The 115343-nt window shown below is 61.2% G+C and carries 101 protein-coding genes and 2 pseudogenes (2 of these 103 running past the window's edge); 10 read left to right on the top strand and 93 right to left on the bottom strand.

Going from position 1 to position 115343, the window contains the following annotated elements; all coding sequences use genetic code 11:
- From IPI01_11450 to IPI01_11440, 3 genes are all read right to left on the bottom strand, one after another.
- Nucleotides 1-1610 carry the 5' portion of a carboxypeptidase-like regulatory domain-containing protein gene (locus tag IPI01_11450; GenBank protein MBK7258393.1) on the bottom strand. Its footprint begins 1558 nt before the window's first position, so the window shows 1610 of its 3168 coding nt (coding positions 1-1610); the start codon lies at nt 1608-1610; its stop codon lies off the left edge, out of view.
- A 413-nt stretch (nt 1611-2023) separates the two neighbouring features.
- The gene (locus IPI01_11445; protein ID MBK7258392.1) at nt 2024-4537 is read right to left on the bottom strand and encodes a T9SS type A sorting domain-containing protein; all 2514 of its coding nucleotides are present in this window, start codon (nt 4535-4537) and stop codon (nt 2024-2026) included.
- Between the two features lie 320 nt (nt 4538-4857).
- Nucleotides 4858-5361: a T9SS type A sorting domain-containing protein gene (locus IPI01_11440; GenBank protein MBK7258391.1), complete on the bottom strand. Its 504-nt coding sequence runs from the start codon at nt 5359-5361 to the stop codon at nt 4858-4860.
- A gap of 1280 nt (nt 5362-6641) precedes the next feature.
- Between IPI01_11440 and IPI01_11435 the strand changes: the two genes are divergently transcribed.
- From IPI01_11435 to IPI01_11425, 3 genes are all read left to right on the top strand, one after another.
- A complete protein-coding gene (locus tag IPI01_11435) occupies nt 6642-9530 on the top strand; it encodes a TonB-dependent receptor (protein ID MBK7258390.1) in 2889 nt (962 codons plus the stop codon).
- Nucleotides 9531-9558: 28 nt separating this feature from the next.
- Nucleotides 9559-13062, top strand: coding sequence for a hypothetical protein (locus tag IPI01_11430; protein MBK7258389.1), 3504 nt, complete (start codon nt 9559-9561; stop codon nt 13060-13062).
- A 76-nt stretch (nt 13063-13138) separates the two neighbouring features.
- Nucleotides 13139-14194, top strand: a complete 1056-nt coding sequence (locus tag IPI01_11425) for a PorV/PorQ family protein (protein MBK7258388.1) — start codon at nt 13139-13141, stop codon at nt 14192-14194.
- A gap of 255 nt (nt 14195-14449) precedes the next feature.
- Here IPI01_11425 and IPI01_11420 read toward each other — a convergent pair whose 3' ends face one another.
- The 8 genes from IPI01_11420 to IPI01_11385 form a co-directional block, all read right to left on the bottom strand.
- Entirely contained in the window at nt 14450-16780 is a 2331-nt protein-coding gene (locus IPI01_11420) for a T9SS type A sorting domain-containing protein (GenBank protein ID MBK7258387.1), read from the bottom strand.
- A 16-nt stretch (nt 16781-16796) separates the two neighbouring features.
- Complete coding sequence (locus IPI01_11415; GenBank protein MBK7258386.1) at nt 16797-17414, bottom strand: M15 family metallopeptidase; 618 nt, start codon at nt 17412-17414, stop codon at nt 16797-16799.
- An 81-nt stretch (nt 17415-17495) separates the two neighbouring features.
- On the bottom strand, nt 17496-18521 hold the full coding sequence (locus IPI01_11410; protein ID MBK7258385.1) for a PorV/PorQ family protein: 1026 nt from the start codon (nt 18519-18521) through the stop codon (nt 17496-17498).
- Nucleotides 18522-18616: 95 nt separating this feature from the next.
- On the bottom strand, nt 18617-21769 hold the full coding sequence (locus IPI01_11405; GenBank protein ID MBK7258384.1) for a hypothetical protein: 3153 nt from the start codon (nt 21767-21769) through the stop codon (nt 18617-18619).
- Nucleotides 21700-22170 (bottom strand): hypothetical protein, encoded by a 471-nt coding sequence (locus IPI01_11400; GenBank protein ID MBK7258383.1) that lies wholly within the window; start codon nt 22168-22170, stop codon nt 21700-21702. Before IPI01_11400 ends, IPI01_11405 begins: the two co-directional genes overlap by 70 nt.
- An 87-nt stretch (nt 22171-22257) precedes the next feature.
- Nucleotides 22258-25020 carry a TonB-dependent receptor gene (locus tag IPI01_11395; protein ID MBK7258382.1) on the bottom strand — a complete coding sequence of 921 codons (2763 nt, stop codon included), beginning with the start codon at nt 25018-25020 and terminating at the stop codon, nt 22258-22260.
- Nucleotides 25021-25140: 120 nt separating this feature from the next.
- Nucleotides 25141-25413, bottom strand: a complete 273-nt coding sequence (locus IPI01_11390; GenBank protein MBK7258381.1) for a T9SS type A sorting domain-containing protein — start codon at nt 25411-25413, stop codon at nt 25141-25143.
- The gene (locus tag IPI01_11385) at nt 25368-27035 is read right to left on the bottom strand and encodes a VCBS repeat-containing protein (GenBank protein MBK7258380.1); all 1668 of its coding nucleotides are present in this window, start codon (nt 27033-27035) and stop codon (nt 25368-25370) included. Before IPI01_11385 ends, IPI01_11390 begins: the two co-directional genes overlap by 46 nt.
- Nucleotides 27036-27314: 279 nt before the next feature.
- Here IPI01_11385 and IPI01_11380 point away from each other — a divergent pair, with 279 nt between their 5' ends.
- Nucleotides 27315-29978: a T9SS type A sorting domain-containing protein gene (locus tag IPI01_11380; protein ID MBK7258379.1), complete on the top strand. Its 2664-nt coding sequence runs from the start codon at nt 27315-27317 to the stop codon at nt 29976-29978.
- A gap of 100 nt (nt 29979-30078) precedes the next feature.
- Here the strand turns inward: IPI01_11380 and IPI01_11375 are convergent, their stop codons facing one another.
- A complete protein-coding gene (locus tag IPI01_11375) occupies nt 30079-31299 on the bottom strand; it encodes a T9SS type A sorting domain-containing protein (protein ID MBK7258378.1) in 1221 nt (406 codons plus the stop codon).
- Between the two features lie 282 nt (nt 31300-31581).
- Between IPI01_11375 and IPI01_11370 the strand changes: the two genes are divergently transcribed.
- On the top strand, nt 31582-32067 hold the full coding sequence (locus tag IPI01_11370) for an asparaginase (protein ID MBK7258377.1): 486 nt from the start codon (nt 31582-31584) through the stop codon (nt 32065-32067).
- Between the two features lie 95 nt (nt 32068-32162).
- Here IPI01_11370 and IPI01_11365 read toward each other — a convergent pair whose 3' ends face one another.
- From IPI01_11365 to pbpC, 4 genes are all read right to left on the bottom strand, one after another.
- Nucleotides 32163-33059 (bottom strand): hypothetical protein, encoded by an 897-nt coding sequence (locus tag IPI01_11365; GenBank protein MBK7258376.1) that lies wholly within the window; start codon nt 33057-33059, stop codon nt 32163-32165.
- Nucleotides 33056-33277 (bottom strand): hypothetical protein, encoded by a 222-nt coding sequence (locus IPI01_11360; protein MBK7258375.1) that lies wholly within the window; start codon nt 33275-33277, stop codon nt 33056-33058. The genes IPI01_11365 and IPI01_11360 overlap by 4 nt, the downstream gene beginning before the upstream one ends.
- A gap of 110 nt (nt 33278-33387) precedes the next feature.
- Nucleotides 33388-38817 (bottom strand): alpha-2-macroglobulin family protein, encoded by a 5430-nt coding sequence (locus IPI01_11355; GenBank protein ID MBK7258374.1) that lies wholly within the window; start codon nt 38815-38817, stop codon nt 33388-33390.
- A gap of 178 nt (nt 38818-38995) precedes the next feature.
- Nucleotides 38996-41302: a penicillin-binding protein 1C gene (gene pbpC, locus IPI01_11350; GenBank protein ID MBK7258373.1), complete on the bottom strand. Its 2307-nt coding sequence runs from the start codon at nt 41300-41302 to the stop codon at nt 38996-38998.
- 219 nt (nt 41303-41521) lie between these two features.
- Between pbpC and IPI01_11345 the strand changes: the two genes are divergently transcribed.
- Both IPI01_11345 and IPI01_11340 read left to right on the top strand, forming a co-directional pair.
- Complete coding sequence (locus IPI01_11345; protein MBK7258372.1) at nt 41522-42712, top strand: aminotransferase class V-fold PLP-dependent enzyme; 1191 nt, start codon at nt 41522-41524, stop codon at nt 42710-42712.
- Nucleotides 42709-43068 (top strand): response regulator, encoded by a 360-nt coding sequence (locus IPI01_11340; GenBank protein ID MBK7258371.1) that lies wholly within the window; start codon nt 42709-42711, stop codon nt 43066-43068. The genes IPI01_11345 and IPI01_11340 overlap by 4 nt, the downstream gene beginning before the upstream one ends.
- Nucleotides 43069-43076: 8 nt before the next feature.
- Here IPI01_11340 and yedA read toward each other — a convergent pair whose 3' ends face one another.
- The 10 genes from yedA to IPI01_11290 all read right to left on the bottom strand — a co-directional run bounded on the left by yedA (nt 43077) and on the right by IPI01_11290 (nt 54694).
- Complete coding sequence (yedA, locus tag IPI01_11335) at nt 43077-44006, bottom strand: drug/metabolite exporter YedA (protein ID MBK7258370.1); 930 nt, start codon at nt 44004-44006, stop codon at nt 43077-43079.
- A 132-nt stretch (nt 44007-44138) separates the two neighbouring features.
- Nucleotides 44139-46598 carry a zinc-dependent metalloprotease gene (locus tag IPI01_11330; protein ID MBK7258369.1) on the bottom strand — a complete coding sequence of 820 codons (2460 nt, stop codon included), beginning with the start codon at nt 46596-46598 and terminating at the stop codon, nt 44139-44141.
- Nucleotides 46595-47497 (bottom strand): polyphosphate kinase 2 family protein, encoded by a 903-nt coding sequence (locus tag IPI01_11325; protein ID MBK7258368.1) that lies wholly within the window; start codon nt 47495-47497, stop codon nt 46595-46597. Before IPI01_11325 ends, IPI01_11330 begins: the two co-directional genes overlap by 4 nt.
- A 100-nt stretch (nt 47498-47597) precedes the next feature.
- Nucleotides 47598-48239 carry a uridine kinase gene (gene udk / locus IPI01_11320; GenBank protein ID MBK7258367.1) on the bottom strand — a complete coding sequence of 214 codons (642 nt, stop codon included), beginning with the start codon at nt 48237-48239 and terminating at the stop codon, nt 47598-47600.
- Between the two features lie 243 nt (nt 48240-48482).
- Entirely contained in the window at nt 48483-49865 is a 1383-nt protein-coding gene (gene argH, locus IPI01_11315) for an argininosuccinate lyase (GenBank protein ID MBK7258366.1), read from the bottom strand.
- Nucleotides 49862-51115 carry an argininosuccinate synthase gene (locus tag IPI01_11310; GenBank protein MBK7258365.1) on the bottom strand — a complete coding sequence of 418 codons (1254 nt, stop codon included), beginning with the start codon at nt 51113-51115 and terminating at the stop codon, nt 49862-49864. The genes argH and IPI01_11310 overlap by 4 nt, the downstream gene beginning before the upstream one ends.
- Complete coding sequence (locus tag IPI01_11305; protein MBK7258364.1) at nt 51112-51564, bottom strand: arginine repressor; 453 nt, start codon at nt 51562-51564, stop codon at nt 51112-51114. Before IPI01_11305 ends, IPI01_11310 begins: the two co-directional genes overlap by 4 nt.
- Nucleotides 51565-51585: 21 nt before the next feature.
- The gene (gene argB, locus IPI01_11300; GenBank protein ID MBK7258363.1) at nt 51586-52332 is read right to left on the bottom strand and encodes an acetylglutamate kinase; all 747 of its coding nucleotides are present in this window, start codon (nt 52330-52332) and stop codon (nt 51586-51588) included.
- 109 nt (nt 52333-52441) lie between these two features.
- Entirely contained in the window at nt 52442-53644 is a 1203-nt protein-coding gene (argJ, locus tag IPI01_11295; GenBank protein MBK7258362.1) for a bifunctional glutamate N-acetyltransferase/amino-acid acetyltransferase ArgJ, read from the bottom strand.
- Nucleotides 53645-53659: 15 nt separating this feature from the next.
- On the bottom strand, nt 53660-54694 hold the full coding sequence (locus tag IPI01_11290; GenBank protein ID MBK7258361.1) for an N-acetyl-gamma-glutamyl-phosphate reductase: 1035 nt from the start codon (nt 54692-54694) through the stop codon (nt 53660-53662).
- Nucleotides 54695-54763: 69 nt separating this feature from the next.
- Here IPI01_11290 and IPI01_11285 point away from each other — a divergent pair, with 69 nt between their 5' ends.
- The 3 genes and pseudogenes from IPI01_11285 to gltA all read left to right on the top strand — a co-directional run bounded on the left by IPI01_11285 (nt 54764) and on the right by gltA (nt 58389).
- Complete coding sequence (locus tag IPI01_11285) at nt 54764-55948, top strand: acetylornithine/succinylornithine family transaminase (protein ID MBK7258360.1); 1185 nt, start codon at nt 54764-54766, stop codon at nt 55946-55948.
- Between the two features lie 144 nt (nt 55949-56092).
- Complete coding sequence (locus IPI01_11280) at nt 56093-56947, top strand: sulfide/dihydroorotate dehydrogenase-like FAD/NAD-binding protein (protein ID MBK7258359.1); 855 nt, start codon at nt 56093-56095, stop codon at nt 56945-56947.
- A pseudogene (gltA, locus tag IPI01_11275) lies at nt 56944-58389 on the top strand (NADPH-dependent glutamate synthase). Before IPI01_11280 ends, gltA begins: the two are co-directional and overlap by 4 nt.
- Here the strand turns inward: gltA and IPI01_11270 are convergent.
- The 67 genes and pseudogenes from IPI01_11270 to IPI01_10940 form a co-directional block, all read right to left on the bottom strand.
- A complete protein-coding gene (locus IPI01_11270) occupies nt 58380-59570 on the bottom strand; it encodes a response regulator (GenBank protein MBK7258358.1) in 1191 nt (396 codons plus the stop codon). The pseudogene gltA and the gene IPI01_11270 overlap by 10 nt on opposite strands.
- The gene (locus IPI01_11265; GenBank protein ID MBK7258357.1) at nt 59567-60349 is read right to left on the bottom strand and encodes an OmpA family protein; all 783 of its coding nucleotides are present in this window, start codon (nt 60347-60349) and stop codon (nt 59567-59569) included. Before IPI01_11265 ends, IPI01_11270 begins: the two co-directional genes overlap by 4 nt.
- Nucleotides 60350-60356: 7 nt before the next feature.
- On the bottom strand, nt 60357-61220 hold the full coding sequence (gene motA / locus IPI01_11260) for a flagellar motor stator protein MotA (GenBank protein MBK7258356.1): 864 nt from the start codon (nt 61218-61220) through the stop codon (nt 60357-60359).
- Between the two features lie 27 nt (nt 61221-61247).
- Nucleotides 61248-61475 (bottom strand): carbon storage regulator, encoded by a 228-nt coding sequence (locus tag IPI01_11255; protein ID MBK7258355.1) that lies wholly within the window; start codon nt 61473-61475, stop codon nt 61248-61250.
- Nucleotides 61476-61478: 3 nt separating this feature from the next.
- Nucleotides 61479-61892, bottom strand: a complete 414-nt coding sequence (fliW, locus tag IPI01_11250; protein ID MBK7258354.1) for a flagellar assembly protein FliW — start codon at nt 61890-61892, stop codon at nt 61479-61481.
- Entirely contained in the window at nt 61889-62638 is a 750-nt protein-coding gene (locus IPI01_11245) for an OmpA family protein (protein ID MBK7258353.1), read from the bottom strand. The genes fliW and IPI01_11245 overlap by 4 nt, the downstream gene beginning before the upstream one ends.
- Nucleotides 62638-63418 (bottom strand): annotated as a pseudogene (locus IPI01_11240) (flagellar motor protein). The gene IPI01_11245 and the pseudogene IPI01_11240 overlap by 1 nt, the downstream one beginning before the upstream one ends.
- A 1-nt stretch (nt 63419) precedes the next feature.
- Entirely contained in the window at nt 63420-64697 is a 1278-nt protein-coding gene (gene flgL, locus IPI01_11235) for a flagellar hook-associated protein FlgL (protein ID MBK7258352.1), read from the bottom strand.
- Between the two features lie 2 nt (nt 64698-64699).
- Complete coding sequence (flgK, locus tag IPI01_11230; GenBank protein ID MBK7258351.1) at nt 64700-66139, bottom strand: flagellar hook-associated protein FlgK; 1440 nt, start codon at nt 66137-66139, stop codon at nt 64700-64702.
- 20 nt (nt 66140-66159) lie between these two features.
- Nucleotides 66160-66618: a flagellar protein FlgN gene (locus IPI01_11225; protein MBK7258350.1), complete on the bottom strand. Its 459-nt coding sequence runs from the start codon at nt 66616-66618 to the stop codon at nt 66160-66162.
- Nucleotides 66605-67699: a transglycosylase SLT domain-containing protein gene (locus IPI01_11220; GenBank protein ID MBK7258349.1), complete on the bottom strand. Its 1095-nt coding sequence runs from the start codon at nt 67697-67699 to the stop codon at nt 66605-66607. Before IPI01_11220 ends, IPI01_11225 begins: the two co-directional genes overlap by 14 nt.
- Nucleotides 67699-68799: a flagellar basal body P-ring protein FlgI gene (locus IPI01_11215; GenBank protein MBK7258348.1), complete on the bottom strand. Its 1101-nt coding sequence runs from the start codon at nt 68797-68799 to the stop codon at nt 67699-67701. Before IPI01_11215 ends, IPI01_11220 begins: the two co-directional genes overlap by 1 nt.
- Nucleotides 68800-68810: 11 nt before the next feature.
- On the bottom strand, nt 68811-69380 hold the full coding sequence (locus IPI01_11210; GenBank protein MBK7258347.1) for a flagellar basal body L-ring protein FlgH: 570 nt from the start codon (nt 69378-69380) through the stop codon (nt 68811-68813).
- 13 nt (nt 69381-69393) lie between these two features.
- Nucleotides 69394-70125, bottom strand: coding sequence for a flagellar basal body P-ring formation protein FlgA (flgA, locus tag IPI01_11205; protein MBK7258346.1), 732 nt, complete (start codon nt 70123-70125; stop codon nt 69394-69396).
- On the bottom strand, nt 70109-70900 hold the full coding sequence (gene flgG / locus IPI01_11200; protein ID MBK7258345.1) for a flagellar basal-body rod protein FlgG: 792 nt from the start codon (nt 70898-70900) through the stop codon (nt 70109-70111). The genes flgA and flgG overlap by 17 nt, the downstream gene beginning before the upstream one ends.
- A 27-nt stretch (nt 70901-70927) precedes the next feature.
- On the bottom strand, nt 70928-71671 hold the full coding sequence (gene flgF, locus IPI01_11195; protein MBK7258344.1) for a flagellar basal-body rod protein FlgF: 744 nt from the start codon (nt 71669-71671) through the stop codon (nt 70928-70930).
- Nucleotides 71668-72798, bottom strand: coding sequence for a hypothetical protein (locus IPI01_11190; GenBank protein MBK7258343.1), 1131 nt, complete (start codon nt 72796-72798; stop codon nt 71668-71670). Before IPI01_11190 ends, flgF begins: the two co-directional genes overlap by 4 nt.
- Nucleotides 72795-74177, bottom strand: coding sequence for a GAF domain-containing protein (locus tag IPI01_11185; GenBank protein MBK7258342.1), 1383 nt, complete (start codon nt 74175-74177; stop codon nt 72795-72797). The genes IPI01_11190 and IPI01_11185 overlap by 4 nt, the downstream gene beginning before the upstream one ends.
- On the bottom strand, nt 74174-75049 hold the full coding sequence (locus IPI01_11180; protein ID MBK7258341.1) for an HDOD domain-containing protein: 876 nt from the start codon (nt 75047-75049) through the stop codon (nt 74174-74176). Before IPI01_11180 ends, IPI01_11185 begins: the two co-directional genes overlap by 4 nt.
- Nucleotides 75050-75067: 18 nt before the next feature.
- On the bottom strand, nt 75068-76108 hold the full coding sequence (locus tag IPI01_11175; GenBank protein MBK7258340.1) for an HDOD domain-containing protein: 1041 nt from the start codon (nt 76106-76108) through the stop codon (nt 75068-75070).
- Nucleotides 76105-77193 carry an HDOD domain-containing protein gene (locus tag IPI01_11170; GenBank protein MBK7258339.1) on the bottom strand — a complete coding sequence of 363 codons (1089 nt, stop codon included), beginning with the start codon at nt 77191-77193 and terminating at the stop codon, nt 76105-76107. Before IPI01_11170 ends, IPI01_11175 begins: the two co-directional genes overlap by 4 nt.
- On the bottom strand, nt 77190-77945 hold the full coding sequence (locus IPI01_11165) for a FliA/WhiG family RNA polymerase sigma factor (protein ID MBK7258338.1): 756 nt from the start codon (nt 77943-77945) through the stop codon (nt 77190-77192). The genes IPI01_11170 and IPI01_11165 overlap by 4 nt, the downstream gene beginning before the upstream one ends.
- A 19-nt stretch (nt 77946-77964) precedes the next feature.
- Nucleotides 77965-78243, bottom strand: coding sequence for a hypothetical protein (locus tag IPI01_11160; GenBank protein ID MBK7258337.1), 279 nt, complete (start codon nt 78241-78243; stop codon nt 77965-77967).
- Nucleotides 78240-79079: a P-loop NTPase gene (locus tag IPI01_11155; GenBank protein ID MBK7258336.1), complete on the bottom strand. Its 840-nt coding sequence runs from the start codon at nt 79077-79079 to the stop codon at nt 78240-78242. Before IPI01_11155 ends, IPI01_11160 begins: the two co-directional genes overlap by 4 nt.
- Nucleotides 79072-80328: a flagellar biosynthesis protein FlhF gene (gene flhF / locus IPI01_11150; GenBank protein MBK7258335.1), complete on the bottom strand. Its 1257-nt coding sequence runs from the start codon at nt 80326-80328 to the stop codon at nt 79072-79074. Before flhF ends, IPI01_11155 begins: the two co-directional genes overlap by 8 nt.
- Nucleotides 80318-82366, bottom strand: coding sequence for a flagellar biosynthesis protein FlhA (gene flhA / locus IPI01_11145; GenBank protein ID MBK7258334.1), 2049 nt, complete (start codon nt 82364-82366; stop codon nt 80318-80320). Before flhA ends, flhF begins: the two co-directional genes overlap by 11 nt.
- Nucleotides 82367-82421: 55 nt before the next feature.
- The gene (gene flhB, locus IPI01_11140; protein ID MBK7258333.1) at nt 82422-83507 is read right to left on the bottom strand and encodes a flagellar biosynthesis protein FlhB; all 1086 of its coding nucleotides are present in this window, start codon (nt 83505-83507) and stop codon (nt 82422-82424) included.
- A gap of 4 nt (nt 83508-83511) precedes the next feature.
- Nucleotides 83512-84276, bottom strand: coding sequence for a flagellar biosynthetic protein FliR (gene fliR, locus IPI01_11135; protein MBK7258332.1), 765 nt, complete (start codon nt 84274-84276; stop codon nt 83512-83514).
- A 3-nt stretch (nt 84277-84279) separates the two neighbouring features.
- Nucleotides 84280-84549, bottom strand: coding sequence for a flagellar biosynthesis protein FliQ (gene fliQ / locus IPI01_11130; GenBank protein ID MBK7258331.1), 270 nt, complete (start codon nt 84547-84549; stop codon nt 84280-84282).
- 19 nt (nt 84550-84568) lie between these two features.
- Nucleotides 84569-85318 (bottom strand): flagellar type III secretion system pore protein FliP, encoded by a 750-nt coding sequence (gene fliP / locus IPI01_11125; protein ID MBK7258330.1) that lies wholly within the window; start codon nt 85316-85318, stop codon nt 84569-84571.
- Entirely contained in the window at nt 85315-85698 is a 384-nt protein-coding gene (locus IPI01_11120) for a flagellar biosynthetic protein FliO (protein ID MBK7258329.1), read from the bottom strand. The genes fliP and IPI01_11120 overlap by 4 nt, the downstream gene beginning before the upstream one ends.
- Nucleotides 85699-85700: 2 nt before the next feature.
- Nucleotides 85701-86066, bottom strand: a complete 366-nt coding sequence (fliN, locus tag IPI01_11115) for a flagellar motor switch protein FliN (GenBank protein MBK7258328.1) — start codon at nt 86064-86066, stop codon at nt 85701-85703.
- Between the two features lie 47 nt (nt 86067-86113).
- On the bottom strand, nt 86114-87112 hold the full coding sequence (fliM, locus tag IPI01_11110; protein MBK7258327.1) for a flagellar motor switch protein FliM: 999 nt from the start codon (nt 87110-87112) through the stop codon (nt 86114-86116).
- A gap of 10 nt (nt 87113-87122) precedes the next feature.
- Entirely contained in the window at nt 87123-87674 is a 552-nt protein-coding gene (locus tag IPI01_11105) for a flagellar basal body-associated FliL family protein (GenBank protein ID MBK7258326.1), read from the bottom strand.
- 175 nt (nt 87675-87849) lie between these two features.
- Nucleotides 87850-88050, bottom strand: a complete 201-nt coding sequence (locus IPI01_11100) for a flagellar FlbD family protein (GenBank protein ID MBK7258325.1) — start codon at nt 88048-88050, stop codon at nt 87850-87852.
- Between the two features lie 64 nt (nt 88051-88114).
- Complete coding sequence (locus IPI01_11095; protein ID MBK7258324.1) at nt 88115-88912, bottom strand: flagellar hook-basal body complex protein; 798 nt, start codon at nt 88910-88912, stop codon at nt 88115-88117.
- Nucleotides 88842-89381, bottom strand: a complete 540-nt coding sequence (locus IPI01_11090) for a flagellar hook-basal body complex protein (protein ID MBK7258323.1) — start codon at nt 89379-89381, stop codon at nt 88842-88844. Before IPI01_11090 ends, IPI01_11095 begins: the two co-directional genes overlap by 71 nt.
- A gap of 123 nt (nt 89382-89504) precedes the next feature.
- A complete protein-coding gene (locus tag IPI01_11085; protein MBK7258322.1) occupies nt 89505-89891 on the bottom strand; it encodes a flagellar protein in 387 nt (128 codons plus the stop codon).
- Nucleotides 89884-90561: a flagellar hook capping protein gene (locus tag IPI01_11080; GenBank protein MBK7258321.1), complete on the bottom strand. Its 678-nt coding sequence runs from the start codon at nt 90559-90561 to the stop codon at nt 89884-89886. The genes IPI01_11085 and IPI01_11080 overlap by 8 nt, the downstream gene beginning before the upstream one ends.
- A 12-nt stretch (nt 90562-90573) precedes the next feature.
- The gene (locus IPI01_11075) at nt 90574-92175 is read right to left on the bottom strand and encodes a flagellar hook-length control protein FliK (GenBank protein MBK7258320.1); all 1602 of its coding nucleotides are present in this window, start codon (nt 92173-92175) and stop codon (nt 90574-90576) included.
- Nucleotides 92176-92180: 5 nt separating this feature from the next.
- The gene (locus IPI01_11070) at nt 92181-92726 is read right to left on the bottom strand and encodes a hypothetical protein (GenBank protein MBK7258319.1); all 546 of its coding nucleotides are present in this window, start codon (nt 92724-92726) and stop codon (nt 92181-92183) included.
- 4 nt (nt 92727-92730) lie between these two features.
- Nucleotides 92731-93165, bottom strand: a complete 435-nt coding sequence (gene fliJ, locus IPI01_11065) for a flagellar export protein FliJ (protein ID MBK7258318.1) — start codon at nt 93163-93165, stop codon at nt 92731-92733.
- A gap of 7 nt (nt 93166-93172) precedes the next feature.
- Nucleotides 93173-94480: a flagellar protein export ATPase FliI gene (gene fliI, locus IPI01_11060; protein ID MBK7258317.1), complete on the bottom strand. Its 1308-nt coding sequence runs from the start codon at nt 94478-94480 to the stop codon at nt 93173-93175.
- A gap of 50 nt (nt 94481-94530) precedes the next feature.
- Nucleotides 94531-95256 carry a hypothetical protein gene (locus IPI01_11055; GenBank protein MBK7258316.1) on the bottom strand — a complete coding sequence of 242 codons (726 nt, stop codon included), beginning with the start codon at nt 95254-95256 and terminating at the stop codon, nt 94531-94533.
- Nucleotides 95249-96271, bottom strand: coding sequence for a flagellar motor switch protein FliG (gene fliG, locus IPI01_11050; GenBank protein MBK7258315.1), 1023 nt, complete (start codon nt 96269-96271; stop codon nt 95249-95251). The genes IPI01_11055 and fliG overlap by 8 nt, the downstream gene beginning before the upstream one ends.
- A gap of 8 nt (nt 96272-96279) precedes the next feature.
- Nucleotides 96280-97824: a flagellar M-ring protein FliF gene (gene fliF, locus IPI01_11045; GenBank protein ID MBK7258314.1), complete on the bottom strand. Its 1545-nt coding sequence runs from the start codon at nt 97822-97824 to the stop codon at nt 96280-96282.
- 3 nt (nt 97825-97827) lie between these two features.
- Nucleotides 97828-98136, bottom strand: a complete 309-nt coding sequence (gene fliE, locus IPI01_11040; GenBank protein ID MBK7258313.1) for a flagellar hook-basal body complex protein FliE — start codon at nt 98134-98136, stop codon at nt 97828-97830.
- Between the two features lie 3 nt (nt 98137-98139).
- On the bottom strand, nt 98140-98418 hold the full coding sequence (locus IPI01_11035; protein MBK7258312.1) for a hypothetical protein: 279 nt from the start codon (nt 98416-98418) through the stop codon (nt 98140-98142).
- Between the two features lie 2 nt (nt 98419-98420).
- Nucleotides 98421-98918, bottom strand: coding sequence for a flagellar basal body rod protein FlgC (flgC, locus tag IPI01_11030; protein ID MBK7258311.1), 498 nt, complete (start codon nt 98916-98918; stop codon nt 98421-98423).
- On the bottom strand, nt 98915-99340 hold the full coding sequence (gene flgB / locus IPI01_11025) for a flagellar basal body rod protein FlgB (protein MBK7258310.1): 426 nt from the start codon (nt 99338-99340) through the stop codon (nt 98915-98917). Before flgB ends, flgC begins: the two co-directional genes overlap by 4 nt.
- A 167-nt stretch (nt 99341-99507) precedes the next feature.
- Complete coding sequence (locus tag IPI01_11020) at nt 99508-99678, bottom strand: hypothetical protein (protein ID MBK7258309.1); 171 nt, start codon at nt 99676-99678, stop codon at nt 99508-99510.
- Between the two features lie 163 nt (nt 99679-99841).
- Nucleotides 99842-100117 carry a hypothetical protein gene (locus IPI01_11015; GenBank protein MBK7258308.1) on the bottom strand — a complete coding sequence of 92 codons (276 nt, stop codon included), beginning with the start codon at nt 100115-100117 and terminating at the stop codon, nt 99842-99844.
- Complete coding sequence (locus IPI01_11010; protein ID MBK7258307.1) at nt 100114-101229, bottom strand: chemotaxis response regulator protein-glutamate methylesterase; 1116 nt, start codon at nt 101227-101229, stop codon at nt 100114-100116. The genes IPI01_11015 and IPI01_11010 overlap by 4 nt, the downstream gene beginning before the upstream one ends.
- Nucleotides 101226-103067, bottom strand: a complete 1842-nt coding sequence (locus IPI01_11005) for a chemotaxis protein CheA (GenBank protein MBK7258306.1) — start codon at nt 103065-103067, stop codon at nt 101226-101228. Before IPI01_11005 ends, IPI01_11010 begins: the two co-directional genes overlap by 4 nt.
- Nucleotides 103060-103623 carry a hypothetical protein gene (locus IPI01_11000; protein MBK7258305.1) on the bottom strand — a complete coding sequence of 188 codons (564 nt, stop codon included), beginning with the start codon at nt 103621-103623 and terminating at the stop codon, nt 103060-103062. The genes IPI01_11005 and IPI01_11000 overlap by 8 nt, the downstream gene beginning before the upstream one ends.
- A gap of 49 nt (nt 103624-103672) precedes the next feature.
- Entirely contained in the window at nt 103673-104446 is a 774-nt protein-coding gene (locus tag IPI01_10995; GenBank protein MBK7258304.1) for a protein phosphatase CheZ, read from the bottom strand.
- 42 nt (nt 104447-104488) lie between these two features.
- A complete protein-coding gene (locus IPI01_10990; GenBank protein ID MBK7258303.1) occupies nt 104489-104881 on the bottom strand; it encodes a response regulator in 393 nt (130 codons plus the stop codon).
- 43 nt (nt 104882-104924) lie between these two features.
- Complete coding sequence (locus tag IPI01_10985; protein ID MBK7258302.1) at nt 104925-105299, bottom strand: response regulator; 375 nt, start codon at nt 105297-105299, stop codon at nt 104925-104927.
- A 7-nt stretch (nt 105300-105306) separates the two neighbouring features.
- Entirely contained in the window at nt 105307-106128 is an 822-nt protein-coding gene (locus IPI01_10980) for a protein-glutamate O-methyltransferase CheR (protein MBK7258301.1), read from the bottom strand.
- A gap of 59 nt (nt 106129-106187) precedes the next feature.
- A complete protein-coding gene (locus tag IPI01_10975) occupies nt 106188-107612 on the bottom strand; it encodes a HEAT repeat domain-containing protein (protein ID MBK7258300.1) in 1425 nt (474 codons plus the stop codon).
- Between the two features lie 27 nt (nt 107613-107639).
- Nucleotides 107640-108794, bottom strand: coding sequence for a DUF342 domain-containing protein (locus IPI01_10970; GenBank protein MBK7258299.1), 1155 nt, complete (start codon nt 108792-108794; stop codon nt 107640-107642).
- 37 nt (nt 108795-108831) lie between these two features.
- A complete protein-coding gene (locus IPI01_10965) occupies nt 108832-109407 on the bottom strand; it encodes a response regulator transcription factor (protein ID MBK7258298.1) in 576 nt (191 codons plus the stop codon).
- Complete coding sequence (locus IPI01_10960) at nt 109404-111335, bottom strand: response regulator (protein ID MBK7258297.1); 1932 nt, start codon at nt 111333-111335, stop codon at nt 109404-109406. Before IPI01_10960 ends, IPI01_10965 begins: the two co-directional genes overlap by 4 nt.
- A 252-nt stretch (nt 111336-111587) precedes the next feature.
- On the bottom strand, nt 111588-112439 hold the full coding sequence (locus IPI01_10955) for an HDOD domain-containing protein (GenBank protein ID MBK7258296.1): 852 nt from the start codon (nt 112437-112439) through the stop codon (nt 111588-111590).
- Complete coding sequence (locus tag IPI01_10950) at nt 112429-112779, bottom strand: hypothetical protein (GenBank protein MBK7258295.1); 351 nt, start codon at nt 112777-112779, stop codon at nt 112429-112431. The genes IPI01_10955 and IPI01_10950 overlap by 11 nt, the downstream gene beginning before the upstream one ends.
- Before the next feature lie 20 nt (nt 112780-112799).
- The gene (locus IPI01_10945; GenBank protein ID MBK7258294.1) at nt 112800-113330 is read right to left on the bottom strand and encodes a response regulator; all 531 of its coding nucleotides are present in this window, start codon (nt 113328-113330) and stop codon (nt 112800-112802) included.
- Nucleotides 113327-115343, bottom strand: partial view of a PAS domain S-box protein gene (locus IPI01_10940; GenBank protein MBK7258293.1) — the 3' end only. 2624 nt of this gene lie beyond the right edge of the window; the window shows 2017 of its 4641 coding nt (coding positions 2625-4641); the start codon falls outside the window, past its right edge; its stop codon occupies nt 113327-113329. Before IPI01_10940 ends, IPI01_10945 begins: the two co-directional genes overlap by 4 nt.

The following is a 115343-nucleotide window of genomic DNA, read 5'->3' as shown; positions in this document are numbered from 1 at the left end:
GCGGTCCATGTCTCCACCCGCGACGTGTCGCGGGAGTTGCTCATGCCGACACCCATGCGGAGCCCGACGATACCGGTGCTCGGATACGGCTGGAACCCGAAGGGTGCTTCATCCACATAATAGTTGTTCCCGAAAAGATACTTCCTTTCGGTGTCGCGCAACGCACCCGGATCGGTATCGGTCCCCTGCGCGAAGCGCTGGACCGCTGCCTCATAGAACGTGGAGCCACTCAGCGCATGCGAGAACTTCGCACCGAACATGCTGATGTTCGTTGTGGTCGGGGCCCAGTAGTCCGTGCCGAAGATACGGGCATCAATGTAGCCCGCTGTGGAAGTATTATAGAGTGACGAGGCAACGCCTGACACGGTGGTGAACATCCCCGGATCGCCGGTGTTGTTGCTGTTCGTGCCTTCCTGCTTCGCAACGAGGCCGGAGAACATGAGCTTCATGCCCGGGCCGACGTCCGACGTGATCTTCAACTGGCCGCTGAGGTCGCTGTAGCCGTTGCGGGAGAGCGGCACCAGATACTGCGTGGACTGCTGCCGGTACGAAGCGAAGAAGCGGAGGTTCCCCAGTTGCTCGGAGATGAACGGGACCGGGCCACCGAAGCCCATATCCACATCCCAGTCGGGGTCCTTGATCTCGGCCTGACGGCGATGCTCCCAAAGGAACAGACGCTGGGCGGCTTCAGGGGAAAGGTCGTTCGTCGGATCGGCATCCTTCAGGAGACGCGCGGCCACAGCGTTCCACCCTTCAAACTCAGGGTACTGCGCCTGCGTCCACTGGTCCCACGTGCTCGTCCCATTCCACGCCACCGCATCATCCAGATAAGGACGGATCCAGTACGAGTTCGCATCATAGATCGACGGCCCGAAGTGCTTCGGCCCGGCAGGGCTATACCGGCCGATGAAGTTGAAGCTGTAGGATGACGGGCTGCCCTCACGCGTGACAACGTTCACGACACCCGAGCGCAGGTTGCCATATTCAGCATTGAACCCGCCGGTTTGAACTTGAACATCCTGAATTGAACTCAGGCTGATCCCGGTGAACGGGGTGTTCGTTCTTTCATCGCGCATCAGCATACCATCAACAACGAACGCGGCCTGGTCGCTGGCACTGCCACGGATAATGAGTCCCCCCTGAATACCAGCCTGCAGGGTCACCACACTTGAAACACTGGTGACAGGGAGCTTCTCGATGTCCTGGAATTCGATGTTCGCACGGCTCGCCGCGACATCCTTCTGGACCACCGGACGCTGGGCCACGATCGTCACCTCTTCGCCGGAGATCGTTTCCTGACTCAGCTGAAGATTCAGCTCGGTTGTCTGGTCGATGTCGACGCGAACATTGACGGCGGCGCCGGAGGTGTAGCCAATGAGTTTGGCGATGACCTTGTACCGGCCCGGGGGGATGTTCAGGATGGCATAGTAGCCGTCAGGATTGGTTGCTGCACCCAACATGGTTCCCTCAACGACCACGTTGACGTTCGGGAGCGGCTCACCGCTCTGCGCGTCACGTACGACGCCGGCGACCTTTCCTGTCGTTCCGGCGAATGCGATCGAAGTGAAAAGAACCAGGGCAGCACTGAAAAGAGTAAAGGTCACTCTCATAGTTGCTCCTGAAATTGTAGACCTGATGTACTGCGAAGGTAAGAACGAATGCGATGGGCGTCTGCGGGCGGAGGCAGGATGTGGCCGGACAAGGCAGGCAGACGTCATTGTCCCAATAACTTTACTGAAATATACTGAACAACAAATGAAGTGTCAAGCAAATGCAGCTAAACCGTTCCAGTTCAAGGATTTACTGGGTATCGAATTTGTCCGGGTTCGCCTGCCGCAACTAATGGCACCCCCCCCTTGCAGCCTCCTCATCAAATGTTCCTGCCTCGGGGCCCTTCTTTGCGATCTCAGGAATGTTCTAAAATCATGTAGGGGCCGAGCATGCTCGGCCCCTCGAGGACCTTGCGAATCCCGATGGTGTACCTCTGCCGCGTAGAACCCGCATTGCAGGGGCCTGCACACCCTTACTTCACCAATACCATTGACCGGGTCGCCGTGAAGGACCCTGCGCGCAGCACATAGAAGTAGGTGCCGCTGGTGAGGGTGCTTGCATCGAACGTGGCGCGATAGGAACCTGCCGCCTTCTCTTCGCTGACCAGCGTCATGACCTCGCGGCCGAGCAGGTCGAACACCTTCAACGATGCGAACCCCTGGCGCGCCATCGAGAACCCGATGGTCGTCGTGGGATTGAACGGATTTGGGAAATTCTGCTCCAGTGACCACGTGTCCGGATGCGACACTTCCTCGTCCGCGATGCCTGTCGCCCCGCTGAAGAACGCGACGACGCGTCCGATCAGCGTAGCCCGCTCAGCGGCAGAGCCCATGGTCTCGACGGCGAACGCCACATACACCAGCCGGCCGGCGATGCTCCCACCCCCGAACGCCCCCTCGTACTGCACGGCCGCAACCTGCGACGCAGAATACGTCAGCGCGCTCTTCGCGCCACCTGCCGGGGTGATGTAGTCGGGATAGTCTTCCGGATACACACTACCAAAAGTCCCGCTGATGCCGGCAAAGGCCGACCCGGCGGCACCGGTATAGCTGCTCGTGGAAGCCTTGTCGCCTCCATAGACGGCCTTCATGTAGTCCGCATAGAACGCCGGCGCATAATTGGGCGATGCACTCCGGCCGAGATCGTATCCGAGTTCGGAGCCAGTAATGAACAGCCGCCCGCCGCCCTTCAGGTACGACTGCAGCACGCTCTGCTCGATCGTGTTCAGCGAGAGATCGGCGGTGGACTCGTCACCCAGGAACCAGAGAACGCCTGCATAGTTCCCGGGGTGTACCATCCCCTGCTGCACGGCCTCGTTGTCCACGCAGTCGAAGTGGGCGCCCGACGCGGCAAGCGCCTGGCCGTACCGCGCGCCGAAATCGTGACGCGGAAGATTGTAGCTCCCCGTCACACGGTCGAAGCCGTCCACGATGAGATACGGCTTCCCGCCTCCCACCCGCACCGCGTACGTGTCCGAGGTATCGCTGATGCGCACATGCAGACTGTCCACGGCCACCATGCGCACGAAGTACGTCGTGTCGGCGGCAAGACCGCTGATCACCGTTTCACGCTGCACCGGACCCAGGACCGATTCATCCAGGAGAGGTGTCGTGGGCCACGCTGCAGGATCGTGCGTCATGTACAGCCGGAACCCGGCTGCCGCGGGGGTGCCGGACGAACGCCACCGGACGACGACGCGATTGTCGAACTGCTCTGAGGTATCCTTCACGGCGGCGAGGACAGGAGCCGAGGGCGCGCGGGGCACATAACCGGAATCAGTCAGGTACACCGCCAGCATGTTCCAGATATCTTTGTTCCCCGCATCCATCCCCAACGCCCACATACCGATCCCCATCAGGTTCCGGTCCAGCACGAACTGGTACTTGTAGCTCATGCTCTCGGCGTCGTCATACCACCCCTGGTACCATTGCGCACCGGCCTGATACCGGAACCAGGGGTTCTGCGCTGCCTGGTCCCAATGCCGTCCGTAGCTGCCGATGAAGCCCAGGGCATCGGGGTAATAAATGACCACGCCCGACCCCATCGTCGCCGCCCGCGGGTCGCCCGACACCGTGGGCCAGCGGTAGCCATAGTGCGGCACGCCGAGGACAACCTTCGCGGGAGAGATGCGCGCGAGCGCATAGGTTATGAGGGTGGTGCTGTTGAGGCTTCCCCAGAACGCCGTATTCGGGAGGAGGCCTACCGGTGCCGCCACCGATCCCCCGCTCCAACCGTACCCATACCCCTGGAAGAAGAAGAGATCGAGTTTCGGGTTCAAGGCGGCGAGGTCCCAGTCCCCTGCCCGGGTATCGAAATCGGTCGGCGCACACGAGACCTGACTCCCGGGAATGTTCGCATGGAAGCTGTCGGCAAGCGCGATCATGAACTGCGTCAGGGCTGCCTTGCTCGCGCTGTTGATCCCCTCGAAATTGATGTTGATCCCATCGCCGTTCCCTGCCTTCACGATGGCCATCGACTGCTGGATGAACGCCGTGCGGTATGCCGGGGTGCTGACGATGGCATCGATCTCCGATCCGGTGAAATTCGTGAAGCAGAGCACCACCTTCACGCCGGCTGCATGCGCTGCATTGATCATATTCACCACCTGTGCCGATGCCGTGGGATCGCCGGGCGTTTTCGGCCAGCCGTGGGTGTCGCCGATGGACCCATCCGCGGCGATCTCGCCGCTGAAATACGCGATCGTGCTCACGAGCTGGAGATCCACCTGTGTCCAGCGGCTGATGAACCAATACGGAAGATATCCGAAGACCTCGCGCGTGAGGCGCGTCGTCCGGGCCGTGCGGTTCAGCGGCTGAATGACATACCCCTGTGGTGCAGGCGTGAGCGCGGCGAGCGAGGCGCTACGGTATATCTGCATGAACGAAGCATGGACGCTGGTCTCCCGCGGGGGGTCGTCAGCGTGCGCGCCGGTCGACAGGAGCAGGGGGAGAAGGATCGTGAGAAGAAGAACGCGGAACCATCGCATCGGCAGGGCATCCCTTTTTCTCAAGGACAGGAATGCTGGAGAGAATGTCAACTGGCGGAAGGGATACTGCCGGAGTGTTCCCAAGAAACACGTGTCGTGGCCGGGCAATCCCGGCCACTGCGAGGCCCTGACGAGACCACCACGATGTACCTACACCACGTATATTCGCATCGCCGGGGTCAGGCCCCCTTCGCGCCCCATCAAGATCGTAGGGGCCGAAACTGTAGGGGCCGAGCATGCTCGGCCCCTACAAGGCCCCTCCGAGACCTCTACAAGGATCACAGCACCACGACACGATCCCGCGCACACACCCTGCACCGTTACTTCACCAACGCCATTTTCCGGGTCGCCGTGAAGGATCCCGCACGCAACACATAGAAATACGTTCCGCTGGTGAGGGTGCTTGCGTCGAATGTGGCGCGATAGGAACCTGCCGGCTTCTCTTCGTTCAGCAGGGTCATGACCTCACGGCCGAGGAGGTCATAGACCTTCAACGATGCGAAGCCTGACTGCGGCATCGAGAACTCGATGGCCGTCGTCGGATTGAACGGGTTCGGATAGTTCTGCGAAAGCGTGTAGCCTGCGGGGAGTTCCGTGCCGGACTGTTCCACGCCCGTGGTGAAGCTCGGCAGCGTGCCGGTGTATGCCCACTTCTCCACGGTCCAACCGAACTGCGACTGACTGTACAGATTCCCGCTCTCGTCGAACTTCACGTCGTACGTCGACGCATAGCCCGAGGCATTGCCGGGGACGTCGCCATTGCCGCGGTCATTGTAGGCACCGGTCTGCGCGAAGTTCCACGCTGCCTGATCGATCATATTCATGCTGGTGTCGGAGGAGATCTTCGCACCGGTATTGCCGTTCAGCAGATAGATGCGTCCATACGAATAGTTCGCACCGCCTGAAGGCTTGAACAACGAGTCACATGCCACCGCGAGGATGTTCTTGGACGCAAGATAGCCCAGCCCGATGGGTCCGGTCGGCTTTCCGGTGAGCGTATCTTCCGGCCCCATCGTGAACGTGAATCCCGGTGCCAGTGTATAGCCGGTCGCCGGGGTTCCCACGTACTTGATCACTTTCTTGTTCACGTAGTCTGCGATGAAGATCGCGTTGCCCGTCGGCGTCACCGCGATCCCTTTGTACACGCCATCGGGAAGGTTGATCGACGTGATCGGAGCGTCGGTATGACCACCGACGGTCCACTGGCCGATGGGCCTGTACACCTTCAGGTCCGAGGCCTGGCCCGTGGTGGTGTCGTTGCAGACATACACATAACCATTGTTGTCGACGTCGATGCCGAAGATGCTATTGGTCCCCGTCTGCTGCCGCGGGAATGGGTCCACGACCGTGATGGTGTCGTTTGTGTACTTGAACACCAGCACATTGTGGTCGACATCGTTGCTCGCCACGTAAATGAGACTGTCGGGCATCGCCTTGATCTTGTAAATGTCCTTCGCGATCACCTGATCGAAACCGCCATCCGTCCAGGTCTGATAGATGCCGGCCGTTGTGGCGGAGCCGTACCCGTAGTAGTACTTGCGCCCGCTGCTGGAATCCGCGTTCACGTAGGGGATCATGAAACTCCGTGCCCCGCGGACACTCACCAATGCGACGAACATGTCTTCGTGGATGACGCCCACACCCAGGACCTGATGGCCCGTGCCGTTCGTCTCCTCATCCCACGTCGCATAGAGGCACTGCCACTGAGCATCAGCGACCACGACAGAGATCGAGATCAGGAACGTCAGTAGAGCAAACCGTAGAAGCGTTCTCATGAAAACCTCCTGTTGGTAAGGGGTGCTGCATCCGGATGAACGCGGCGGCAGCCGGCCGGGTTGGCCGGAACTGACACGGATCCGGCACTGCGAGATTTGCGCGTTGACAGGACAGACGGAACAGGGATATGCCCGTCAAGTTAGCACATTCACGCAAAAAATCAAGTTGTGGCGGCTTGACTACTGGAAGCGGTTTCTCTATATTTTTGTCTATAATAGTGATCTTCATCCTCGCAGTCGTGTCCTCGGGCCGTAGGGAAGATCGACCGTTTTCCTTTCTCAGTTCCCCCGTTGTTGTATTGGCAATCTCATCAACCAAAAGGTACACCATGCGCATCCTTACACGTTGTATGGCGGTTCTGCTCAGTGTCCTCCTGGCAGTCCCCACGATGCTCGCCGGTTCGACAGGAAAGATCTCCGGCGTGGTCAGGGATTCCCGCACACGGGAACCGCTCCCCGGCGTGAACGTCACCGTCGCAGGAACATCCCTTGGCGCTTCCTCGGCCGTCGACGGCCGCTATGTGATCCTCAATGTCCCGCCGGGCAAGGTCAAGGTCGTTGCCTCCTTCATCGGCTACCGCCGGTTCGAGGTGAACGACCTTCGCATCTCCACCGACTTCACAACGCAGCAGGACATCGACCTGGTCGAGGGAAGCGTTGAACTGGACGCCGTGGTGATCCAGGCCGAGCGCACGCCGCTCATCCGCCAGGACCTCACGAACCCCGTAGCATCGATCTCCTCGGAATCCATCGAAGCGTTGCCGGTGACCGATATCAGCGAAGTGATCGGGCTGCAGGCGGGGATCACGGTGGACGACGATGGCAGCATTCACATCCGCGGCGGCCTGGGGAACGAGATCGCCTACACCCTGAACGGGATGAACATCAACAATCCCTACGGCAACACCCGCTCCGTGGGCGTCGCAACCAACGCCGTGCGCGAAGTGTCGGTGTCCAGCGGTACCTTCAGCGCCGAATTCGGCAGCGCCCTCAGCGGCGTGGTGAACTATGTGACCCGCGACGGCGGCGTGAAGTGGGCCGGCAGTGTGAAGCAGTTCTTCGGCGACCATGTAAGCTCGCACAAGGACCTGTTCTACAATATCAATAAGGTCAGCCCGACCAACGTGAACCGCACGGAAGCGACCCTGAGCGGGCCCATCCTCGGCGAGGATCTCACGTTCTTCGCCTCCGGTGTGTACAACTGGAACGGTGGCCATCTGTACGGCCAGCGGATCTATCTCCCCAACGACGCGTTCCTCTCACGCGAGGGATTCTCGTCCTCCGATCCGCGCTTTGGCTCCCCGAGCGACCCGTACTACTTCGCTCCGCTCATCAATGGGACGACGGACAAGGTCGGACGGCCGAGCCTGTACACCGGCGCCTACGGCCACGATTCCACCTACACCCCCGATGCGGTGGCGCTGAACTGGAGCCGCTCGTACAATGTCCAGGGGAACATCGCGTGGAAGGTCACCCCGTCGATCAAACTGAAGTATGAGTTCGTGCACAACTTCGATGAATCCCCGAATTCGAGCAACGCCTTCTCGGATGCCTTCACGTCGCGTTACAAGCCGGATGGCAGGGCGATCGATCAGAGCAAGGGCTTCATGCACTCCCTCGAGTGGACCCACTCGGTGAACGAGAGCATGTTCTACACCGTGAAGGGCTCCTATATCACCGACCAGGGGCACAGCTGGGCCTACGACGACCCCTCTGATGCCCGGTACCTTCCGAGCTTCTATCAGAAGTATTTCCCGAACACCTCGTACGTCACGGGCGGCACCGACCTGTTCCGTTTCAGCCGCAAGACCGTCACGATGGCCGGCAAGGTCGACCTCGTCGCCCAGATCTTCAGCATCCACGAGGTCAAAGCGGGCATCGAGGTGCGCAAGCATAAGCTGAATGTGGAATCGTATACGCTGCAGTTCCGGGACCCGAACTCCCCGAATACGACCCCGAACTTCTCCAACGCGCTGACCGGCAACTACAACTTCCTGCCGTACATCCCCGACGCCGTAGGTGGTTACACCGCCTACGAACGCCAGCCGTTGCAGATGGCCGCCTATGTCCAGGACAAGATCGAACTCTTCAAATCCATCATCCTGAATCTCGGCGTGCGGTACGAGTACTTCGACCCGGCCGCGAACTACAACGCGGGGATCAGCAGCGAACTCGCCCTCCAGGACACGATCTTCCTCCAGAAGAACCTGGTCGCCGCCGAAAAGAAGCATATGATCAGCCCCCGCGTCAGCGTGTCATACCCGATCACCGACCAGGGAACGATCCGCTTCTCGTACGGGCACTTCTTCCAGATCGGTTCGCTGTCCAGCCTGTACAGCAACCCGAACTTCCGCGCCCCCTCCGGCGTGACCCTGAGCTTCGGCAACCCCAACGTGAACCCGCAGAAGAGCGTGCAGTATGAGCTCGGCCTGCAGCAGGGGCTCACCGAGGACCTGAAGGTCGAGATCAGCGGGTATTACAAGGACGTGCGTGACTATATCTACTCACAACGCGTCATCACCCCGCGCGGCGACAAGGAATACAACCTGCTCACCAATCTCAGTTATGCCAACACGCGCGGCGTCAGCATCTCGCTCCTCAAGCGGCGTTCCGCGAACGACATGCTCTCCGCGACACTGGACTACACCTTCCAGGTGTCTGAAGGGAACCGGACGCTGCCGACCGACGAGATCTTTTTCAGCGAAAGTGCCGGCCGTCTGAGCCAGACCTATCTCGTGCCGTTGAACTTCGACCGCAGCCACACGCTGACCTCCACGGTCATGATCTCCGAGCCGAATGACTGGAGCGTGAGCATGATCGGGTATCTCCGTACCGGTACCCCCTACACCCCGGAGTTCCCGACGAACGTCTCCCCGATCAGTTTCACACAGAACAGCGATCGGCAGCCGATGCAATGGAACGTGGACCTGAAGATCGAGAAATTCTTCACGGTCAGCGGGCTCGACATGTCGATGTTCATCCAGGTCGACAACCTGTTCGACACCGAGAACGAACTCTACGTGTATGCGAACTCCGGCCGTGCGCTGTACAACATCGCGCAGACGTTGCAGCCGGAACTCCTTGCGGATCTGCACAACCGCATCGTACGCGGCGACGCGGGCATGGTCCCGCTGAACGCCATCGACAATTACTATGCGGACCCCGGCAATATCAGCACCCCGCGGCTCGTCCGCGTCGGCGCTTCGATCGTGTTCTAATACTCTCATTCATTCGATGGGACTTTGTATGAAAACATCATTTCTCAGTCTCCTGGTGGCCGCCGCGCTGCTGTTGGCAGCGGGCGCGTCACGCGCGCAGGAGAACGATATCCTGAAGCTCGATCCGAAAAAGGCGAGCCCCCAGGAATGGCAGCGGCTTGTGGACTTCCTCGAGCACCAGCAGTCGGGCCCCGCACTGGCCAAGACCACGGGCAGCATGAAGGAGATCCGCAGCCTGATCATTCGTGGCAACAAGATCACCACGATCGTCTACAACTACGGCAACATCACGCGCCCGAACACCCTGGGCAACGTGGCCGACCTGGTGTGGAACCGCCTCGGCTACGGCTACGAGTTCGATCCGCTCGTCGCCGCCAAAGTGAAGAGCATCCAGGGCGATTCGGTGTGGATCCTGGACGACGGTATGTACACGCCCAGCCAGGGTGCATACGCGCCGGACGGCTCCCTGAAATGGGGATGGCTGCCGAAGGCCGGGTATGCTGCTCCCGGCCAGTCGGACATCGCTGCATGGAGTCACCGCTCCGATGTGGGCGGCGACCTGACCAGGAAGCCCCATAGCTGGCCCGAGACATGGTACAACAGCGCCCTCGGACGCTATGTGTGGCCCGCCTACCTCGGCAACGATGCCTCTTCGCCCGACGAAGAAGTGTATTTCGTGTGCGATGATGCCACGAACAAGAAATGGAAGGACCGGTACCTTCCGTTCGAAGGCGACACCAACCGCGTCGGCCTCGGGCTCGACCTCGAGTGCCGTTTCTTCCAGTTCAACAACCCGCTGGCCGAAGACATCATCTTCCTCGTGTACCGCGTCACGAACAAGAGCCCCAAGACCCTGGGCAGGGTGTATTTCGGCATGTTCGGCGACCCGCACGTCGGCGGCCCGAACGACTACGGCGACGACTATGCATACTTCATTCCCCCCAAGGGGGCGCTTGCCGATCCCTTCCCCCAGCGCGCGCGTAGCATGGTCTACGCATGGGATGCCGACAATAAGGGCGACGGCGGCCTGACCCCGGGGTACTTCGGCTTCAAGTTCCTCGAGTCGCCCAGCAACTCCACGAACGGCAAGGATGATGACGATGACGGTGTGATCGACGAGAGCCCGTTCAATGGCCCGGGGACGTACATCGACGGTACGACCCTCCCGCTCACTACGGGCATCTCTGATACAAGCAAGTACATCGCACTGTATGGCCGTCCCAAGGCTCGCTGGTCGGGTGATGAGAACGGCAACTGGCGTGTCGATAAGGACGACGTCGGGCTGGACGGCATCGCCGGCACCGGTGACTTCGGCGAAGGGAATGCCAAGCCGGACAACGGCACCGATGCCAACGGCAATTTCACCTCGGAACCGAATTTCGGCATCCGCGATGTCAACGAATCCGATCAGATCGGTCTGACCAGCTTCGTCGCGCAGGCGGCAGCATCGCCGAACTTCCCGGTCAACGACGTGCTCTTCACCCAGCAGCTGTCGTCCGACTCGATCGCAGTCGACCAGGCCTATTTCCGGACGCCGGGCGACAACGAGTTCCTCTACGGTTCCGGCCCGTTCGTGCTCGAACCGGAAGGCACGCAGCGCTTCTCCATCGCGCTGATGATGGGCGAAAACCTCGCCGACCTTCTGCTCAATTCCGAAACGGCACAGCGCGTGCTCGAAGCGAACTACCTGTTCGCCCAGCCGCCGCCCAAACCGAATGTGACCGCGATCCCCGGTGACGGCCGCGTGACACTCTACTGGGACAATCTGGCGGAGAAGACCACCGACCCGCTGACGAACACCCAGGACTTCGAGGGATACAAGATCTACCGGAGCCAGGACTACACGTTCAGTGATGTCTACACGATCACGGACGCGAACGGTTCGGCCTTCCTCCCCACGCCGCTCGTGGGCAAGAACGGGACCAAAGCCCAGTTCGACATCGTCAACACCTGGTCCGGCCTGCATCCGGTCGAATATCAGGGCCGCGGTGTGAAGTACAACCTCGGCACCAACAACGGCCTCGTCCACGAGTACGTCGATTCCACGGTCACCAACGGCGTCACGTATTACTATGCCGTCGCATCGTATGACCATGGATTCGATACCCTGGGCGTCTCTCTGCCGCCGACGGAATGCCAGATCGCCATCACCAAGGATCCCGTGACGGGTGAACTCAGCTTCGATCAGAACACCCTCGCCGCCATTCCGGGGCCGCTCCCCGCGGGCCAGACAAAGGCCAGCGTCGATAACGGCGCGAAGGCTCAACGCGTGACCGGCGTCTCTACCGGCACGATCGGCGTCAAAGTGATGAGTGATGTCGCGGTGCTCGACGGAGCGAAGTATAACGTCGACTTCCGGACGGCCGGCGGGAAAGTGGTGTACGATATCCAGCCGCTCTCCGACCGTAGCGAAAGCTTCACGTCACGCGACACCATCTATGTCCCGCTTTCCCAGAAGAACCTCGTGGCGTCGTCGGTGGTCGTGAAGGATGCTGCTGGCGCAACGGTCAATCCGTCCCTGTACCGCGTCGATGCCACCGGCGGCCGGATCCGTGGCGCAGCAAGCGGCAACCTGGCCAACGGCGGGGCGTACACCATCAGCTATCGCTACTACGCGGTGTATGAGAGCAACCGCCTGGCCACCGAGGACGACAATCCGGTGTTCGATGGCATGCGGGTGTACGTGACCGACGTGCCGCTGGGGATAGACTCCGCCCGGAGCGGCTGGTCCGCCATCAACAATTCCAATCTCGTTGGCCGGGTCCACAAGACCATCGCGCTGACGACCGCACCGTTCCGTCCGGCACCGCTCGATTTCCAGATCCAGTGGAACAAGACGGACACGCTTGCGAACGGCAAGTGGGCATTCCCGGGCGACACGGTCCTGAACAATTCGGGCCGCCGCGTGGTCGTGTGCCCCTTCAAGATCGTCAACATGTCCGATACGTCCGCGATGCGCATCCTGGTGGACAAAGCGCTCGCCGACAGCATGTGGCGCCCCGGACGCGAGATCGTGTTCGTGACGCCTCCGAAGTATGCACCGCAGAGTCCGATCCCGGTGATGCTGTCGGTCACGTTCAGCGTGCCGAACGGACAGACGCCGGTCTACCCGACGCAGGGGAACATCTACGAGGTGAAGACCTCGAAGCCGTTCGCCGCGGGCGACCAGTACACGTTCACGAGCACGGCATCGAAGTTCGATGCTGCCACAGCGACGAACACGCTCGACCAGATCTGCGTGGTGCCGAACCCGTACGTCGCGTACAGCACCATGGAGCAACCGGGGCCGAGCTCCATCCGGCGCGGGGACAACAAGCTGCAATTCCGGAACCTCCCGCCGAAGTGCACGATCCGGATCTACACGCTCCTCGGCGAACTGGTGGACACGATCGTGAAGGATGATGGGAACAGCTACGCCGACTGGCGGGTCCTTTCGTATGAAGGCCAGCGCCTGGCCTACGGCGTGTACATCTACCACGTCGAGGTCCCGGGTGTCGGCGAGAAGATCGGCCGGCTTGCACTGATCAAGTGATCAACGCGTCACGCGGTGCCCGACGGACGGGCACCGCGGTGTACGGATCGCACACATGAATTGCTCTGGAGGTTGTATGAAGATCATGCGCAGCACACGGGCAACGCTCGCGGGAGCCCTCGTCCTGGCATTCCTTGTCGTGAATGCCAGCCCCGCCCGTGCCCAGCTGTTCCGCAGTACCGCCAAGGTCGGCACCACGGCGGCGCAGTTCCTCAAGATCGGCGTCGGCGCCCGCGCCCTCGGCATGGGCGGTGCGCAGGCAGCGGTGACCGGCGATATCAGCTCCATCTACTGGAACCCGGCCGCGCTGTCCCGCATGCAGATCAACAGTGAGCTCACGTTCAACCACGCCAACTGGCTGGCCGATATCAACTACGATTTCGCCGCGGGCGCGATGCCCATCGGCGAGCTCGGCACCTTCGGCCTGTCGGTGATCTCGATGCGCGTGCCCGAGGACATCGTCCGGACGGTCGACTTCCCGAACGGCGATGGCCGGAAGTGGGACGCGAGTTCCATCGCCTTCGGGTTGACGTATGCCCGCAACCTGACGGACCGGTTCTCGATCGGTTTCACGGCGAAGTACATCCGCGATGCGGTCTGGAGCGAGGCCGCCAACGGGTTCGCCGTGGACATCGGCACACTCTACATGTCCGAGATCCCCGGCCTGACCCTCGGCGCGTCGATCTCGAACTTCGGCACGAAGATGAAGCTGGAAGGGCGTGACCTGCAGTTCAACTACGACCCGGACGGCGACATCGGCAGCGGACCGAGCAACATCCCGTCCGACCTGAGGACGGAGACGTTTGACCTTCCTCTGACGTTCCGGATCGGCGTTGCGTATGAGATCACTCCGGTCGAGGATATCCGGACGACGTTCGCGGTGGATGCGACACATCCGAATGACAACACCGAGTATGTGAATGCCGGGCTGGAAGCGACCTGGAAAGAGATCATCTTTGGACGGGTGGGGTACAAATCGCTGTTCCTGCGCGACTCCGAGCAGGGCCTCACGTGGGGCGTGGGCGTGCACTACGGCATCCCGAATGTCGCCACCGTCAAACTCGACTACGGCTTCGCGGACTACGGCCGGTTGAAGAACGTGCAGTACTTCTCGCTGGGGGTGCGGCTGTAAGTACAGAAGGGATTGCTCAGAAAGGAAAAAGGGAGAAGATCCGTCTTCTCCCTTTTTCTTTGCCCTCACCTGCCTTTTCTGCAGCTTGCGTTGCGTCCTTTCAGACTACGTTGACGAGTCGCTTTGCATGAAGCCGTTTCCCGCTTCATACCGACTCCTCGCTCCATGATGAACAGAGTCTCATCATGGTTGGGACTCGGAGTAGAGCGCCCTCACTCCTCACCCGACAAGATCAGGAACAGTTTACCTTGGCACTCATTTTAGTACCATCATTTTCTGCACGTGCGCCTTCCCTCCCCCTTCCAACACGTAGAAGTATGCCCCGCTCGCCAACCCCTGCGCATCAAACCGGACCCGGTACGTGCCGGGCTGATGAAAGCCCGAGGCAAGCACGCCCACCTTCTGGCCGAGGATCGAATACACCGAGAGTGTGAAGTTTCCTGCAACCGGTACGCTGTACCGGATCGAGGTCGCAGGGTTGAAGGGATTTGGATAATTCTGCAGCAACGCAAAGGACCCCGGCTGTCCCTCCGTTCCCGGGACGCCCAGGACCGCCGCGCGCGCAGCAGTGAATGTGAAACGGTCGGCATTCGTTATCGGCCTGAACGTACGAATGATCGTCGTGTCGCCCGGCCCTGGAGAGATCACCGGTGAGCCGAATGCATCCGGGCGAACTTCGGCATGCGTGTTCGTGGCCGCCGTCCGGTACGCCGGGGGCGTCAGAAAGACGACCCGCTCCCCCTTGTTCCAGCGTTTGTTGGATGGACTGTCGACCACGAGGAGGTCCATCTTCTGGCCATCGGTCATGTTCCAGCCGCGGAACGGAACGAGCACTTCCCGTTTCCCGCTCAGCGACAGCGCGGTGTCCAGGACCGTAACGTAACTGCCGTCGGCCAGCGTATCCGTGTTTCCCCAGAGAAGGGCAACGTCAATGGGCGCGATCCGCTTCGTGCCTGCGGACGGAAGATTGATGAAGAACATGAACGTGGTTCCACTCCGCTGGATGGTCGTGGAATTCCCGAGGTCCAGATCCAGGTCGAATTCCGGGACGACCTCCACGGTGATCCCATGGAACGCCGGTGTCATCGAGAAGACGTTCTCGCCACGGTCGATCGGGAATCGTCGCACAAGCGTGTCGCCGGTCGCAAGATCCCGGACGCTCAGGGCTGCCGTCCTGTTCGGGAGCGAATCGAAGAATGCCTCGTACGTGTGCCCCGTCAACGCGAGGGAATCGATCACATGCACCACCACGCGCGATGTCGTCCGGCCTGACGTATGCGCTATCGTCGATGGCGCGATGCTCCCCTGGGCATGGACCGGGAAGATGCGGCGGGCGGTCACCTCGTAATCGAGCTGGGGACTGAACCAATCGGCCCACACCGCGAACACATCACCCGGTGCGATCGCCACGATGTCCGGTTCCCATTGGAACGACTCCGTGCGGGTATTGACCTGCGTCTCGAAGGAGACCTTCCGGGCATCCGCGTCGTACATCTGGCAATACACCCCCTCACGGCTGCCATCCTGCTTCCAGCTGGACCAGCAGACGACGAAGCTGTCGTCCGCGTTGCGGCGGATACGCGGCAGCCACTGGTAGTGAGCTGTCGTGGTATTCACCCGCACCTCCGTCCCCCGGCGCGTCCTGTCCGCATTGTAGTGCTGCATGGAGATGCCGCCGTCCGCACCATCCTGTTCCCAACTGCACCACACGATGGCGAAGCTGTTGTCGCTGAAGGTCTCGATGTCGGCATACCACTGGTTATCGGGCGTCCAGGAATTGACCCGGAATTCGCCGGACAGGGGGACCCCGAGACTGTCGAAGTGTCGGGCGTACACACCATAGCCTGACACCAACTGGTCATCCTGTTGCCATGATTCCCATACCACCACGAACGAGCCGTCGGGCCGGTACCGTACGGCAGGTTTCGCCTGGCTGTATGCCGTGGTCGTGTTCACACGGATCTCTCCGCTGCGTGGCGCGCCATCGGCACTATAGACCCGCAGATAGACATCCCGGTCGTCGCTCGCGGTCCAGCCATTCCACACCACCACGAACCTCCCAACACTGTCCACGGCCACATCGGGTTCGGTCTGTGTCCGTGCCATCGTGGTATTCACGAAGAACTCCGGTCCGACGGGCACTCTGAGGTGGAGTCGCCGCGCCTTGATGTCGTACGCTGAGTCGCGGTTGGTCATCGATGCCCATGCCACGACGGCAGATCCCTGAAGGTTGGCCGCGAGCGCGGGCTTCTCCTGGTCCCCGAGACCGGCGGCGTCATGGACGATCATTTCAGTGTCTGCCAGTGCGCTGCGGAAGGACGGGTGGACTCCCGCTTGAGCTCCGGGCCCCGGGGTGAAGCCTCCATCCCACATATCCATCGTCAGCCTTCGGAGGACGATATCCCCCCGCGTGCCGGGACCCGCATGGTTCTCGCTGGTCCACACGACGAGCGCAGACGAATGAAGGTCACGGTCGACCTGGACATCCCGCTGGACTCCTTGATGTCTGGCATTGACGGTGAACTCGACACCCTGGTCGGCGAGGGCCGTGCCCGCGCACACCAGGAGGGCAAGAAGTGTTCTCATGGCTGGACCCCGCCCGTCATTTCATCTGGAAATCAAAGAGTGGATTCGTCAGCGATGGCCCGTGTTCGTAGTGCCACCATTCCGATGCGAGACTCGTCAAGCCGCCCACATTCACCATCATGGTGAGGAGGAGTTCCCGGTTCGCGATCTGTTCGGCCGACATGCCAATGGTCCACCCGTGGGCAGCCGCGTCGGAGAAATCGTCGAACCCCGTCGGCATGACCAACTCCTGACCCGTGGCAAGGTTGACCAGCGTCAGATCCACCGCCGCCCCGCGGTTATGTTTCGACCCCGTGGCCGGATCGGCAACGAAGGTCGGGTCGGGATAGATCTCGAACATCAGGTATTGGACCGCGCGCGGACGGTACCCATCAAAGATCTTCAGCCCCAATCCCCTTTTCCGCAGGCTGTCTTGCACCATGGCAAGGCGGTTCACCATGCCACGGGCCAGCAGGCATTCATTGGTGGTGTACAGCTTCTGCGCGGTGAAGTTGACCACCGTGCTATATTTCAGATCGAGCACGATGTCCGGGATGAGCTCTTTCACATTGACGAGCTCGGCATCAGAGGATTGGGAGTGGAGCGACGCGGGAAGGAGGAATAGCAGGCACAATGCGCACAGCAACGGTCTCATCACACACCTCCGGTCTGGTGCCGCCGCCGTACCCCGTCTCGCTGTGATGGAGGAGGTACGGTCGGCACCGCATAGTACCGATCAGAATCGCAGTCCGAATGTCAGGTAATGCACGTTCTTCAGGCGGCCCCAGTCCTGGTACGCATAGTCCACCATGAACTTGAACTCCCCCACGATGCGGTAGTGCAGCCCGAGTCCGGCGGTGAAGTGCTGCTCCGTCTCTCGTTCGAACAGCGACTTCCATCCGCCCCGGATGAACACGATCTCGTTCCAGGCATATTCCATGCCGGTGTTCAGGTATTCCGTGTTGTCGTTGGGGTGCACGGCATCCACAGCCGCCGTCACCCGGTGCTCTCCGTCCTTCACCACATCGGCCGCAACACCCACGCGGAAGATGAGCGGAAGGTCGAAAGCATCGAGCTGGACGTCGGTATTGATCAGATTCCCCTCGCCCCCGCCCACCTGGGCGATCTTCAGATTGTCGCGCCCCTCCAGCTTCATCTTCGTCCCGAAGTTGGAGATGCTCGCGGCCAGCCGGAATTCGTTCAGGATCGGGATACGGTAGATGGTCCCGATGTCGATGGCGACGCCGCTCGCCGACATGTTCCAGAGATGTTCGTTGACATACTTGGCGTTGAACCCGATCGAGAACTGGTCGGTGAGGTCCCGCGCAAAGGTGATACCGATCGCCATCGCGCCCGCCGAGAACAACTCACCGGTCCCTTCCGGTTGTGCGGTGGTCCGCACTTCCATCTCATCCATGGACTCCACGCTCACGAACGCACCGATCGTTCCCAGCCCGGGGATGTGCGTCGCGAATGCCGCAAAATCAAGATTCACATCGGCAAGCCACCGGACGTGGTTGAACGTCGCCTCGCTGGAGTACATCTTCGCGAGTCCGCCGGGGTTCCAGTAGATCGCGGTGATGTCATCGGCCGTGGCCGCGAACGCACCGCCCATCCCGATGGCACGCGAGCCGACGCCGATCTTGAGGAACGGCGCCGCCGTGGTCCCGGTCTTGGTCAGGTTCTGTGCCGGTGCCGTCGCCACGCCGGCGACGATCATCACCACAAACGATGCCAACCGTATGGTCTTCGAAAGTCTCATTGCTGTCTCTCCACTGTCAAGAAACACCTCAACATGCACGATTCTTGTGGTTTCGTATCCCGACCTACACTGTGCCTTCCTTCTTCCCTCATCGCCTATTTAATGAGGGCGAACTTCAGGATCTTCTCTCCCACACCCGGCGCATCGATATGCGCGATGTAGACGCCGTAGGAGACGCTGAACCCATCCCGGTTCAGGAGGTTCCAGTACTCCCGCCCGTTCTGCACACCCGCATCATGGTTCAGGGTCTGCACGAGGTCGCCGTTGATCGTGAAGATGCGGATCGTGCATTGCGAGGGAAGGTGCTCGAAGTAGATCCGCCGCTCACCCCGCGTCGCGCCCGGAAGCCGGTTGGTCGGTTCGATATCGCTCAGCCCGACGTACGGATTGGGGACGACATAGATCTGGTCCATGAGGGAGGACGCGCGCTCCGTGCTTACGGTTGAGCCTTCGGTCGTGATCGTGAAACGGTCGCTCGTCGAGAACGGACGCCGGGTCGCGATCAACAGCACGTCGCCATTCCCGGGTGCGCGGGGAGCGATCGTGGTATCCGCCGGCTTCGTGATCACGATACCCCAGGTCGTCGTATCGGTGGTCAGCCCGGTGGACCCGGGCCTGAAGAGCACGATCTCTTCACCGGAGCTCCACTGCTGATCCTTCGTTGAGCTGTTCTCCGCGAGGAAGGTGAGTATCCGCTGCGGCGTTCCTGTGGTGACGTCCATGACGGAATATTTCACCGGGATGCGGATCACGCCCGTCCCCAGCGTGAGTGCCGTATCGATCGGCGTGGAGGAGAAACGGATCTCGTAGTCGGCCGGCCAGAGGCGCTTCCGGGAGCCGACGGACGCCGTCTTGGCGAGGAACGTGTAGTTGCATGTCCCTTCCACCCACCGCGAGCGTATGGAGTCGTAGCGCAACTCGGGATGGTCCTCCAGTTTGAGCGCAACGCCGTCGAAGACAGGATTGGAATCCTCGGCCTTGATGGCGCGGCTCTGATACACCGGGTAGTACCGGTACGTGATGGTGTACGTGGCGTTCGCAGGCATCGTGCTCGCTGCGGTCCGGCGGATCGAACCCCGCTGGAAGTTCACCAGATAGTCCACGCCGCGGGTGTACACCGTCCCGTTCGCGCCGGTCACCCGCAACGATCCGTCATCCGCGATCGCCGTGTGCCCCAGCGTCGTGAAGTTGGTATCGAAGGGTGCGAACGTCTCCGTGACCGGCTTCGCGTCCAGCACGGAATAATTCTTCCCCGGAATGTTCCTCGCGCCATTGAAGAAAGAATCGGCGAAGCTCACCGTGTACTCTCCGGCATTGCGGATCACGAGATCGTTCATCATCCGCAGCGTCACCGGGCCCGTCCCGATACCGCCCGTATGGCTGATGTTGCGCGAGGCGAGGGACGGCGCGATATAGCCGCTCGTCCGCGGACCGGGCACCACCTGTGCCGTATTCACATCGTACTTGAATTTCGATGTGATCGGGTCCACGGTGATCTTCTTCGTGGTCTCCGTGGGCGGGATGCCGACGGAATCGCCATGGTCGTACGCCACGACGGCGTAGTAGTAGGTCTGGCCATTGATCACGTTGTTCGAATCCACGAACGAGTGCACGAGCCCGCGGTTGTTGCCCAGGAAATACTGCAATCCACGGTCCTGGTACGGCACAGGAGAATACCCCTTCCAGCGGTCCTCGCCGTTCTCGGTATACCGGCCATCGTGATTCCAATCCACGAACGGTTCGCCCGTGTCGAACTTCCCGTTGAAATTGAGATCGGTGAACGGCTCCGAGCGTGTGGCAACGTCCCACTTCGCTTCTGCCCCCGTCACATCCTGCAACGGCGTCGAGAGGAATTTCGCCCCTTTGCCATCGGTGACCGTCTGGATATCGCCGAATGCGGGATCGGTGCTCCTGTAGATCACGTACCCTTCGAAGTCCTTCCCGGTGATCGGGTCGACACTCTCTTCCGCGGCGGTATCCCAGTACAGCGTCACCTTCCTGTCGTCCGGCACCGCCGTCATGTGCGGGGTAACGGGCGGACGGAAGAACTGGTAGTTCTTATTGTAGATGGTCTGCACGGTCTTCGCCGTGGTCAGCAGCCCGTCGAGGTTCTCGGCGAGGAGCAGGGCCATGGAAATGCGTTTCGTCTCGGCACGGTCCAGCGTGATGTAGCCGGATGCGAAGATGTATACGATGTCGGAATTCTGCTGGATGGCACCGAAGTTCCGGGGAATGGACCGGTTCCACATCGATTCATCGTTGGAGATGCGGTCAGTGTTCCACGACCAGCTGTTGAAGCTCGTCAGGCCGATCTGGTCCGACTCGTCGAGATCGGTGAGTTCGAAGTTCGGTTCACCCGGATAGAGCGGGTCCTGCGTCCCGTCCACAAGGCGCCGGCCGGCATCGGGGACACCGTTCCCTTCACCCTGATCCTGCGTGTTCGGCACGCCATCGATGCCGATGTCGTCTTCGAGGATGCTCCAGTCGTGATCGTTATCGATCCCGTCGTCCTGCCGTTCGTCGATGACCCCGTCGCCATCGTCATCGATCGTGTTCACCGGATTGCCCGGACTCTCGAGATATTTGCACCCGACGAACCCCAGCGGAAGCCCGCGGGCACCCTTCATGTCCGGGTCCCAGAAGTACACCATGCTGCGCGAATAGATCGGCACCCCGTCCAGACGCCCCGTGGTATCGTACGGGGGAACGAAATACCCGTTGTCATCCGTGTTCTCGGGCGCACCTCCGCCCAGGTCCGGATCGCCGTAGATGCCGAAGTACACGCTGTCCAGATGCTTATCGCTGGTGTTCGTGACCGTGTACACGAAAAAGATCGTGTTCTCTGCGAGAGCGTTGCTCCACTGGAATGCGCGCCCATCCACCTGCACACCGATCCCCTTCCGCGCAGAGTCCGCCAGGAACGGGAAGTACTGGAACTCGGTGTTGAACCGATCGTCCATTGCCCAGAACACTTCGAGGTCCGAACTCATCACATCCTGCGACAGGAAACCCGGCCAGACATACTTGCCGGTGGAGGGGTTGTACCACGTACGCGGCCAGCTATCCGGCTTCCCGTCACCATTCGTGTCATCGGCGGGATTGGAGGCCATGTACTTCTGTGCCGGATCGGCATACCCCGGAATGGGCTGCCACTGCCAGAGCGTGTCGCCGGTAGGATTCACTTCCCGCAGGTTCGGATAGTCCCAGAGGGCGTCAGAGACGATGTGGAGGCGCTTCCCGGGACCCACGCATCGGGGACGGAAGCGCCGACGATGGGGCAGAACTGGAATGCGTAGTCCAGATTGCGCCAGACGAGGTTGTTCACCGCGCGCAACGCATCATAGCCCGGGGCAATGCCGCCGTAGTTGTACAGCTCCACGGCGATCCGGTTGCCGTTCATGAAGAAGGATTTCCTGTCCTTCTGCGCCATCGTGCCGGAGGTCTTGGCAAGCGAAGGCGCTTCAGGCTTCATCGGTGCCGGCACCCCTCCGTTCACCACGGCCGGATACGGGTTGGCCTGTATGTACTCCCTGACCGCGCGGCGTGCCTTCTCGAGCTCGTCATCGTCCGCACGGACAACGGTCACACCCGCGCTCACCACGGCCACGAGCATCCACACCATCCATTGAGTGACTCTCATGTTCTTCATGCACACTCTTCCTTTATCAGCTTCCTTTGAACGCCGACGGGCCACAACCCGCCGCTCCGGATACTCTTCGTTCGGTTTCCGCCTCACCTAGAATTCGACATCCACCCCCACCCGAATTTCTCTCGGGGGTGCATAATAGTCGGGCCTCACGAACCATTCCGATGCCGGATGAACACCCGGCACACGCGCGGCGATGGCATCCGTCGCCTCGGCGGTTCCCTGTCCGGCCACGAGCGTGTACGTCGCCCGTCCGGTATCGTCATACACATATCGTTCGATCAGACCGTCGAAGAGATTGTACACTTTCAGGAACGCGGTCAAGCGGAGCCCTGCCACGGTGAAGGTCTTGTCGGCCAGAAGGTCCACGCGGACCTGCGAGGGCTTCCGCGCGCTGTTGGTGACCAGATAGACGGTCTGCGTCAGGATCTGCGGGGTGTACGGAAGCCCGGTGCCGAGGCGCCCGACGAGCGTGACGTTCCAGTCGTTCGGTTCACCGACGGAGACGGTGGCATTCAAGGTGTGTGTCTGGTCCCAATCCAGGTAGACCGGCACCTTTTCGCTCTGCCGTCCGGACGAGAGATCGACGAAGAATGCATTGGCATCGGTCTCGTTCCCCTCGGAAACCTGGAAGGTATAATCCAGGGTCGCGCCGATCAGATCGCCTGCCCCCCGCCGTTTGGTGAGCGAGAAGGTGAGCCCCTTCACGTTGCTGTAATCCTTGTTCACATACTTGTAATACGTCTCGTCGCCGCTGATGCGGATCTGCTGTTGCGCGAGCAGGTCGCGGACGTCCTTGTAGAACCCGGTCACATTGAAGGAGAGATTCGGCATGAGCTGCTGCTGGAGGCCGAGTTCATACGTGACCGTCCGCTGCGGGTTCAGGTCGGCATTGCCGAAGCTCGGCGTGCCGGTGGAGAAGCTGTACTTGAAATCCGGGTTCGCGTAGAGGTACGAGAACGGCGGCATCTGGAAGAAATGCCCGTACGAGAAATGGATGATCCCCTGATCCGTGATCGGGAACGACACACCCACACGCGGGCTCCATTGGTGCTTCCCTTTCGACCTGGCGAGCAGGGTCGAGCGGTCGACCGAGGCCGGCAGCGTCGGACTGTTCGGACTCGGGTTGAACATATCGGTGGAGTAGTCCGCGTCGGCACTGAAGAAGTCGTACCGGAGGCCGACATTCAGGATGAGGTTGTCGAACTCCATCTTGTCCTGGAGGTACGCCGAGATCTCCTTCGGCTTGCGGGTGTACGCATCGTGATATGAGGTATTCGTCGATGGGATGGTCGGGGTGAAATACCGGACCGTATCCCGGAGAACGGAGAAACTCTCATACTTCAGCGTATGCGTCTTGTACTCCGCCCCGAATTTCACTTCGTGGTTCTGCGTCATCTGGCTCGTCACATCGAACTTCACGCTCGTCGTTGCGGAACGCTGATAATAGTGGCCGTTGCGCGTGCCGCCGGAAAGGAACGTATAGGGTGCCACGGCAACACTCTTGTAATCCGGCTGGTACCGCGGGTCCGCATGGAGCGTGCTGATGTCCAGTGCTCCCCCCGGAGAGTAGACCACCGGACTTCCGGAAGCATCCAGGAGCGGGTAGAGGTACTGCTTGTAGTCGTTCAGATTGTACGACCCGCGGAGGGTGTAATACGTGGAGGCATTCACCGAATGCCGGAGTTCGAGGGCGTTCAGCAAGCCCCACTCATTATTATTGTAGTTCGCATCCGGATTGTACTTGTAGCTGTGGGAATACCCTCTCCAGGACGAGTTCGAATACAGGACGTCGTAGCGGATCTTCGCCGTGGAGAACGGCGTGAAGGTCAGTTTCGCGGTCCCGCTCACTTCCCGGCTCGGATTCATGGGCACGAGGGCGCTGTCGCCGGACCGGAACAGCGTGATGTCATTGGGGTTCATCGGGTTCACGCTGGCGTAGTCCGTAGGAAGATGCTGGCGCACGCCGTAGAGCCACCCCTTCTCGTCGTCGAACCGGCCCGAGAGGAAGAAGCTCACCTGGTCGGTGAGGATCGGCCCGTTGAGCGTGAGTTCCGTGACCGTATGGCTGAACGGCTTCACGTTGTCGATGTTCGTGAAGACCTCATCGTGCGAACTCACATAATCGCCCGTGTAGAACGACATGCTGCCGCCGAAGCTGTTCCCACCTTCCTTCGTCACCGTATTGACGACACCGCTCAGGGCATTGCCGTACTCGGCGTTAAACGTCCCGCTCACCACCGACAGTTCCTGGATGGCATTCGTGGCGATCTGCACGGTGCGGGTGTTGTCGAACGGGTTGGAGATCGACACGCCGTTCACCGTGTAGGCGATCTCGTTGGAGCGTCCGCCGCGGATATGCAATTCGCCCCCCGCGCCCTGGGTGATGCCGGCCTGCAAGGAGAGGATCTGCGTCACGCTCTCCACGGGCAAGGCCTGAATCGCTGCCGCGTCGATGTTCGTGTGCGAGGATGTCAGGTCGCGGCGGATCATCGGCGCCTCGGCCTGCACTTCCACGGTCTCGAGGGCGATCACGTCGGTCCCCAGCTTGATGTCCAGCCGGGTGGTGAAGTCCACCGAGACCTTCACATTCGTGATGCGCTTCTTCTGGAAGCCGACCCCGGAGGCGACGACGTTGTACGTCCCCGGCGGGATGTTGATGATGGTGAAATCGCCATCCACATTCGTACTGGCGCCGATGGAGGTGCCTTCGATGAGCACGCTGACGCCGACGAGGGTTTCCCCGTTCTCCGAACTCTGAATGCGCCCGGCGATCTTCCCCGTGTTCCCGCCAAAGGCGACACCGGCGATCAGGCATCCGACCAGCACAATGAACATACGACGAACTGACATACACGCCTCCTGTGCCGACGGGCTTCAGCCCGTCGCTGCATTGTAAAAAAAAGGGCCGCAACAGATGATCTGTCACGGCCCTTGTATGTCAAACAACACATCGCGGTGTGACGCCGCGGACTAGCGGACGAGCATCATCTTCTGGGATTTGCTGAAATTGCCGAACTTCAGCGTGTACACGTAGCTGCCGCTGGCAACGCCCTGTCCGGCATTGTTCGTGCCGTCCCATTCCTGCTGATACGCACCCTTCGCCATCTCCTGACTGCCGATCAGGGTCTTCACTTCACGACCCAGCATGTCATAGACCACGAGAGAGATCTTGTTCTCCGCCGGAAGCGAGAAACGGATCATCGTGGACGGGTTGAAGGGGTTCGGATAGTTGGCTTCGAGCACGTACTGATCGGGGTGACGGTGGTCATGTCGATCGGTACGAACGTCGAACCGGTCCACTCGAGCATACGGAGGTTCGTCGCGATCACGTTGACCTGCTTGTACGTGCTGTCCAGTTTCCACGAGTCGGGGGTCGCCGAGGTATCCCATGAATAGCGACGGTACGTTACGGAATCAGCGACGCTCTGATACGAGAGCATCAGTTCCTTCTTGCCGTTGCCGTTCACATCGGATCCTGCGAACATCTTGGAGACGAAGGGGCTCTCCGCAAACACGGTATCCACCCCCGTGCCGAGCGAGTCATAATAGTCGATGTTATGGAAGAATGCCGGCTCGCCGGGATAGTACACCGTGCTGGTGTAGTTCGCCGGATCCGTCAGGCTCCCCGTCCCCTTATACTCGAGGGCGACCACATTGTAGTCAGCACCACCGCCCGCAAGGATCTCCTCGCGGCCGTTGCCGTTGAAGTCATAGGCACCGATGCCCCAGAATGCACCGGTGTTCTTGCCGGCAGCTTTCCAGAGGTCTTTTCCGACGATGCCGAACTGGGTCGAGTCCTTCCAAACATACACACCGGTATCTCCCTTGGCGACCGCAGTCAGAGAGACCTGATAGTCATTCGTGGAGCCGCCGATGTAGAGGATACCCGCGATCTCTTTCGCGCCGTCGCCGTTGACGTCGGCAGGCTGCACGCCCATATACGCGACCGCATCGTCACCGAAAGACTTCATGTACTCGAAGTAGTAGTTCTTCGCTTTCGGGTTCGTCAGCGTGTCAGCACCCGGGGTCGGGTACCGGTACGAATCCGTACCCTTCGGATCGATGGACCAGAATCCGTAGAAGTTCCAGTAGTGGTTCACGATCTCCTTCGCGCCGTCGCCATCGATGTCGGTCGGGACCGACTGCCACCAGGAGCCAGCCGAGAACTTGTTCTCGGGATGCACTGCCGGGTTCCCGCCCTCGATATCCCAGGACCCGAACCCGCCGATATCACCGATGACACCAAGGATGTAGACTTTGTTGTCCTGGTTCGCCATGATCAGTTCATCACGGCCGTCGCCATCGATATCATCCACTGTGCCGGTCTCGCGGTCCATGCGGAGAGCAGAGGTGGCACCGAGCACGCCCGCAAATTGGGTAGCAGGAAGTTCAAGATCGGCAAGGCCGGGTGCTGCACCATACGAATTGTCGGTTCCGTTGTACTCGAACACCACGACCTTGCCGGTATAGCGCGGGCCAACGGGATAGATGATCTCCCTGTTGCCGTCGCCGTCCAGATCGCCATCCTTCACCCAACGCGGTGTCGAATTGGCATTGGTGCTGTACATGTTCGGCGATGACCAGACGAGTTCAAGGATGTTCGGGGCTTTGAACTCGAACACGTGCACGCGGCCGCCGTTGGCATAGTCCGTACACATGATCTCGGGCTTGCCGTCCTTGTCCATGTCCTTCGTGACCCAGGCGCTGCGGATGCCCTGGTCGTTGCGGAAGGGCTTGGTGCTGTCGGGGCCGGTCCAGAGGAATTTCGTCTGGTAGGAATTGTGTGTCGCCACGCTGGACAGCTGCGCCACAGCGGCGCTGCTGACGAGCGCAAGGACAAGCAGCACGATAGTAGCTCTGCTCATGCGTTGACTCCTGATGTGAATGAGTGAGAAAGTAGTGTAGTGGTGGACAACAAGTGCGTTCGAGATCCGACCCGGTGAGAAGAGGATGCCCCCGATGCCGCTCGCGTCCGCGGCGGGTGCGCACGTGATACAGGTATTCTTATGATACCACTCATCGCGGGGAATGTCAAGCCCGCCGCACCCATGGAACACAAATCTGGAAGGGCCAACCTTGCCTTTCTTCCCGTGATTGCTAACTTGAAAGGGTCAACTACCTTCCTCATTTCACAGGAGAAACCCATGAAGATCTTCACTCGATTGTGCCTGGCTGCACTGGCGCTTATGCTCTTTGCGCCAACGCAGCAGGCAGTTGCAGACACGTTTGCACACAATATTCGCGTGACCCAGCCGGCATCCACTGATCCCTTCGACGCCAAGTTCAACGACGGGACAGGTGCCGCGGTCCGGTTCGTGCTGTCGGACCACGCGGACTCCGTGCTGGTCCAGATCTATTCCGGCATGATCAACATCCGGACGATCAAGGCCACCGATCTCCCGTCCGGCGACACGCTCGTGGTGTGGGACGGCAACAACTTCCAGGGGACGCCGGTCGCATCCGGCGACTACTCCATCAAGATCTCCGCGTTCGATAAGGGGTACAGCACGTACACCGAGATCTTCTACGATCAGCCGTCGATCTTTACCCGTGGCGTGACCGCCATCCGGAATTCCTCGCTGAAGAATTTTGGATTCATCTATGCCGCTGACAACGGCGGCTACGCCACCGGCATCGCACGCCACTCGGCGGATGGACGTCTGTGGGGCAACAGCAAGGGCGTCGCAAAGCTCAACAACACCGGCGCGATCGTTGGACCGGCGAACCTCCGGTATTCCTCCGAAGCTGATGAGGAAGGATATGTCTACCTGATCGGACGCGACAACAAGCAGATCTTCCGCTACCATACAGACACGTTGAACGTGGTCTTGGTCGACTCGGGCGGGTACACGACCAATCTGGAAGGCCTTGCGATCGGCGGTACGGGCAGCAGCCGCGTCATGGCCGTCGCCGGCAACAGCAAAGTGTACTTCATGCCCATCGGCGCCAGCACGTGGTTCCAGCCGAAGACGATCGCCATCGACGGCGATTCCACTGTCGTCTTCTGGGACGTGCAGTTCGGCGGCGACTCCGTCATCTTCGCATCCTTCTACGGTGCGAAGGACAACATCGCACCGGGCGTGGCAATGTTCAATTTCGCCGGATGGGACGGGACCTCGTCAAAGAAGCTCGCTGATGCGCAGTGGACGGTGACCGTGGACAGCGGTCGCGGCAATACGATGGCATTGGCCCATGGCAAGGATTCCCTGGGCAGCGATGACATGCTCTATTTCACCATCGCCCGCCGCAAGGCCAGCGACGCCAATGTGAAGCAGAACATCTATGTCATCAAGAACCTCTACAGCGGGTCGCCGGTCCTGGACACGGTGTACAAGGACAAGCAGAACAACATGACCGGGGCACGCTCCGACATCGCCGTGGACGCCGTAGGGAACGTCATCTACTTCGAGAACTCCAACGAGGAAACGGTCCTGATCTCGCCGCCGACGGGTCCGAACAGCTTCACGACCGACGCGCATGAGAAGATTAAGGTCATCATCTCCGAGACCATCGCCGCCGTGCGGATCCAGTCGGTCGACCCATTCAGGCCGGACCGCATGGGCGACACGGTCACGGTGATCGGTACGGTCACCTCCATGAATCCCACGGCCAGCGCGAACCGCTTCCAGTACTTCATCCAGGATGCCACGGGCGGGATCAACGTGACGAAGGGGAGCGTGACGGGCGGCGGACCGGTCTACAAGTTCGGCGATCGCCTGGTCGTGAAGGGTGTGGTCGGACAGAATCGCGGCACGACGCAGCTGAACATCGTCAACATGGCGGACGTCCAACTGCTCGATTCGAACAATGCGGTCACACCACAAGTGCTCACTCTCCCGCACTACCTCGCGAACGCGGAAAACTATGAGAGTGAACTGATCAAGTTCATCGGCGTCGCCAAGACCGCAACATCCGTTGCGTGGCCCGCAACTGGCGCCGATGCGAACATGACCATCACCGACGGCGTCCGGGATCTCCTCCTGCGCATCGATCAGGATATGGATTTGGACGGCACGACGGAGCCGGTCTACCCGATGAGCGTCCAGGGTGTCGCCACCCAGTACACATCAGCCAGCGCTGTGTACAACGACGGTTATCAGATCACCCCGAGCTGGGTCACCGATATCACCGGCGGCATCAATGCGCCGCCGAACCGGTACTTCTCACTGCTGAGCCCGGCCCATACGTCGCGTGTGGTTCTGAATGACACCGCGCAGACGGTGACCTTCCGCTGGCGTGCAGCGGTCGACCTGAACGGCGACAATCTGATCTATCAGTGGCTCCCGGTCGGTTCCGCCGCGGTCCCGACAGGCACCGCAGCAAAGGATACGTTCCTTGTCCGCACCGGCAAGCAGCTTCTGACCTACCTGGGCGCGGCGGATTCGGTGCTGCTGAAGTGGTCGGTAGCAACAAAGGATCCGACGAACCCGATCCAACTGTGCATCGATACGGTGCATGTGACGCTCGTCCGTGGAACCATCACCGATGTGGATGGCCGCCTCGCAGTGCCGACGCAGTTCTCGCTGGATCAGAACTATCCGAATCCCTTCAACCCCAGCACGACGATCCGCTTCGGCCTGCCGGCCGCAGCATCCGTGCGCCTGACGGTCTATGATGCACTCGGCCGTGAGGTCGCGAGGCTGGTGAATGGGGACATGGGTGCCGGGTATCAGGTGGTGACCTGGAACAGCACGAACACCGACGGTGCACGCGTGGCAAGCGGCGTGTACTTCTACCGCCTGCAGGCGCAATCAGCCGGCGGCGACAAACCGTTCGTTGAACTGCGGAAGATGCTTCTGGTGAAGTAACTTCGGCGGGTGTGATGTGAACAGCGGACGCCGGGCCATGAGGAAGGTGTGCATGGCCCGGCGTTGCTGTTGCGGAGGGTGCCGCTCTCCGCGCGGGACGCTACCGGGCGAGCACCATGCGCTTCATGTCCACCTGCGCACCCGCGTTCAACCGGTAGAAGTACATACCACTTGACAACCCCGCTCCATTGAACCGCACATTGTACAGCCTTCCCGGCTCGGCAACGCCGTCAAAGAGCGTTGCAACCTCACGGCCGATCGCATCATACACCACAAGCTTCGCGGTCCCCGCTGCCGCCACGGTGAAGGAAATGGCGGTCTCCGGATTGAACGGATTCGGATAGTTCTGCTGCAGCCCGAACCCTGCCGGCACGGCATCCGTCGCCACGTCCGTGACTCCCGCGATCTCCACCCGTACCTCTTCCGTCGTCGATTCGTCCCCGTTCAGGTCCACCTGACGCAACCGGTAGTACCACGTACCGCTGGCCACCGAACCATCGGTGAACATATAGTCGTGCGGCACGATCCCGTTTCCCTGCGTCGGGACGAAATCCACCTGCTGGAAGATGCCCACATCCGCCGCACGGCGCTCGATGAAGAAACCATAATTATCAACCTCCGTCACCGTGCGCCACTGAAGGGCGACACCCGCCACACCCTCGATCGGTGAAGCGGTGAAGGAGGCCAGCGTAATGGGCAGTGGTGCTTCACCCACGATGAACTGCCCGCCGTTCACCAGTGCGGGCCAGGGGCCATAGTACTTGCCGGTCACGTACACCGTCACACCATCCACCGTGAACTTCGCAAACGAACGGAGAGTCTGGAACACGATGTCTGCGCTGCCGCTGAGCCTCTGACTGCAGCCGGCAAGGATCACCTGCTCCTGTCCGGTACTCACCCCTTTCAGGTCGATCGTACCGCTATTCCGGATATCGCCGCCGACGACCACGATCGGGCCTGTCGTGCCGTCCGGGCCATCCTTCTTCCAGGACCCACCGGCATCAACCGTCACGTCGTTGATCACGACCAGGAATCTTTCGGCATCGGACTTCCTGAGGGCCAGCGTCCCGCCAGCGTGAATGTTCAGGGTATAGGCTTCGCACAATTTCCCAGTCACGGCCACGTACGGGGACGCGAAAGCGATATGGACCCGGCTGAGCAAACCCGGAGCTTTTGTGGAATCCCAGTTCTGTGCCTGCTCCCAGTTCGCGGGGAGCGTGGGATGAGCACCCGTGAAATGACGATCGACGAGCGTGATGCCTGCGAACGACTGCGCAACCGTCAGCAGGCCGACAAGAATGACCAGGACTGTTGTACGCATGATGGAACCCTCCTGAGAAGAATGAAAAGCAGTTGAAAACGGACTGTTCGATGATGACTGATGGTACCTGTGTGCGGTGTCGGGAGACACCCGATGTGTGGAGTCAATATACACGATACGCCCGGCCGGCGCTGTAATCGCGGTCACGTACGCACATCATACCCATCCGAACGGCCCCGGAGCCGACATTTCTACAATGGTACGCGCTTGATTTTCTGATGGGAATCGGGTAGGTTCGAAGGGCAGTTGGATACAGATACGACCACCACCAGCGATCACGCCATGCCGATCCGCATCTTTGTCACCGGGGGAACCTTCGATAAGGAATACAACGAACTCGAAGGAAAACTCTTTTTCAAGGACTCCCATCTGCAGGAGATGCTCACGCTGGGCCGGTGCAAACTCGATGTGGCGATTCGCACGTTGATGATGGTGGACAGCCTGGAGATGACGGATGCGGACCGTTCACTGATCCTCGACCAGTGCAGGAAGGCGCACGAGGAGAAGATCCTGATCACCCACGGCACCGATACGATGGATGTGACCGCACGCGCGCTGGGCACGGAAGTAACGGGCAAGACGATCGTCCTCACCGGCGCAATGGTCCCGTATAAGTTCGGCAGCTCCGACGGTCTCTTCAATCTTGGCAGCGCCCTGGCCTATGTCCAGGTCCTCCCCCACGGTGTCTACATCGTGATGAACGGGAGGGTGTTCACGTGGGACAACGTGAAGAAGAACAAGAAGACAGGGGTCTTTGAGGAACACTGAAGCAGAGACACCACGGAGCGGACAGAAAAGGAAAACGGCGTATGCACGAAAGCTCATACGCCGTTCCCGGAGTGGTCTTCCGTATCACGATACTCTTAGTATCTTTCCACCTTGATACTCGACACCCCCGCTTCGATGTTCACCGAGATCGTGCTCTTTGCGGTGCCGAAATTCTCCGTGCGGTAGACGCCTTCACCGGACTTCGTGAACCCGGGAAAGTGCTTGGAGGACAACGCCGTCTCCAATTCCACCTCACAGGCCGCCGATTCCGGAACATACAGGGTGATCGAGGAGGCCCCCGCGGAGACATGGACGTTCGTCGTGGATGACCGGTCGCCCAGCGTGATCTTCATGCTGGAGGCGCCGCCGTTGATCTCCAGGTGTTCCACCTTGAACGGTGTCAGATCGCATGTCAGTTTCGCCGCTCCGATATTCATCTCCAGGTCCCAGACCGGAGCAGCGTTGAGGCGCGCCGTTACCTGATTGCTGTTCCGGCCCAGGCGGAGTCCTTTCCGCTTTCCCTCCAGAGACATCGTATACGTCCGGTCTTCGCCCTGGCCAGATTCATCGAACGCATACATCCCGAGGTTCGATTCCACTTCAGCGAAGAGCAGGTTCGTGGACGTATCGGCGATGGTGAATGCACCGGCGCCGGAGTCGAGGATGAACTTCACATGCTTCACCGTCGTGTCGGGTGATACCACGAAACTCTGGGAGGAATTCGCCAATTCTCCCTCGTCCTCCTCGTCCCAGAACGATGTGGTGACAAGTGCCGCAAAGAAATATGCAAGCACCAGACCCGCAACACCCGCTGTGATCAATCGCACAATCTTCCCTCCTACCAGAAGTCCGATTCCCCAGAGCACCAGGACCAGGGGCCAGAGCCCGATGGCGATACTCCACTTCGGTGTCATGATGCCCGCCTTGTCGGCAAGGACCAACAGGCCGAGGGAGACGAGTGCCACTCCCCAGAAGATCCGGCCGGGTCTCATGACTGTCCTCCCTGCTGCGGTTGGTTGTCATCGCGGGAACGCCACAGCATGGCGCCGCCGATCGCGACAAGTATGAGCGGCCAGAAATCCCCAAAACTCACGTCCAGGAACCTGTCGGCCAGGAACAGACAGCCAATGACAATAAGGACGATGCCGCCGATGACGCTACCGCGGTCACGTTTGCGCTCGCCTGCAGAAGAGGGTGTCGGTGTGTCCATGGGTCTGCCTTTCGATGTTCAATGTGGGCTGCAGCCTGAACTGCCGGGCCCGGAGTGCGTGTGTCCCTTCCTGAGAAGTTGTACGCAAACCGGGCCCGGATTGTTGCTCACTATCTCACGACGCGGAACGTCCCGGCACCAGCCCTGGAGGAATACCGGCCATCGTACATGGCTTCTGCCGAGACCGGCGGATGGACGAAGGTGCCGGCCGTGACCGCCCGGACCGCGTAATAGAACACCTGCTGCCGCTTGCCACCGCGGAAACTCGTGTACAGATTGATACGGTCATCCCGGATGTCCATGTATTCCGGTACGGTCGCGTTCTGAATGAAGGGATACGCCGTGGCTTCCGTCAGACGTGGATTCTCGATCTCGAGCCCCGCAGGTAAAAGGTCGCTCACCGCAACATACTCCAACCGATCCACCGACGACGTGAGCGTGATGCGCACGACCAGAAGGTCGTTCTGCTTCACCGTTTGCCCCGTCACCACCCCGCCGGAGCGGTTGAGCAGATCGCGCCGCACCTGCAGATTCCGGTCCTCCATGCTCACCTTGCCGTCGGTCCGGATACCCTCGACCGCCAGCGTATAGTACACACGACCACTTCCCTCGATCGCGATCGTGACGGTCTTGCCATACGGCTCGCAGTCGATCCGCTGCGTCCCACCGGCGTAGGCATAATCCTTGCCCCCGACCTTCACCTTCCCGGTGGCTTTCGTCGCCGTCGCCAACCGGGCCGCCTTGCCGAACGCCAGCAACGTGAAGGCGTTGTCCTGTGTACTGTACCATTCATCCGTGCGGTACGCCTTCGAGAGGTATTCCGTGAGGCGCGGCACATGCGGACTGTTCAGGTCCGTTTCCAGCAGCACATTCAGCATCACCGCCGCCGAGCGCACCGGTGAATCCAGATCGCCGCCACTCTGACGCGCTGTCTCATCCACCACGAATTGACCGGGCATGATATCGCTGTACGAACGCCGGTCGCCGGCGAGCGCATACGCACCGGCGAGCATGTACCGGGTATCGGCCGTCAGCAACGAACGCTCGTTGCGGTAGAAGCTCATCACGGACTGCTCCGGCTTTCCCGCGAGCGCGAGCACGTAGAGCGCATAGAGCGAACTCTTTGCAGCGATCCGCCGGACGACCCACTTGTTCGCTTCACGAGAGGAACGGTCCTCGGTCTTCCTGTCGCGGGCGATGCGCGCGATCGCACCCAGCGCCGACGACAAGGTGGCATCCATCACGGCATACCCGCCCTTGCGTGCCTCGACAAGGAAGTGTGTCGCATACACGGTCGCCCATGGATTCTCTTCCGTCCCGCCCGGCCAGTAGGAGAATCCGCCGTCCTGCAACTGCATCCCGCTGACCTTGGTGATCGCCTCATTCACATAGTACGTGGGACTCCCACCGGTCAATGTGCCCGGCGCGAGGACCGAGGCAATGTCGCGCAGATAGATCTGTGGGAACGCACGGGAGACCGTCTGCTCCAGGCATCCGTGCGGATAGCCGAGGAGTGCTTTCAACTGCCCGGCCATGGAGGAGACCGGGAACGGGCTCAGCGCCACATAGGCCTTCCGTCCGGCCGGCAGATAGACATCACCCACCTGAAGACTCACGTTGTTCCCGCCGTCGACGTACCCCGTCTGCGCATCCGTGGCGAACGGCGCGGCCGGGCGCACGGGAAGCTCGGTCGAAGATTCCAGCACCTCGCCCAGAGCCCGCGCACGCACCTTCACCGTGCCGGCGCCGATGAGCGGACCGGCAACGAGCGCCACCGGTGTGTACCGTTCCTGATTCGCCCCGACCTCGAGTTCCACCTGCTTCTGCGTCGTGCGCACGGGCCCGGAGGTCTCGATGTCGAACATCACCGTGGTACCCGTCGCCGTCGTATTGAACGCCGTGAGCGGCATACTGAAGGAATCCCCCGGCGCCACGAAGCGCGGCAAGGCCGGGGTCACCACGATGTTGTCCGCGACCTTCATCGCCTTCTCCGCCGACCCGAACCTGTCGCCTTTGTACGCGAATGCCATCAACCGCACCTCCCCGTTGAACTCGGGGATGGTCAGCGGCACCGTGGCCTCGCCGTTGCCATCAGTCGTGAGAATGCCGGACCAGAGCGCGAGCGGCTTGAAGCGCTGCACGCCGAGGGGATTCACACGCTTGCCCATCTCTGCTTCACCGCCACCGGTGCTGGACGACCGCGAGCGGTCGGGTTCCGGCAACAGATGCTTGAAGAAGTCGTGCGTGTCCGTTTCAAGCGCACGACGGGCGTAGAAGTATCCGTACGGATCAGGCGTCCTGTAGTTCTTCACCTGGCAGATCCCTTCGTCCACCGCGGCCAGCGTGAGCGCCACACCCGGTTCACCCGAAACGGCCACGGTGATGGTCTGCTTGCCGCGCGGACGGATCCGCTCCGGGGCCCGGATCTGGACATCGAGCTTGTTGCTCTTCCGCTCGACCATGATCGGCGCGAACCCGTGGCCGGCCAGGAGCGGGATGTTGAGGTCGTTGATCTTCCGGAAGAGCACCGCCGCCACATAGACCGTCGGCAGATGCGCATCCGTGATGTCCAGGTCCATCGATGCGGCATTGTTGACCACATCGAGGTACTGGTGGGTGAAGACATGGTTCCTCTCGACGGTCACGAGCATCTTGCCGCTGAACGGAGCCTGGAACAGGATGTGTGCCTTTTCGCCCGGCGCATACACCTTCTTGTCCATCACGATGTCCACCCGCGCCTCAGGATCGACCTCGAACGAGGTCATGTCCGATGTGCCCCAGCTGTACGAGTAGAACTCGATCTGATTGTACCCGGCATCACCGGCCTTGCTCACCCGCAGCGCGTAGTCCCCCGAACGCGGTGCGGTGTAGGTATACTCCAACGGCCCGGAGCCGATGGTGACCCGGTCCGTGCGCACCGGGATCTCGCGCCGCTCCGACACATAACGGAGGTTGTTGGTCTGCGGATGCTGACGCAATACGGAATGCCATTCATACCGGATCAACTGCACCTGGGCCGTGAACCCCTTCAGCACCTGGTCCTGCGGATCCACCGCCACGATCCGGACCTTCTGCGGCGTGTTCGGTGCGGCGTAGTACGCCCCGGCATTCTTCACTCCGATCAGGTACGACTTCGGGTAGACCATGGTCTGCGCGACCTGATACACCGGCCTTCCGGACTCATCGAACACCGCCACCCGTGCCCGTGCACGGATGATACCGGACGTCGACAGCCCTTCGGGGATCGTCATCGAGACTGCTGCCGTCCCGTCGTTTTCCGTCCGCCCGGTGGCAACGAACGGGTCGCCGACGTTGTTCGATGCCGCATCATCGCGGAAGACGAACTCAGGGAAATTCTTCGAGACGTACGGTACGACCGTGAAGGCTCCCTCGAACTCCCAGTTCCTCCCTGCAGCCGGCGGACCGAAAAAGTTGGTCGCCTGGACGGTATAATCGACCGTCTCACCCGGTCTTGCGGTCTCAAGCGTCGGCGTCAGATTCACCCGCAGCCGGTCGGGCACAAAATCCTCGACGCTCACTTTGTACGAGGTAAGGAACACATTGCTGCCGGTGTACAGCTCATACCGGTAGTCGCCGGTACCGGCGGCGGTGGATGTCTGGAACGACGACTCGAACGCACCCTGGTCATTCAACGTGTGCTGCGTTTCCTGCACGAGCGAGCTCCGCGGACTGAACAGCTTCAGGCGCACGGGCATGCCCGCGGGAACCGGGTTCGAGAGATTGCGCACGAGGCCGGCAACGACCACCTTCTCTCCCGGACGGTAGATGTTCCGGTCGCCGTAGAGCATCGCATCATATGGCCCTGCAAGATCCCGCCTCCCGGAAACGTCGTACCGCGACGTCTCCACCCGGTAATCGTCCAGATGCAGGAAATTGAAATCGTTGTCCGCTTCGGCCGTCACGATCCGGAGGGGGAAGTCCTTCATCTTCTCTGCCATCCCGGTGAAGCGGGCAACGCCGTCCGGATCGGTCTTCGCAACGGCAACGACCTGGTTCGTCGTCGAGATGAGCGAGATGGTCACGTTCGGCATCGGGGTGGTGGTCACGAGGTTGGTCGCAAAGACCAGGACCTCGTTGTACGAGGTCTTTGCGATGAGACCGATATCCGAGATCGAGATCAGCTTCGAGGTCGACCGCCACGACTCTTCCGGATTCGCGATCTCCACAAGATAGAACCCCTTGTATCCGGTGTTCATGAACGGGGCAAGACTGAACGGCGTGGTGATCTCCCGGTTGGGCACGTGGGCGACGCTGATCGTATCGTACGAGAGCTGCCGCCCGAAATTCCCGACATAGTACCGGTATTTTTTCACCCACGACTCGCCACCGCCCTCTTCATCGCCGTAGTACGAGTAATCGTAGTAGCGGCCGTTGTCCAACAGATAGACGATGTTGTTCTGGAAGATCTGGCTGACGCGCACCGCAAGCTGCGGAAGGTTCACGGTCTTGATGTCGATGGAGCGTGCCCCGCCGAGCATCATGTACATGCCACTGGACGAGGCGAAGCCGAACGACGGCGCGATGTTGCCGATCACGACGTCGGCTTCGTAGTCGTTCTGCGTCTTGCCACCGAGTACGCTCTCCAGGCCTTTCTTTACGATCAAACGGAAGGCCGCACCCGGTTCAAATGAACCAAGCAAGGTGAACCCGTCGCCATCGTTCCGGACGGTGAAGGGGCGTACCGGATCCAGGGTCACGCCGGCCTTTGCCACCTCGGCGTCCACTTCCTGAGAGGTCCTGACCTTGATCCAGCCATTGTTCCCATCCGACCCGAATTCATGCCCGAGGATCTGCAGTTCCCCGAGCGGCGGCATCCTGTACACGAAGGGTTCTTCCGTACGGATACGCGTGCCGGTCTCCGGCGAGGTCAGATCCCCCGAGCAGGTCACCGCGATCACCCGCTCCTTCTCGAGCTGGGTCACCGTCCCGATATCCACCGCGATCACGCGGCTCTTGCCGGTTGTGGCGACATTCGCGATCGGCCTCTGTTCATTGTCGACCTTCACCGTGACCATCCCGGGCACATCGGACGCATTCACCTCATACGTGAACTCCAGGTTCGCGCGGATGCCGATCTCCCGCTTCTGCCCGATCCGGTCATAGAAGAACTCCGCCCCTTTCAGGCGGAAGCTCTCTGTCTCAAAGGAGAATTCGGCAGGCCCATCGAACCCCGTGGCGCCCGACATCTGCGTGAGCAGGTCGGTATTCAGCTTCGCCGTGAACCGGGCGTCGCCCGGAAGCTGGCCGTCCGGACTGAACACCAGCCGTGTGGTATCCTCCCAGATGAACTTGCCGGGGATCCCCGGCGAGAACGTCACGTACGGCGTCGAGGTCCACTGGTTCACGGAATCCATCGGCACGATCGCGCGGGAGAACGTGACCGGCAGAATGAGGTCGCGCCCCACGACGCCCGAGGGCAATGTCGAGGTGACGCGGAGGACGTTCGTTCCCGGCCCGCCGCAACTGTGCAGAAGCACGGCGAGAAGGACGAGCACCAGGAGGAGGCGGTGGCGTGTCATGGAACTTCCTTGTTGGTGTTGGATATGGAGGCACACTTTCTCTCGCACAGGCGCAAAGGTGAAAAGACCAGGGCCGTACAGGCGGGGGGATCTGGCGCCTTGGCGAGAGCGACCCGACCCTCCACGGTACGTCCTGGCGCTCGTGTCCCTGCCTTCTTTGCGTCATTACACCGCGTTGTTACAGAGCACTCTTGACGGTCATGGAGACGGACGACAAACGCCCGCGATCATCCATGCAGGCGACCGTGTGCGACCCCTGGGCCAGCGCAACGAACACTTTCTCTCCGGGTCGCTTCTTCCCGAGATACGTGTCGTCCACATACCACCGGTGGTCCTGCACATCCACGCTGGACCCGGCCTGCAGCACGATCTTCTGCCCGGGCGATGTGATGAAGTAGGTCATCCCCTCGGAGGGGCTCAGGATCGTCGGGCCTTCGCCCGCGAACACCCGCGTACATCCCGGTTCGTGCGGCGGAGCCAGCGTCTTGTTCACGCCATGCATCTTCCAGAAGTGAACGAGTTCGGGAGGATACTGCGCATACACGACGGGCTTGTACGCATGAGCACCAAGACAGGACGCACAGTAGGTCACGGCGCCGTCCGGCGACACCAGGAACTCGCAGCACACGGTGCACGGTGTCGTGGACGAGATACGATCGATGTACATATCGTCGATGAGTTGCGAGCAGAACGTGCCGGGCGGACGGCCGCTGCGTGCGCAGACCTGGCGTGTCCGGATGCTCGCCGGCGGACGCAGGATCCCCTTCTCCGAGATCGTCGAGATCGATGTGAAGACATCCAGCAGGAGCGGTGCCGCGGAGCGGCTCCCGACGAGATCGGGGTTCCCGCGGTTCGTCACATTCCCCATCCACACGCCGATGGTGTACATGGAGGAATAGCCGATGCACCACGCATCGCGACGGCCATACGACGTCCCCGTCTTGTAGGCAACCTTGGGGAGCGTGAGCGCATAGTCGAAATTGTTCGGCAGATCGGGGCGTTCAAGGCCCGAGAGGATATGTGTCACGACGTACGCCGTGGCCGTCGAGAACACCTGCACATCCTGCGCTGTGTCGACCGGAGCATCCTCGAGCCACCGCAACGGCCGCCACACACCTCCGCGCGGGAAGGAAGCGAAAGCGGGTACCAGTTCATCGAGACGCACACCACATCCACCGAGGATCATGCTCAGGCCCAGGCGTCCGCGTTGTTGTTGCAGCGATACGAACCCTTCCTTCGCCAGGAAATCCTCGAAGGTGCCAAGCCCGGCGCGCTTGAGCATGCGTACCATCGGTACATTCAGCGAGCGCTGGAGCGCTTCATCTGCATGGACGAGGCCGTCATACCCGCCATCGTAGTTCTCCGCATAGAACCCTTCGGCGTCGTACGGAGTATCCAGCAGCACCGTGCGAGGCGTGAGCTCTCCCGCTTCGACCTGCATCGCATACAGGAACGGCTTGAGCGTGGAACCCGGAGAGCGCAGGGCCATGACCGCGTCCACCTGTCCCTGCGACGCATCATCCGCGAACGCACCGGATCCCGCATACGCGCGCACCGCACCGGTCGCATTCTCCATGACGAGGACAGCACCGTTCTGCACCCCGCTCAGCCGCCACGGCCTGAGGTGGTTCGCAAGAAGGGTCTCGACCTTTCTCTGGATGTCCATATCGAGTGTACTATGGACCAGGGCGGCACCGGGGAAGCGCCTCGCTACACGCAACGCAAAATGTTCCGCTTCACGCGGAAGCGCCCGGCGTTCCGCTGCTGCCGGCGTGTTCCACAACACGACGGAATCCGCCTCAGTGAGCATGCCCTCTGCCAGCCATCGCTTCGCCTGGGACAACCGCTGGTGCACCAACGCCTCTCCGTTCCTGTCAGGCCGCAGGCCGTTCGGATCGCTCGGGATCAGCATGAGGTCGAACAGCTGTGCCACATTCAATCGCTCGAGCGGGGTCTGATAATAGATGAGTGCGGCAGATTGCAGCCCCTCGATGTTGCCTCCCAGCGGGACCATCGAGAGGTACATTTCGAGCAGTTCCTCCTTCGAGTACGCCCATTCCAACTGGAACGCGCGGAGGATCTCCAGCATCTTGTTGCCGACCGTCCGTTCCTTCGGCTCGAGCATGCGGGCGATCTGCATCGTGATCGTGGACGCACCGGACACACGGCGTCCGCTGCTCAGATTCTGGTACACCGCACGGACAAGCGCAAAAGGATTGACGCCGGGATGATAGGAGAACCAGCGGTCCTCCCGGGCAAGCAGGATGCTCTTGAGGCGCGGCGGGATCTCGTCGGGCGACGTTTTCAGCCGCCAGATCCCGTCCGGGGCACGGAACGCATGGACGAACCTGCCGCGCTGATCCTCGATCAGGGTCGAATACGGTTTGGGGTGCGGAAGGGGGAAAAGGGAGGACAGGAGGAACGCCAGGCCGATCATGCCCCCCACTATGCCACCCGCGATGCGCAGGGTCTTCCGGAGTATCACGTGCGGCGCCCCGTCAGGCATTCTCGCCACAGGGGCCGGAAAGGACCGCCATCCAACGGGGCAAAACAGGTCTGGCCCCCGGGAGGGTGCGGGCGTTGGAACTCATGGTCTGCTCCGGAAGTGTCACCGAATGTACCCAAACACGGAGGTGAAGTCAAGACGGCCTTTTTGCAATTCCGTACATTTCTTCGTACTTTTTTGCATGATCCTGCTCTGCTTATGGCCCTGATCCCCCCGACCACACTCGACCGCGCCCGTTCGCTTTTCCCGTACCTTGCCAGCGGGCATGTCTATCTTAATCATGCTGCGACGAGCCCCTTGGCGACGCCGGTGGTCAATGCGCTTTCCGCGCATATCGCCAACCGTGCAACGGGTGAGATCGACACCTACGGGGACGACCTCCCCATGATCAAGGAATGGCGGAAGAACGTCTGCCGGCTCATCAACGCCGAAGGGCCGGAGCGTATCGGGTTCGCCATGAACACCTCTGACGCCCTGAACATCGTCGCGGCCGGGCTGCCCTGGCGCGATGGGAACCACATCCTGCTGAACAACGCGGAATTTCCCGCGAACCTTCACCCCTTCCTTCATCTCCGGCGGCATGGTGTCCAGGTGGATATGATGCAGGTGGAGAACGGGATCGTGACACCGGAGATCATCGCACACGCGTTGCGGCCCGACACCCGTCTCCTCGCCATCAGTGCGGTGCAGTTCCTCTCCGGATACCGTGCAGATCTCGAAGCGATCGGCGCGCTCTGCCGGGACCGCAGCATTCTCTTCGTGGTGGACGGGATCCAGGCCGTGGGCGCCGTACCGATCGATGTGCAGGCGATGCATATCGACTGCCTCGCGGCCGGTGCACAGAAGTGGCAGATGTCGCCGCAGGGTACCGGCTTCCTCTATGTGACCGACGATCTTCAGTCCAGCATCACCCAGCAGCATGTCGGCTGGCTCTCCGTGGCAACACCGTGGAATTTCAAGGACCTGGACCAGGAGCTGGACGGATCGGCCCGGAGATATGAGGGCGGCACGCTCAACATCACCGGAATGCATGCAATGAATGCAGCTCTCACGATGCTGTTGGAGGTGGGGGTCGACGCGATCGCGGGGCACATTCTCACGATCACCGGCGTCCTGATGCAGGCATTGACCGGCATCGAAGGAGTGCACTGCGTCACGCCGGCGGATCCGAACCGTCGCGCGGGCATCGTCACCGTGCGCCCGCCCGCAGGGCTGCGGGCGGAAGAACTGGCGGTGCACATGCGTAACGCCGGTGTGACCATCGCCGTGCGTGAGGGGCTTCTCCGGTTCTCCCCGCATTTCTACAACACGCCCGACGAAATGCAGCGCGCCGCGTCCGCGTTGAAGGATGCCATTGCACGTTCGCGCAGCGAAGCGGGTGCCCGATGAAGTTCGGCGGCCGCATCCTCGTCATCGACGACAATCCGGAAGCGCGCGAACTTCTGAAGACGATCCTGTCGGAGAAGGGGTATCAGATCCTGGAAGCCGGGGATGGCGAGCAGGCGCTCGAGGTGATGAGCAGATCGCTGGTGCACATGGCGATCGTGGACCTGGATATGCCGAAGATGAACGGGATCGAATTCTCGAAACGTGCGAAGGCCGCCCGCCCCGACCTCCCCATCATCATGGTCACGGCGTACTCGCAATTCTATCTCCCGGCGGACATCCTCGCATCGGGCATCGATGCCTTCCTTCAGAAACCGCTGGACCTCAGCCGCTTGCTCAAAGCCATCGAGCAGCTCTAGACCGCGGCTCACTCCTTCCACATCACGATCATCACAACACCCGCGATGATGATGCCGGCGGCGATGAGCATCCGCACCGTCAGTTCCTCCCCTCCCAATGTCCATCCCAGGATCACCGCGATCACCGGGTTGACGTACGCATAGGTAGAGACCCGTGCGGGAGATGCGACACGCAGGAGCCACACGTATGCCGTGAATCCTATCAGCGAACCGAACAGGAAGAGATAGCCAAGGGACAGAAGCGAGACGGTCGAGACCGTGGACACATCGAGTCGGAACGGTTCACCGGAGACCGTACTGATGATCAAGAGGATCGCTCCACCGGCAAGCATTTCCACCGCCGTCGCCATGAGTGGTGACGCGGGCAGGATCGCCCGGCGGGAGTAGAGCGACCCTGCAGCCCAGCAGATCTCCGCGAGAAGAAGCACGAGAAGGCCAGCCACCGAGAATCCCTCCCCGGTCAGGATATGGTCCGGCCCGACCAACAGGATGGTGCCGCCAAGGCCGATGGCAAGGCCCAGGGTGATGCGCCCTGTCGGCCGCTTGCCTCCGAAGAACAGCCAATCGAGCAGGACGAAGAAGATCGGGGCGGTGCCGATCAACAACGCCGTTACCCCGGAAGGAATGGTCTGTTCTGCCCAGGTCACGCCGCCGTTCCCGACGACGAGCAGGAGCCCTCCAATGATGACCCCGGAACGCCAGTGGGCGCTCGTGGGCATCGCCCCACCGCGGTACCGGTCCCAGAGGAAGAGCACCGCACCTGCAAGAAGGAACCGCGTCGCAGCCATCATGAACGGCGGGATGGTCTCGACGCCGAACCGGATGGCGAGATACGTCGATCCCCAGACGATGTAGATCGTCAGGAATGCCGCGACGATCTTGAAGGTGGACGGCGCCGGTGCTGGACTCTGGTCGGTACTGATACTCTCTTCTCCCATTTCAAAATCGTAAGGGCGCAGCATGCTGCGCCCCTACGACCATCCATACATACACAGAAGTGTCATGTTCCATCCCCGGTAAGGGACACAGCATGCTGCGCCCCTCCGAGGATCCATCCCTTTGGAACGCGATCACTTGTCTGGATTCAGGATCTTCCCGATCCGGTAGCGGCAATCCTGCAGGTGCGCACGCACTTCACGGTCACCGGCCTTCCCGATGGCCCCTGCCAGCGAGGCATCCAGATCGGACAGTTCACTGCGCATCATCGCGCGCGCTTCACCCGGCAACGCGGGATTGAACTGTGCCCACATTGCAGCGGGGAATCCGGGCGGTGGCGCACCGACGGACGCATTCAGCTTCGCGTTGAAGACCTCCAGATACACGCGCTGCAGGTTGCGGCGGTACACATCCGGCGTCACTTTCCCCGCGGCAAGGTCCGACCAGATGCCTGCACGGAGGTCCATCAGCATTTCGCTGATCCTGTACGGCTTCGGATTGCCGGGTAGCGCCTGGACGTTCATCATCCTGGCGAGGCGCCGGTTGTCGAGCACCGTGTTCAACACCGACCGCTGGCCACTCAGGATCCGTTCGGCCGCACCGGTTGGCTCGATGAGCGCGAGGATCTCCGGCTTCAACACCTCGATCGGCGTGCGGAATGCCTCCCTGGACAACAACGCCATTGCTTCCTTCTGTTTGGCGGCCGGCACCGGCTCATAGACCTTGCCTGCCTGGCCCGCGAACCGGCGGGTGCGGTTCACGCCACCCACGACGTTGGCGACGTGGCCAAGTTCACGGTTGCGCTGACCGATCAGCTCAAGGTAGAGCTCCTGCAGGAGACTGTAGTCCTCGCCCGGCTTTGTCGTTGCCGGCAACAGGAAGTTCGCGATCCGGGCAATGTTCTTCAGGCCATAGCTGGTCGACGCCACCGCATCCGCGCCGAGGTCTTCCGTCTGTGCTGACGGGTCCGTGCCGTCGGCATCACCGAACCGCAGGTACGGCTCGGTCTCCTGCCGCGCGGCGATCCTGTTCAATGCTTCACGCTCATCATCCGGGGTCTTCGTTCCGATGAACGGACGATAGCCCCACTCGGTGGCGAACAGGTCGTACGGGCCGATGATCGGGATCAGGGCTGCCCCATCGCCGGGCTGCGCGATATAATTGAAGCGGCCGTAATCCATGATCGATGCCTCGGTCCCGAATTTCGTGGTGAACGTCCTGCTGCGCAGACTGTCCACCGGGTACATCGATGTGGCCTTCATGTTATGCGGGAAGCCGAGCGAATGTCCCACTTCATGCGCTGCGATGTATTGCAGCAACTCACCCAGGAGGTCGTCGGGCAACGGCAGCTTCTGCGCCCGGGGGTCGACCGCACCCGCCTGCACCATGTACCAGTTGCGTGCAAGGCTCATCACATTGTGGAAGAACCCGATGTCCGCATCGAGGATCTCGCCCGTGCGTGGATCGGAGATATGCGGCCCGTACGCGTTCTGGATCTCGGAGGGGAGCCAGCGGATGGTGGCATACCGCGCATCCTCGGAACTCCAGTCCGGATCTTCCTTCACCGACGGCGGATCCTTCGCAACGATGGCCTTCTTGAAGCCGGCCTTTTCAAAGGCCACCTGCCACATCTCGACGCCCTTCTTCAGGTACGGACGCCACGTGTCGGGTACACCCCGATCGATATAGAACGTGATCGGCTTCACCGGCTCGACCAGTTCGCCGCGCAGGAAAGCCGCAGTATCCTTCGGCTCCAGGCGCCAGCGCGCGATGAACTGGCGCTCCTCGGCCTTGTGGTCCTGACGGCCATAGTCATACATCGTGTTCGAGAAGAAGCTCACGCGCTCGTCATACAGGCGCGGGATCATCGGCTTCTCCGGCAGACGCACCATCGAGTGGTGGACCAGCATGCTGATGGTGCTGAGCGCATTGTCGATGGGCACCTGTCCCGCGTCATACGTCAGCGTCACCCGCGTTTCGATGTTGTCGGGATACGACTTCACACTCTCGATGTAGGTGCGTTTGGGATCGACGCGTCGGATCTTGAGCTGCTCCCTTGCCTGCCGCGGGAACCCAAACTCGGTCATGTCGGCCGTGAACAGGTCCGTGACATCGACAACAACCGTGCTGGAATCGCGGTTGAATGCCTGGATGTCGAGGATCGCGAGGATCGGCGCGAAGTTCGCCTTCTCCACACTATAATAGACAGGCATGGAATCGGCGGCCACCGAGGCATAGAGAATGCTGCGCAGGATGACCCGGTCTCCGGAACGGTCCCAGCGTACCACCTGATAGTTCAGGTTGTCGCCCCCGTACCCGAGGCCGGACTGGATCTTCTCCTGGGACGAGACGAGGAGGAATTCCTTCCCGATCTCTTTCGCGGGGATCTCATAGTAGAGCTTCAGTTTGATCCGGTGCGCGATGAAGAGACCGGAATCGGACTTGGCTTCCTTGGTGATGATCTCAGCGTAAGGCTTCGGTCCTTCCTTCTTCTCCGGCGGTTTGGGCGGCCCGCCGGCCGCCACATCGGGCTTGCTGCTGCCGCAACCGGCAAGGAGCACCGCTGCGCAGAGGATGATCAACACGCGTTTCATGCTGTTCCCTTCGTTCCTGTTGGTGGTTGAACGCTGTCTTCGTGGAGTAATACGTCGCGGGCGGCTGCAAGTTCCGCCTTCTGCTTCTCGGGGAGGTCGGGATACTGCAGATCCAGATCCTCCAGGGTCTCGATGATGATCCGGGCAACCAGGGCGCGAGTGAACCATTTCCGGTCGGCCGGAATGACATACCAGGGAGCCCACGGGGTGCCGGTGTGCTCGAGCATCTCCTCATAGGCCTTCATGTACTCGTCCCAGTGCGCACGCTCTTTCACGTCCGTCATGGAGAACTTCCAGTTCTTCTCCGGGGCCTCGATCCGCTCCAGGAACCGCTCCTTCTGTTCCTTTTTCGAGACATGGAGGAAGAACTTCACGATCACCGTACCGTTCCGGACGAGGTACTTCTCTATATTATTGATGTCCTCGTACCGCTTCTCCCAGATCGAATCCTTGATCGCTTCAGGGGGAGGGGATTGCCCCTTGAGGTATTCGGGGTGGACCCGGACCACGAGCACTTCCTCGTAATAGGAACGGTTGAAGATGCCGATGCGTCCCCGTTCGGGGAGTGACTTCATACACCGCCACATGAAGTCATGGTCCAGCTCTTCAGCCGAGGGAGCCTTGAAGCTGTACACCTGGCACCCTTGCGGATTGATGCCGGACATCACGTGCTTGATCGCACTATCCTTCCCGGCCGCGTCCATCGCCTGGAACACCAGCAGGAGGGAATGCACGTTCTGCGCGTACAGGACATCCTGCAATTCCGCCAGCCGGTTCACATCCTTGCGGAGGTCCTCCGCGGCCTCGTCCTTCCCTTCGTACGGACCGGTGTCCCGGGTGTCGAAATCCTCCAGGGAGACCTTCTTCCCGCTGTCGATCCTGTAGCGTTTGATCTTCACGATGTCCTCCGCTTGTTCGACCTCTATGTCTCTCCCAGCCTAGGCCCGAAGGACATTGTATCGACTACCTGACATCCCCCCGCCGCGGCGCGGCCGCCCGTCAGGCCGCCGCCCCCCAGTCGCGGTCGCCACGGAGCATCATCGCGATCTTGCTGACCACCATATCGATGGCCACGATATTCTGCGCTCCGCGGGGAATGATGATGTCCGCCCAGTGCTTGCTCGGTTCAACGAATTCGAGGTGCATGGGCTTGACGGTGGACATGTACTGCTGCATCACCGACTCCACCGAGCGCCCGCGCTCGAGGATGTCGCGCCGGATGCGCCGGATCAACCGCTCGTCGGCATCGGTGTCCACGAAGAGCTTGATGTCCATCAGTTCACGCAATTCGCGGTCGACGAAGATGAGGATCCCGTCGATGATGATGATCTCGCGCGGTTCCAGTTCGCATTCCGAATTCATCCGCCGATGGGTCGTGAAATTGTACATCGGCTGCTGCACAGGCTTGCCGCTCTTGAGGTCCTTGATGTGCTGGATGAGCAGCGGCGTTTCCAGAGAGTCCGGATGATCGAAGTTCACATGATCCGGCGTCACCCCCCCGTGGGCGCTCAGATCGCGATAGTAGGAGTCGTGCTGGATGACGACCACGCGGGACGTATCGAGCTTCTCGAGAATGGCATTGGTGACGGTGGTTTTTCCGGAGCCGGTACCGCCGGCAATGCCGATGACCAGGGGATCCATGGGGCGATGTCTTTTGTGGTGGTGCGTTGGGGATTGGACAAGATACGATAAACAGGGCAAATGAACAACGTGGAGGAGGCCGTAGGACGACCAGCCCTGTCGCCCGGCATTGCACCAGCTTGTCAGCCCCGAGGCATGTACAGTGAGGAATGGGGGAACCCGCTTGGTCGCCGCACATTCTACCAACGTGGCCGGGAGGGAGTTGAAACCAGGGCGACCATGCAGGTCGCCCTCAGTGTTCCGTCAGAGCCGTTGCTTGAGTGCTTTCCGGACTTCGGCCATCCCCGTCGACCCGGCTGATCGCTTCCGCTTCACCGACTCCCGCGGGTCCAGTACCTGGTAGACATCGGGCCCGAACAACGGCGTGTGCAGCCGGTAGCGCTCCATCGGAAGCTCGGCCAACCCGCAGCCGGCATCGGCGCATTCCGTGACGATGGAACCGGCGATCTCGTAGGCGGTCCGGAACGGCATTCCCTTCCGCACGAGATAGTCGGCCAGTTCGGTCGCGAGCAGGAAATCCTTCCGGAGTTCCGCATCGAACCGCTGCGCGTCGAATGCGACCGTTGCCATCATCCGCCCCATGATCTCCAACGACGCCGCCGTGGTATCCACGGCATCGAACAGCGGCTCCTTGTCCTCCTGCATATCGCGGTTGTATGCGAGGGGCAGCCCCTTCATCACCGTGAGCAACGCGATCAGGTCGCCGTACACCCGCCCGGTCTTCCCGCGCACCAGCTCCGCCATATCCGGGTTCTGCTTCTGGGGCATGATGCTGCTCCCCGTGGTGAACGCTTCCCCGATATGCGCAAAATGCCATTCCTGGGTCGTCCAGAGCACAAGTTCCTCGGCCAGACGGCTGAGGTGCATCATTATAATAGAGCAACTGGCGATACACTCGAGCAACGCATCGCGGTCGGACACGGCATCGATGCTGTTCTCCACGATGCCGTACAACCCGAGTTCTTTCGCCACCGCCTTCCGGTCGATGGGGAACGGCGTGCCGGCAAGCGCCGCGGCGCCCAGCGGCGACCGGGCAGAGCGTTTCAACGCATCGGCAAGCCGTTCATCATCCCGCCCGAACATCGCCACATACGCAAGCAGATGATGCGCAAGCAGCACCGGCTGGGCCCGCTGGAGATGCGTGTAGCCGGGCATCACCACATCCTGATACTCCTGTGCCTTCGCCGCCAACACCCGCCGGAGGTCCTTGAGCAACACGCGAAGCCGTTCGGTGGCGGTGCGCAGGTACAAGCGCTCATCCAGGGCCACCTGATCGTTCCTGCTCCGCGCCGTATGCACCATCTTGCCGATCTCGCCCACCATCTCGACGAGACGCTGCTCGATGGCCATGTGCACATCGTCGGCGGCCAGGCGGCCACCCTTCTTCCCTTCCAGCGAGAACACCAGCCGGCCGGTTTCGATCTCCTGCCGGATCTCCAGCAACGCCGCCCTGATCCTCTTCGCGGCCGTGGCAGGGATGATCCCCTGCTTCGCGAGCATGGCGACATGCGCACGGCTGCCGTCGATGTCCTCACGGTACAACCGGCGGTCCACCATCAGCGATGAGGAAAAGGCAAGTGCCCCGGGATCCAGAGGCGTGCGAAACCGGCCGCGCTTGGGTGTCATTTCTTGGCGTCCGTCCCTGCGAAGAGCGACGACGGATCAGCAAGGAACACGCCGCTGCCGTTGACCTGGTTGTACGTCTTCACCGGGAGGCCGAAGATCTTGATGAACCCTTCGGATGCCTTGTGGTCGAAGGTGTCTTCCGTGGTGTAGGTCGCGAGCTTCGCGTTGTACAACGAATGCACGGACTTCCTTCCGGCGATGGTCAGGCTGCCGCGGTACAGCTTCACGCGGACCTGGCCGGTGACGTTCTTCTGTGTGTCGTTCACGAATGCATCCAGCGCGCTGCGCAGCGGGGTGAACCAGAGTCCGTTGTACACGAGGTTGGCGTATTCGGCGGCAAGCTGGTTCTTCATATGGAACACGGCCTTGTCCAGCGTGAGGCGCTCGAGTTCGGTATGGGCAAAGTGCAGCACGGTCGCTGCAGGTGCCTCATAGATCTCGCGCGACTTGATGCCGACCAGGCGGTTCTCGACGAGGTCGAGCCGTCCGACGCCGTGCTTGCCGGCGATCTGATTCAACGTCTCGATGAGCGTCACGGAGTCCAGCGATTTTTCGTTCAGCGACACCGGCACACCGTGCTGGAACCCGATCTCCACATATTCGGGCGTTGCCGGGGCGAGGGTCGGATCCACGGTGCGCTGGTACGCATCGGCCGGCGGCTCCACCATCGGGTCCTCCAGCACGCCGCACTCCACGCTCGTTCCCCAGATGTTCTCGTCGATCGAGTACGGGCTCTTCTTGGTCACCGACACCGGGATGTTGTGCTTCTCCGCATAGGCGATCTCTTCCTCGCGGGAACGGAACTCCCACTCGCGGAGCGGGGCCACGTTCTTGAGGTCGGGTGCGAGTGCCTGGACCGACACTTCAAAGCGGACCTGATCGTTCCCCTTGCCGGTGCAGCCATGGGCCACCATGGTGGCGCCTTCTTTGCGGGCGATCTCCACGAGCCCCTTGGCAAGCAGCGGACGGCCGAGCGAAGTGGCCATCGGATAGGTCTTCTCGTAGAGCGCGCCGGCCTTCAGCGAGGGGAAGACATACTCTTCAACGAATTCCTTGCGCATGTCGGCGAGATAGGCCCGCACCGCTCCCGTCTGGAGAGCTTTTTCTTTCACACCCTTGAGTTCCCGGCTGTGCCCGAGGTCGCCGGTAAAAGTGATGACCTCTGCGTCCATGTTCTCGATCAGCCACCGGACCATCACGGAGGTGTCGAGACCGCCGGAATAGGCTACGACCACACGTTCCTTGCTCATACTGCTCCTTCGATCAAAATGTGTTTGAGATACGTCACCACCTGTCGAGTCTTTGATGCCGATGCGGGGATCACCAGCAGCGTGTTGTCGCCCGCCACCGTACCGAGGATGTCCCCCGACTGCTGAACATCCACATATTCTCCCACCGTGTGCGCAGCGCCGGGGAGCGTGTGCACCACGATCAGGTACTCATTGGCGTCGATCCCCACAACTTCGGCCCCCACGATGGGCCGGAGGGAAGCGCCGTCCGATGCCGCCGGGATCGAGTATTGCAGCGTGCCATTCCTGGCGATGCGGCTGACGCCGAGCTCTTTCATATCACGCGACAGCGTGGCCTGGGTGACGCGGAACGCACGCTTGCCGAGCTCACGCCGGAGGTCTTCCTGCGACGTGATGGTGCGGGTCGCCAGGATCTCCTTGATCGCAAATTGCCGTGCTGTCTTGGTCATCGCCGTACCGGACCGGAAGGATCAGTGCACCACTTCCGTCCCGACCCCCTCCTGTGTGAAGATCTCCAGGAGGAGCGAATGCTTCACCCGGCCATCGATGATGTGCACCTTGTTGACCCCGGCGTCGAGTGCCGAGAATGCCGATTGGATCTTCGGCAGCATGCCGCTGCTCACGATCCCCTGCTCCACCAGCGATGCCGCACGCGCACGGTCGAGCGAAGGAAGCAATTCGTCCTTCATCATCACGCCCGGGACGTCGCTGAGATAGACAAGTTTCTCGGCCTGCAGGGCCGCCGCGAGGCTCCCGGCAGCGGTGTCGGCATTGATATTATGCACCTGGCCGTCCGGGTCGACCCCGATCGGGGCGATCACCGGCATGATGTCGTTCGCAAAGAGGGAATCCAGGAACCGCGTGTTCACGCGGACGACATCCCCGACGAACCCCAGATCGGCGCCGCCTTCGGTGTGCCGGCGGACCAGGAACAGGCTGTTGTCCACGCCGCTCAGCCCCACGGCGTCGCCGTCGTGACGGTTAATGCGCGCCACGATGTCCTGGTTCGTCTTGCCGCCCAGCACCATCTGCACGACGCTCATCATATCCGCATCCGTGTAGCGCTGTCCCTTCACGAAACGCGATTGCAGGCCGATCTTGCTGGCAAGGTCGGTGATGTCCTTCCCGCCGCCGTGCACGATCACCATCCGGACGCCGATCTTCTTCAAGAGCGTCACATCCTGCGCAAAGGTTTCTTTCAGGTCCTCGTCGACCATGGCCGCGCCGCCATACTTGATAACGAACGTCTTCTGCTCGTACTGCTGGATGTACGGCAGGGCCTGGATCAGGATCTCGGTCTTGTCAGCAATGGATATCACGGCATCCTCAGGTACGGTAATTGGCGTTGATGGCGACGTATTCCTTCGAGAGGTCGCAGGTCCAGAAGAACGCCGAAGCGCTCCCCGTGTTCAGCCGGATCGTGATCACGATGTCGCGCCGGGCGAGGACCATCTTCGCATCCTCTTCCGAGAAATCGATCTGGTAGTTCGCACGGAGGATCGGCACGTCGCCGAAATCGATCTCGACCTTCGCCGGATCGAACGTGATACCGGACCGCCCGAGGGCGGCCAGGATGCGGCCCCAGTTGGCGTCCTCGCCGTTCAGGGCGGTCTTCACGAGGCTGGAGTTCGCCACCGTGCGCGCGGCCTGCGCCGCTTCTGCTTCGGTCTCCGCCGCAACGACACGGATCTCGACGAACTTGGTGGCACCCTCACCATCCATCACGATCATTTTGGCGAGCTCCACGAGCACATGCTCGAGGGCCTGATAGAAGGCCGCATACGCGGGACCGTCCGGAGTGTCGATGATCGGATTGCCTGCCCTGCCATTGGCAAGGACGGCCACCATGTCGTTGGTGCTGGTATCGCCATCCACCGAGATCCGGTGGAACGAGCGGTCCACGGCCAGGCGTGTCGCCGTCTGAAGGGCCTCGGGGGTGATCATGGCATCGGTCGTAACGAACGCGAGCATGGTGGCCATGTTCGGCGCGATCATGCCCGAGCCCTTGGCCATACCGCCGACGGTGACGCGTACGGCGCCGACGTTGCACCGGGCCGCCGCTTCCTTGGAAAAGGTATCGGTCGTGCGGATGGCCTCCGCGGCACCGGTCCCATCGCTCCCGAGCCGTTCCACGGCCATCTCGATGCCGCGGTTGATCGCGTCCATCGGGAGATATTGCCCGATGACGCCGGTCGATGCCACAAGGACCTCGCTCTCGGCGATGCGGAGCGCCTTCGCGGTGTTGCACACCATCGCGCGGGCATCCTCCATCCCGCGGTCGCCGGTACAGGCATTCGCGTTGCCGCTGTTCACGAGGATCGCACGAATGGTGTTCGATCGCTCAAGCTGCTTCTTGTCCACCACCACCGGCGCAGCGACCACGGCATTCGTGGTGAACATCGCTGCGGCGACGGCAGGGGTCTCGGTGTACACGAGGGCCACATCCTTGCGCGCCTTCTTCACGCCGCAATGCACACCTGATGCCTGAAATCCGATGGGTGCGGTCACCCCTTCCTGAACGACTTCCATGAGGTACTCCTGTTCCTACTTCAGCAGAGCGTGCTCGGGACGGCCGAACACGAGGTTCATATTCTGGATCGCCTGGCCCGCGGCGCCCTTGATAAGATTGTCGATCGCCGACGTGATCACCAGCTTCCCGGTATGCGGCTCGTGGAAGACCGCGACGTCACAGAAGTTCGTGTAATTGACGGCGCGGATCTCCGGAATGCGTGTACCGAAGCGCACGAACGGCTCATCCCTGTAGCGGTCGGCATACACCTTCTGGATGTCGGCGATCGGCGTCTGCGTGCGCAGGTCCGCATGCACGGTGGTATAGATCCCCCGCGTGATCGGGATCAGATGCGGGATGAACGACAGTGTGATGCCCGTACCGGCAACCTGCTCCAGCACGGTCCGGATCTCCGGCTGATGCTGGTGGGTCCCGATCTTGTACGCACGCACGCTTTCATTCACCTCCGAGAAGCTGAGTTCGACCGCACTGCTCCTGCCGGCACCGGACACGCCCGAGAGGGAGTTGACGACGATCCCCTCCGGCATGATGAGTCCCGCTTCGATCGCGGGGAGGAGCGCCAGGATCACACTCGTCGGATAGCATCCGGGGTTGGCGATCAGTGTCGCAGCCTTGATCTTCGCCCTGTTCAGTTCCGGCAGGCCATAGACCGCCGCCCCGAGGAGATCGGGCGCCGTGTGGGTCTTCTTATAGTATTTCTCGTAGATGGCCGCGGTCGGCAACCGGAGATCGCCGCCCAGGTCGATGATGCACCCGACCTTGCCCTGCAGTGCGGGGACGATCTGCATGGCTTCGCCCGACGGGAGCGCCAGGAAGACGCAATCCATCCCCGCGACAGTGGCGGGATCGAACGGGACGAACGTGAGCGGGACGCGTCCGGCGAGGTACGGGTGGACCTCGTCCACGGCTTTGCCCGCCTGGGCGTGCGCGGTAGCGATCTCGATGCGCACCGACGGATCGGAGGCAAGGAGTCGCATGAGTTCCCCTCCGGAGTACCCGGAGGCGCCGACGATGGCGATGCGGAGCGGTGTGTTCTTTTGCTGTGTCATAGGTCTTGCATAAATATACAGAAAGTTGTATGTTTATGCAAGAACTTTTTTCGCCCACGGAGAGACACCATGAGCCTGCACGACAGAGAATCCGCCGCCTTCTTCCACACCTACAAGCGCCTGCCGCTCCTCCCCGTGCGCGGGGAAGGCATGGAGCTCATCACCGCCGATGGAACACGCTACCTCGATATGTTCGCCGGCATCGCCGTGAATGCGCTGGGGCATGCGCATCCGCGCGTGGTACACGCGATCACCGCACAGGCCTGCGCGTACATCCACCTCTCCAACTATTTCGCGCAGGAACCGCAGATCCGCCTCGCCGAGCTGCTCCTCCGGCACTCCGGCATGGCACGCGTGTTCTTTGCGAACAGCGGTACCGAAGCCATGGAAGGTGCAATGAAGCTCGCCCGCCGCTGGGGAAGCACCCGCAACAAACACGCGATCATCGGTTTCAGCAATGCGTTCCACGGACGGACCTTCGGTCCGCTCTCGATCATGGACCGTCCGAACTATCGTGACGGGTTCGGGCCGTTCCTGGACGGGTGCGCATCGCTCCCCTTCAATGATGTTGCCGCACTCCGCGCGGGCGTCGGCCCCGACACCGCAGCCGTGGTCGTCGAGGTCGTGCAGGGCGAAGGCGGCATCCGCCCCATCTCCCCCGCGTTCGCCGCCGCATTGAAAGAGCTCCGCCAGGAATTCGGGTTCCTCATCATCGCCGACGAGATCCAGTCGGGTGCGGGGCGCACCGGCCGGTTCCTTGCGTCCGAGCACTTCAACCTTGCTCCTGATCTCGTCACGCTCGCGAAACCCATCGGTGGCGGACTCCCGCTCGGCGCGATCCTCGGTGCGCAGTCGGTCGCCGGGGTCCTGCAACCCGGCATGCACGGCACGACCTTCGGCGGCAATCCCGTCGCCTGCGCCGCCGGCATCGCCACCCTCGAAGAGATCGAAGAGAAGGGGCTCACCGCACACGCACAGAAGATGGGCGAACTGTTCCTCACCCAGTTGCAGGGGATCGTCACGGCATTCCCGGGCCTGTGCAAAGAGGCGCGCGGACTCGGACTGATGGTGGCACTCGAACTCAAGGGCGAAGCGGACCCGGTCGTTGTTGCCATGCGCGACCGCGGCATCCTGGTGAACGGCACCGACAAGACCGTTCTCCGGTTCGTCCCGCCCCTCATCGTGACACCGGAACAGATCACCCGGACCGTGGCCGTCCTCAAAGAGGTCCTCGCTTCGCTTTCCTCTTTTTGATAAGCAATTGTCGGTTTTGGTAACCTTCTGATGCAGGGAGAGGGGGATTTTCCCTCTCCCTGCCCGTTTTCCGCACTTCCTTCTGGCACAGGCATTGCTGTTTTCCCTCTGCTACCACGGCATTCCGTCCACCGCAGGAGGAATATGTACCGCATCATCCGCGCACAGGCCCTCGCACCGACCGTCACCCGGTTCGAGATCGAGGCACCCTTCATCGCCCGCAAACGCAAACCCGGCAACTTCGTCATGATCAGGATCGACGACCATGGCGAGCGTATTCCGCTGACCCTGGCCGACAGCGACCCGGTTGCGGGCACGATCACCCTCATCGTCCAGGCCATCGGCAAGACCACCAAGCAGCTCTGCGCAATGAAGGCCGGAGATGCGATCCTCGATGTGGTCGGCCCGCTCGGCACACCGACGCCCATCGAGAACCATGGCAGCGTGGTCTGCGTCGGCGGAGGCGTTGGCACCGCGGAACTCTACCCCATCACCCGCGCTCTCAAGGAAGCGGGCAACACGGTCTACTCGATCGTGGGAGCGCGTTCACAGGAACTCGTGATCCTCGAAAAGGAGATGGCCGCCATCTCCGACAAGCTCTTCATCACGACGGACGACGGTTCGGCCGGGCGCAAGGGCTTCGTCACAGACCAACTCAAGGAGCTTCTGGACTCCGTGACGGGCATTGGCGCTGTGTTTGCGATCGGCCCGTTACCCATGATGCGCGCCGTCGCCAACCTCACACGCCCCTACAAGGTGCATACCCTCGTCTCCCTGAACACCGTCATGGTGGATGGCACCGGCATGTGCGGCGGCTGCCGCGTGACCGTGAACGGCACGATGAAGTTCGCCTGTGTGGATGGCCCCGAGTTCGACGGGCATGCGGTGGACTTCGACGAACTGATGATGCGCAACCGCACCTACGTCGTCCAGGAACGCATCTCTGAAGAACAGCATGTCTGTCGATTGACGGGAGAGACCATGGAGGCACGCCGATGAGCCAGGCCAACCCGTTGAAGCCCTCGGAACGGATGAAGATCCCGCGTCAGGAACCGCTCGAGCAGGATGCGGCAGAACGCAGCGTCAACTTCCTCGAGGTGTCGTTCGGATTCGACATGGAGCGCACCGTCACGGAGGCACAGCGTTGCCTCGACTGCAAGACCCCGTACTGCATGGACGGGTGCCCGGTGGGCATCGATATCCCCGGCTTCATCAAGCTGGTGATCGAGAAGGACTACGTGGGCGCGGTGCAGAAGATCCGCGAGGCCAACTACCTCCCTGCGATCTGCGGACGCGTCTGTCCGCAGGAGACGCAGTGCGAGGAACTCTGCGTGATGGGCAAGAAGTTCACCCCTGTGGCGATCGGCAAGATGGAACGCTTCGTTGCGGACTACGAGATGCGCGAGAAGCTCTTCGTGGCGCCCGTGATCAAAGAGCACCGCGAGGAAAAGGTCGCTGTGGTCGGGTCCGGTCCTGCAGGGCTCACCTGCGCCGCAGAACTCGCTCAAAAGTGATACAAGGTCACGATCTTCGAGGCACTCCATGCTGTGGGGGGCGTCCTGCGCTACGGTATCCCGGAATTCCGCCTCCCCAAGGAGATCCTGGACATCGAGACCGAGCGCATCAAAGCGCTGGGGGTGGAGATCCTCACGAACTTCGTGGTGGGACGCACCGCAACGATCGATGAGTTCTTCGATGAGTGGGGATTCTCCGCGATCTTTCTTGCGACCGGCGCGGGCACGCCGACGTTCATGGGCATCCCCGGCGAGAACCTCAGCGGTGTGTACTCGGCGAACGAGTTCCTCACGCGGGTCAATCTCATGGGCGCCTACCGCTTCCCCGACTACGACACGCCCATCCGCATCGGCAAGCAGGTGGCGGTGATCGGGGGCGGGAATACCGCCATGGATGCGGTCCGCACGGCGAAGCGTCTGGGCGCCGAAGAAGCCTATCTCATCTATCGCCGTTCCCGGGCAGAGATGCCCGCGCGCCAGGAAGAGATCCATCACGCAGAACAGGAAGGCATCAAGCTTCTCCTGCTCACGAATCCTACGCGCATCATTGCCGATGACCAGAATTGGGTCGCGGGGATCGAGTGTCAGAAGATGGAGCTGGGCGAACCCGATGAATCAGGGCGCCGGCGCCCGGTGGCGGTGAAGGGGTCCGAATTCGTTCTCCCGGTGCAGACTATCGTGGAAGCCATCGGCCAGAAACCGAACCCCATCATTCAGTCCACCACACCGGGGTTGTCGACAAGCAAACGCGGCACGGTGGTGACCGATGAAGGGCAGAAGACAAGCAGACAGGGGATCTTCGCCGGTGGCGACCTTGCCCGTGGTGGGGCCACGGTGATCCTGGCGATGCGTGACGGCAAGAATGCCGCCGCGGCGATCCATACCTACCTCACGGAGCGCCGCAGCAGCACCGCGGATCAAGCATAGACATACGCACGGGTGATGATCGGATCCTGGGAATGGCGACCCAGGATCCGTTCCACCATCACCTCGTTGAGAATGGTCCCCTCCGGAAGCAGTTTTGCCCCGTTGGACGTCACGATATCCGCCGCCAGCTTCATCCCGGGCTGGAGCGCATTGACCATCACTTCCTTCTTCCCCACCATCCATGCCGGATCGGCGACCGCCGTCAGGAATTCCAGGGCGAGTTGCACGAGCCGCGGGTCATATTTCGTCCCCCGCCCTTCTTCCAGATGCAGCTTGACGGCAGGAATGTCGGACAGTCCTGAGGGAAATGCAGTCTCGATGCCATTGATGACCCGCAGAACGCGCGACCCGAATGGTGTACGGTCCTTGTACAACTTGTCCGGCAAACCGGTGCCGTCGTAGTTCTCGAATTGGTGGCGGAGCAACTGGCCGACCTCCTTCAGTTGCTCCACGTTGCCCACGATCATATGGCCGAAGAGCGGGAACTGTGCCATCGCCTCACGGTCATCCGCGGTCCATTGCGCCCGGTCCTTGGTGAGAACTCCATCCCCCACCACCACTTTTCCGATCTCGTGCATCCGGGCAGCCATCACGATCGTCCGCGTGCCATCATCGGTGATGTCCAGCCGCGTGCACAGCCACCGTGCAAAGGTTGCCGCCCGCTGCGAACGTGCCGCGGCATCGGGAACACGCAGGCTCACGATGTTCAGCAGCAGGGTGGTGATGGCGTCCAGATTCTCGCCGAGCACCGCATTCAACCGCGCAAGCTGAGCACGTTCCGCTTTGAGTTCTTCCTGCATTCCTTTGATGCGCATCAGGGCGCGGATGCGCGACAGGAACTCCGGCGGCTGGAAGGGCTTCAGGATGTAGTCATCGACCCCACTCTCGTATCCCTTCAGTTTCAGCTGTGGCTCGGCTGCCCCGGTCAGCATCATGATCACCGCATCATGCAAGAGGCTGTGGGCGCGGACCCATGTCACCAGATCGAATCCACTTTCATCGCCAAGGAAGAGATCCACCACGAACAGCGCCGGGGTGTACAGCTCCGCCATCTGCTTCGCCTCGGTCAGATTCGGGGCCGTCACGACATGATAGTCCATCTCCATCGTGATGACGGCACTCGTCATATTGGCGGCAATGGGATCGTCTTCCACCAACAGGATCACAGGGCGTGTCTTCATCGGTGCGCCCCCGCGAACCGGACGATGATACTGATCCGCCTGTTCCTGATATCCATGGGATCAGAGGGGATCTTGAGTCTCGTATCCGCGCACCCGCGGATCTCATCGAATTGGGACATCGGCACGCCGCCGCGCACCAGCACGCGCCGCGCACTGTTCGCCCGGTCCGCGCTCAGTTCATAGTTGGTGTACCCATCCGCGGAGGAATACGCACGGCTGTCCGTATGCCCCTCGATGATGACGTGGTTCGGCAACTTGATCAGTTCCTTTGCTATGATCTCGAGGATATTCCTGGCATCGCCCTTCAGCGTGGCGGTGCCCACATCGAAGAAGAAGGATTCCGATTTGTCCAGCAATTCGATGCGCAAACCTTCGTTGATGATCTCCATCTGGATCTGTTCCGCCAGCTTCTCCAGTCCGGCCTTCCCACCCATTTCCTTCGTGATCTCGGCCGCCATCTCCGCAAGCCTGGTGGAGTCCTGCGCCCGCTTGAGCTGTTCCTCGTCGATGCGCTCCCCGACGAGCATCCTGTTCATTTCGAAGACGCCGCCGCCCTTCGTGTTCTCCATGAACGCACCGGGGTCCTTGAAGTATTGCGCCACGTACTCCTTCACCTGCTTGCTCTGCCCGACGATCCAGAGGACGATGAAGAGGGCCATCATGGCCGTCACGAAATCGGCGTAGGCCACCTTCCAGGCACCACCGTGGTGCCCGCCATGACCGCCCTTCTTCTTGACGATCCGTATCGGTGCTTCTGTTGGCTGCTCAAAGGGGTCCATGCGTCACCTATTGTTGGGGCTTGGCACTGCGCACGGCCGCTTCGACTTCGGCGAACGACGGACGGACGCTGTTGTAGATGACGCGCCGTGAGAACTCCACGACGATGATCGGGGCGTTCCCCTTGGCATACGCCACGATGCCTGCCTTGATGCATTCATAGTACCGTGCTTCCGATGCCTGCAACAACTCGATGTGGGTGGCCACCGGCTGAACGAACCCGTACGACAGCAGGATACCGACCAGCGTGCCGACGAGGGCAACCGCAACGTGATGCCCGACCGCTTCCGGGGGGCCGCTGATCGCGCCCATGGTGATGATGATACCGAGCACGGCGGCGACGATGCCCAGGCCCGGCAACGCATCGCCGATCTTCTGGATCAGGGCCGGAGCGGAAGCGATCTCCGTGTGATGACTTTCGATGTCTGCATCGAGCATTGCCTCCACATCGTAGGGCGGAACGCCGCCACCCAGCAACAGCTTCATGGTGTCGCAGAGGAAGTACAGCGCGTGATGCTGGTGGAGCAGGAATTCGTTCTTCGAAAAGACCGAGCTCTTCTCCGGATCCATCACATGGGGCTCCAGCGCGATCAGGCCGTCACGCTTCGCCACCGTGAACAGCTCGAACAAGGTCTTGAGGAGGTCGACGTAGCGTTCTTTGGTGTAGGGGTCGCCCTTCAGCACACTGAGGGAGGCACCGATGATCCCTTTCAGTACGGCGAGGGGGCTCATGATCATCAACGACCCGACCGCCGCCCCCATGATGATCATCAACTCGACAGGTTGGATGAGAATGGCAGCCGGGCCACCTTCGATGACGAATCCGCCCACGACGCCGACGATAACGACTACTGCTCCGATGATCACGAACATGGTGGTCTCTATCCCGCTATCATGTGATTATCTGTCTTCTTCCTGCTGTGCTACACCCGCCGGTCCTGCTGGCCCTTCCGTGGTGGACGGCGGAGCGGGTTTCTCCCCGTTCCGTGGTTCAGTACGCATCACCCGGATCCCCTGCGGTGCTTCGATCCCGAGCTTCACCTGTCCCCCGCGTATCGCTATCACCTTGATGAGAATATCATCGCCGATCTTGATCGCTTCCGCCGGTTTGCGCGATAGTACGAGCATGGCTCACTCTCCCTCGCCTGCCGGCTGCAGCGCGACAGGGAAATTCGCCGGAAGAGAGCCGTCGTCGAGCGTCACCTGCTGTCCGATCCGTGCGTCATTCTGGATGATGACCGGGTGGCGGAGGTCCAACCACCAGGCAATGGTTCCCGCACCCTCCTTCGCCACGACAAATGTCGTTGTCCCCTCGGGGACCAGGCCTGCGCCGGCAATGCCGTCCAGGACCAACGCGGGATCGAGGACGGGCAACGCAAGGGCCGGATCATCCAGACTCACAAGCCATTGCAGTGGGGCCGTCTGCTCGTCGTCGACCAGAACGAAACGCGTACATGCGTTCTTGCCGGCAAGTCCGTCCGGGAATGTGATCACCTGCTCGTCGGTGCACGCCATCTCACCGAAGCGTTCTGTTGTGAAGATCATAGTGGTCTCCCTCCAGACGCCGGGACACGTCCTGCGTCCGCTGTCGGCGAAGCCGGTGTAGCCTTCTGTCCGGCGCCGGGCGTGAGGATCACGATGTCGACCCTCCGGTTCCTGGATTTGTTCGCGGGAGAATCGTTCGCAACGAGGGGACGGAACTCCGAATACCCCACGACCGATACACGCTCCTGCGTGAGTCCATGCCGCTGGATGAGATAATAGGCCACGTTGAGTGCCCGCGCAACTGACAGATGCCAGTTGGACGGGAATTGCGGTGTACTGATAGGCACGTTGTCCGTATGCCCTTCCACGCGCAGATCATTGCGCAGACGCCGGAGGACGCCGGCGAGTGTATCCATCGCAGGCAGGGATGCCTGCTTCAGGTCCGCGTTGCCCGAGGCGAAGAGCAATTCTTCCATGATGTGGACCGTGACGCCGCGTTCGTTGGTGCTCACCGAGATGGGGATCTGTTTGCCATCCGGGTTGAGCGCCTGCTCCAGATCGTTGGCGATCTGCTGGCGTTCGTCCGTCGGCTGCCCGAGCATGGCAGGAGCCCCGGTCAGCACGCCGGTCGGGGAACCGAACACACCATTGAGCGCGGAGGAGATCTCGGCGTACTTCCCGGCATCCACCTTCGAGATGGAGTACAGGATCACGAACAGACCGAGCAGCAGCGTGATGAGGTCGGAGTACGTCAGCAGCCACCGCTCATCATTGTCGTGCGCCTGATGTTTCGCCCGCCGCTTCATCAATCTTCCTGCTCCTGTTCGCCTGCCGGCAGCATGCTATTGAGCTTCGCCTTGATGACCGACGGCACCTCGCCGGCCTGGATCGCGAGGATACCCTCGACGATCATGTCCATGTAGAAATACTCTTCATTGTGGATGTGCTTCAGCTTATCCGCGATCGGCAGCCAGACCAGGTTCGCCATGAACACACCCCACAACGTGGCAACGAATGCACCCGCGATGCTGCGGATCAGGGTGTCGGGATCCTCCCCGGCATTCGAGAGCGTCGCGATCAGCCCCCATGACGGTCCCGATGATGCCCATGGTGGGCGAATAGCCACCCATCTTCTGGAACAGTGCCGCGCCCTGCGCGTGCCGCTCGGCCACATAGTTCACCTCGGTCTCGGCGAGCAGCCGGAGCGTCTCCGGCTCGGTCCCGTCGATGGCAAGGCGGAGGATCTTCTGCATGAATTTGTTCTCGAGGCTCCCGAGCTCGCGCTCCAGCGCCAGCAACCCGTCCTTACGCGCGATGGTGGAGAAGCGGACGATCGTCTCGATGTCTCCACGGACCACGAACTGGGGTGGGAACAGCGCCAACCGGATCAGCGTGCCCATGTTCAGGAACGAACGCATGGACGTCCCGATGAGTGCCGCAGCGAACGTCCCCGCGAATACAATGAGCATGGCCGCTGGCAGCAGGAGGCCGGCCATCTTCCCACCTTCCCACAGGAAGGAACCGAAGATCGCCACCAATCCCAGGACCAGCCCGATGACCGTCGCTTTGTCAAGAGGTCGTTTCATATCACTTCAGGAAATCCATCAGCGATTTTGGGATGAGGTTCGCCGCCGCACTGAGCGCAGCGTCGAGCATGAGCTGTTCCTGCTTCAACCGGATACCCACCTCGGCGAGATCGATATCCTGTTTCGCCGAGTAGAGATCCAGCAGGTGATCATTCTGCGTGATCAGGAAGTCGTTGGCCGTCTTCAGGTTCGCAGCATAGGCACCGGCTTTGGACTCCTCGCGCATCACCACATCCTGCATCACGCTCAGCAACGCCATATCCTCCGCCTTCGGCTTTTCGCCGTTGCGCAGGCTGGTACTGATCTCCATCATTTTATTGAAGAGCGACACGTTGCGCTGTGATCCTGCCAGCGTGGATGCTCCGAACGGAGGCGTGGTCCCCTCCGTGACGCCGGTCGCAGAATAGAGCAGGTTGATCGGCGGGGCCGTCTGTGCCGGCGTCACGCCTGTCGGGCTCAGCACGAGTGCCGCCCCCCGGACGATATCCTTCATGGCCCCGGTCACCGGATCGAAGGTCACGGTCGCCGTCCCACCGCTCAGATTCGCATCCGTGGCACCCGGAGGCATGGCGGCGGAGATCGACCAGGTATTCGCATCGGTCTTGCGCATGTTCATGACGACGCTATGCACCGCACCCAGCCCGTCCGTGATCTGCACCGACTGGCTCACCACCGTGTTCAGCGCAGCATTCTTGTCGAGCACGCCGGTCAGGTCCACGAACCCCGTCGAACCGAAGGCCGCTGCGCCACTGACGTTCACGACCTGGGAGACCCCATCGCCGACCTGGTACTGGATCGAGCGGGCATCACCGGTGTACGACACCTGCGTGGGGTTGCCCGTGCGGACGAAAGGCGGGTTCGTGGTCTGTGTACCCGCAAAGATGTACTTTCGGTCGAACTGCGTATTCGCGATCTCCATGCCCATCGACAGGAACTGATCGACCTGATCCGCCAGTTTCCCCAGAAGGGACTGGTCGCCGGTACTCACCGCACCGGTGAGGATCTTCTTCACCTCCCCGATCAGGTCGGAGACCTTTCCGAGACTGTCGGCTGTCATCTTGAGCATGTTCTGCCCGTCCACCACATTGCTCTTATAGGCCGCTACCCGATCCATGTCTTCGTTGAGGCGGAGGAGCGAACTCGCCCCCGTGGGATCGTCCGACACCTTCAGGATCCGCTTCTGGTTCGCCAGCTGGGTATTGAGCCGGTTGATCCTGCTCTTGCTCCTGGTGATGCTCGTCAGGAAGTCGGAAATGATCGCTGAGTCTGTGATTCTCATGGCTACACCATATTCAGTATTGTCTGGAACATTTCATCGGCCGTGTTCACCAACTTCGCCGCGGCATCGAATGCACGCTGGAACTTGATCATATTCGTCATCTCTTCATCCAGCGACACGCCCGACACGGCGTCCCGCTGCATGTTCAACTGGGTCAGCACCTGCTCCTGTGATTGCATCACCGTGTCCGCCGAATTGATGGCGGATCCCAGCCAGGTCACGCTCTGATTGTAGTAGGCGGAGATCGACAACCCACCGAGGAGTGAGGCGCCACCGCCCGTCGTCAACGACTTCTTGTCGAACGCGGAGGCGATCAGCAGGGCGATATCATTGTTGCCCGACGCCCCGGCGACCGAGGCAGCCGCGATGTTGGCGAGGCTCGCATTACTCCCCGGCTGCGCGCCTCCCGACGTATCCGTGAGGTCGATCTCGATCGAGGCGGCACCGCTCCCGCTGAAGAAGTTGATCCCCGTCTGTGGTGGCTCCTGCAATCCATATCCCGTTGCGTGATATTTGTTCACCTCGCTGACCAGCGCCTCGGCCAGCCGGTCCAGGCGGCCGAGTGCATCCGGAATGGTCGTATTATACGACTTCAGCAACCCGCCCGTCTCGCCACCGGATAATTGCGTTTCCACACCCAGTTCCGTGGTCACCCTCAATTGGTCGAATGAAGATCCGGCGATGGTCGCATTGGGGGAGGTACTGATCTTGAGCGTGTGCGACCCTCCATTGTCCGCGATCAGTACACTTCCCAACATCACGGACACCGTGCCATTGGGTCCTTCGCTGGCCGAGATATTCGCCAGGCCGGAGAGTTCCTCCAGCTTTGTTCCGATGGTGTCCCGCATATCGCCGGTATTCACTCCCGAGACGTTCGCCGCGGTGAGCTGGAGATTGAGATCACCGATCTCCGACGTCAACGTGTTGATGCGGTCCAGCTTCGCCTGGATCTCGTCACGGAGCGACGTGCGCAGCGAACTCATCTCCGTATTGAGCCGGTGGAACACGTTCGTCACGTTCTTTCCGGCGAGCATGAGGGAGTTGCGCGTGACCGAGTCTTCCGGGTGGGTCACGAGCGAGTGCCACGCGCTGAAGAACGAGCTCATCGTCGTATTCAGGCCGGCGTCCGGTTCATTGTACGTTGCTTCGATCTGGCTCAGGATCTGATATTCCTGGCTTGCCTGGCCGTATGCGTCATTCGAGGATCGGATCTGCGTATCGATGAATCTGTTCCGCAGACGATCCACGGACTGCACCATCACCCCGGTGCCGAGCATGCCGCCGCCGGATTCCGTGGGCGATGTGGTGACCACATTGGCCCGCTGCCGTGAGTACCCCGGCGTGCTGGCGTTCGCAATATTGTGCCCGGTCACGTTCATCTGGTACTGTTGTGCCAGAAGTGCGCGGCGTGCGATCTCCAGGACCTGCGATATACCCGACATGATGCCTTCTCCTTCCGTGATTACGCGCGGTGATCGACAAGAGCGCGTGTATGGTCTTCCGTGACGAGTCGCAAGGTGTCCTGCACGAACCGGAGGGAACGCTGCAGCAATACCCGGTTCTGGCCGTTCATCTGGAGGATCCGCTCAACGACCGTCCGGAGACGGGTTGCCATCGTCGAGATGCGCAACGAATCCGTCGCCGGAAGATGTTCCATGAGTTCGACAACAGAGATCGGGTCGCCCGCCGGGATCGTGCCGTGGTCGGCAGCACCCACGAGCGCCGCCGTAAGGCGCACCCGCTCGGCCTCCAGATTCTGGAACGGCCGGAGGAGCTGTTCCTCCTGGGCAAGCAGCATGGAGAGCGCTTCACTCTGCAACCCGACGATCGAGCGCTGTTTGTTCATCAGCAGTTGGAGCAGCGCCTCTCCGAGTTCCACTTCCGCTGCAAGGACCCGTTCGAGTTCCTCAATCCTGGTCATCGCTGCCACCTTCCTGTTGTTCGAAGTACCGGAGATATTCCAGCACCTTGCCTACATACTGCTGTGTCTCCCGGTAGGGAGGCACACCCTTGTGCTTCTCCACCGCGCCCGGCCCGGCATTGTACGAGGCCAGAGCGTGTTCGAGATTCCCGCCAAAGCGGTCCATCATCTGACCGAGATACCGCGCACCACCCTGCACATTCTGCAACGGGTCCCACACATTCCGGACACCCATGGCTGATGCGGTCGAATCGATGAGCTGCATCAAGCCCTTCGCGTTCCGGGTAGACTTCGCCTCCATCCGGCCGCCAGACTCTGTGGCAATGACCGCCTTCAGAAGACTGGCGTTCACGCCCGTCGTATCGGCCACCGTCCTGATGATCGGATCCAACGACGCGAGCCGGCGCCGGATCGTATCGGGCGGTGCGGTGACCGCTGTCGACGCTGCAACTGCTTCACCCTTGCCGCGCTGCCCCGGGACCTCACGTTGTCTGACCTGCTCGCGAACACCCGGGACCACCGGATCGGTCGGGACCGGATCACGCCCGGTCGTGCTGCCTGCAGCCGGGGTCTTCAACACCGGACTCCCCGGAGACGTACCGCCCAACACCGGGTCATCCGGTGCCGCGGCCTCTGTTCCGGCTGGCGCTGCCTCGCCGGAGGCCGTCACCACCGCCGGTGTGATCGCGGGACGCGGCACCAATGGTGTGACAGGAGGAACCACGACCCGGACCTCCGGTGCTGCGAACCTGGGCATGACGGCGGTGGAAGAATTCATGCGTGGCATCTCTTCGCCCGTGATCTCCTTATAGAGCATCTCCCCCAGTCCCAGATTGCTGCCATGGGAGACGTACCGGGCCAATTCCCCGTCGAACATCCCTTCAAGCATGTCGCCACCGTAGCTTTCGCCACCCATATCGTCCTTGGGAATGCTGGACCGCATGCTCTTGAGCATATACCCGACCATCACCGATTCGAACTCCTTCACGGCACGCTGCAGGCGTGCCTTCGCCTTCGGGTCCAGGACCCGCTGCGCGTGTTCGTTGCCCGTCGTCACGGGCTGTGATGGGATCTGTGACATCAGATGATCACCAGTTCTGCATTCAAAGCACCCGAGCGCTTGAGCGCCTGGAAGATCGCGATGATGTCCCTCGGGGTCACCTTCAGCGCATTCAACGTCTTTGCCACATCCTGGACCGTTGCAGCGCCTTCGAATGCGGTCACCGTCGTGCTGTCCTCGCCCGCATGGACCGCGGTCAGCTGAGTCGACACGGTCTGCCCCTGCGAGAACGGGTTCGGCTGGGAGATCACCGGCACCGATTCGATCTCGATATTCAGGCCACCATGCGAAATGGCTGCGGCGAGGATCGTCACCGCGCCACCGACAACGATCGTGCCCGTACGTTCATTGATCACCACTTTTGCCGTGACGTCCGGCTGCACTTCGAGGAGCTCTATGAGAGAGATGAACTCCACGATGCGCCCTTCCTTCCGGAAGGTTTCCGGCACGCGCACCGAGATGCTCGACGCATCAACAGCGTTGGCGATCCGCTCGCCCACCTTCTGATTCACCGCTTCAGCGACACGTGTTGCCGTCGTGAAATCTGCCTGCTGCAGAGAGATCCCCACCGTGGAATCCTGCATGATCGTGCTCGTCACCGCCTTCTCCATGATCATGCCGCTGGGGATCCGTCCTGCCGCCGTATGGTTCCTCCGGATCTCATTGCCGTTCGCACGAACGCTCATGCCGCCCACCGACAGCGGGCCCTGGGCCATGCCATACAGCGTATCGTTGATCCCCGCCATGGGGGTCATGAGGAGCGTTCCTCCCTGCAGGCTGGTCGCATCACCCATGGACGACACGATCACATCGACCGCATTCCCTTCCCGTGTGAAGCCCGGCACCGTGGCGGTGACCATGACGGCCGCAACGTTGCGCAGCCTCAGATCGGACTGGGGCACCGTGATGCCGAAGCGCTTCAGCATGCTGGACACGGACTGCAGGGTGAACGTCGACCGTTGCGTATCCCCGGTCCCGTTCAACCCTACCGCCAGCCCATACCCGATCAACTGCTGGTTGCGCACCCCCTGGACGGAGGCAATGTCCTTGATCCGGACCACCCCCGGTGCGACCTGCGCGCAGATCATCAGTACCACCACCGCTATCAGTTTCGTTCTCATGTCACCCTCGCTCAAAAGAGCCAATGCAGCAATTTCGTGATCCAACCCGGGCCCTGCGCCCGATCCACCATGCCATTGCCCTTGAAGACGATATGGGCATCGGAGATATTATAGGAGAAGATCGAATTGTCCGATTGGATATCCGATGGACGCACGATCCCCGAAAGCGAGATCACCTGCTCTTCTCCGTTGATCTCGATCGTGCGATTGCCGGTGATCGCCAGATTGCCATTCGACAGCACCGAATCCACCCGCGCGCTGATGCGTGCCCGGACGGATCCGTGCGATGAGGTCGACCCCTCGCCTTTGAACGCATTGCCGGTGCCGATCCCGGCGGAGACATCCGCAAGCGATGTGCCTCCTGATTTTCCCGATCCTGACAATGAGAGGCTGCTCGATCGCTCGGCGGATGTGCTTGCGTCGTTCGACGCACTCGACACTTCCACCACCACCACCGTCACCGCATCGCCCGGCAGCGTCGCCTTCTGATCCGAGAACAGCGATCTCCCAATGCTCGAACGCATATTCTGCCCTGACGCCACGGAGGCACACAGGAAGAGTGCAATGATCGTCGATTTCATACCACGTCCTTTCTCAATCTGCCCGGATGGCAACGGTACGATCGTCGGCCACCCATGCCTTCAGTCGCCCGGCCTTACCCGGGACCGTGATCTCAATGAGTTCCCCGATCCGGCCATCCTGGCACGCGATGCCTTCAGCGGTGATGCTGACGGACCCGGAGGTAACGCGGACAGACACCGGCGATCCCTGACGGATCAGCGGGACGCCTTCGAACAAGTCCGCATACAGGATGCTGCCACGTGTGATGACCCTGCGGGTACGCCGTCCGGCCAGATCATCCAGTGCCGCGACCAATGCACGGTCGATGCCGGTGGTTTCGATCCGGAGCAGGCGAAGATCATCGGCCGCCGGGGTCACCGCCCGCGGAATGGTCCTGTCGGCCACCAGCACGGTGTCATACGTCCGGATCACCGCCGTCACCATGCAGCGGTGCACGGTCTGGCCATCCACCACGACCTCAACGACGAACCCCAACGGCCCACGTGCCCGCGTCGAGGACCCCATCCCGACACGGAGAACGAACGTCTCAGCGTTGATCCCGATACTGTCCGGAACGGACCGGAAGGAGAGATCCAATCTCTCCGCCGCCGTTCCCTCACGCTGGGCGAGGTACAACCGCACGGCGTCGCGAAGGTCCTCTGCACGGAGCACACGGATCCCGCCTGCGGGTGCCGGAGCGGCGACCAGGCATGCGGCGCACAGGGCGGCCGCCAGTATGATCGTCCGCTTAGCCACGTTTGACATTGTTCGCTATCGACAACATGTCCTCAACCGTCTTGATCGTCTTGGCATTGATCTCGTATGCCCGCTGCGCGGTGATCATACTCACCATCTCCTCCACCACGTCAACATTCGAAGATTCCAGCATGCCCTGCTTGAGTTCGCCGAAACCCTCGCTGCCGGCCATCCCCACCATCGGGGTGCCCGACGCCACCGTTTCCACGAAGAGATTCCCGCCGATCGAGCGGAGGCCTGCCGGGTTCACGAACTTCGCCAGTTCGAACTGCCCGACCTTCACCGGTTCCGCACTCCCGGTCGACGTCGCCTCGATCGTACCATCCGTCGCGATCGAGATCGTAGCCGTATCGTCCGTGAAGGTCAGTGCCGGTTCGACCAGATACCCCTGGGAGGTCACGAGCGTCCCTTCGCCCGAGATCTTGAACGAGCCGTCGCGCGTGTAGGCGAGCGTCCCGTCCGGCCTGCGGACCTGCAGGAACCCTTCTCCTTCGATGCCGACATCGAGCTGGTTCTGGGTCGGGGTCATGTCGCCCTGGATGAAGCTCCTGTTGGTCGAGATGGGGATCGCGCCGGTGCCGACCTGCAGCTCACCGGGGACCTGGACATTGGGATTCTGGGATACGCCGGTGGTCTTCAGGGTCTGGTACATCAGGTCCTGAAATTCCGGACGGCTCTTCTTGAACCCGGTCGTGTTCACGTTGGCCAGGTTGTGTGCGATCGTGTCGACGTTCAGCTGCTGTGCGTACATCCCGGTCGCCGCAGTGCGCAATGCTCTGTTCATACTGCTCCTCCTCGTACGGTGTTGTCGTTACACCCGGCCGATCTCTAAGGACCGGTCGAGCGTCGCGTCCTGCGACTGGATCATTTTCTGGTCTGTTTCGAACCCTCTGCTGAGTTCGATCATTGCTATCATTTCTTCGATGCCTTCGACATTCGACTCCTCAACGAATCCCTGACGGACGCTGATCCTGTCCGGTGCAACATCGAGTATCCGTTCGCTCTGGTCCACGAACATGAGTGATTCATGGTCCTTCTGCAGCGCATCCGCCCGCTCCGGCACCATGATGCGAAGCTGGCCCAGAGGTTCCTTGTCCAGGGCGACTTCGCCCGACTGCGTAATGGTGAGCGCGCGGACATCGAGGCGGTCGCGATGGGGTAATTGGATCACCCCATTCATCCCCAGCACGGGATATCCCTCGGAGGTTGTCAGCACCCCCTCCTTGCTCAGCGTGAAATTGCCGTTCCGCGTCAGGCGTGTCCCGCGCGGGGTCTGGATCGCGAAGAATCCATCGCCGTCGATCGCCAGATCCAGAGGATTGTCGGTCTGCTGCAGGGAACCCGACGTCGTATCGATGTATCTGCCGGTGGTCACGCCGGTCATGTCGCCGCGGCCGTCCGCTGCTCCCTGGGCGGACTGTTCGAGCATGCGTACAAACACCCGGTCCCGTTTGAACCCTGTGGTATTGATGTTCGCGAGGTTGTTCGCAAGGACCTCCATGCGTGCCATTTTCGGCCGCATAGCGGCCTCGGAAGAATAGATGCCCTTGATCATGCTTTTCCCTCCCCATTCTTCACAGGTGGCTGCGCCATGGCCTTCAGTTTCTCCGCCAGGTCGAACTCTCCTCGTCCGACACCGAGCTTCCGGGCGGCGGTCAGGCGCTGACCTTTGGTTGTTGCACGTGCCATGGCGGTCTGCATCTTGCCCGGGGTCAAAGCAGGCGACGGCCGTTCGTGGAACTTCCGGGCAAGTGTGATCTCTTCGCTCCCGCGGCGGAATGTCCGCGCAAGCTGCAGGGATGTCTCGCGACCCGGATCCTCCTCCTGCTCCTCTTCGCGTACCGGGACATTGAACAGCGCCCTGATCCGCTCGGGTTCGGGCTTCATATCATCGTCCTCATCCTCCTCCGGAAGCAATGCCGTCTGCTGGTATGCGCTCAATTGCGCAGCGATGGACACGGCCGGAGCCGGCGTCACAACGGCCACAGGGGCAGGGGCGGGCTCCCGCCGTGTCATTCTGACAACGACCACCAGGGCAACGGAGGTCACGGCCAGACTCACAAGTATGCTGATCGCCACGAGGACAGGCATCGTCCAACGTGCGGGCTCTCCGGCACGGGAGGGTCCGTCCACATTCTCACGCTCCATTTGCATCTTTGCCACGCCGGGGATGTCGATCAACGACGAACCGGTGGCATTGCGCGGTTGTTCGGGCACAGGTTGCGGCGGGGCCGCAACCACCGGAGCGGGCTGCACCGGTGCCGGCTTCACGACGGGGGGCTGGCGCACGGCGGCGCTTCCACTCACCTCCACATAGAGCTCATTGCCGCTCGCCGGACACACGCAGCGATAGCTGCTGCCATGCACGAACGTCAGAACCGCGATGATGCTGTCCATGGCGGGGCGCTGAAAGCCGATGCTTTCGAGCGGCCCTGCATTGAGGAGCCGACGGTTCAGCACAGGCGTTGATGCCGCACGTGTCCGGGAGAACACGATCCGTACGCCGTTCTTCGCCTGCTCGGTGGAGAAGCGCACGTCACCGGCGAACTGAAAGGCCACCCGTGTACGCCCACCCTGCACCGACGTGCTGACGCTGTTCAAGACGGACATCTCCTGGGCATCCACCACGGACGACCACCCAAGCAACAGTCCAAGGATGATGGTGACAACGACCGATCTCATCGTGTTCCTCTCCACACTGGCAGAAAGATGGTGAACGTCGTACCTTTGCCGATCTCGCTCTCGACCCTGATATCCCCCTTGTGCTGCGCGATGATCTTGCTGCAGATCGCGAGGCCGAGTCCGGTGCCCTTCTCGCCCTTCGTGCTGAAGAACGGCTTGAAGATCTTCTCCTGCAGCTCTTTCGCGATCCCGGTCCCCGTGTCGGTGAAGCGGACGCACACATGGAACCCGGTGAGGCTGGTGGAGACGGAGATCGTGCCGCCCTTCGGCATCGCGTCGCGGGCGTTGATCAGCAGGTTCAGGAACACCTGCTGCAGATAGTTCCCGTTCCCCCCGACCGCCGGCAGATCGGAGGCGAGGCTCTGTTCGATATCGATGCCATTTCCTTCGAACTCGTGCTGCACCATCATGATGATGTCTTCGATCGCGCGGTTGACGTCGATCGGTTCCGCGGCCACTTCTTCGGACGCATTGCGCGAGAAGTTCATCAGGCGCAGGGTGATGTCCGAGAGGCGCTTGAGCTGCTTGCTGAACATCTCGATCCAGTTCGGGAGCGGACGCCCCGCCTGAACGAGTTCGAGATGGAGCATGAGCACCTGCAACGGATTCTTGATCTCGTGAGCGATGCCGGCGGCCAGCTCGCCGATCGCCGCCAGTTTCGCGGCCTGGACCATCTGCGCCTGGGATGCCTTGAGCTCTTCGTTGGCCTTCACCAGCTGGTTGTAGGTACGCCAGTTCTCGACCCCGACGGCGGTCTGGTTCGCGAGCACCGACAGGAGTTGAATGTCCTGGTTCGAGAACTCCTGCTGCGGCTTCTCCGTATGAATGATGAAGATGCCGATGCCCAGGGACCGGAGGATGAGGGGCACGATCACGAAGTTGCGCGCACTCGACTTCGCGAGCATATGCTCCAGGTCGGGGATGATCACGGTCTTCTTCTCGGCGATCACCCAATCCACGATCCCGGCCTCGAGCTGGTGCTCGGCCTCGGCCTGCAGGCGCGGCGCACCCTTCGAGGACAACGGGAGCAGCTTGCTCGAGGTCGAGTGGAACAGGAAGATGTTGCAATCCAGCACCGGGATCACCTGCCGGGTCAGCTCGATCAAGGCACTGACGATCAACTCCGGTTCTGTCGCGGTGCTGATGATATTCGAGAGTCGCTGCGTGGCGACGAGTTCGTCGATCGAGCTGCGGATCGCCAGATTATTCTGGGTGAACTGGACATTCTCCGCCCGCAGCACATCGATCGTCTTCTCGAGTGCCTTGATGTAATTCTCACGGCTCTCGATGAACTGTTCGAACTGCGGGAGGCCTTCCTCCAACAGTTGCGTCCGACTCTTTCGTTTGGTCCCGTGCTCCATGGCTGACGTAATGGTCACGCCTCCCGCGTCTGTTCAAACTGTATGACCGCTTCCAGGTCGCCCTTCACGAGTTCCCGGTAGTTTTCCATGTAGTCCTGGAGGGCCGCCGGGTCCGTCAGCTGCAGACGGTTCAGCGCATCCTGGTCAAAATCGATCCCTTTGTCGAATTCCACCGGCTGGGTCGCCATGCGTCCCGCGAACACATCCGCGCAGTGGATCAGCGCAACGAGTTCCTTGTTGTTCTCTGCCCGGCCGGGCGTATGGTGCATCGAGATCGCCTCGACCAGATGGCTCGGCAGGTTCCACCGTTCGGCAAGCCACCCGCCCACCTCCGCATGGGTCACACCCAGCACGCTCTCCTCCGCTTCCAGTGCCGTGAGATCGGTCTCGCGAACGATCTCCATGATCCGCTTGTGTTCGCTCTTGAAGTAGCGGTGAAGGACCGACACACCCATATCGTGCAACAGGCCGCCGACGAACACCTCGCCCGACACCCGGTACCCGAGGTCGCGGGCGAGCCGGCGCGCAAGCACGCCACTCATGATGGCATGGTCCCAGAACCCCTTGGCGTCGAACATCGCATCGCCCTTCTTCTGCAGCGAACTCACCAGCGAGATCGATATCACGATCTCTTTCAAGGCATCATATCCCAGGACAATGATCGCAAAGTCGATGGTGGAGATCTTCCGCGGGAACCCGTAGAACGGCGAGTTCGCGATCTTCAGCACTTTGGCCGTCAGGGCCTGGTCCGTGGAGATCAGCTTCCCCAGCTTCGACGCACTGGTCTTCGGATTGTCGACCAGGTCGACGATCTCCATCGCGATCGTCGGCAACGCCGGCAACTGGATGATCGTCTGGACCTTATCTTTTATTGTCTCGGGTGACATCATGTCGTAGATCTTCTCCCGTCAGACACAGTCATGAATGATCGATGCAAGCCGGCCCAGGGCAGTGTCGTGCACCTGTTGTGCCTCGGGTTCGGTCACGCCCATCAGCTTCGCGACCTCACTCATCGTCAGTCCCTCCTGGTAGCAGAGGGCAAGTGCCAACCGCTCCTGATACGGCAGCTTCCCGACCGCATCCACCAGCGACGACCGCAACGCGGACACCAGCCGGTCGAACGAAGGGGCCTTTTCCAGATCACGCTTCAACAGAGCGGTCTCTTCCGTGAGACGCTCGACCACAAGGTCTTCTTCCGTCAATCCCAGCAGCGCCAGCGCACCCGGTGCGATGGTGCCGATATGATCGGCGCCATACGCCCCGATCTCCATGCGGTGACAGAGCACATCCGCGATGTGGACCGTTGCCGTCAGCGCCGGATCGGCGACGGCTTCCGCGGGGCGGTGATGGCAGCGGACAGCTTCCACGATGCGCTCCCCCAGGCCCCACCGCTGCACCAGTGCCGCACCGGCCTGCTCATGATCCGCGGGTGAGGCGGGCGGATGCGCGTTCTGCAGGACCGACCGGAGGGAACTGTCCACGGAACCTGCCGGGATGATCAATCCAAGATCATGGAACAGACCGGCAATGAATGCATCGGCCGGGGGAACCAACCCGTGCTTCGCGGCAAGAAGCCGCGCTGCCAGTCCACACGCGATGGAATGCCGCCAGAACTGCTCGTACTGCGAGAACAGGCTCACGACCGTATGGAGTGCGCCTGACACGACCACGCGCATCAGTGTATCGCGCAGAGCCTCAAAGCCAAGCAGGGTGATGGCCTCGGAGACGGTGGCCACGCGCGACGGCAGGGCGAGGACAGGCGAGTTCGCCCGCTGGATGAGGCGTTCACTGAGGTCACGATCGGTCGCAACGATCGCCCCGAGCTGCGAAACGCTCGATGCCGGGTCACGCATGAGCTCAAGCACCTGCTCCAGCAACGGCGCCCGCTCCTGCATACTTCCCATGGTCGCGCTTTCCTGTGCGCTCATTCTGGCCGTCTGACCTCTCATGACCATTCTCCAAATCCAGCCAGCATGGCGGCGACGCGGGTCACGGCCCGACGGTGGAGGACCTCCACATCGTCCCGTGATACCCCGATCATACCGGCGATGCGCGCGAGTGACATCCCTTCGAAGTAGTGCAAGGCGATCACGAGACGTTCGCGCTCTTCCAGTTCTTCATACGTATTGATGAGGTCTTCCCGCACGACGCGGGTCTTCAACTCGAGCGCCGGTGCGCGGTGTGTGATCCGTTCCTCCAGCAGAACCGCCGGATCGTCGCCCTTCATCCCCCTGCCGCCCGGCTGGAGGCCAAGGGTGAGCAGTGCGTTGGCCGAGAAGAGGGTCCGCGGCTTGCTGCCGGGAGGACCTCCGAACAGGCGATGGCAGATCACGTCGGCGACGTGCACGATCGCTGCAAGGACCGGGTCGGACTCTCTGCCGGTCGGCGCATGATGATGGCGCACGGCGTCGCGGATCGCCGGATCGAGCGTCTCCCACCGGTCCAACATCCACGATCCTGCTTCCTCGTGCATCCTGGCCTGCTGGTCCATGCCCATCGGTTCGCCGTCGCCAGCGGAGTCCCAGTCACGGATCGCGTCGACCTCCGGCGAAGGGAGATCCTCGGCGAGGAACAGGAATCCGATATCATGGACAAGGCCGGCGATCAGTGCCCGGTTCGGGTCACTGTAGCCCGTTTCCAGGGCGACAGCACGCGAGACCAGCGCGCAGAGCAGCGAGTGGTTCCACAGAGGCTCGCACATATGAAAACTGTTCACGATATGCCGTGTGGCGCGCCCCGCAACCGCCCACTTCACAGTGTCCTTCACCCGCTGGGCACCCAGGAGCCCGACCGCCAGATTGACGTCCCGGACCCGGCCCGGCAACCCGAACGCGGAGTTGGCGGAAGCCGACAGGGAGCGGAACAGGATCGGATTCCATCCGATCACCGCTGCCAGGCGGGAGGCCGAGGCACCGGGATCGTTCACCAGATCCACCACATACTCCATGACCCGTGCTTTGAACGGAAAGGAAGCTCCCGTGTCGAGCGCGCGGCGCTCGAACGTGATGCTATGTGTCTGCTGTTTCGAGTTCATGCTTCCATCGTCACGAGTTTATTGCGCAGCGACCGCAGGACCTCCGAATGGATCTGCGACACCCGGCCTTCGGATATCGACAGCACCTTCGCGATCTCGGTGAATTTCAACCCCTCGTAATAATAGAGTGCGACGACCGTCCGATCGCGCTCTGACAACCGCTCCACGGCTTCCATCAGGATCGTGCGTGTCTCCTGGTCGCTGATCCGGTCGAACGGGCTCGGGCCATCGGACGGAGCCGCATCGAGGGCCTCCGCGCTTTCGCTCTCGTTCATGTATTCGGCATCGCGCGCCGGCACGGCATTCCCGCCGCCAATGAGCTTGTGATACTCTTCCAGGGAGAGTTCCAGCTTCCCTGCGATCTCCTCTTCCAGCGGCTCACCGCCCTTCTCCTGGGCGACGTCGTGCGCTGCTTTCCCTACCCGGCGTGAAGTTTCCCGCACCGAACGCGGTACCCAATCCAGCTTCCGCATCTCATCAAGGATCGCTCCACGGATCCGCGGAACAGCGTACGTCTCGAATTTCACATTCTGTGCCGGGAGGAAGCGATCCACGGCCGTCAGCAACCCGAGAATGCCGAAGTGCACAACATCATCGAATTCCAACCCCTGGGAACGCGCCTGCAGATGCAGGTTGTACTTGGATACGACATAACGGACGAGGTCCAGGTACTGGACAACGAGCTTCCGCTTCAACTCCGGACTCCGGTGCTGAAGGAACTCATCCCACAGGTGCTGTGCCGTTGTGTGCATGTTCTATGCGTCCTGAAGGTCACGCCGCCGAAGCGGATGCCTGCGTTGTTGGGGGTTCCTGGTCTTCCGCAGCCCCCTCGTCGCTGCGGGGTGTAGGTTCGGCGACCGATGCAACCGGCGTCGGTTTCCCCTTCATGCCACTCGCTACAACAAGGACCACGACCTGTCCGGCCACCACCGCGATGAACACGATGAAGGCGCGTGCGATAGCGTCCATCACCGGCGCCCCCTGCGTGCCGAAGATCACGGCAGAGACGAAGAAGGCCAGCAATCCTATCTGAAACATCACCTTGGTCATAGCGCCACCGTCCGATGGATCGATGCCTGAATGTGATCACGGAGGATCGTCCTGGCCAGTGCCTGGAGCGACAATGCCGCCGCGGAATGCGGGAATGCACTCACGAGCGCCTTCTGACCGCGGATCGATTCGCCCGCACGCACATCCGCCGGGATGATCCCGGCACATGCCACCTCGCGACCGAGGAAATGAAGGATCGCGGCACGGATCTTCGTGTAGGTCTCCTCACCGTCCCGGATCGTCCGCGCGGTGTTGATCACCAGTTCCACCATCTGCCCGGGGGCATTCAGGCCAAGGACCTTGATCATCGCATAGGCATCCATGACCGCGGTCGGTTCCGGCGTTGTCACCACGAGAACGCTGTCCGCTTCCTCACCATACCGGATGATCTCGGGCGTGAGTCCTGCCGCCGTGTCAATGATCACCACGTCCACATGCTCATCACGGTCCATCACCTCCGACAGCAGCCCCTCCTGTTCAACGAGCGTCGGTTGCGGGTAGGATGGGTCGCCGCTGCTTCCTGGAAGAAGCTGCAGGCCCGGTGCCAGGGTCACCAGCACACTGTCCACATCCTGCTCGCCACGCAGCACATCGCCGAGGCGGAAGCGCGGTGAGACTCCGGCCATGACATCGAGGCCTGCCAGATTCGCATCGGCATCCACGAGCAGGACCTTCTTGCCCAGCCGGGAGAGAGCCAGACCCACGTTCAGTGCCACCGTGCTCTTGCCTACGCCGCCCTTCCCGCTGGTAATGGTCAGCAGATACGGACGCGCGGGCCTGCCGGCGTCGGCATACCCCCGCATCATTGCGCGCATCCCTGTTGCCTGATCATGCATGGGCCATCTCTCCCGAATACACCATCGCCGCCAACTGCGAAGCCTGGACCTGCCGGATATCATCGGGCACGGCCTGACCGGTGGTCACGTACGACAACGGCAGGCTATGACGGTGAATGATGCTCAGCATCGGACCGTACGTTGCAGCCTCGTCCAGTTTCGAGAAGATCAACCGGTTCGGCTTCACCACTTTGAACTGATCGATGATCTCTTCGCAGGTCTTGACGTTCGTCGACGCATTGAGCACCAGGTGCGTCTCGTCCGGGTCGGCAGCGAACACGAACTTTGCGAGGTCATAGAGTTCCTTCTTCGAGCGCTGGCTGCGGCCCACGGTGTCCAGGAACACGAGATCCTTGCCCCGGAACTTCTTCAGGACGGTCCCCATCTCCGATGGCTTGTAGACGACATCCATCTGGATGTCCGCGATGCCCGCGAACGTGCGGAGCTGCTCGATGGCGCCGATCCTGTACGTATCTGCCGAGATCAGGCCAACATCCAGGCCGCTCAGCAGCTTGTTGATCGCCGCCAGTTTGGCGATCGTCGTGGTCTTGCCCACCCCGGTGGGGCCGACAAGTGCGATCACCTTGGTCCGCTTGCGCCGCCCTTTCTCCGCTTCCGCCGTGGGGATGATCCCCGCAATGGCCGCGAGCAATTGCTTCTCGAGATAGGTCTTGTTCGTGATCTGGTCCTGGTTCGAACGAGCGTACACCTCCTGGATGATGTCCGCGGCAAGATGCTCGTCCACATCATGCTGGATCAATCTGCTATAGGCCTTTTGCAGCATGTCGGGCATCGGGGGCATGTGGGCGTACTTCAACTGCTCCACGATCGCTTTGAGCGTGCCCTTCACGTCCTCCATGTCGCTGCGGAGTTCGAACATCCCCGATGCATCCGCACGCCGGCGCCCCGACGTCGCCGCACGCACATCATCGGCTTGCCGGTCGCCGAACTGCTCCGCAATGCGGCGCAATCCCGCGAGGGCGGTGTCTTCATCCGCCGCGGCACGCGACTGTTCCAGCTGGCGCTCGAACCCGCCGGCCGCCTGACGGCGCCGGTAGGTATTGGGTGCGGGCGGCGGTGTATCGTCGATGGCCCCGGTGACCTCGAAGGCGTCGCGGCCGAGGAAGTTGAACGGGCCCCCGCGGGCGATCTTGCGGCTGCTCACGACGATCGCATCCGGCCCGAGTTCCTTCTTCATCTCCTCGGTCGCTTCCTTGAGGGAATGGGCGACGAATTTCTTAATCCTCATAGGTGGCCTCAAGTTTTCCTAAGAATTCCACTTCAGTGTCCGGGGGCAATTCGGTGAATGACAGAACCGCCACGCCGGGGAATGTCGTATGGATCAAACGGTAGAAGTACGGACGCACCGTGGCCGCACACAAGATCACCGGCGAGTACCCGGCGGCACGGACGGCCTCAATGTTCTCGGTCAGGCTCACATGGATCGACTGGATCTGGCGCGGCGACAGGCCAAGGCTCGGACTCGTATCGCGCTGGTTCTGCAGGGCCGCGGTGATGGTCTGCTCCAACCGGGGATCCATCGCGATCGCATGGACCATCCCCCGCGCATCACTGTACAGGCGTGCGATGGTTTCCGACAGCGCGTGCCGCACATATTCCGTCAGGACATCCACATTCTTGGTGACCCGGGCGTAATCCACGAGCGCCTCGAGGATCGTGACCAGGTCGCGAACCGGGATGCCCTCGCGCAGAAGACTCTGCAACACCTTCTGCACGGAACCCGTCGGGAGCAGGTCCGTCGTGAGCTCCTCGATCACCGCCGGGTAGTCCTTCTTCAGGTTCTCGACCAGCTTCTTCACGTCCTGACGCCCGAGGATCCGGTCGGCATTGCGGCGCAGGACCTCCTGCAGGTGCGTCGAGAGCACGGCCGACGGTTCAACGACCGTATAGCCGTACAGTTCGGCACGGTCACGCTCGGTCCCGGCGATCCACACCGCCGGCAGGCCGAACGCAGGCTCCTGCACGCTGAACCCTTCCAACGAGCCGTCCGCGGTCCCGGGATTCATCGCCATGTAACGGTCCATCAGCAGCGACCCGGTCGCCGTGACATTGCCACGGATCTTGATCACATAGTCATTGGGATCGAGCTGGAGGTTGTCGCGCACCCGCACCGGCGGGATGATGATCCCGAGATCGATCGCCAGCTGGCGGCGGAGATTCGTGATGCGCGCGAACAGGTCCCCATCACGCGCTTCGTCCACCAGCGAGATGAGGCCATAGCCGATCTCCAGTTCCACCGGGTCGACCTGCAGGTAATCCTCCACGCGCTCTTCGCGGGGCGCGGTGGCGGCCGGGGCAGCCGTTTCGGGCGCTGCGGGGGCCTGCACCTCACGCAATTTCACGTACCCGACGCCGCCGGAGATCATCGCCAGGATCAGGAACGGGATCGTCGGGAGCCCCGGGACAATGGCGAACAGGAACAGTGCACCGGCAGTGATGAGCAGCGTCTTCGGCCGTCCGAAGACCTGGCTGCGGATCTCCATATCAAAGGCATTCCCCGCAGCGCTGCGGGTCACGATCATACCGGATGCCACGGCCACGATCAGGGCCGGGATCTGTGTCACGAGGCCGTCGCCGACCGTGAGCAAGGTGTAGGTCTGGAGTGCGTCCTTGAAATCCATCCCGCGCTGGGCCACCCCGATCACGAACCCGCCGAGGATGTTCACGATGTTGATCAGGAGGCCGGCGATGGCGTCTCCCTTGACGAACTTGCTGGCACCGTCCATCGCCCCATAGAATTCCGCTTCGCGGGAGATCTCGCGGCGGCGCTCGCGTGCATCCTTCTCGGAGATCATGCCGGCGTTGAGGTCCGCGTCGATGGCCATCTGCTTGCCGGGCATTCCGTCCAACGTGAAGCGTGCCGCCACTTCCGCGATGCGCCCGGCGCCCTTCACGATCACCACGAACTGGATCAACACGAGGATCAGGAAGATGATGAACCCGACCACATAGTTCCCCTTCACCACGAAGGAACCGAAGGCCGTGATCACTTCCCCGGCATACGCCTCGCCGAGGATCAGGCGGGTCGACGCCACATTCAGGCCAAGGCGGAAGATGGTCAGGATCAGCAACAGGCCGGGGAACACCGAGATCTCGAGCGGGTTGGTGAGATACATCGACACCATCAGGATCACGATCGCGATCGTGATATTGGCGGCAAGCAGCACATCCAGCACCATGGCCGGGATGGGGACCACGAGCAATGCGAGGATGAAGATCACGCTCACAGCGAGAATGACGTCGCTGTTGGCGTTCATCATGCGCATCGGGGCCTTCCACGCGCTTCCACTTCCGGTCTGTACCGCCGCTGTTGCCATATGCTCAGTTCAGTGTTGCTGTCTGTGAGGCATGTTTGAGCCGGTAGATATACGCAAGCAATTGTGCCACCGCCTGGAACAGTTTCTCGGGGATCTCCTGTCCGATCTCGACCGAACGAAACAACGTCTGCGCGAGAGGTTTATCCTCGACGATCGGGACGTTATGGGCGTTCGCGATCTCGCGGATCTTCAGGGCGACCAGGTCGGCACCCTTGGCCACCACGGTCGGCGCGTGCATCTCTTCTGCGTTGTACTTTATGGCCACGGCAAGGTGGGTCGGGTTGGTCACGACCACATCCGCCTTCGGCACGTCCTGCATCATGCGGCGGTATGCGATCCGGCGCTGGATGCTGCGGATGCGCCCCTTCACCGCCGGGTCGCCTTCCGTGGACTTGGTTTCTTCCTTGACCTCTTCCTTGCTCATCTTCAGGTCGCGTTCATGTTCGAAGCGCTGGAAGAAGTAGTCCGCCACCGCCAGGACCAGGAACGCCAGCCCGGACTTCATACCGAGGCCATACGCCGCACTGCCCAGATACCCCATCACCGCCATCGGATCGCTGTCCACCAGGGTCGGCGACTCCGCAATGACGTCGACGATGGCCCAGTAGGACACGAGGCCGACGACGGAGACCTTGGCAAGACTCTTCCCGAGTTCTACCAGCGACCGGCGGGAGACCAGGATCTTGCGTATCCCCTGCAACGGGTTCAACTTGTCGAAGGTGGGCCGCAGCACCTCGGGCGAATACACGAAGCCGACCTGCATGTACGACGAGGCGAGGCCCACCACCATGATGCCGAAGATCACGGGCGCCAGCAGCATGCCCAGCCGGATCACGCCGCCGCTCATGAGGGCGTGCACGTTCTCGGCACTCACCGTGAGGGAACCCGACCGCATGAATGCCGTCCGGGCGATCTCCGCCATGCCGCCCGCCAGTGCCGTGCCACCGGCATACAGGATCATCAGACCGAACAGCAACACCAGGGCGGAGTTCAGCTCCACGCTGCGGGCGACCTTTCCCTTGCGTCTCGCTTCCTCGCGCTTGCGATCACTCGCTGGTTCGGTTTTTTCCTGGAATGAGTCTTCGGCCATGGCCTTACATTACACGGATCAGTTCCACAATGTCCTCCTCGAAACCCGTCAGCAGGTTCTTGAAGGCGTATACCAGAAGCGGTGCGGCGGCCATCAGCACCAGCACGCCGACGCCGATCTTCACCGGAAAGCTCACCATGAACACGTTCACCTGCGGGGCGACACGCGACAGGATGGCGAGTGCCACATTCATCAGGAACGACGCCACGATGATCGGGGCGGCGCATTTCAGCCCGACAACGAACATGATCCCCGTCATCCGTATCAACTGCTCCGCCATCGGACCATTCACGGAGAATCCACCGAGGGGGATCACATCGTAACTCAGGACCATCGCCTGCAGCACGAAATGATGGCCGTTGATCAGGATGAACACCAGCAGCAACGCCAGGTACAGGAATGCGCCCACGATATTGTTGGAGCCCGTCTCGGGATCGAACGCCGTGGCGATCGAAAGGCCCAGATCGAATCCGATGAGCTCACCGGCGACGCGGACGCCGGCGAACACCAGCGACATCGCAAACCCGATCACCATCCCTGTCAGCGCCTCCTGCACGGCCATGATCGCCAGCGGCAGCATGCGCAGGTCCACGTCCGGATGCCGGGCGGCCATCAGGGGATACAGCACGAACGCCATGAACATCCCGAGGGCCGCCTTGACCTGCGCGGGCACGCTCACATGACCGAGCACCGGCGCAAGCGACAGCAGCGTCGTGCACCGGATGAAGATCATGATGAACAGCACCAGCTGAATGGCGTACACGTCCATGGCCTAGCGTCCCATCGCGGGGATCTGATTGAAAATGGTGACTGTGAAACCGATCATGATCTCCATCATCCAGGGGAGGGTCAGGACCGCAACGACCGCCACAATGATGATCTTGGGCACGAATGTGAGCGTCACCTCCTGGATCGACGTCGCGGCCTGAAAGATCGCGATGATCAAGCCGATAATGAGGGAGAGCGCCAACATCGGTGACGATACCAGGATCATGGTGTAAAATGCCTCACGGAACAGATAGACAACCATTTGCTCGTTCATGGGTCGGCCCTTTCCCGTGCTACCGGAAACTTTCGAGGAGCGACCGGATCACCAGATGCCAGCCGTCGACGAGAATGAACAACAGGATCTTGAACGGCAGAGAGATCAGCACCGGCGGCAGCATCATCATGCCCATGGAGAGCAGGATGCTGGAGATCACCATATCGATGACCAGGAACGGGATGAACAGCAGGAAGCCGATCTCGAACCCGATGCGCAGTTCGCTGATAGCGAAGGCGGGGATCAAGGCATGAATGGGCACATCGTCCCGGGTCTCGGGCTTGTCCACATTGGCCAGCTTCACGAAGAGCGCCAGGTCCTCTTCGCGGGTCTGGCGGAGCATAAACTCACGGACAGGGACGATCCCGCGGTCGTACGCCTGTTGCAGGGAGATCGTGTTCTTCATATAGGGCTGGATCGCATCCTGGTTGACCCGGTTCCACGTCGGGGCCATGACGAAGAACGTCAGGAACATCGCCAGCCCGATCAGGACCTGGGAAGGGGGCACCTGCTGGGTGCCGAGGGCCTGACGGAGGAAATGCAGAACGACAACGATACGCGTGAAGGCGGTCGTCATGATCAGGATGGCCGGGGCCAGGGAGAGCACGGTCATCAGGAACAGGATCTGCAGGGTCACGGCAACGTCATCCGGACTACTGGCTTTGCCCACTTCCACCGAGAGTTTCGGCATCGGGATCGGCTTGTCCTGCGATGCCGCAACGCCTGCCACAAGGAGGCACAACAGTATCACCACGATCACCCGCTTCATGCGCTCTTCTTCTCCAGCTTCCGGTTCACCAGGGTATTCAGTGTTGCTTGCAGCTGTGCGGCGAATCCTGTGGCCTGCACCGCGGTCACGGCCACAGGCCGCGCTTTCTCTTCCTGGCCGCATTCTTCTGCCGCGAACTCCGTCAGGGTCTGCATGCCCTGCTCACTCAGGCCCACCACCACGACGCGGTCCGCGATCTTCAGGGCCACGACCGATTTCTTGGGCTGCAGCGACTTGCGGCCAAGGACTTCGATCTCCAGCCGCTGGCCCGGCGCCTGTGCGCCCGGTATCACGTAGCGCTTCAGCAGGTACATGACGCCGAACATAAGCGCCAGAACCGCCCCGAGCGACAGGATCATTTTGATGAAGATCCATTCCATGGTCAGCGTCCCAGCCCCCGTACGCGTTCCGACGCCTCGACGAGATTGGTGATGCGGATGCCGAAGTGCTTCTCGATCACCACCACCTCCCCTTCCGCCATCTTTTTGCCGTTGATCAGGACATCCACCGGTTCACTGGCGAGTTTCTCGAACTCCACCACGGATCCGCGCTGGAGATCCAGAACATCCCGGATCAGCATGTTCGTCCGGCCCAACTCGATCGCCACCGGCAAGGTCAGGTCCATCAGCAGATCGAGCTTCTTGTCGCGCTCGGCTTCCACTCCTGGCGTCGCCTCGAGGTTCTGGAACTGGGCACTGCGGACCTCAACGGACGCATCCGGTGCGGCCATCCCTTCATTCGGGTCCATCCCGAGCAGCCCGTCCATCTCTGTTCCTGTTGAATCTTGCATACCCTTCAGGCTCCTGATGACTGTTCACGAAGCACGTTCGTTACCTTCACCGCCACTTTTCCCTTCGACACGCCGGGCCGGCCCAGCACGCGCGTCTTGCCGCCGATCTGCACCTGCACCTCTCCGTTCACCGGGAGGTTCGTGCGCAGGATATCACCCGGCTCGAGGTGCAACAGGTCACGCAGCGAGAGCGACGTTTCCCCCAGCAGACATGTGGCATTCACACGCGTCTTCCCGACCTGGCGGAAGAGCGGTGCACGCCAATCGCTCTCGCCCTTCACCCCCGCACCCACGCTGAAGTGCTGCATGTTCAGCTTCGCCAGCACATCTTCCAGCGCGAAGGTCGGGAAGCAGAGATTCATCATGTATTTCTGTGAACCGATGATGACCTCGAACGAGACCACCATCACGATCTCGCTGGCCGGCGCGATCTGTACGAAGTCGCCTTCGATCTCATAGCGTTCGAGCTTGAACGTGAGTTCGGCGACCGTCTTCCATGCGCGCTGGATGTCCGACAGGGCACGCTGGATGATCCCCTTCACGATGCTCTGTTCGATCTTCGTGATCGGGCGCGCGTTCTTCTCGCCTTCCGCCACGCCGCCCATCAGGTGTTCCACCATCGCCAGCAACAACTGGGGACTGACCTCCAGCACGGCGAGGGCATCCGATTCCGTGATACGGAAGACGTAGAGGGAGCTCGGACTCGCGATCGACAGCACGAATTCGGAGTAGAACAGCTGATCGACGGACGAGACATTGATCGTCACGGTCGTCTGCAGCCGCGAGACGAGATACGAACTGAAGGTCTCGCCGAAGCTCTCATGCACCGCCTGGAACGTCCGGAGCTGGTTCTTGCTCAGGCGGTGCGGCAACCGGAAGTCGAAGGTAATAGCTTCCTTCTCCGACTTCTTCGGTTCCGGTGGTGCTTCGACGGCCTCGATCGTTCCGGTGGATATACCGGACAACAGACTGTCGATCTCCTGCTGGGAAAGTATCTCCGGCACGGTGCGCTCGCTACTGGATGATGAACTTGCTGAAGTACACGTTGGACAGTTTTCCGGTGCGGAGGAGCTTCCCTACGCGCTCGGTGATCTCCTGGCGGATGGAATCACGGTTCTCGGGCATCGAGAGGGTCGTGAGCGACTTTGCCGTCAGGATCGTGTTCAGGGCGTCCCGGACCTGAACATCTTTCGCTTCGATCTCTTTCTTCGCTTCAGCGGTGCTCACTTCGAAGCCGACGGTCGTCAGGAGGAACCGCGTCCCGTTGGTGCCGGCGGGATTCAGGATCACGTCCTTGACGATATAGATGTTCGGCTCGGCACCGCCTTCGCCTTCCTCGCCGCCCTCGGACTTCTCACCATGCGCTGAGGATTCCCCGGCTGCTTGCTTTTCAGGGGCGCCTGCAGCGGGGGGGGCGATGAATTTGGGAAGCAGCCAGATCATCAGGCCGCAGATCACAACGAATACGGGGACGCCGAACATCAGCAGCTGCTTGATGGAAATGGCGCCGCCCGCTGCTTTTGCTTCCGCTGCGGCCGGTGCCGCTGGTGCTTCTTGTTTTGCCATAGTCCTTGCAGGTAGTTGTGGGACACTCCTTTAGCAGAGGTCAAATCATGTGCCACGGAGTCCGGGACAGGAATGGGTAACTTTGCGCAGGAAGAGGGGTAACAGCGGGGAGAGGTGCGGTTTTGGGGGATAATATTAGCCACGTGGTGGCTACTGAGGTACCTATACCCTCAAATTACCCCCTTTTTCGTGGAGTTGCGAGGCAACGGCGTTTGTATTCAATGACCGCCTTCACCACATCTTCAACGGATTCGCGGACCATGAGCTTCTTTCCCGTGGTCGTGGTAATAAGCGTATCCGGTGTGGATTCGACGAATTCGATCAGATCGGCATTTACCACGATCTTGGCATTCTGCAGCTTCGTAAGTTCGATCATGCCAGTCTCCTTAGTACCAGAGGCCGGGGACGGGTGGCTCCACCCGTCCCCGGTCACCTATGGCTTACCGTTTCAAGTTCACCACTTCCTGCAGGAATTCATCGCTCGTGCTGATGACACGTGCACTTGCCTGGAAGCCCCGCTGGGCGGTGATCATCTTCGTGAATTCATCCGCAAGGTCGACATTCGACTGCTCGATCGCCCCGGCGGTCAGCGTAGAGGAATCGCCCGGGTTGATCAGCACTTCGGACCCCGAGTTCGCGGAGAGCGCAAAGGCATTGCCTCCCATACGGGTCAGGCCGGAGGGGTTCGCAAACTCCGCAAGCATGACCTGCGCCATCTTCTGGATGGTACCGTTGCTGAACGTACCGTTGATGAAGCCCTTCTCATCGAACGCCACACTCAGCAACGTGCCCGCAGAATATCCATCCTGCGTGCTCATTTTCACGGTCGATGTTTTGGAGATCAGACTCGAACCCGTCACCCCGGTGAATTCATTCATGGTGCCGAAGTTGAAGTCGATCGCCAAGTCGGCCGCACCTGTCGGTGGTGTGAACGTGACGGGTTGCGTTCCATTCACATTGAGCTTACCGCCATTGTCGAATGAGAGCGTCCCGGTTCCCACGGGGGTCTGTGCCACGCCGGCCGAAGCCGGGATCTCCGCACTCCAGTCCCAGCCACCGCTCGTGTTCTTCGTGAAGGTCAGGGCGACCGAAAGCTTGTTGCCGAGCGAGTCGTAGATATCGGCCGTGGTCGTCGTTGTGCCGCTTGCCGTTCCGGCGATCGCCGAATTATCCAGGTTTCCCGCGAACTTGACGGTGGTCGTCGCCTTCGGCGGCGATTTGATGCCGGCGTCGATCATGATATCCTCCAGCGCGGTACCCGACGGGACCACGCCCGTCCGCATCAGCCATCTTCCCCTGCATGATCGCACCAGAGCCCGTCACAACGCGCCCGTCGGCATCCCACTTGAACTGGCCATCACGTGTGTACATGTTCTGACCATTGGACTTCACGACGAAGAACCCCGGGCCGAACACCGCGAGGTCCAGATCGCCGCCCGTACGCTCGATGCTGCCCTGGTTGAACGTCGCATCCAGGGAGCTCACGGACATGCCGAGGCCGACCTGCATCGCGTTCGTGCCGCCGTTGGACGCACTCGGACGGCTGGAGTTCTGAATGGTCTGCGAATACAGTTCGGAAAAGCTCGCACGGCTTGCCTTATACCCCGCCGTGTTCACGTTGGCGATATTGTTGCCGATGACGTCCATCATGGTCTGATGGTTGCGCAGGGCGGAGACGCCGGAGAAGAGTGATCTGAGAAATGCCATGATACGTACCCTCCTTGATTCAGGTATGTTGTTGAGTGTGTCTGATGACCGTTCCTCATTCGTTCGGACCGGTCGGAGGGGCCTCCTCTATTCGAGAGGGCCAGCCCCGGTACTGCGTGACTCCTACACGATCACTGCACTATCGATGTTGGTGAAGACGTTCTCCTTCAGATGTTCGCTGTCCATTGCCGTGACCACGGTCCTGTTCTTCACGCTGACGATGAACGCCATGTCGCGCATCAGCACGAGCGAGTCCTTCGCTCCCTTCTCATCCGCCCGGTTCACGGCATTCTGCAGGCTCGCCAGATCCACGTCATTGAGCTGGATCTTGCGCGCCTGGAGCCGCTCCTGGGCATGACGCGAGAAGGTCAGGCCACGGAGTTCCTCCTGGAAGACGGAGTCGAAGGACGGACCTTTGGTGTCGGTGACTGTGGTCCGCTCTTTGAAACCATCCACTCCGCGCGCGGGGAGGAACGGTACCCGCACGCCGTTGACGTAGGTATCAGCCATGGGTCGCTCCGTTCAGGATCTCCAGGATGTTCGCCACGGGGACCTCCACACCATCGATCAGGACAACGGTTCCATTTGCCGTGAACCGCACCCCGGTGATGGTCCCCATCGTGAACGCTGAAGCGGTCATCGGTTTCGCATTGTCATCCGTCACCACGACCTTGAACGTGTACTCGCCTTTGGGCTGGATCCCCTCGCCCGGATCAAAGGTCAACCAGTTATCCCCCTTGAGGATGCCGGAACCTTCGATCTCCTGTACCATCTCGCCCTTGGCGTTGTAGATCCGGACGGTCGCCTGCCGTGCAGCTGCCTCCAGCGAATATCCGAACTTCACAGGGGTCTCACCATCATATTTCAACGTATTCCCGGTGGCCTTGATCTCCCTGCCGATCATCGTTGTTGCAAGCGAGTTCCCGATGGATTGCGCCATCAGCTGATTGGTTGAGACACTTGCCTCCAGATTGCTGTTCATGTTCGACAATTGCTCGACAGAGCTGAACTGCGCCAGCTGCGACGCGAATTCGGTCCCATCGAGCGGGTTCATCGGATCTTGATTCTTCAACTGCTCGACCAGCAACTTCAGAAAATCGTCCTTGCCAAGAGTACTGGAGGACGCCGTTGCATACGTCGGAGATGCTGCACTCAGTGATGTCTCAGAGATCGTTGCCATGGTGCTTCCCTCCTACATGACCATTTCCATGGTGTTGTACCCCATGATGCGGCCGGTATCGATCTGCTCGGCCATGTCCACCATGTAGGCGTGTTTCGATCCCTGACGCTGCCGCCGGTCGCCCTGGCCACCACCCGACTCCTTCGCCGGATGATCGCCGCCGAACGACACATCCAGGCGCTGAACGTCGATACCACGTTCAATCAGCGACTGGCGTATCTGTGGCAGTTGGACCTCGAGGGCGGACTTGACACCCGCCTGTGACACATCGATCTGGGCCTGCATCTTCCCGCCTTCCATCTTCACATGCACCGATACTTCGCCCAGCGATTCCGGCACCAGCTTGATCCGCACTTCGGAGTTCTCGCCGTTCACCTGGAGGACCATGCCTTTCACGACCTGGTCCGCCACACTCCTCGCCGTTTCCGGCGGCAGCGAGACGAACGACTCCGGCATCCGGACAGTGAACTCGGCACTGCGGCCACCCTCGGGCTTCGTCAGCGCCGAGACCGGTTGCGCAAATGCCTGGTCCTTGTGCTGCATGCTGTCGCGCATGCCGTCCTGTGCCGTTTGCGCGGGCGCTTGCACCGTCTTGATGACCGTTGCATCCTGCTCGCGCGTTGCGGTTGATGCTGATGCATCCGCCGTGATCTCCTTCGTGGCCGCCTGCGCCGTCACACGCTCGGTGCGGACCGCCGCTTCGGTACTGCCGGACGCCTGAACGTCCGCCGAACCCGACACATGCTGCAGCACGCGCACCATCCGCTGGAGATCCTCACTCCCTGTCATCTCTTCCACTGATGCCGGTGCAGTTGCCTGCGCTCGAACCGCCATCTTGTCCCCCTCCTTCGGGGAGACCGGGACTTTGGAAGAAAGATCGGGGGCTGTCGCCAGCGTACCGGCGCGACGAACGGATCTCGCGTCGGCTCCGGCCTTCCCCTGCTTCGGGATCGGGACGGGGACCGGCGTATCATTGTCGGCCAGCGTCGGAACGACCACCGGGGTGACCGGGTCCTCGACGACAGTCGTCGTGAACACGGCGACCGGGTCGGGAGTCTCGACCGGCGTCGGAGCTGCCACAGGCCTGGTAACGGACGGAGCTGTGGACTGCTCTGCCGCGACTGGTTCCATCATCGCAAGAATGGCGTCCATCGCCTGTGCGGACGACGCCGGAACGGGGGCCACGGTGGCCTGTTCCTGCACCGTCGTGGCGGCGGTCGCCTCCACGGCTGAGGCTGTGGCCACCGTTGCCGGTTGTGCCGTTGCCTCCGTGGTTCCACTGCTTGTACCGGTCAACTGGAGTGCAGCTCCGGCGAGTTCTGAAGACAACAGGTCGCCCAATGACCCGCCGGGCGCGACTGCGCCGAGCAGATCAGCAGGAGGATCCTCTCCTCCCGACCCATCGTCTCCGGACTCAGCCATGCCGGTGTCCGCCGGAGGTGCCAACGCATTCACGGTCATCTGCACGCCGCCACCAAGCAGCATCTGTTGCAGAAGCCCGAGGAACGCATCGCCACCCACCGCGGTGTCATCAGCACCCGGAGGCCGGACGCCAGCTCCCAGTACGTTCAACTGCCCGCCCATCGCGAGCAGCTGTACGGGGATACTGTTCATACGGTTCACCTCATGATGCGGGCAGCACGATCCGGTTGGAGCGCAGCCAGGATCTTTGCCGCCTGCTTTTTCTTGATTGAGAGTACGACGTGTTTGACATCTTCGTCCGGGAAGTCGGCAAGGATCCGGGCTGCGCTCGCCGGATCCATCGCTTCCAGGACCTTGGCCATGGACGCACGCTGCGCACCGCGCGCACTGTCCGTAGCAGCGAGGACCGCGCGGTTGTTCTCCATGACCTGACGGAGCCGTTCCGACAGCGAGTCGGAACGCATGAGTGCCGCAGTCACGACACCCATGAGCGAGTCCGCTGGACTCACTTCGTGTGATCCCGCACCATGCGTGCTGTCTTCCCCCTCGATCCTCCCCGGGGTGAGATGCTGCCCGGCAAGCGAATCATGGGCCACAACAGCCAGCGCCGCGGAATCGGCCGGTGCCGCAGGGGGGACGACCCCGAGCAGGTCCGGCCTGACATAGAACACTGTCCCTACGAGCATCATCGCCGCCAGCGAGGCAACGATGACCACGATCAATACTGGAAGCAGCTGCTTCATACGGCTAGAGGTCCGTCCTTATCCGTTGTGCGAGCACGTCGATCACGCGCTGGGCCTTCCGCTCCTGTTCCTTCGTCTCCTCGTCGCGCCTGCGCTGATCGATCTTCTCGACCATCTGTTTCGATTGTGACCGCTCGACCAGCTCCACGCGCTTCCCCTCCTCCGCGGTCGTCACTTCGCGCACCTTCTCTTCCTGATGTTCGATCTTCCGCGACAGGCTCTGCAGGAATGCCTGGCTCGTCTGCAGGTCCACCGCACGGGTCTTCATCTTCCGCACAGCCTCGGTCATGGCGTTGCTCTGCGCCTCTTCCAGAGAGGTGAGGCGGACCTCTTCCGTCTGCCGCTCCACCTTGATGACCGCGAGCTCACGCTGGGTCTTCTTGAGCTGCATATCCCTGACACGAATGACCGTCGATAATGGAGAGTCCGACACGCGCATGCACCCCTCACTGTCCCATCATGGATATCAGATGCTGAATACTCGGATCGAAATCCGCCCGCTCGGTCGATGCCTGCCGGAGGAAGGTCCGGATCTTCTCCCAATTCCGCAGTGCCTCATCGATGCGCGGGTTGCTCCCCTTCACATATGCCCCGATGTTGATCAGGTCCTCCGCCTCGCGGTACGTTGCCATCATATCCAGCAGGCGGTGTGCCGCTTTCCGGTGCTGCTCGGTGGTCACCGCAGGCATCACACGGCTCACACTTTCCAGAACATCGACCGCCGGATAATGGCCTGACGATGCGAGCCGCCGCGAGAGGACGATGTGGCCATCCAGGATCGAGCGCACCGCATCGGCAACCGGATCGGTCATATCGTCGCCTTCCACGAGCACGGTGTACATGCCGGTGATGCTGCCGCGCCGGGCCGTGCCCGCACGCTCCAGCAGTTTCGGCAGGATCGCGAACACGGACGGTGTATACCCCTTGGTGGTCGGCGGTTCGCCGATCGCAAGGCCCACCTCGCGTTGCGCCATTGCCAGGCGTGTGACGGAATCCATCAGGAGCATGACGTTCAAGCCGCGGTCGCGGAAGAACTCCGCGATCGTCGTCGCAAGGAACGCCGCCTTGATGCGGATCAATGCTGCCTGGTCACTTGTCGCGACCACGACCACCGACCGCCGCAACCCCTCCTCACCCAGCTCGCGGTCCAGGAACTCCGAGACCTCGCGCCCGCGCTCGCCGACCAGCGCGATGACGTTCACATCCGCACTCGTATGGCGCGCGATCATGCCCAGTGTCACACTTTTGCCCACGCCACTGCCCGCAAAGATGCCGACACGCTGGCCGACGCCACAGGTGAGCAAGGTGTCGATCGACCGGATACCGGTCACGATCGGTTTGCTGATCCGTTGCCGTTCAAGAGGATTCGGCGGGGCATTGTAGATCGAGCGGATCTCGCGCGCATGCAACGGGCCTTTCCCGTCGATCGGATGGCCCAGGCCGTTCAGCACCCGCCCCAGCAATTCTTCGCCTACGGTCGCCGACAACACCTGGTTCGTTGCCACGATCTCACTTCCGGGACCGACCCGTGCCGCATCGCCGAGGATCATCGAAAGGACCCGGTCGTTCCGGAACCCCACGACCTCCGACAGGCACTGATCCCGCCCGTCCTTGGATTTGATCACACAGACATCGCCCAGTGCGCAGTTAGGGCCGCTGGACTCGATGACCAGTCCGATCACCTGCTTCACGCTGCCGTTCACCTTCAGCAGGTCCACGCGGCGGAGACGTTCCAGGTAGTCCGATCGCGGCAGGAGCGGTGGCGGTACCGCCTGCGGTACGGCCGATGTCAGTGTCGCTTCGATCACCCTGCCTCTTCCTCGCTGGGTAACTGGGCTCCGAAAAGCGCGGTCTCGATCTGACGCAGCTGCGAGCCGATACGCGCATCCACATTGCCTGTGGCACTTACGAGGATGCACCCACCGCGCTCGATACTCTCATCCCCCTCGATCACGATCTCACGGACGGAATCCGAAGAGGAGAGCATCGCCGATCTCTGCGAGCGGACCAACGCCTCGTCTTCCGGATGCACCCGGACGGTGATGGTTTCCACGCCGACGATCCGCCGGATGGCTTCGCGCATCTGACGCATCACGACCGACTCATCCAGGGTGATCTCGCGTTTCACGATGCGTTCCGCCACCGCTACCGCAAAACGATAGACCTCCCGTTCAAGGTCGGATGCGAACCGGGCGGTTTCCTTCGCCATCGACTCCAGGAGCGTGTCCAGCCGGCGGGCCGAAGCGGTGCGCGCGGTCTCCTCCCGTTCACCAATGGCAGCCGCTGCCTCCGTCAGCCCCTGCACGCGACCGCGCTCGAACTCCTCGCGCAACCGTTCCTCCGTGAGCCCATCGTCCACGGGGATCCGGTACGGCTCCAGAGGCTTCTCCGCCCCGTGCGTCGTGTCCGGCGGGGCATGCCGCGTTTCCGCGGGCCGCACCACGGGTGCGGGCTTGGGTTTGGGAGGTGCGCCCCGGATGATACGGATCTGGGCGCCGACCTTCCGGTGCATGTGCAGGACGTTAGACAAAGACCTCCTCCGATCCTCCGCGGCCTGCGACCACGATCTCGCCCTGGTCCTCAAGCTGCTTCACGATCTCCACGATACGCGTCTGTGCGCCTTCCACTTCTTTGAGCCGGACAGGGCCCATATACTGCAATTCCTCCTGGAGCAGTTCGCGTGCGCGTTCCGACATGTTGCGCAGGACCTTTTCCTTGAGCTTGTCTTCCACGACCTTCAACGACATCGCCAGGTCACGCTTGTCCACCTCACGCAGCACACGCTGGATCCCGCGGTCGTCGACATACAGCAGATCTTCGAACATGAACATGAGTCGTTTGATCTCACTGGCCAGCTGCGGGTCAGACTGCTCGATATGCTCGAGGATGACCTTGGCGGTCGCACCATTGCACTTGTTGAGAACGGAAGCCATCGATTTTGACCCGCCCATCGAGCTCATGCTCTGGCTGATCTCCGTGCGTGCGATATCCTCGACGACATCCTCGACCTCGGCCAGCAGGGACGGCGACACTTTCCCGAGGGTCGCCATGCGGTAGCTCACGTTGTTCCGCAGCTCTTCCGAGAACTCCGTCAACACCTGCGCTGCCTGGTCCGCGGTCAGGTTGGAGAGGATCAGGGCGATCGTCTGGGGATGTTCCTTCCCCAGGAAGCTGGCCAGCTGCTGAGCATCGGCCTTCTTCAGCATGCCGAACCCCTTCACATGCGTCAGCGCCTTCACCTTCTCGAGCACATCCGTCGCCTTGCTGAACCCCAGCGAGTGCTCCAGCAGTTTCTGCGCGTAGTCGATGCCGCCCTGGATCACATACTCCTGGGCGGTGATCATATGATGGAACTCTTCGGTCACAGCATCCGCCACGGTCGAGCTGATCCCACGGACATTCGCGATCTCGATCGTCAGCATCTCGATCTCGTCCTGCGAGAGTTGCCGCATCAGGCGCGTCGCAGTCTCGACGTCCAGGGACAGCATGAGCATGGCGGCCTTCTGCCGCGCATTCAAACGATCCGTGCTTACGGGTTGTGACATTCCTGCGCCTACTCCTCTGATAACCAGACTTTCAACAACCGTGAACTCTCATGCGGCTTCTCGCGGATGTACGAAACGACCCTCTTGCGTCGCTCCTGCCGGAGGAGAACCTCCGCGTTCATCTCCTCTTCCTCCGGCGGAAGGGCGATGGCGGCCTTCTTGCGAGGCAACTGGCCTGCCAGCTCTTCCACATCCTTCTCTACCGTGGGCAGCTCGATCCGCGTGCGCACCCGGCCCAGGAGTGACCGCAACACGATCACGGCACCCAGCATGGCGAGGATGATGAAGATCTCTTCCGTATATTCGGTCCAGTCCGAGAGCGGCGACGACTTGTAGACGAACTCCTGTTCGTGCTCCGTCGGGCCGAAGGTGAGGTTGGTCACCGACACCTCATCATTCCGGAGCTGGTCATACCCCACAGCGCGGCGGACGAGCTCGGTCAACTGACCGATCTCCTCCTCGGTGCGCGGCGAGATCTCCGTGGTCTCCGCACCGTCCTTCGTGACCTTCTTCGGCACACCGTTCACCAGCGCGGCAACGGTCAGGCGGCGGATATTCCCCATGTTCTCGACGATATGCTCGACGGTCTTGTTGACCTCATAGTTCGTCGTTGTTGCGGAACTCATGCTCGCCGCCGAAGAATCGCCACCGGTGTTCTTCGATTCGGTGATCGACTCGCTGCGGACCGCCGTTTTGTCCGGATCGTACTGTTCGAGGGTGCGTTCCACCTGGCGGAAATCCAGGTCGGCATTCACCTGGACCAGGGCATTCCCGCCGCCGACGACGCTTTCCAGCAGCGATTGTGCCTTCTGTCCGAGGTATGCTTCCACCTTCTGCTGCAATTCGTACTGCGACGAGGTCATGCCTGCGATGGAGTTCGGCTTGTGCACATCCGAGAGGAGCTGTCCCCTGGAATCCACGATGGTGACATTGCCGGATTCGATCCCTTCCACGCTGCTCGCGATCAGGTGAGAGATCCCCTGCACGGTCTCGCGGCGGAGCGGTTTGCCGGACTTCAGCTTCAGGACCACCGATGCGGTGGCGGCCTTCTCGTCCTCTTTGAACAACGCGCGTTCCGGGACCACCAGATGGACGCGTGCGGCCTCGACCTCTTCCAGCGTCAGGATCGTGCGGGCAAGTTCGCCTTCCAGCGCCCGGCGATAGTTCACCTTCTGCACGAAGTCCGAGACACCCAGGTTGGTGCGGTCGAAGATCTCATACCCGATCGTGCTCGACTGGGGCAGACCTTCGCCGGCCAGCGTAAGGCGGAGCTCATAGACGCTCTGCTTCGGCACCATGATGGTCTTGCCGCCGTCATCGAGCTGATAGGGGACGTCCTTTTCCTTCAGCTTGGCAACGATCTTCGAAGCGTCTTCGGCGTTCACGTTGGAAAAGAGGGTGGTATAGCTCGGGGCGTTGACGAGCGTGACGAGCGCGATGATCGCGGCGATCGAACCAAGCGCCACGACGCCCAGCGTAAGCTTCTGCGATCCCGTCAACCGGCCCATAAATCCGGTCATCTGCTGTTGCACTGTTACACCGCTGGAGGCCATGGATTATACCTGCATTCTCATGATTTCTCGATACGCGTCCATCGTCTTGTTCCGGATCTCCATGAGAAGGTCGAAACTCGTCCTGGCCTTCTCTACGGCGATCATCACTTCATGCAGATCGACCGCCTCGCCCGTCACCATTTTGTCCACTGCTTTCCCCGCTTCATTCTGCAGCGAGTTCACGTCGGTGATCGCCCGCTGCAACGTCTCACCGAACGATGCCTGCGTCTCTTTGAGCGTCCTATCGATCAGGCCATTCTTGTTGACCTGACGGATATTCGGCATCAATGTGAGTGCCTGCCCGATCTTCATCTGTCACGCCTTTCTGTCGACCAGCGTCCCTGACCGCAACGGCTGGCGCATCGCGCCACCACCGCTGTAGGTCGTGGCACCAGGTTTCTCCTGTGCGGACACAGGGAACGCTGATTCAAAATAACGCTGCTCTTCCGCGGTCAGCGCCGGATGCCGCTCGCTCGCGGAACTCTGCGCACCGCGGGGCTGGGTCGTCTCGTCCGCCGCCTGACTCCCCTTGCGGGTGCCCTGCGAAGGGGTCAACACCGGGAACGTATGTGTCGTGATCCCACGTACATCCATGATCAGATCTCCAGAGAGTCCTTCGCCATGTTCTTTGCTGCGTTCACCGCCACCACATTCGCCTCGAAGGCGCGTGACGCTGAGATCATATTCACCATCTCCGTCACGATGTTGACGTTCGGCATGGTGACGTACCCGTTGGGGTCTGCATCCGGGTTGCCGGGATCATAGACCACGCGGGGCGGGGCAGAGTCGACCGTCTCGGTCGCCTCTACCGAGGAGACATTCGATGGATCTCCGGGGAGCGCCGGCGCACCAGCGACAACGTGTCCCGGGTGGGTCGTGCTCATCGGCATGGCCGACTGACGCAGCATCGTCGAGAACATCTGCGCCCCTTTTGCCTTGAGCTGAATGATCTTCCGTTTGTAGGGGCCGCCCTGCTCGGTGCGTGTGGTGTCCGCATTCGCCAGGTTCTCGGCGATGGCATTCATCCGGCGCCGCTGGGCCCCGAGACCTTCCGAACTGATGTTCAGTCCGCCAAACACGCGATCAAGTTTCATGTGGTACCCCGTATGCTCTTCTGGAGTCCGCGGAACGTATCGGCAATGATGCGGCTGGAGAAGCGGAACCGGATCTGGTTCTTCGCCAGTTCAGCCATCTCCTGATCGAGATCCACATTGTTCATCCCGCTGGCGGACGCGTCGCCTTGCAGGTTGGCATCTGCGGGCGGCTGCTCGACCTGGGGTTGCGCCGAAGCGATGTTCGGGCCGCCGAAGGGGATGTGCCGCTCATTCGTCACGAGGCCCGGGAACGACGGGGCCTGCATCGCCGAGGCCAGCTGATCCTCAAATGCGACCGTCCGCGCCCGGTATCCCGGCGTGGTGATATTCGCCAGATTCGTCGCGATCGTCTTATGACGCAACGCGTAAGCATCCAGCGCCCTGTTCAACACAGGGATCTTTGTTCCATCAAACAGTTTCACGGATTTTCCACAAAGGATTGTTCGCCGTTCGTTCACTGTCCGGTCACAACACGCATCCTGCACATACACCTCCGGCCCAACGTCCGTGTTTGGCCGCACACTCCGGCTTCCGCCCCTGCAGCCATGTGGCCCCGGAACGGGGCGCGGCTGCAGCAGGCGGGCATTCATCAGACACCAAGCCCCTCTTCCCAGCCCTCGTAGTGGTCCTGGAGTTTCTGCACGGTCCGGTTCTTCTTCGAAACCATCGCGTACGCTGTTACGATCGTGGCAAAAACACCCGCAAGAAATGCAATGCTTCCCACGCCCAGATTGATGCTGTTGCTCTGATTGGTGATCATGGTGTTCCTCTGATGAAAGAAGCGATCCTAGTGTCCTGGCATCTCTCTATCAAGACCGGTGCCAACGTGGGATATTGCAGGAATGCTTACTACTGATGGGAGAATCGTGTGGCGGAGACTGCCTCAGAGGGGTCTACAGTGGCTGATATCAGCCAAGTGATGGCTATTCTTCGTCATAGGCGAACCGAATGCCCGCAGAATGCCCGCATTTGCAGACAAAATCGATACCGACCACAATTTCACCATCGCGATGCACGACGATATCCGGTGTACCCGCCTCCTCGGTATCCCGATGGATCTCCTCCACCCCTGAGTGGACAACGTGCACACGCTTGATCACGTTGTCATCGGACCGGACCCCCGGCATGCTGACCTTCTTGTAGGCGGCCAGATCAGTGAAATCATCCCCCTGGGAAACATCCTGCTGGGTCATCATCATCCTCGTGTGATCTTCGTAAGTGCACCCGGGATCTCCTCAAGAGGAAGCACCAGATCGGCTATCCCGTCATCCACCGCGGCCTTGGGCATGCCGTACACGACGCAGGTTTCCTCGTTCTGCGCCACGACCATGCCCCCCTTCTGTTTGATCTTCCGCAAGCCTTCCAGGCCGTCTTTGCCCATACCCGTCATGATCACGCCCAGCAACGGTGCGTTGAACGCCTGAAGGGCCGAAAGCATCATCACATCCGCGCAGGGACGGTACAGCGTGTCGGCCGGCTCGGCGGTGATACGGGCAACGACCTCGCTTCCCTGGTGCTTGAACGTCAGATGTTGCCCTCCCGGTGCGATTAGCACCCGCCCCGGAAGCAATGCATCTCCGTCCTCCGCTTCTTTCACACTCACCTGGCTCAGCCCATCCAGGCGCTCCGCCATCGATTTTGTGAACCGCGGGGGCATGTGCTGGACCACCGCAATGCCCAGGGGGAAATCCTTCGGGAGTTTCGGTATCGTCTGCAGCAGCGCGAACGGCCCTCCGGTCGAGATGCCAAGGACCACGGCACGGAGCTCCTTCCGGCGTGCGATGGCCGCGGGGGCGACCGGCCTGGCGGGTGCTGCAGGGGCGGCATGGCCACCTTTCGTGGCATTGGCCGAATCCCGGATACCCTGCGACGCAGCTCTGATGCGCTGCAAGCGGAACTGCAACGATCTGCTCTGGACGATCGATTTGACCTTGCTGATGAGTTCGGCCTTGATCTTCACGATATCCAGCGACACGAAGGAGAGTTCCTTCGGAATGAAGTCCACGGCGCCGAGGTTCAAGGCATCCAGCGTCGACTTCGCACCGTCCGTGGTCAGAGAACTGACCATCAGCACCGGCAGCGGACATTCCTTCATGATGATGCCGAGCGCCGTCAGGCCATCCATCCCCGGCATCTCAATATCCATCGTGACAAGGTCAGGGCTGAACTCCCTGATCTTCTCGATCCCCTCCTTGCCATCACGCGCTGTCGCAACAACCTTGATCTGTGGATCCGACTCCAACATCATGGCCAACGACTTACGCATGAATGCAGAGTCGTCCACCACGATGCAATTGATGGTGCGTGTCATCTGAGCTCCGAGTACAACTTCATAAGTTCACCGACATCGATGATCATGATCACGCGGCCATCGCCGAGAATGGTCGAACCCGCGATGCCCGGAACGGTGCCGAGATAGCCACCGAGCGACTTGATCACGACCTCTTTCTGTCCGAGCAGCGAGTCCACCACGATGCCCAACCGCTGCTGTGCAAGGCCAACGACGACGATGTAGATCCAGTCATCCTGGCGATCCTCCCCATTGGACGTGCCCATGATGCTCTGCAGCCGGGCCAGGGGCAGGACCGTATTGCGGAGCCGGACGACCTCCCGGCCGCTGATCGTATTGATATCCTTGGGTTGGATGCGCACGACTTCCAGGACCGACTCCAGCGGCACGGAGAAGACCTCGCGGTCCACTTCCACGAGCAATGCCTGAATGATGGCAAGGGTCAGGGGCAGCTTGATGATGATCTTGCTTCCCTTCCCCATCTCCGATTCGATCTCGATGATGCCCTTGAGCTTCTGGATGTTCGTCCTCACCACATCCATGCCCACACCGCGTCCCGACACGTTCGTCACTTTGGCTGCCGTGCTGAACCCGGGAGCGAAGACGAGGTTGAAGGCTTCGGCCTTCGACATCTCCCGTGCCTGGACCTCGGTGATCATCCCCTTTTCGATGGCCTTGGCCTTCAACTTTTCAGGATCCATGCCCCGTCCGTCATCGGCGACGGAGATGACGATATGGTTCCCTTCGTGCTCGGCCCGTACCGTGATGATCCCCTTCTCGGTTTTACCGGCGGCACGCCGGTCCGCCGTCGGTTCGAGTCCGTGGTCACCGGCGTTGCGCATGAGGTGGACCAACGGATCATTCAGTTCTTCGATGATCGATTTGTCCAGCTCGGTGTCCTCGCCGAACGTGACCAGCTCGATCTCCTTCCCGGTCTCTTTCATGAGGTCACGGACCAGGCGCGGGAGCTTATTGAAGACCTTGGCGATGGGCACCATCCGTGTCTTCATCACCGCCATCTGCAGTTCGGTCGTGATGAAATCGATCTGCGAACTCGTCTCCGTGAGGTCCTTGGTGATCGGGATCCCCTCGTGCTGCTGGTTCATCAGATAGGAGATCTGCGTGAGCCTGTTGCGGCCGAGCACAAGTTCGCCGACGAGGTTCATGAGGCTATCGAGGCGAGCGACATCGACGCGGATCGTCGTGTCGGCGGCCTTTACCGCAGCCTGGGCTGCCTCGGGATGCTGTGCCGCCGCTGCCTGCACAGGTGCGGGGGCCTTTGCCGGTGCTGGTGCGGGGACCTGCGCCGCCGGAGCGGGTACGGGTATCTCTGCAAGGTCCGAGAAGTCGGCGGCCTCGGGCAGTCCAAGGTCGTCTGCAGACGCGTCACCAGGGGTCGGGTCAACTGCCGCCACATCCGGAGCTGCCATGCCGACCTGACCGATCACGCGGAGCTTGGGGATGATCGCCGAGAGGTCGATCTTCGCGAGGTTCCGTGCCTCGATCCGCGCCAGCAGATCCTTCATGATATCGTACGCCTCGAACATCACGTCCATCTTGTCCGAGCTGACCGTGATCTCGCCTTTGCGCAGCTTGTTGAGGACATCCTCGAACACATGGGCGAGCGACGTCATCTGCTCCAGCCCCAGGAACGAAGAGGTACCCTTCACGGTATGGACTGCGCGGAAGATGGTGTTCAGCAACTCGTTGTCGGTGACACCCTTTTCAAGCGTGAGGAGGTCCTGCCCCAGGCGCTCAAAGATCTCGCGGGTTTCAATGAGGAAACTTTCAAGGATCTCGGCCATTTCGTTGTCGAACACCGGACCTTCGCCACCGGTCTCCGTCGCCTGCTCACTCATGTTGCACCTTCTGCCATTGTTGAATAATCTCGTCCGCGCTCTGCTGACGTTCACCCGTCAGTGTATATTGCGCGTTGCTGTCGAAGTGGCCGCTCGGCTGCGAGGGCGGCAGTGAAGTGGAACGATCATGTTCACGGTCCAGCTGGCCTGCGACGTCCAGCAATTGCGCACGGACCGCCTCGATCATCGCGGTGACGCCGGCGATCTGCTGCGAGGTGATATCCTGAACCTGGAGGGCCATGGCGATGGCCATCGAATCCTGACGGGTATCGGCGAGGACCTTTTCAATGGTGGCGATCTGCTCCTGCAACGGGGACCCGGCATCGATACCGGAACGGAGCGACCCGAGGCCGGCCTCGCCTGCATCGATCCTCCCGGCCATACGGTCGAGGGTATTGAGGATCTCGACGGTGGCGGACTCGGTGGCCTGGGTCACGCTGGACAGTTGCGTTGACGCCTTCGGGATCGCACCACTGCTCTCCTCGATCGAGACCTTGATACGGTCCAGAAGGGGGATGATCCCGAAGAGCGAATCGAGCACGTTACTCACTGACATAGCGACCTTTCATCCGGGCACCTGCCATCCCTGGCAGCGCGGCCGATCGTTAGTGGGCCTTCTTCCGCCGTGTGCGCGGCGCGTGGGTGGTCTGTGTCTTGAGGGCCTCTTCCATCACCGCATCCGCGGCGCGCTGCCGTTCGCCGGTGGCGTCGAACTCCGCGGAGGAATCAAAGACGATATCCAGGCGGCGGTGCTTGTACCGCGACGTCTGGGGTTCGCTGGACGATTTGCTGAAGTGCTTCAGGAGCCGGTTCAGGCCTTCGTCCACCGACTGCATCAGCTTGTTGACCGCTGCGATCTGCTGTGCGGTGATATCCTGCACCTGCAGGGCGATCATGATATTCGTGCAATCCGCCTGGATGCTCTCGAGTTCCTGCACGGCTTCGTCCGTGGGCACCATCGCCGCCAGCATCCCCGACAACCCGGTACAGATCGTCTGTGCCTCGCCCGCGGCCGGTGTGCCCGCGGTCAGCTCGCAGAGGCGTTTCAGGGACGCCTGCGCTGCGGCCACATCGCCCCGGCGCTTCTCCTGCTCCGCCCGCATCCGGTCAACCTTCGGGTACATCACGTCCACGATGTTCATGATCTCCGTCGACGCCAGCTCCGTCGCCGTCGTGATCTTGTCCAGCTGCTTGGACGCGTGGGGCAACTTCTCCGATGTGGTCTCGACGGACGATTTGAGGACATCCAGCAACGGCACGATATCCTTCACGAAGGCGAAGACATCCTCGAGGAACGGGATCGTGCGTTGGGTAAAGACCATCAGCGCCCGCAGTTCCTCGACCTTGCGAACGATGATATTAAGTTCCTCAGGTTTCATCTGCCTGTGCTTTCCATATGCTCCGGTTGTCCGGCCCTCCCCCTACGCCGGTTTCGCTTCGCCCGCCTTCAGGATCGCATCGATCTTTTCCTTGAGGCCCTGTGCCGTGAACGGCTTGACGATGTAGTTGTTCACGCGCACCTTCATCGCCTCGATCACATCCTCCTTGTTGCCGCGGGTCGTGACCATCAGGATCGGCATCGCGGCGAACTGCGCGTTGCTCCGCACCCACTTGGTCAGCTCGAGGCCGTTCATTTCGGGCATATTCCAATCGGTGATCAGGAAATCCGCACCTTCACTGAGAAGTTTGGCCATGGCATCCTTGCCATCGCCCGCCTCCACCACGTCGGCATAACCGATCGTCTTCAGCGTATTGATCACGATCCGCCGCATGGTCAGGGAGTCGTCCACTACGAGAAACTTTACCGTTGCCATTGCATCTTCCTGGCTGTTATGAGGGGTTCCATGCCGGAGTGGATCATTCCACCCAGCTCACATATTTCGAGACCTCGTACTGGATCTTTTCCAGACTGAATGGCTTCACGAGATAGGAGCAGACCCCCAGCTCCACACCACGTTCCTTGCTTGCATTGTCCGACAGCGAACTCAGGATGATGATCGGGAGGTCCTTATACTGCGGGATGTCCCGGATCGCCTTGATCAACTCGAATCCATCCATATTCGGCATGTTGAGGTCCGTAATGAGGACATCCACATGCGAATGAGGGAGTTTCTCAAGCGCATCCATTCCGTCGGAGGCTGTCACGACCGTGAAGCCCTGCATGGTCAATGCCACGGAGACGAATTTGCGCACTGTCGTAGAATCATCGACCGCCATAATGACTTTACTCATGAGGGCATCACTCCTTCTTGTAGGCTACGGTCTTGGGAAAGTTCTCGAGTTTGAATGCGGTGGAGATCCCGTGGAGCGATTCCGCATACCCGATGAACAGGAACCCACCCCGGTTCAACGCATCGTACAGATTCGACACCACCTGGATCTTCGACGGCGCATCGAAGTAGATCAAGACGTTGCAGCAGAAGACGATATCGAATGTGCCCATCTGCCTCATCCGGATCTGGTCGTACAGATTCAAGTGCTCGAACCGGACCAGCCGCCGGACATCGTCCCGCACCGTGAAGCGGCCGTCCTCGGCCTTGAAATACTTGTCCAGGTACATCTTCGGCATGTTCCGCACCGAGTAGTCCCGGTACACTCCCTTCCGCGCCGTATCCAGCACCGTGGAATTGATGTCCGTCCCGACGACCTCCAGCTCCAGGCCCGGGTACTTGGGCTTGAGGCGCTCGAGGTACAACATCGCGATCGTGTGCGCCTCTTCCCCCGAGGAACTGGCGGAACTCCACACCCGCAATTTGTACCTGCCCGGTTTGCCCGCAAGGATCGCCGGCACCAACGTCTTCTCGAATGCCTCGAACTGCGGCTCGTTCCGGAAGAAGAAGGTCTCGTTGATGGTGATGGCATCATAGAAGAACTTGAGCTCCTCGTTCCTCCGCGTGCCGTACTTGATCAGCTGGAGATACTCCTCGAACGTCCCGAGGTTCAGCACCTGCAGCCGCTTTCCCAGGCGTCCTTCCAGGAGGTACTTCTTGTTGTCCTGAAAATAGATGCCGGTCTGCTGATAGATGAACTCCCTGATGAGCCGGAACGTATCATCGGACATCTTGACGCCGGAGGTCAGGGGTGCTTTTCCTATGAGAGGCGCGCCTACGGTCACGTTCGTCAAGCTCCAGGTGTCACGGTTGCCGGGTCATACCCTCGCGATTGCAGTGTACTCACTGCAACTTCTCGGACCATCTCGTCATCGTCCTCCAGGAAGCGGGCGATGAAGTCCGGTGCCCGCCGGTCCGCGATCGCCGCGATCACTTCGATCACGTGGATGCGCAACCAGGGGTCAGGATCGTTCATGATCGCATCCAGGAACATCACGGCCCGGTCACCGTCCAGATGGAACAGCACGTCCACGATCGCAGCACGGGTCTCTTCGTCGCCGCCTTCCCACTCCGCGGTGACAACATCGAAGGCGCGCGTGAAGAAATTCTCGTCGTACTTCCCGAGTCCGCCGGACATCACACGCCGGATCACATCCATCGTCAAACGGCCAATGATGGCCACGACGGATTTGTGTTGCGACATCGGCAACCCCGGTAGTTCGTTCACACAGAGCCGGAAGGTGTCGTCCCGCCGCGCAAGTTCCCCCCCCAGCACCGCATCCAGCTCCGGGGCGATCCCGAGGCGGCGGACCAGGGCGGTGGTCACATCCTCTTCCTTGAACCCGGCGAGCCACTTCACGGCCGAAATCTGAACCGAGAGGTCGTCCTCATTCAGAGCGGCGAGGAAATCCGAACGGAGACCGGGGAGCGACGGCAGCGGACGCTGATGGCGGTCCGAGATCCGGGAGATGGCCAGCAGGACGGTCGATCGCACGCGGCCTTTGACCTGGGTGACGACACTTTCCAGTACCGCCAGCACTCCGTCACCACCAAGGGCGCCGAGCGCCTCGATGATCGCGAAGGGCGTCACAGGGTCGGCAGCGACCGTCAGCAGCGACTGCCGCAGGCGGTCCATCAGGAAGCCGCTGGCACTGGGGTCACCGATCTTGCCCAGCGCTTCCGCGACGGCCGGACGTGTGTAGTCGTCACGATCGTACGCCTCGAAGAGGAAGGGCAGCGACCGGGCACTCTTCATGTTCCCGAGGGCCTCGACGGTCGACACGACGACGTTCTCGTCCGTATCCACCAGCAACGGCAGCAGGTGCTGCGTCGGCTCCTCGTTCCCGATCAATCCGAGAATGTCGACGGCGAATTTCCTGGTGTCCTGACTCGGATGCTCGAGATATGGAAGGATCGCCGGGATCGATGTCGAACCGAGCTTCATCAACAGCTCGGACGCCAGATTCCGCGTCACGATGTTCTTCGCATCCAGATACTCGACGATCGCCCGTGCCACATTCATACCACCAATGGTCTGGAGCGAGCGGGCGGCGGCATCGCGCACTCCCTTGCTTTCATCTTCGAGCGCTGCCGCAAGAGCCGCGACGGCGGCGAGGCCCGTGCAACGACTCAGGTCTTCGGCCGCACGCCGCCGGACATCAGGGTCCTCATCGGCGAGAAGCGCCGCAAGCTGTTTTCTGGTTTCAGGAATCATATCTGATCGTTCTCCTGGTCTGCTGCATCATACTGAGCGGGCTTCCAGAGCCCCCGCACGTTCCACGAAGATCACACCTTCCAGAGCACTATCGATGAATTTCCGGACCCCGTTCACTTCCACCATGGTATCGACCTGCTTGATGTCTTTATCCACCTGCGCAAGATGCTCCAGAAGCTTCCCATGCCTGCCGACACGGATCTTCGCCGAAGAGATGTCCATGGTCCCGATGCTCCCTACCTCGACTTCCTGCACGGCATCGAGTTTCCCTCCCGCGATCAGCGCCCGAGGAGCATGGATCTTCCCCCCGGCATCGATCGTGGCATTGATACATTCCCGCCCGATCATGATGTCCTTTTCCGCTACAACGGTCTGGTTCATCACATACAGGACGGTGACGTTGCCCCCTGCATGGATCTTTCCCTTTCCGTGCCCGGAAAAGCCCTGATGGATCGTCACATCGCCACCGGCCTCGATCGAGACATCTTCGACGTTCCCTTTCACTTCAACCGAACCTTTCACCTTGACCACCGCATCTCCCACGATGTCGCCCCGCACCACCAACGATCCGATGAAATCGACACTGCCGACCGTATAATCCAGATTCCCGGGGAGGGTGACCACCGGTTGCACTTCGACAGAGCCATCCGGACGCCTGACCGGACAACCATCTACGGCCGCCATCAGGGTCTCTTTGTCATCACTCAGCTTCGTCTGAGGCCCCGGGATGAGCCGGGCCACCTTGCCCTGTCTCACCGCCACCGGTATTCCCGTGACGCCGAGCCCTGGTCTGCCAGGCTCGGGAGGGATCTGAACGGCAAGCGGTTGGCCGGCACCGATGCTGGTGATCACGCGGGGGACATAGATGGCATCCTCGCCCGATCCGGCATGCGGGGTCGCGGCATCGACCTCGAACTTGTACTCCACGCGTCCATCCTTGCCGGGGATACCGGCATCGCCAAGAGCAATGTCCACCGGCTCACCGTCATATCCCCCGTTGATGACGCGCGCCAGGACATCTTCCTGGAGCCCATAGACCACACCGGCCTCCTTGATGATCTCCCTGAGCGCGGCAATGGTCAACGCACCCGGCGGCACGGGTTCACGCGATTCCAGATAGGCACGCGCACCACCATCGCCGATGCGACAGCGTACCTGTGGAAGACTCAGCACTTCAGCCATCGGGGTCCCTCCCTACTTGGCACAACATTCGTACGGGTCACACGCTCCGCTTCTGCTTCAACGCATCCAGCTGCGGCTGAACGACGGCGGCATAACACGACGGACAGATGCCGTGCGAGAACTGCGCCACCGATCTCTTGGTGATGTAGCTTTCCACCTGCTCCCAGCGGTTCTCCCCCACCCTGATCCGCTTGCATTTTGAACAGATCGGGAGCAACCCCTGCAATTGCTGCACTTCTTTCTGCAATCGGACGATCCGCTCGGCGACCCGCAAACGTACATTGAGCTCCACAATGTCTGCTGGTTTCGTCATGAAATCATCCGCCCCGGCCTTCATCCCTTCCGTATACCCGATCTTCTTCTCCAGCGCGGTCAGGATGATGATGAAGGTATACTCCCGCGACTTCTCGTCGCGGACGCTGCGACAGAGTGTCGGGCCATCCATATTCGGCATCATCCAGTCCGTTATCAGGACCTGCGGCGGCGCCCCGCGGTACAATGCCAGCGCCTGGACCCCATCCTCGGCCTCCGTGACGGCGTGTCCGAGCTTGCGGAGCTGGGAGACCAGCACGCGGCGGGTGACGACGTCATCTTCGGCCAGAAGAATGTTCACGATCTGTTCTCACACGTGAGATACGTTTCCCGGATCTCGTTCTGCACGATCTCGAGCTCCGCCTCCAGCTCCCGGATCATGGGTTCGGCACCCGTCAACATCCCGGAATGCCCCACGGTCTGCAACCGCTGGCACATCGACATCATGATCATAGCGCCCAGATTGCCGCTGATCCCCTTCAACGAATGGGCCGCCCCGAAGAACTTCTCCGCATCGCCGGTTTCCAACCCGTGCCACATCGTCACGATGCGCTGCGGGGCGTCCTCAAGGAACGATTGCAGGATCCGCTCGAACATGGTGGGATCCTGCTTCACGCCCAGATCCCGCAGATGCCGCAGCCGCACATGGTCCAACCGCATGGGCGGAAGTACCGCTGCTTCCGTGATCGGCCGGCCGGGGGCCACACCCTGCGGTGCGTGTACCCATTCGCGCAACTTGTCCGCCAGATCGTCGAGCACGACAGGCTTGGAGAGGAAATCATCCATGCCTGCAGCAAGACAGCGTTCCTTCTCTCCCTGGAGAGCGTTGGCGGTCATGGCGATGATCGTCCGGTGATTGGCCGCTCCTTCGGTACGCCGGATCATCCGTGTGGCTTCAAAGCCATCCATGACCGGCATATGGCAGTCCATCAGGATCACATCGAAATCCGACGTGGTCAATGCGGTCAGTGCTTCACTGCCATTCCCGACGATCGTGGTCACACACCCGAGCTTGCCGAGCATGATCGATGCCACCAGGCGGTTGGCCTCATTGTCCTCGGCCACCAGAATGCGGGCACCCTGCAGCACGTCACCGTGCCGTTCCTTCTTCGGCACCGGCGGTGCGGCTTCCACGGCCGCGCTCCCATCAACGGGGAAGCGCGCGGTGAACCAGAAGGTGCTCCCCTTGCCGACGGTGCTGTCGACCCCGACGGCACCATCCATCATCTCCGCAAGCTGCCGCGAGATCGCAAGTCCAAGTCCCGTCCCACCGTATTTCCGTGTCGCCGAACCATCCACCTGCGAGAAGGACTGGAACAACGCCCGTTGCTGTTCCGGGGAGATGCCGATGCCGGTGTCGGTGACACCGCACCGGATGAACGCCTCGGTGGTTGTCTGCTGCACCACGTCCACGCGGACGGTCACCCCGCCGGTCTCCGTGAATTTGACGGCGTTGCCGACGAGGTTGTTGAGGATCTGTGAAACACGCACCGGATCACCGATGACCGACCGGGGGATCAACGGATCCAGGTTCAACGTGAGCGCAAGCCCCTTCTCTTCCGCACGCCTGCTGAACAGGTTCACGGTTTGTTCGGCGGCCGGCCGGAGATCGAACGCCCGCTTTTCGAGTGTGAGCTTCCCCGCTTCGATCTTGGAGAAATCCAGGATGTCGTTGATGACGGTGAGCAGCGCCCCGCTGCTCCCCTGGATGATATTGATATACTTCCGCTGCTCCTGGTCCAGAGGCGTGTCCTTCATGATGTCCACCAGACCGATGATCCCGTTGAGCGGGGTCCGGATCTCATGGCTCATGTTCGCAAGGAACTGCCGCTTCGCAACGTTCGCGACCTGCGCCTGTTCCAGCGCGGCCTGCAATTCCCGGGTCCGTTCCTGGATCGCCTGTTCCAGGGTCTTGTTGTAGTCGCGGACCTGGGTGTAGAGGGACGCATTCTCCAGCGCGTTCGCACACGTGAACAGAAGGATCGTCAGGAGGTTCAACGGCACGTCCGTGATGAGCTGATCATCATTCGGCAGGATGCCGACGAACATGCCGATGATCCTGGAGCGCGTCGCAAGCCCGTGCAGGATGATCGAACTGTCGAAGGTGCGCGCCGGCACCACGAGCGAACGGTTCTGATTCAGGGCCCATGCGAAGGTCCCCTCTTCGATCTGCTGATCGATCTCCGCCTGGATCTTGTCGCGCCCGTCCCCGGGTTCGCAATCGGCCACGACGAGGTTCCCATCCCCCGCCTCATCCAGCAGGAATGCCGTGGCACGGAAGGAGAGAAGGCGCGAGAGATTGGCCCGGGTGGCGGCAAGGATCGATCCGGTGTCTGATCGGCATTCAAGCTGTTCTGGAAATCACCCAGCGAGGCGACGAAGTCGAGTGCATCGAGCACGCGACGGTTCACGTCCTCCAGGTGGCGCACGCGGCTTTCCGTCTGCCGCAGATGCTCGATGATATCGGTCAATTCGGTCATGTCACATGTCCGCCAACATGGTCTGAAGCGCGTCCTGATACTGCCGGTCGACCTGTTCTTCGACGCTCGACATCACGCTCGGGGACAGCCCGAGTTTGTCCCACGCGTCATTGTCGAGCGGTGGAATGAACACCTCGCCGCTGCTCCCGAGGCCCATGGAATGCACGATGATATCCGCGACATGCACCATGGCGGTCTCCATCGGATACCGCGTCGCCGCCTTCGGGTTGTGATGATACATCACGATCTCCTCCAGGCTCGTCGGCAGTTTCCACGTCTGGAGCAGGATACCGCCGACCACCGCATGCGTGAATCCGAGTTTGGCACGCTCCTCTTCGTAGAGCAGGGTCTGCGATTTCGCGGCCGCGTCGAGGATCTCGCGCGCCTGGTCGGGGATCTTCGTGTACATGATCAGACGGCCGATGTCGTGCAGCATACCCGCGACGAAGAACCGCTCCGGTTTGGTCTCCCGCCGGAAGGATCCGATCATGCGGGCGGCGAGGCCGCAGGCGATGCTATGCCGCCAGAAGGAATCCATGCTCACCAGGTTCTGCGGCAGGCCCTTGAACATCTTCATGACGGATGTCGCCAGGGCCAGGGCGCTGAGTTGCTGGGTCCCGACGATGGTGACGGCCTGCGAGATCGTTTCGATCTTCGACGGGAAGTTGTAGAACGCGCTGTTCACGATGCGCAGGAGGCGCGCCGTCAGGCCGGCGTCTTCGCGAATGACCTTCGCGATATCGGACATCGACTTGTTCTGGTTATTGATCGCTTCCTCGAGCCGGAGGTGGATCATCGGCAGCGAGGAGACCTCAACATACCCTTTGAGCAGGTCACGCGGACTAATTTCCATTGCCACCCTCCGTCATTTCGCGCACCCGCCGCATGACGGCAAGGCGTGCCAGTTCTTTGAGGCCGGGATGCGTGGTCCCTGCATGGCGGAACTTCGCCGTGATGAATTCCTCAGCCTTCTGATGGACCTCGGGATCCACGTCCACCAGATCCTGGGAGACCATGTCCTCCTGCGAGGCGCCTTCGATATTGGCATCCGTGACGCCCCAGGTCTTGAAGATCTTCAGGTGCTTCTCCGTGATCTCCTGGCCGGCCGCCAACAACGTCCGGCCCGCCCGGTCCTTCACTTCGGCTGCCAGGATCATCCCCGGCTTGATGTCATTCAGACTGATCAGTCCCATACCATCGCTTCCTTTGTGTATTACGTCGACTGACAATCGGGGCAAAGGGTCGACGAGAACGATGCTTCCGTCTTTTCCCCGACATAGGTTTCCAGCACGTGCCAATCATCATGTTCATCCCGGATGCGCTTGCAGTACGAGCATATCGGGAGCAGCCCTTCCAATTGATGGCGCTCCTGCTGTAACGACAGGATGCGCTCGGCCACCTGGAGCCGGATCCGGAGACCATCAGCCTCCAGAGGCTTTGTCACGAAATCGTCCGCACCGGCATTCATCCCTTCCAGGTAGTGCGCCCGGCCGCTCAACGCGGTCAGGAGGATCACATAGGTGTACAGGTTCGAGTCCGCATTCCGGATGAGGCGGATCAGCTCGACGCCGTTCATCTCCGGCATCATCCAATCCGTGATGACGAGCCGCGGGTGTTCCTGCTGATACACCTGCCAGGCTTCCCGTCCGTTCTCGGTCACGAGAACATCGTGCCCCATCTTCTTGATCCGCGCAGCCAGCACATAGCTGGAGACGGGATCGTCCTCTGCGATCAGGACCTTCATTGCGCCTTGACCTTCGTCTGCATGTAACTACCGAGGGCTGTGCGCACCCGCGCAAACTCCTTCTCCAGAAGCGTGATCATATCGCCCGCACCCTGGACGGAACCTGCCTTCCCCAGAGCCTGGAGTTGCTGGGAGACGGTCACCATCCCTGCCGCGCCGATATTCCCACAGCTTCCCTTGAGGGCATGCGCGACCTGGCCGAGCTGCGTGGCGTCCCCCGATTCGGAGGCGACAACGAGCTTCACGATCCGGGACGCCGCGTCCTCGACGAACTTGTCGAGAATGCTCACCAGCCATTCCGGATCCTCCTCATCGCCGAGTTCGGCCAGTTCATCCAGCCGGGCACTATCGACCGCCGGGCCCGCACAATGCTCCAGGACGGATGCCTGCGCAGGGACCGCGACCGGGATATCCGGTGCCGGATTCGGAGCGCCGCTCCAGTGATCGACCATGGCGGCAAGATCATTCTGCCGGACCGGTTTTGCTATGTAGTCATCCATCCCCGCTGCAAGGCATTTCTCCTTGTCCCCCTTCAACGCGTTCGCTGTCATGGCTATGATCACCGTTTGTTTATGATTGTGTTCCATGTCCCGTATCAGCCGGGTGGCTTCGAAGCCATCCACCTCGGGCATATTGCAATCCATGAAGACCATGTCGTACGGTACGGACCGCACGGCGTCGACCGCCTCTTTGCCGTTCCCGACGACATCTGCCCTGCAACCCAGCTTGGTCAGCATGCGCAATGCCACCTTCTGGTTCACAGGATTGTCCTCGGCCACCAGGATCCTCAACGCGCGGCCGGCACGGCCCGGGCGTTCATGCACATGATGGGCGGGACCCGGACCAATGACGGTATCGTCATCATCCAACACCGTCAACAGCGCCTCGTACAGAGCGCCTTCTTTGACCGGCTTCGTGAGGCACAGCGCCACGCCGTCAGCCGCATCCACGGGGAGTTGCGCCCCTCCCAGCGACGAGAGCATCACAATGATGGTCCGCCGGAGGAACGCATCATGTTTGATCGTCGCGGCCAGCGACGATCCATCCATCCCGGGCATCTGCATATCCACGAGCACGAGGGCGAACGGATCGCCGAGAGCAACACCCTCCTGCATCAGCCGGAGCGCCTGCAAGGCATCCGCCGCGGCAACACACCGCATCCCCCAGTGTTCCAGTTGATGGAGAAGGATCGATCGGCTCGTGTGATTATCGTCAACGATCAGGACCCTGCGTCCGATCATGGCACGGGCATCCAGGGAAACGGGCAGCGGGCGGGTGCTCTGGTGGAACTGGACCGTGAACCAGAATGTACTCCCTCTGCCATGATCGCTCCTGACGTCGATCGTCCCACCCATCAGTTCCACGAGTTGCTTCGAGATCATCAGGCCAAGGCCCGTGCCCCCGAACTTCCGTGTCGTGGAACCGTCGGCTTGTGAGAACGGCTGGAACAGGCGGCCCCGGCCTTCAGCGGTCAACCCGATCCCCGTATCGCGCACCTCGTACCGCAACCGGATCCCCTCCCCGTCCTGGTGTTCACAACGGACATGGACCACGACCTCTCCGGTCTCCGTGAACTTGACCGCATTGCTCAACAGATTGACCAGCACCTGGCGTAAGCGTCCCGGGTCACCGTGCACCATCGCGGGCACAGTGTCGTCCACCACACAGGAGAGCTCAAGGTTCTTCTCGTGGGCGCGCGTGGCGAGCAGGTCGACGGCTTCCTCCACCGTCGACCGCACTTCAAAGTCGGTGTTCTCGAGCGTGAGCTTGCCCGCTTCCATTTTCGAGAAATCAAGAATGTCGTTGATGATCGTGAGCAGAGCGTCACCCGAGGTCCGGATGATCTCCGCATACTCGCGCTGCTCTTCCGAGAGGCGGGTATCCAGAAGCAGACCGGTCATCCCGATGACGCCGTTCATCGGCGTACGGATCTCATGGCTCATGTTCGCGACGAATTCCGATTTGAAGCGCGATGCCTGGACCGCTTCTTCCTTGGCCTGGCGGAGTTCGACC

The sequence above is a fragment of the Ignavibacteriota bacterium genome (assembly GCA_016707525.1).
Lineage (GTDB): Bacteria > Bacteroidota > Ignavibacteria > UBA10030 > UBA6906 > JAGDMK01.
The sequence above is the reverse complement of the archived record's forward strand: the minus strand, read 5'-3'. Positions and strand labels throughout refer to the sequence as shown.

What these genes read in the sequence shown, in the direction of transcription:
- IPI01_11445 (MBK7258392.1), bottom strand. Translation starts at nt 4,537, where the DNA reads ATGCGATGGTTCCGCGTTCTTCTTCTCACGATCCTTCTCCCCCTGCTC.
- IPI01_11440 (MBK7258391.1), bottom strand. Translation starts at nt 5,361, where the DNA reads ATGAATATGATCGATCAGGCAGCGTGGAACTTCGCGCAGACCGGTGCC.
- IPI01_11435 (MBK7258390.1), top strand. Translation starts at nt 6,642, where the DNA reads ATGCGCATCCTTACACGTTGTATGGCGGTTCTGCTCAGTGTCCTCCTG.
- IPI01_11430 (MBK7258389.1), top strand. Translation starts at nt 9,559, where the DNA reads ATGAAAACATCATTTCTCAGTCTCCTGGTGGCCGCCGCGCTGCTGTTG.
- IPI01_11425 (MBK7258388.1), top strand. Translation starts at nt 13,139, where the DNA reads ATGAAGATCATGCGCAGCACACGGGCAACGCTCGCGGGAGCCCTCGTC.
- IPI01_11420 (MBK7258387.1), bottom strand. Translation starts at nt 16,780, where the DNA reads ATGAGAACACTTCTTGCCCTCCTGGTGTGCGCGGGCACGGCCCTCGCC.
- IPI01_11415 (MBK7258386.1), bottom strand. Translation starts at nt 17,414, where the DNA reads ATGAGACCGTTGCTGTGCGCATTGTGCCTGCTATTCCTCCTTCCCGCG.
- IPI01_11410 (MBK7258385.1), bottom strand. Translation starts at nt 18,521, where the DNA reads ATGAGACTTTCGAAGACCATACGGTTGGCATCGTTTGTGGTGATGATC.
- IPI01_11400 (MBK7258383.1), bottom strand. Translation starts at nt 22,170, where the DNA reads ATGAAGAACATGAGAGTCACTCAATGGATGGTGTGGATGCTCGTGGCC.
- IPI01_11395 (MBK7258382.1), bottom strand. Translation starts at nt 25,020, where the DNA reads ATGTCAGTTCGTCGTATGTTCATTGTGCTGGTCGGATGCCTGATCGCC.
- IPI01_11385 (MBK7258380.1), bottom strand. Translation starts at nt 27,035, where the DNA reads ATGAGCAGAGCTACTATCGTGCTGCTTGTCCTTGCGCTCGTCAGCAGC.
- IPI01_11380 (MBK7258379.1), top strand. Translation starts at nt 27,315, where the DNA reads ATGAAGATCTTCACTCGATTGTGCCTGGCTGCACTGGCGCTTATGCTC.
- IPI01_11375 (MBK7258378.1), bottom strand. Translation starts at nt 31,299, where the DNA reads ATGCGTACAACAGTCCTGGTCATTCTTGTCGGCCTGCTGACGGTTGCG.
- IPI01_11370 (MBK7258377.1), top strand. Translation starts at nt 31,582, where the DNA reads ATGCCGATCCGCATCTTTGTCACCGGGGGAACCTTCGATAAGGAATAC.
- IPI01_11365 (MBK7258376.1), bottom strand. Translation starts at nt 33,059, where the DNA reads ATGAGACCCGGCCGGATCTTCTGGGGAGTGGCACTCGTCTCCCTCGGC.
- IPI01_11360 (MBK7258375.1), bottom strand. Translation starts at nt 33,277, where the DNA reads ATGGACACACCGACACCCTCTTCTGCAGGCGAGCGCAAACGTGACCGC.
- IPI01_11355 (MBK7258374.1), bottom strand. Translation starts at nt 38,817, where the DNA reads ATGACACGCCACCGCCTCCTCCTGGTGCTCGTCCTTCTCGCCGTGCTT.
- IPI01_11345 (MBK7258372.1), top strand. Translation starts at nt 41,522, where the DNA reads ATGGCCCTGATCCCCCCGACCACACTCGACCGCGCCCGTTCGCTTTTC.
- IPI01_11340 (MBK7258371.1), top strand. Translation starts at nt 42,709, where the DNA reads ATGAAGTTCGGCGGCCGCATCCTCGTCATCGACGACAATCCGGAAGCG.
- yedA (MBK7258370.1), bottom strand. Translation starts at nt 44,006, where the DNA reads ATGGGAGAAGAGAGTATCAGTACCGACCAGAGTCCAGCACCGGCGCCG.
- IPI01_11330 (MBK7258369.1), bottom strand. Translation starts at nt 46,598, where the DNA reads ATGAAACGCGTGTTGATCATCCTCTGCGCAGCGGTGCTCCTTGCCGGT.
- udk (MBK7258367.1), bottom strand. Translation starts at nt 48,239, where the DNA reads ATGGATCCCCTGGTCATCGGCATTGCCGGCGGTACCGGCTCCGGAAAA.
- argH (MBK7258366.1), bottom strand. Translation starts at nt 49,865, where the DNA reads ATGACACCCAAGCGCGGCCGGTTTCGCACGCCTCTGGATCCCGGGGCA.
- IPI01_11310 (MBK7258365.1), bottom strand. Translation starts at nt 51,115, where the DNA reads ATGAGCAAGGAACGTGTGGTCGTAGCCTATTCCGGCGGTCTCGACACC.
- IPI01_11305 (MBK7258364.1), bottom strand. Translation starts at nt 51,564, where the DNA reads ATGACCAAGACAGCACGGCAATTTGCGATCAAGGAGATCCTGGCGACC.
- argB (MBK7258363.1), bottom strand. Translation starts at nt 52,332, where the DNA reads ATGGTCGACGAGGACCTGAAAGAAACCTTTGCGCAGGATGTGACGCTC.
- argJ (MBK7258362.1), bottom strand. Translation starts at nt 53,644, where the DNA reads ATGGAAGTCGTTCAGGAAGGGGTGACCGCACCCATCGGATTTCAGGCA.
- IPI01_11290 (MBK7258361.1), bottom strand. Translation starts at nt 54,694, where the DNA reads ATGACACAGCAAAAGAACACACCGCTCCGCATCGCCATCGTCGGCGCC.
- IPI01_11285 (MBK7258360.1), top strand. Translation starts at nt 54,764, where the DNA reads ATGAGCCTGCACGACAGAGAATCCGCCGCCTTCTTCCACACCTACAAG.
- IPI01_11280 (MBK7258359.1), top strand. Translation starts at nt 56,093, where the DNA reads ATGTACCGCATCATCCGCGCACAGGCCCTCGCACCGACCGTCACCCGG.
- IPI01_11270 (MBK7258358.1), bottom strand. Translation starts at nt 59,570, where the DNA reads ATGAAGACACGCCCTGTGATCCTGTTGGTGGAAGACGATCCCATTGCC.
- IPI01_11265 (MBK7258357.1), bottom strand. Translation starts at nt 60,349, where the DNA reads ATGGACCCCTTTGAGCAGCCAACAGAAGCACCGATACGGATCGTCAAG.
- motA (MBK7258356.1), bottom strand. Translation starts at nt 61,220, where the DNA reads ATGTTCGTGATCATCGGAGCAGTAGTCGTTATCGTCGGCGTCGTGGGC.
- IPI01_11255 (MBK7258355.1), bottom strand. Translation starts at nt 61,475, where the DNA reads ATGCTCGTACTATCGCGCAAACCGGCGGAAGCGATCAAGATCGGCGAT.
- fliW (MBK7258354.1), bottom strand. Translation starts at nt 61,892, where the DNA reads ATGATCTTCACAACAGAACGCTTCGGTGAGATGGCGTGCACCGACGAG.
- IPI01_11245 (MBK7258353.1), bottom strand. Translation starts at nt 62,638, where the DNA reads ATGAAGCGGCGGGCGAAACATCAGGCGCACGACAATGATGAGCGGTGG.
- flgL (MBK7258352.1), bottom strand. Translation starts at nt 64,697, where the DNA reads ATGAGAATCACAGACTCAGCGATCATTTCCGACTTCCTGACGAGCATC.
- flgK (MBK7258351.1), bottom strand. Translation starts at nt 66,139, where the DNA reads ATGTCGGGTATATCGCAGGTCCTGGAGATCGCACGCCGCGCACTTCTG.
- IPI01_11225 (MBK7258350.1), bottom strand. Translation starts at nt 66,618, where the DNA reads ATGACCAGGATTGAGGAACTCGAACGGGTCCTTGCAGCGGAAGTGGAA.
- IPI01_11220 (MBK7258349.1), bottom strand. Translation starts at nt 67,699, where the DNA reads ATGTCACAGATCCCATCACAGCCCGTGACGACGGGCAACGAACACGCG.
- IPI01_11215 (MBK7258348.1), bottom strand. Translation starts at nt 68,799, where the DNA reads ATGAGAACGAAACTGATAGCGGTGGTGGTACTGATGATCTGCGCGCAG.
- IPI01_11210 (MBK7258347.1), bottom strand. Translation starts at nt 69,380, where the DNA reads ATGAAATCGACGATCATTGCACTCTTCCTGTGTGCCTCCGTGGCGTCA.
- flgA (MBK7258346.1), bottom strand. Translation starts at nt 70,125, where the DNA reads ATGTCAAACGTGGCTAAGCGGACGATCATACTGGCGGCCGCCCTGTGC.
- flgG (MBK7258345.1), bottom strand. Translation starts at nt 70,900, where the DNA reads ATGAACAGAGCATTGCGCACTGCGGCGACCGGGATGTACGCACAGCAG.
- flgF (MBK7258344.1), bottom strand. Translation starts at nt 71,671, where the DNA reads ATGATCAAGGGCATCTATTCTTCCGAGGCCGCTATGCGGCCGAAAATG.
- IPI01_11190 (MBK7258343.1), bottom strand. Translation starts at nt 72,798, where the DNA reads ATGAGATCGGTCGTTGTCACCATCATCCTTGGACTGTTGCTTGGGTGG.
- IPI01_11180 (MBK7258341.1), bottom strand. Translation starts at nt 75,049, where the DNA reads ATGATGTCACCCGAGACAATAAAAGATAAGGTCCAGACGATCATCCAG.
- IPI01_11175 (MBK7258340.1), bottom strand. Translation starts at nt 76,108, where the DNA reads ATGAGAGGTCAGACGGCCAGAATGAGCGCACAGGAAAGCGCGACCATG.
- IPI01_11170 (MBK7258339.1), bottom strand. Translation starts at nt 77,193, where the DNA reads ATGAACTCGAAACAGCAGACACATAGCATCACGTTCGAGCGCCGCGCG.
- IPI01_11165 (MBK7258338.1), bottom strand. Translation starts at nt 77,945, where the DNA reads ATGCACACAACGGCACAGCACCTGTGGGATGAGTTCCTTCAGCACCGG.
- IPI01_11160 (MBK7258337.1), bottom strand. Translation starts at nt 78,243, where the DNA reads ATGACCAAGGTGATGTTTCAGATAGGATTGCTGGCCTTCTTCGTCTCT.
- IPI01_11155 (MBK7258336.1), bottom strand. Translation starts at nt 79,079, where the DNA reads ATGCATGATCAGGCAACAGGGATGCGCGCAATGATGCGGGGGTATGCC.
- flhF (MBK7258335.1), bottom strand. Translation starts at nt 80,328, where the DNA reads ATGAGGATTAAGAAATTCGTCGCCCATTCCCTCAAGGAAGCGACCGAG.
- flhA (MBK7258334.1), bottom strand. Translation starts at nt 82,366, where the DNA reads ATGCGCATGATGAACGCCAACAGCGACGTCATTCTCGCTGTGAGCGTG.
- flhB (MBK7258333.1), bottom strand. Translation starts at nt 83,507, where the DNA reads ATGGCCGAAGACTCATTCCAGGAAAAAACCGAACCAGCGAGTGATCGC.
- fliR (MBK7258332.1), bottom strand. Translation starts at nt 84,276, where the DNA reads ATGGACGTGTACGCCATTCAGCTGGTGCTGTTCATCATGATCTTCATC.
- fliQ (MBK7258331.1), bottom strand. Translation starts at nt 84,549, where the DNA reads ATGAACGAGCAAATGGTTGTCTATCTGTTCCGTGAGGCATTTTACACC.
- fliP (MBK7258330.1), bottom strand. Translation starts at nt 85,318, where the DNA reads ATGAAGCGGGTGATCGTGGTGATACTGTTGTGCCTCCTTGTGGCAGGC.
- IPI01_11120 (MBK7258329.1), bottom strand. Translation starts at nt 85,698, where the DNA reads ATGGAATGGATCTTCATCAAAATGATCCTGTCGCTCGGGGCGGTTCTG.
- fliN (MBK7258328.1), bottom strand. Translation starts at nt 86,066, where the DNA reads ATGGACCCGAATGAAGGGATGGCCGCACCGGATGCGTCCGTTGAGGTC.
- IPI01_11105 (MBK7258326.1), bottom strand. Translation starts at nt 87,674, where the DNA reads ATGGCAAAACAAGAAGCACCAGCGGCACCGGCCGCAGCGGAAGCAAAA.
- IPI01_11100 (MBK7258325.1), bottom strand. Translation starts at nt 88,050, where the DNA reads ATGATCGAACTTACGAAGCTGCAGAATGCCAAGATCGTGGTAAATGCC.
- IPI01_11095 (MBK7258324.1), bottom strand. Translation starts at nt 88,912, where the DNA reads ATGATCGACGCCGGCATCAAATCGCCGCCGAAGGCGACGACCACCGTC.
- IPI01_11090 (MBK7258323.1), bottom strand. Translation starts at nt 89,381, where the DNA reads ATGGCATTTCTCAGATCACTCTTCTCCGGCGTCTCCGCCCTGCGCAAC.
- IPI01_11085 (MBK7258322.1), bottom strand. Translation starts at nt 89,891, where the DNA reads ATGGCTGATACCTACGTCAACGGCGTGCGGGTACCGTTCCTCCCCGCG.
- IPI01_11080 (MBK7258321.1), bottom strand. Translation starts at nt 90,561, where the DNA reads ATGGCAACGATCTCTGAGACATCACTGAGTGCAGCATCTCCGACGTAT.
- IPI01_11075 (MBK7258320.1), bottom strand. Translation starts at nt 92,175, where the DNA reads ATGAACAGTATCCCCGTACAGCTGCTCGCGATGGGCGGGCAGTTGAAC.
- IPI01_11070 (MBK7258319.1), bottom strand. Translation starts at nt 92,726, where the DNA reads ATGAAGCAGCTGCTTCCAGTATTGATCGTGGTCATCGTTGCCTCGCTG.
- fliJ (MBK7258318.1), bottom strand. Translation starts at nt 93,165, where the DNA reads ATGCGCGTGTCGGACTCTCCATTATCGACGGTCATTCGTGTCAGGGAT.
- fliG (MBK7258315.1), bottom strand. Translation starts at nt 96,271, where the DNA reads ATGTCACAACCCGTAAGCACGGATCGTTTGAATGCGCGGCAGAAGGCC.
- fliF (MBK7258314.1), bottom strand. Translation starts at nt 97,824, where the DNA reads ATGGCCTCCAGCGGTGTAACAGTGCAACAGCAGATGACCGGATTTATG.
- fliE (MBK7258313.1), bottom strand. Translation starts at nt 98,136, where the DNA reads ATGAAGATCGGGCAGGCACTCACATTGATGCCGAATATCCGTCAGGTC.
- IPI01_11035 (MBK7258312.1), bottom strand. Translation starts at nt 98,418, where the DNA reads ATGGATGTACGTGGGATCACGACACATACGTTCCCGGTGTTGACCCCT.
- flgC (MBK7258311.1), bottom strand. Translation starts at nt 98,918, where the DNA reads ATGAAACTTGATCGCGTGTTTGGCGGACTGAACATCAGTTCGGAAGGT.
- IPI01_11020 (MBK7258309.1), bottom strand. Translation starts at nt 99,678, where the DNA reads ATGATCACCAATCAGAGCAACAGCATCAATCTGGGCGTGGGAAGCATT.
- IPI01_11015 (MBK7258308.1), bottom strand. Translation starts at nt 100,117, where the DNA reads ATGATGATGACCCAGCAGGATGTTTCCCAGGGGGATGATTTCACTGAT.
- IPI01_11010 (MBK7258307.1), bottom strand. Translation starts at nt 101,229, where the DNA reads ATGACACGCACCATCAATTGCATCGTGGTGGACGACTCTGCATTCATG.
- IPI01_11005 (MBK7258306.1), bottom strand. Translation starts at nt 103,067, where the DNA reads ATGAGTGAGCAGGCGACGGAGACCGGTGGCGAAGGTCCGGTGTTCGAC.
- IPI01_11000 (MBK7258305.1), bottom strand. Translation starts at nt 103,623, where the DNA reads ATGTCAGTGAGTAACGTGCTCGATTCGCTCTTCGGGATCATCCCCCTT.
- IPI01_10995 (MBK7258304.1), bottom strand. Translation starts at nt 104,446, where the DNA reads ATGAAACCTGAGGAACTTAATATCATCGTTCGCAAGGTCGAGGAACTG.
- IPI01_10990 (MBK7258303.1), bottom strand. Translation starts at nt 104,881, where the DNA reads ATGGCAACGGTAAAGTTTCTCGTAGTGGACGACTCCCTGACCATGCGG.
- IPI01_10985 (MBK7258302.1), bottom strand. Translation starts at nt 105,299, where the DNA reads ATGAGTAAAGTCATTATGGCGGTCGATGATTCTACGACAGTGCGCAAA.
- IPI01_10980 (MBK7258301.1), bottom strand. Translation starts at nt 106,128, where the DNA reads ATGTCCGATGATACGTTCCGGCTCATCAGGGAGTTCATCTATCAGCAG.
- IPI01_10975 (MBK7258300.1), bottom strand. Translation starts at nt 107,612, where the DNA reads ATGATTCCTGAAACCAGAAAACAGCTTGCGGCGCTTCTCGCCGATGAG.
- IPI01_10970 (MBK7258299.1), bottom strand. Translation starts at nt 108,794, where the DNA reads ATGGCTGAAGTGCTGAGTCTTCCACAGGTACGCTGTCGCATCGGCGAT.
- IPI01_10955 (MBK7258296.1), bottom strand. Translation starts at nt 112,439, where the DNA reads ATGGAAATTAGTCCGCGTGACCTGCTCAAAGGGTATGTTGAGGTCTCC.
- IPI01_10950 (MBK7258295.1), bottom strand. Translation starts at nt 112,779, where the DNA reads ATGGGACTGATCAGTCTGAATGACATCAAGCCGGGGATGATCCTGGCA.
- IPI01_10945 (MBK7258294.1), bottom strand. Translation starts at nt 113,330, where the DNA reads ATGAAGGTCCTGATCGCAGAGGACGATCCCGTCTCCAGCTATGTGCTG.